General features: G+C 70.8%; 105 protein-coding genes and 4 pseudogenes. 54 read left to right on the top strand and 55 right to left on the bottom strand.

Annotated elements, in window-relative coordinates:
* Window positions 1-19: 19 nt before the first annotated feature.
* From SOM08_RS20240 to SOM08_RS20220, 5 genes are all read right to left on the bottom strand, one after another.
* Entirely contained in the window at window positions 20-400 is a 381-nt protein-coding gene (locus tag SOM08_RS20240; protein WP_147326275.1) for a hypothetical protein, read from the bottom strand.
* 113 nt (window positions 401-513) lie between these two features.
* On the bottom strand, window positions 514-1,008 hold the full coding sequence (locus SOM08_RS20235) for a hypothetical protein (protein ID WP_147326276.1): 495 nt from the start codon (window positions 1,006-1,008) through the stop codon (window positions 514-516).
* A 124-nt stretch (window positions 1,009-1,132) separates the two neighbouring features.
* Window positions 1,133-1,588: a hypothetical protein gene (locus SOM08_RS20230; RefSeq protein ID WP_416186977.1), complete on the bottom strand. Its 456-nt coding sequence runs from the start codon at window positions 1,586-1,588 to the stop codon at window positions 1,133-1,135.
* A gap of 57 nt (window positions 1,589-1,645) precedes the next feature.
* Window positions 1,646-2,413, bottom strand: coding sequence for an MltR family transcriptional regulator (locus SOM08_RS20225; protein ID WP_322469602.1), 768 nt, complete (start codon window positions 2,411-2,413; stop codon window positions 1,646-1,648).
* A 90-nt stretch (window positions 2,414-2,503) separates the two neighbouring features.
* Window positions 2,504-3,022: a hypothetical protein gene (locus SOM08_RS20220; RefSeq protein WP_116960636.1), complete on the bottom strand. Its 519-nt coding sequence runs from the start codon at window positions 3,020-3,022 to the stop codon at window positions 2,504-2,506.
* 409 nt (window positions 3,023-3,431) lie between these two features.
* Here SOM08_RS20220 and SOM08_RS22540 point away from each other — a divergent pair.
* A pseudogene (locus tag SOM08_RS22540) lies at window positions 3,432-3,572 on the top strand (tyrosine-type recombinase/integrase); the annotation flags it as partial.
* A gap of 422 nt (window positions 3,573-3,994) precedes the next feature.
* Window positions 3,995-4,363 carry a DUF1428 domain-containing protein gene (locus SOM08_RS20215; protein WP_116960264.1) on the top strand — a complete coding sequence of 123 codons (369 nt, stop codon included), beginning with the start codon at window positions 3,995-3,997 and terminating at the stop codon, window positions 4,361-4,363.
* Window positions 4,364-4,491: 128 nt separating this feature from the next.
* On the opposite strand, the gene SOM08_RS20210 is transcribed toward SOM08_RS20215, so the two are convergent.
* From SOM08_RS20210 to SOM08_RS20190, 5 genes are all read right to left on the bottom strand, one after another.
* Entirely contained in the window at window positions 4,492-5,379 is an 888-nt protein-coding gene (locus SOM08_RS20210) for an SDR family oxidoreductase (protein ID WP_322469601.1), read from the bottom strand.
* A gap of 36 nt (window positions 5,380-5,415) precedes the next feature.
* Window positions 5,416-6,288 carry an AraC family transcriptional regulator gene (locus tag SOM08_RS20205; RefSeq protein WP_322469600.1) on the bottom strand — a complete coding sequence of 291 codons (873 nt, stop codon included), beginning with the start codon at window positions 6,286-6,288 and terminating at the stop codon, window positions 5,416-5,418.
* A 127-nt stretch (window positions 6,289-6,415) separates the two neighbouring features.
* A complete protein-coding gene (locus SOM08_RS20200) occupies window positions 6,416-7,393 on the bottom strand; it encodes a Bug family tripartite tricarboxylate transporter substrate binding protein (RefSeq protein WP_116960267.1) in 978 nt (325 codons plus the stop codon).
* Between the two features lie 54 nt (window positions 7,394-7,447).
* Window positions 7,448-9,424, bottom strand: coding sequence for a flavin-containing monooxygenase (locus SOM08_RS20195; RefSeq protein WP_322469599.1), 1,977 nt, complete (start codon window positions 9,422-9,424; stop codon window positions 7,448-7,450).
* Window positions 9,425-9,471: 47 nt separating this feature from the next.
* The gene (locus SOM08_RS20190) at window positions 9,472-10,791 is read right to left on the bottom strand and encodes a carboxylesterase family protein (protein ID WP_322469598.1); all 1,320 of its coding nucleotides are present in this window, start codon (window positions 10,789-10,791) and stop codon (window positions 9,472-9,474) included.
* 106 nt (window positions 10,792-10,897) lie between these two features.
* Between SOM08_RS20190 and SOM08_RS20185 the strand changes: the two genes are divergently transcribed.
* Window positions 10,898-11,815 (top strand): LysR family transcriptional regulator, encoded by a 918-nt coding sequence (locus SOM08_RS20185; protein WP_322469597.1) that lies wholly within the window; start codon window positions 10,898-10,900, stop codon window positions 11,813-11,815.
* Window positions 11,816-11,829: 14 nt separating this feature from the next.
* On the opposite strand, the gene SOM08_RS20180 is transcribed toward SOM08_RS20185, so the two are convergent.
* The 5 genes from SOM08_RS20180 to SOM08_RS20160 are packed head-to-tail and all read right to left on the bottom strand — an operon-like array spanning window position 11,830 to window position 16,504.
* Complete coding sequence (locus SOM08_RS20180) at window positions 11,830-12,840, bottom strand: 2Fe-2S iron-sulfur cluster-binding protein (protein ID WP_116960348.1); 1,011 nt, start codon at window positions 12,838-12,840, stop codon at window positions 11,830-11,832.
* Between the two features lie 23 nt (window positions 12,841-12,863).
* Entirely contained in the window at window positions 12,864-13,343 is a 480-nt protein-coding gene (locus SOM08_RS20175; RefSeq protein WP_322469596.1) for a heme-binding protein, read from the bottom strand.
* 32 nt (window positions 13,344-13,375) lie between these two features.
* The gene (locus SOM08_RS20170; protein WP_116960272.1) at window positions 13,376-14,875 is read right to left on the bottom strand and encodes an aldehyde dehydrogenase family protein; all 1,500 of its coding nucleotides are present in this window, start codon (window positions 14,873-14,875) and stop codon (window positions 13,376-13,378) included.
* Window positions 14,872-15,720, bottom strand: a complete 849-nt coding sequence (locus tag SOM08_RS20165; protein WP_116960273.1) for an alpha/beta fold hydrolase — start codon at window positions 15,718-15,720, stop codon at window positions 14,872-14,874. The genes SOM08_RS20170 and SOM08_RS20165 overlap by 4 nt, the downstream gene beginning before the upstream one ends.
* Window positions 15,721-15,772: 52 nt before the next feature.
* A complete protein-coding gene (locus SOM08_RS20160; RefSeq protein ID WP_070399332.1) occupies window positions 15,773-16,504 on the bottom strand; it encodes a TenA family transcriptional regulator in 732 nt (243 codons plus the stop codon).
* A 192-nt stretch (window positions 16,505-16,696) separates the two neighbouring features.
* Between SOM08_RS20160 and SOM08_RS20155 the strand changes: the two genes are divergently transcribed.
* The 5 genes from SOM08_RS20155 to SOM08_RS20135 are packed head-to-tail and all read left to right on the top strand — an operon-like array spanning window position 16,697 to window position 19,301.
* A complete protein-coding gene (locus SOM08_RS20155; RefSeq protein WP_070399333.1) occupies window positions 16,697-16,987 on the top strand; it encodes a 2Fe-2S iron-sulfur cluster-binding protein in 291 nt (96 codons plus the stop codon).
* Between the two features lie 17 nt (window positions 16,988-17,004).
* Window positions 17,005-17,328 carry a hypothetical protein gene (locus tag SOM08_RS20150; protein ID WP_070399334.1) on the top strand — a complete coding sequence of 108 codons (324 nt, stop codon included), beginning with the start codon at window positions 17,005-17,007 and terminating at the stop codon, window positions 17,326-17,328.
* Window positions 17,325-17,606, top strand: a complete 282-nt coding sequence (locus SOM08_RS20145; RefSeq protein ID WP_070399335.1) for a 2Fe-2S iron-sulfur cluster-binding protein — start codon at window positions 17,325-17,327, stop codon at window positions 17,604-17,606. The genes SOM08_RS20150 and SOM08_RS20145 overlap by 4 nt, the downstream gene beginning before the upstream one ends.
* Window positions 17,607-17,611: 5 nt before the next feature.
* Window positions 17,612-18,367 (top strand): sulfite exporter TauE/SafE family protein, encoded by a 756-nt coding sequence (locus tag SOM08_RS20140; protein WP_116960274.1) that lies wholly within the window; start codon window positions 17,612-17,614, stop codon window positions 18,365-18,367.
* 13 nt (window positions 18,368-18,380) lie between these two features.
* A complete protein-coding gene (locus tag SOM08_RS20135) occupies window positions 18,381-19,301 on the top strand; it encodes an ornithine cyclodeaminase family protein (protein WP_116960275.1) in 921 nt (306 codons plus the stop codon).
* Window positions 19,302-19,401: 100 nt separating this feature from the next.
* Here SOM08_RS20135 and SOM08_RS20130 read toward each other — a convergent pair whose 3' ends face one another.
* From SOM08_RS20130 to SOM08_RS20120, 3 genes are all read right to left on the bottom strand, one after another.
* Window positions 19,402-20,055, bottom strand: a complete 654-nt coding sequence (locus tag SOM08_RS20130; protein ID WP_116960276.1) for a GntR family transcriptional regulator — start codon at window positions 20,053-20,055, stop codon at window positions 19,402-19,404.
* A gap of 193 nt (window positions 20,056-20,248) precedes the next feature.
* Complete coding sequence (locus SOM08_RS20125; protein ID WP_116960277.1) at window positions 20,249-21,280, bottom strand: porin; 1,032 nt, start codon at window positions 21,278-21,280, stop codon at window positions 20,249-20,251.
* Between the two features lie 35 nt (window positions 21,281-21,315).
* Window positions 21,316-22,845 (bottom strand): hypothetical protein, encoded by a 1,530-nt coding sequence (locus tag SOM08_RS20120; protein ID WP_116960278.1) that lies wholly within the window; start codon window positions 22,843-22,845, stop codon window positions 21,316-21,318.
* 479 nt (window positions 22,846-23,324) lie between these two features.
* Here SOM08_RS20120 and SOM08_RS20115 point away from each other — a divergent pair, with 479 nt between their 5' ends.
* Both SOM08_RS20115 and SOM08_RS20110 read left to right on the top strand, forming a co-directional pair.
* Window positions 23,325-24,806, top strand: a complete 1,482-nt coding sequence (locus SOM08_RS20115) for a gamma-glutamyltransferase family protein (RefSeq protein WP_322469595.1) — start codon at window positions 23,325-23,327, stop codon at window positions 24,804-24,806.
* A gap of 35 nt (window positions 24,807-24,841) precedes the next feature.
* Window positions 24,842-25,462, top strand: a complete 621-nt coding sequence (locus SOM08_RS20110) for a glutathione S-transferase family protein (protein ID WP_116960280.1) — start codon at window positions 24,842-24,844, stop codon at window positions 25,460-25,462.
* 7 nt (window positions 25,463-25,469) lie between these two features.
* Here the strand turns inward: SOM08_RS20110 and SOM08_RS20105 are convergent.
* The 7 genes and pseudogenes from SOM08_RS20105 to phnD all read right to left on the bottom strand — a co-directional run bounded on the left by SOM08_RS20105 (window position 25,470) and on the right by phnD (window position 33,675).
* Window positions 25,470-27,063: pseudogene (locus tag SOM08_RS20105) on the bottom strand (methyl-accepting chemotaxis protein).
* Between the two features lie 256 nt (window positions 27,064-27,319).
* Window positions 27,320-28,765 (bottom strand): phosphonoacetaldehyde dehydrogenase, encoded by a 1,446-nt coding sequence (phnY, locus tag SOM08_RS20100; protein WP_116960282.1) that lies wholly within the window; start codon window positions 28,763-28,765, stop codon window positions 27,320-27,322.
* A 58-nt stretch (window positions 28,766-28,823) separates the two neighbouring features.
* Window positions 28,824-29,921 (bottom strand): iron-containing alcohol dehydrogenase PsrA, encoded by a 1,098-nt coding sequence (psrA, locus tag SOM08_RS20095; RefSeq protein ID WP_322469594.1) that lies wholly within the window; start codon window positions 29,919-29,921, stop codon window positions 28,824-28,826.
* Window positions 29,922-29,929: 8 nt separating this feature from the next.
* A complete protein-coding gene (gene phnA, locus SOM08_RS20090) occupies window positions 29,930-31,171 on the bottom strand; it encodes a phosphonoacetate hydrolase (protein ID WP_322469593.1) in 1,242 nt (413 codons plus the stop codon).
* On the bottom strand, window positions 31,171-31,986 hold the full coding sequence (phnE, locus tag SOM08_RS20085) for a phosphonate ABC transporter, permease protein PhnE (RefSeq protein WP_116960285.1): 816 nt from the start codon (window positions 31,984-31,986) through the stop codon (window positions 31,171-31,173). The genes phnA and phnE overlap by 1 nt, the downstream gene beginning before the upstream one ends.
* Before the next feature lies 1 nt (window position 31,987).
* Entirely contained in the window at window positions 31,988-32,800 is an 813-nt protein-coding gene (phnC, locus tag SOM08_RS20080) for a phosphonate ABC transporter ATP-binding protein (protein ID WP_116960286.1), read from the bottom strand.
* Window positions 32,797-33,675 carry a phosphonate ABC transporter substrate-binding protein gene (gene phnD, locus SOM08_RS20075; RefSeq protein ID WP_116960287.1) on the bottom strand — a complete coding sequence of 293 codons (879 nt, stop codon included), beginning with the start codon at window positions 33,673-33,675 and terminating at the stop codon, window positions 32,797-32,799. The genes phnC and phnD overlap by 4 nt, the downstream gene beginning before the upstream one ends.
* A gap of 176 nt (window positions 33,676-33,851) precedes the next feature.
* On the opposite strand from phnD, the gene SOM08_RS20070 reads away from it, so the two are divergent.
* The gene (locus SOM08_RS20070; RefSeq protein ID WP_116960288.1) at window positions 33,852-34,715 is read left to right on the top strand and encodes a LysR substrate-binding domain-containing protein; all 864 of its coding nucleotides are present in this window, start codon (window positions 33,852-33,854) and stop codon (window positions 34,713-34,715) included.
* A gap of 19 nt (window positions 34,716-34,734) precedes the next feature.
* On the opposite strand, the gene SOM08_RS20065 is transcribed toward SOM08_RS20070, so the two are convergent.
* On the bottom strand, window positions 34,735-35,385 hold the full coding sequence (locus SOM08_RS20065; RefSeq protein WP_116960289.1) for a GntR family transcriptional regulator: 651 nt from the start codon (window positions 35,383-35,385) through the stop codon (window positions 34,735-34,737).
* A 114-nt stretch (window positions 35,386-35,499) separates the two neighbouring features.
* On the opposite strand from SOM08_RS20065, the gene SOM08_RS20060 reads away from it, so the two are divergent.
* Genes SOM08_RS20060 through SOM08_RS20035 form a run of 6 tightly spaced genes read left to right on the top strand, consistent with a single transcriptional unit; the run spans window position 35,500 to window position 41,064 of the window.
* Window positions 35,500-36,051 carry a TRAP transporter small permease gene (locus SOM08_RS20060; RefSeq protein ID WP_116960290.1) on the top strand — a complete coding sequence of 184 codons (552 nt, stop codon included), beginning with the start codon at window positions 35,500-35,502 and terminating at the stop codon, window positions 36,049-36,051.
* Window positions 36,052-36,109: 58 nt separating this feature from the next.
* A complete protein-coding gene (locus SOM08_RS20055; protein ID WP_116960291.1) occupies window positions 36,110-37,399 on the top strand; it encodes a TRAP transporter large permease in 1,290 nt (429 codons plus the stop codon).
* A gap of 42 nt (window positions 37,400-37,441) precedes the next feature.
* The gene (locus SOM08_RS20050; RefSeq protein ID WP_116960292.1) at window positions 37,442-38,446 is read left to right on the top strand and encodes a DctP family TRAP transporter solute-binding subunit; all 1,005 of its coding nucleotides are present in this window, start codon (window positions 37,442-37,444) and stop codon (window positions 38,444-38,446) included.
* Entirely contained in the window at window positions 38,443-39,420 is a 978-nt protein-coding gene (locus SOM08_RS20045) for a C-terminal binding protein (protein WP_245981061.1), read from the top strand. Before SOM08_RS20050 ends, SOM08_RS20045 begins: the two co-directional genes overlap by 4 nt.
* A 41-nt stretch (window positions 39,421-39,461) precedes the next feature.
* Entirely contained in the window at window positions 39,462-40,109 is a 648-nt protein-coding gene (locus SOM08_RS20040) for an RraA family protein (protein WP_116960293.1), read from the top strand.
* A 25-nt stretch (window positions 40,110-40,134) separates the two neighbouring features.
* Window positions 40,135-41,064, top strand: a complete 930-nt coding sequence (locus tag SOM08_RS20035) for a sugar kinase (protein WP_322469592.1) — start codon at window positions 40,135-40,137, stop codon at window positions 41,062-41,064.
* Here SOM08_RS20035 and SOM08_RS20030 read toward each other — a convergent pair whose 3' ends face one another.
* Both SOM08_RS20030 and SOM08_RS20025 read right to left on the bottom strand, forming a co-directional pair.
* Window positions 41,065-41,946: an isocitrate lyase/PEP mutase family protein gene (locus SOM08_RS20030; protein ID WP_116960295.1), complete on the bottom strand. Its 882-nt coding sequence runs from the start codon at window positions 41,944-41,946 to the stop codon at window positions 41,065-41,067. It abuts the gene before it with no gap.
* 5 nt (window positions 41,947-41,951) lie between these two features.
* Complete coding sequence (locus SOM08_RS20025) at window positions 41,952-42,944, bottom strand: tripartite tricarboxylate transporter substrate binding protein (RefSeq protein WP_322469591.1); 993 nt, start codon at window positions 42,942-42,944, stop codon at window positions 41,952-41,954.
* 129 nt (window positions 42,945-43,073) lie between these two features.
* Here SOM08_RS20025 and SOM08_RS20020 point away from each other — a divergent pair, with 129 nt between their 5' ends.
* The 6 genes from SOM08_RS20020 (at window position 43,074) to SOM08_RS19995 (ending at window position 48,578) form a co-directional block, all read left to right on the top strand.
* The gene (locus tag SOM08_RS20020) at window positions 43,074-43,991 is read left to right on the top strand and encodes a LysR family transcriptional regulator (protein WP_116960297.1); all 918 of its coding nucleotides are present in this window, start codon (window positions 43,074-43,076) and stop codon (window positions 43,989-43,991) included.
* A gap of 133 nt (window positions 43,992-44,124) precedes the next feature.
* Window positions 44,125-45,627, top strand: a complete 1,503-nt coding sequence (locus SOM08_RS20015) for a hypothetical protein (RefSeq protein WP_322469590.1) — start codon at window positions 44,125-44,127, stop codon at window positions 45,625-45,627.
* A 19-nt stretch (window positions 45,628-45,646) separates the two neighbouring features.
* Entirely contained in the window at window positions 45,647-46,051 is a 405-nt protein-coding gene (locus tag SOM08_RS20010) for a YcfL family protein (protein WP_116960299.1), read from the top strand.
* 31 nt (window positions 46,052-46,082) lie between these two features.
* On the top strand, window positions 46,083-46,679 hold the full coding sequence (gene lpoB / locus SOM08_RS20005) for a penicillin-binding protein activator LpoB (protein ID WP_070399362.1): 597 nt from the start codon (window positions 46,083-46,085) through the stop codon (window positions 46,677-46,679).
* 14 nt (window positions 46,680-46,693) lie between these two features.
* Complete coding sequence (locus SOM08_RS20000) at window positions 46,694-47,581, top strand: hypothetical protein (RefSeq protein ID WP_116960300.1); 888 nt, start codon at window positions 46,694-46,696, stop codon at window positions 47,579-47,581.
* A 7-nt stretch (window positions 47,582-47,588) separates the two neighbouring features.
* Window positions 47,589-48,578, top strand: coding sequence for an alpha/beta hydrolase (locus SOM08_RS19995; protein ID WP_322469589.1), 990 nt, complete (start codon window positions 47,589-47,591; stop codon window positions 48,576-48,578).
* Window positions 48,579-48,619: 41 nt separating this feature from the next.
* Here the strand turns inward: SOM08_RS19995 and SOM08_RS19990 are convergent, their stop codons facing one another.
* Together SOM08_RS19990 and SOM08_RS19985 are read right to left on the bottom strand one after the other, a co-directional pair.
* Window positions 48,620-48,751 carry a hypothetical protein gene (locus SOM08_RS19990; RefSeq protein ID WP_416186976.1) on the bottom strand — a complete coding sequence of 44 codons (132 nt, stop codon included), beginning with the start codon at window positions 48,749-48,751 and terminating at the stop codon, window positions 48,620-48,622.
* Window positions 48,752-48,771: 20 nt separating this feature from the next.
* On the bottom strand, window positions 48,772-50,772 hold the full coding sequence (locus SOM08_RS19985; RefSeq protein WP_322469588.1) for a PAS domain-containing protein: 2,001 nt from the start codon (window positions 50,770-50,772) through the stop codon (window positions 48,772-48,774).
* 296 nt (window positions 50,773-51,068) lie between these two features.
* Here SOM08_RS19985 and SOM08_RS19980 point away from each other — a divergent pair, with 296 nt between their 5' ends.
* The 6 genes from SOM08_RS19980 to SOM08_RS19955 all read left to right on the top strand — a co-directional run bounded on the left by SOM08_RS19980 (window position 51,069) and on the right by SOM08_RS19955 (window position 60,181).
* Window positions 51,069-53,660 carry a PAS domain S-box protein gene (locus SOM08_RS19980; RefSeq protein WP_322469587.1) on the top strand — a complete coding sequence of 864 codons (2,592 nt, stop codon included), beginning with the start codon at window positions 51,069-51,071 and terminating at the stop codon, window positions 53,658-53,660.
* A 38-nt stretch (window positions 53,661-53,698) separates the two neighbouring features.
* Window positions 53,699-54,340, top strand: coding sequence for a response regulator transcription factor (locus SOM08_RS19975; RefSeq protein WP_322469586.1), 642 nt, complete (start codon window positions 53,699-53,701; stop codon window positions 54,338-54,340).
* Window positions 54,341-54,433: 93 nt separating this feature from the next.
* Window positions 54,434-54,862 (top strand): hypothetical protein, encoded by a 429-nt coding sequence (locus tag SOM08_RS19970; protein WP_322469585.1) that lies wholly within the window; start codon window positions 54,434-54,436, stop codon window positions 54,860-54,862.
* Window positions 54,863-54,954: 92 nt separating this feature from the next.
* Window positions 54,955-56,022, top strand: coding sequence for a methyl-accepting chemotaxis protein (locus SOM08_RS19965; protein ID WP_322469584.1), 1,068 nt, complete (start codon window positions 54,955-54,957; stop codon window positions 56,020-56,022).
* Window positions 55,971-56,474: a methyl-accepting chemotaxis protein gene (locus SOM08_RS19960; RefSeq protein ID WP_322469583.1), complete on the top strand. Its 504-nt coding sequence runs from the start codon at window positions 55,971-55,973 to the stop codon at window positions 56,472-56,474. Before SOM08_RS19965 ends, SOM08_RS19960 begins: the two co-directional genes overlap by 52 nt.
* The gene (locus SOM08_RS19955; RefSeq protein ID WP_322469582.1) at window positions 56,474-60,181 is read left to right on the top strand and encodes a CHASE domain-containing protein; all 3,708 of its coding nucleotides are present in this window, start codon (window positions 56,474-56,476) and stop codon (window positions 60,179-60,181) included. The genes SOM08_RS19960 and SOM08_RS19955 overlap by 1 nt, the downstream gene beginning before the upstream one ends.
* Window positions 60,182-60,199: 18 nt before the next feature.
* On the opposite strand, the gene SOM08_RS19950 is transcribed toward SOM08_RS19955, so the two are convergent.
* The 9 genes from SOM08_RS19950 to SOM08_RS19910 all read right to left on the bottom strand — a co-directional run bounded on the left by SOM08_RS19950 (window position 60,200) and on the right by SOM08_RS19910 (window position 71,310).
* A complete protein-coding gene (locus SOM08_RS19950) occupies window positions 60,200-62,221 on the bottom strand; it encodes an ATP-binding protein (protein ID WP_322469581.1) in 2,022 nt (673 codons plus the stop codon).
* 103 nt (window positions 62,222-62,324) lie between these two features.
* Window positions 62,325-64,004: a SulP family inorganic anion transporter gene (locus SOM08_RS19945; RefSeq protein WP_116960308.1), complete on the bottom strand. Its 1,680-nt coding sequence runs from the start codon at window positions 64,002-64,004 to the stop codon at window positions 62,325-62,327.
* Window positions 64,005-64,091: 87 nt separating this feature from the next.
* Complete coding sequence (locus SOM08_RS19940; RefSeq protein WP_116960309.1) at window positions 64,092-65,537, bottom strand: NAD-dependent succinate-semialdehyde dehydrogenase; 1,446 nt, start codon at window positions 65,535-65,537, stop codon at window positions 64,092-64,094.
* Window positions 65,534-66,292, bottom strand: coding sequence for an SDR family oxidoreductase (locus SOM08_RS19935; RefSeq protein WP_070399375.1), 759 nt, complete (start codon window positions 66,290-66,292; stop codon window positions 65,534-65,536). Before SOM08_RS19935 ends, SOM08_RS19940 begins: the two co-directional genes overlap by 4 nt.
* A 9-nt stretch (window positions 66,293-66,301) precedes the next feature.
* Window positions 66,302-67,258, bottom strand: coding sequence for a PDR/VanB family oxidoreductase (locus SOM08_RS19930; RefSeq protein ID WP_322469580.1), 957 nt, complete (start codon window positions 67,256-67,258; stop codon window positions 66,302-66,304).
* On the bottom strand, window positions 67,255-68,295 hold the full coding sequence (locus SOM08_RS19925; RefSeq protein WP_116960311.1) for an aromatic ring-hydroxylating dioxygenase subunit alpha: 1,041 nt from the start codon (window positions 68,293-68,295) through the stop codon (window positions 67,255-67,257). The genes SOM08_RS19930 and SOM08_RS19925 overlap by 4 nt, the downstream gene beginning before the upstream one ends.
* A gap of 18 nt (window positions 68,296-68,313) precedes the next feature.
* Window positions 68,314-69,834, bottom strand: coding sequence for a tripartite tricarboxylate transporter permease (locus SOM08_RS19920; protein ID WP_322469579.1), 1,521 nt, complete (start codon window positions 69,832-69,834; stop codon window positions 68,314-68,316).
* Window positions 69,831-70,331 (bottom strand): tripartite tricarboxylate transporter TctB family protein, encoded by a 501-nt coding sequence (locus SOM08_RS19915; RefSeq protein WP_116960313.1) that lies wholly within the window; start codon window positions 70,329-70,331, stop codon window positions 69,831-69,833. Before SOM08_RS19915 ends, SOM08_RS19920 begins: the two co-directional genes overlap by 4 nt.
* 7 nt (window positions 70,332-70,338) lie before the next feature.
* Window positions 70,339-71,310, bottom strand: a complete 972-nt coding sequence (locus SOM08_RS19910) for a Bug family tripartite tricarboxylate transporter substrate binding protein (RefSeq protein WP_116960314.1) — start codon at window positions 71,308-71,310, stop codon at window positions 70,339-70,341.
* 126 nt (window positions 71,311-71,436) lie between these two features.
* Here SOM08_RS19910 and SOM08_RS19905 point away from each other — a divergent pair, with 126 nt between their 5' ends.
* Window positions 71,437-72,354, top strand: coding sequence for a LysR substrate-binding domain-containing protein (locus SOM08_RS19905; protein WP_116960315.1), 918 nt, complete (start codon window positions 71,437-71,439; stop codon window positions 72,352-72,354).
* Here the strand turns inward: SOM08_RS19905 and SOM08_RS19900 are convergent.
* From SOM08_RS19900 to SOM08_RS19890, 3 genes are read right to left on the bottom strand one after another with little or no spacing between them, the layout of a single operon-like run.
* On the bottom strand, window positions 72,345-73,670 hold the full coding sequence (locus SOM08_RS19900; RefSeq protein ID WP_116960316.1) for a sulfatase: 1,326 nt from the start codon (window positions 73,668-73,670) through the stop codon (window positions 72,345-72,347). The genes SOM08_RS19905 and SOM08_RS19900 overlap by 10 nt on opposite strands.
* A gap of 7 nt (window positions 73,671-73,677) precedes the next feature.
* Window positions 73,678-74,646, bottom strand: a complete 969-nt coding sequence (locus SOM08_RS19895) for a tripartite tricarboxylate transporter substrate binding protein (protein WP_322469578.1) — start codon at window positions 74,644-74,646, stop codon at window positions 73,678-73,680.
* A gap of 29 nt (window positions 74,647-74,675) precedes the next feature.
* Entirely contained in the window at window positions 74,676-75,638 is a 963-nt protein-coding gene (locus tag SOM08_RS19890) for a Bug family tripartite tricarboxylate transporter substrate binding protein (RefSeq protein ID WP_116960318.1), read from the bottom strand.
* 113 nt (window positions 75,639-75,751) lie between these two features.
* Here SOM08_RS19890 and SOM08_RS19885 point away from each other — a divergent pair, with 113 nt between their 5' ends.
* From SOM08_RS19885 to SOM08_RS19865, 5 genes are all read left to right on the top strand, one after another.
* The gene (locus tag SOM08_RS19885; RefSeq protein ID WP_116960319.1) at window positions 75,752-76,270 is read left to right on the top strand and encodes a MarR family winged helix-turn-helix transcriptional regulator; all 519 of its coding nucleotides are present in this window, start codon (window positions 75,752-75,754) and stop codon (window positions 76,268-76,270) included.
* 76 nt (window positions 76,271-76,346) lie between these two features.
* Window positions 76,347-77,408 carry an SAM-dependent methyltransferase gene (locus SOM08_RS19880; protein WP_070399386.1) on the top strand — a complete coding sequence of 354 codons (1,062 nt, stop codon included), beginning with the start codon at window positions 76,347-76,349 and terminating at the stop codon, window positions 77,406-77,408.
* A 4-nt stretch (window positions 77,409-77,412) separates the two neighbouring features.
* A complete protein-coding gene (locus SOM08_RS19875; protein WP_116960320.1) occupies window positions 77,413-78,219 on the top strand; it encodes a DUF1295 domain-containing protein in 807 nt (268 codons plus the stop codon).
* The gene (locus SOM08_RS19870; RefSeq protein ID WP_147326262.1) at window positions 78,216-78,854 is read left to right on the top strand and encodes a DUF6134 family protein; all 639 of its coding nucleotides are present in this window, start codon (window positions 78,216-78,218) and stop codon (window positions 78,852-78,854) included. The genes SOM08_RS19875 and SOM08_RS19870 overlap by 4 nt, the downstream gene beginning before the upstream one ends.
* Before the next feature lie 33 nt (window positions 78,855-78,887).
* Window positions 78,888-79,373: a DUF2177 family protein gene (locus SOM08_RS19865; protein WP_322469577.1), complete on the top strand. Its 486-nt coding sequence runs from the start codon at window positions 78,888-78,890 to the stop codon at window positions 79,371-79,373.
* Here the strand turns inward: SOM08_RS19865 and SOM08_RS19860 are convergent.
* Together SOM08_RS19860 and SOM08_RS19855 are read right to left on the bottom strand one after the other, a co-directional pair.
* Window positions 79,336-80,022, bottom strand: a complete 687-nt coding sequence (locus SOM08_RS19860) for a ChrR family anti-sigma-E factor (RefSeq protein ID WP_116960323.1) — start codon at window positions 80,020-80,022, stop codon at window positions 79,336-79,338. The genes SOM08_RS19865 and SOM08_RS19860 overlap by 38 nt on opposite strands.
* A 33-nt stretch (window positions 80,023-80,055) precedes the next feature.
* Complete coding sequence (locus SOM08_RS19855; protein WP_245981063.1) at window positions 80,056-80,643, bottom strand: sigma-70 family RNA polymerase sigma factor; 588 nt, start codon at window positions 80,641-80,643, stop codon at window positions 80,056-80,058.
* Between the two features lie 207 nt (window positions 80,644-80,850).
* Between SOM08_RS19855 and SOM08_RS19850 the strand changes: the two genes are divergently transcribed.
* Genes SOM08_RS19850 through SOM08_RS19835 form a run of 4 tightly spaced genes read left to right on the top strand, consistent with a single transcriptional unit; the run spans window position 80,851 to window position 85,160 of the window.
* On the top strand, window positions 80,851-82,221 hold the full coding sequence (locus tag SOM08_RS19850; RefSeq protein ID WP_116960325.1) for an NAD(P)/FAD-dependent oxidoreductase: 1,371 nt from the start codon (window positions 80,851-80,853) through the stop codon (window positions 82,219-82,221).
* Window positions 82,218-83,078: a DUF1365 domain-containing protein gene (locus SOM08_RS19845; protein ID WP_322469576.1), complete on the top strand. Its 861-nt coding sequence runs from the start codon at window positions 82,218-82,220 to the stop codon at window positions 83,076-83,078. The genes SOM08_RS19850 and SOM08_RS19845 overlap by 4 nt, the downstream gene beginning before the upstream one ends.
* A gap of 11 nt (window positions 83,079-83,089) precedes the next feature.
* Window positions 83,090-84,346, top strand: a complete 1,257-nt coding sequence (locus tag SOM08_RS19840) for an SAM-dependent methyltransferase (protein WP_116960327.1) — start codon at window positions 83,090-83,092, stop codon at window positions 84,344-84,346.
* A 58-nt stretch (window positions 84,347-84,404) separates the two neighbouring features.
* Window positions 84,405-85,160 (top strand): YoaK family protein, encoded by a 756-nt coding sequence (locus tag SOM08_RS19835; protein ID WP_116960328.1) that lies wholly within the window; start codon window positions 84,405-84,407, stop codon window positions 85,158-85,160.
* A 19-nt stretch (window positions 85,161-85,179) separates the two neighbouring features.
* Here the strand turns inward: SOM08_RS19835 and SOM08_RS19830 are convergent, their stop codons facing one another.
* Window positions 85,180-86,868, bottom strand: a complete 1,689-nt coding sequence (locus SOM08_RS19830) for an FAD-dependent oxidoreductase (protein ID WP_322469575.1) — start codon at window positions 86,866-86,868, stop codon at window positions 85,180-85,182.
* Between the two features lie 164 nt (window positions 86,869-87,032).
* On the opposite strand from SOM08_RS19830, the gene SOM08_RS19825 reads away from it, so the two are divergent.
* Together SOM08_RS19825 and SOM08_RS19820 are read left to right on the top strand one after the other, a co-directional pair.
* Window positions 87,033-88,580 (top strand): BCCT family transporter, encoded by a 1,548-nt coding sequence (locus SOM08_RS19825; RefSeq protein ID WP_116960329.1) that lies wholly within the window; start codon window positions 87,033-87,035, stop codon window positions 88,578-88,580.
* Window positions 88,577-89,260 carry a MarC family protein gene (locus tag SOM08_RS19820; protein WP_116960330.1) on the top strand — a complete coding sequence of 228 codons (684 nt, stop codon included), beginning with the start codon at window positions 88,577-88,579 and terminating at the stop codon, window positions 89,258-89,260. Before SOM08_RS19825 ends, SOM08_RS19820 begins: the two co-directional genes overlap by 4 nt.
* A 6-nt stretch (window positions 89,261-89,266) precedes the next feature.
* Here SOM08_RS19820 and SOM08_RS19815 read toward each other — a convergent pair whose 3' ends face one another.
* From SOM08_RS19815 to SOM08_RS19800, 4 genes are read right to left on the bottom strand one after another with little or no spacing between them, the layout of a single operon-like run.
* Window positions 89,267-89,554: a GNAT family N-acetyltransferase gene (locus SOM08_RS19815; RefSeq protein WP_116960331.1), complete on the bottom strand. Its 288-nt coding sequence runs from the start codon at window positions 89,552-89,554 to the stop codon at window positions 89,267-89,269.
* 13 nt (window positions 89,555-89,567) lie between these two features.
* Complete coding sequence (locus SOM08_RS19810; protein ID WP_322469574.1) at window positions 89,568-89,978, bottom strand: OsmC family protein; 411 nt, start codon at window positions 89,976-89,978, stop codon at window positions 89,568-89,570.
* Window positions 89,979-89,982: 4 nt separating this feature from the next.
* On the bottom strand, window positions 89,983-91,152 hold the full coding sequence (locus SOM08_RS19805) for an acyltransferase family protein (protein ID WP_322469573.1): 1,170 nt from the start codon (window positions 91,150-91,152) through the stop codon (window positions 89,983-89,985).
* Window positions 91,153-91,211: 59 nt separating this feature from the next.
* Complete coding sequence (locus SOM08_RS19800; protein WP_116960334.1) at window positions 91,212-92,291, bottom strand: patatin-like phospholipase family protein; 1,080 nt, start codon at window positions 92,289-92,291, stop codon at window positions 91,212-91,214.
* Between the two features lie 66 nt (window positions 92,292-92,357).
* On the opposite strand from SOM08_RS19800, the gene dinG reads away from it, so the two are divergent.
* Entirely contained in the window at window positions 92,358-94,577 is a 2,220-nt protein-coding gene (gene dinG, locus SOM08_RS19795) for an ATP-dependent DNA helicase DinG (protein WP_322469572.1), read from the top strand.
* A gap of 6 nt (window positions 94,578-94,583) precedes the next feature.
* Here dinG and SOM08_RS19790 read toward each other — a convergent pair whose 3' ends face one another.
* Complete coding sequence (locus tag SOM08_RS19790) at window positions 94,584-95,408, bottom strand: hypothetical protein (protein WP_116960335.1); 825 nt, start codon at window positions 95,406-95,408, stop codon at window positions 94,584-94,586.
* 297 nt (window positions 95,409-95,705) lie between these two features.
* On the opposite strand from SOM08_RS19790, the gene SOM08_RS19785 reads away from it, so the two are divergent.
* Together SOM08_RS19785 and SOM08_RS19780 are read left to right on the top strand one after the other, a co-directional pair.
* On the top strand, window positions 95,706-96,176 hold the full coding sequence (locus SOM08_RS19785) for a CopD family protein (RefSeq protein ID WP_322469571.1): 471 nt from the start codon (window positions 95,706-95,708) through the stop codon (window positions 96,174-96,176).
* A gap of 65 nt (window positions 96,177-96,241) precedes the next feature.
* Window positions 96,242-97,741: a phospholipase D family protein gene (locus tag SOM08_RS19780; RefSeq protein ID WP_181936548.1), complete on the top strand. Its 1,500-nt coding sequence runs from the start codon at window positions 96,242-96,244 to the stop codon at window positions 97,739-97,741.
* A gap of 7 nt (window positions 97,742-97,748) precedes the next feature.
* On the opposite strand, the gene SOM08_RS19775 is transcribed toward SOM08_RS19780, so the two are convergent.
* From SOM08_RS19775 to SOM08_RS19765, 3 genes are read right to left on the bottom strand one after another with little or no spacing between them, the layout of a single operon-like run.
* Complete coding sequence (locus SOM08_RS19775) at window positions 97,749-98,771, bottom strand: metal-dependent hydrolase (protein WP_116960337.1); 1,023 nt, start codon at window positions 98,769-98,771, stop codon at window positions 97,749-97,751.
* A gap of 28 nt (window positions 98,772-98,799) precedes the next feature.
* Entirely contained in the window at window positions 98,800-99,426 is a 627-nt protein-coding gene (locus tag SOM08_RS19770) for a protocatechuate 3,4-dioxygenase (RefSeq protein WP_322469570.1), read from the bottom strand.
* Between the two features lie 49 nt (window positions 99,427-99,475).
* Window positions 99,476-100,123: a DUF502 domain-containing protein gene (locus tag SOM08_RS19765; protein WP_116960339.1), complete on the bottom strand. Its 648-nt coding sequence runs from the start codon at window positions 100,121-100,123 to the stop codon at window positions 99,476-99,478.
* 152 nt (window positions 100,124-100,275) lie between these two features.
* Between SOM08_RS19765 and SOM08_RS19760 the strand changes: the two genes are divergently transcribed.
* On the top strand, window positions 100,276-100,593 hold the full coding sequence (locus SOM08_RS19760) for a hypothetical protein (protein WP_116960340.1): 318 nt from the start codon (window positions 100,276-100,278) through the stop codon (window positions 100,591-100,593).
* On the opposite strand, the gene rsmI is transcribed toward SOM08_RS19760, so the two are convergent.
* Window positions 100,584-101,426, bottom strand: coding sequence for a 16S rRNA (cytidine(1402)-2'-O)-methyltransferase (gene rsmI / locus SOM08_RS19755; protein WP_322469569.1), 843 nt, complete (start codon window positions 101,424-101,426; stop codon window positions 100,584-100,586). The two genes, SOM08_RS19760 and rsmI, sit on opposite strands and share 10 nt — an antisense overlap.
* Window positions 101,427-101,507: 81 nt before the next feature.
* Here rsmI and SOM08_RS19750 point away from each other — a divergent pair, with 81 nt between their 5' ends.
* The 6 genes and pseudogenes from SOM08_RS19750 (at window position 101,508) to SOM08_RS19730 (ending at window position 106,387) form a co-directional block, all read left to right on the top strand.
* Window positions 101,508-101,912, top strand: a complete 405-nt coding sequence (locus tag SOM08_RS19750) for a YraN family protein (RefSeq protein ID WP_116960341.1) — start codon at window positions 101,508-101,510, stop codon at window positions 101,910-101,912.
* A 27-nt stretch (window positions 101,913-101,939) separates the two neighbouring features.
* Entirely contained in the window at window positions 101,940-102,560 is a 621-nt protein-coding gene (locus tag SOM08_RS19745; RefSeq protein ID WP_116960342.1) for an SIS domain-containing protein, read from the top strand.
* Complete coding sequence (locus SOM08_RS19740; protein ID WP_116960343.1) at window positions 102,557-103,264, top strand: BON domain-containing protein; 708 nt, start codon at window positions 102,557-102,559, stop codon at window positions 103,262-103,264. Before SOM08_RS19745 ends, SOM08_RS19740 begins: the two co-directional genes overlap by 4 nt.
* Before the next feature lie 203 nt (window positions 103,265-103,467).
* Window positions 103,468-104,622 (top strand): annotated as a pseudogene (locus SOM08_RS22535) (filamentous hemagglutinin N-terminal domain-containing protein); the annotation flags it as partial.
* Window positions 104,623-105,914: 1,292 nt separating this feature from the next.
* Window positions 105,915-106,145, top strand: a complete 231-nt coding sequence (locus tag SOM08_RS22530) for an EndoU domain-containing protein (RefSeq protein WP_416186975.1) — start codon at window positions 105,915-105,917, stop codon at window positions 106,143-106,145.
* Window positions 106,142-106,387 (top strand): hypothetical protein, encoded by a 246-nt coding sequence (locus SOM08_RS19730; RefSeq protein WP_322469567.1) that lies wholly within the window; start codon window positions 106,142-106,144, stop codon window positions 106,385-106,387. The genes SOM08_RS22530 and SOM08_RS19730 overlap by 4 nt, the downstream gene beginning before the upstream one ends.
* 126 nt (window positions 106,388-106,513) lie before the next feature.
* Here SOM08_RS19730 and SOM08_RS19725 read toward each other — a convergent pair.
* Window positions 106,514-107,499 (bottom strand): annotated as a pseudogene (locus tag SOM08_RS19725) (IS3 family transposase).
* Between the two features lie 170 nt (window positions 107,500-107,669).
* On the opposite strand from SOM08_RS19725, the gene SOM08_RS19720 reads away from it, so the two are divergent.
* The 3 genes from SOM08_RS19720 to SOM08_RS19710 are packed head-to-tail and all read left to right on the top strand — an operon-like array spanning window position 107,670 to window position 109,552.
* Window positions 107,670-107,915, top strand: a complete 246-nt coding sequence (locus SOM08_RS19720) for a hypothetical protein (RefSeq protein ID WP_322469566.1) — start codon at window positions 107,670-107,672, stop codon at window positions 107,913-107,915.
* A 34-nt stretch (window positions 107,916-107,949) separates the two neighbouring features.
* A complete protein-coding gene (locus SOM08_RS19715; protein WP_322469565.1) occupies window positions 107,950-109,032 on the top strand; it encodes a hypothetical protein in 1,083 nt (360 codons plus the stop codon).
* The gene (locus SOM08_RS19710; RefSeq protein WP_322469564.1) at window positions 109,013-109,552 is read left to right on the top strand and encodes a hypothetical protein; all 540 of its coding nucleotides are present in this window, start codon (window positions 109,013-109,015) and stop codon (window positions 109,550-109,552) included. Before SOM08_RS19715 ends, SOM08_RS19710 begins: the two co-directional genes overlap by 20 nt.
* The last annotated feature ends 189 nt before the right edge of the window (window positions 109,553-109,741 follow it).

Below are 109,741 nucleotides of genomic sequence, written 5' to 3'. Positions count from 1 at the left end.
GAAGGGTTAGGCGGCACGCTCACTTGAACGCCACAACCGCTTGCCACGAGCCGACTGCAAATGACGTGAGACTTGCGACCACCAAAGCGATAGCGACCCACAGACGCCAGTCTTTGCTCGGATCCTGGCGCTTGGCCAAGCGATTGAGACGATTCAACTGGTTCCAGTACGCGAAGACCATTGCAAGGCCGCACAGAACCAACCCAGAGAGAAAGGCGGCCATGGAACAGCGCATGTCCGGAGCAGAGGCGCCCTTACCTGCCACATTACCGAGATAAGCAAGGATTGCCACGGCGGCGCCACCATTTGCCAACGCGCAGAACTTGAAGCCCTCAGTCGCCAAGGTGATGAGGGACTTGTATGTCTCCAGCCAATCGTTGTGGACAGGATCGCTACTCATGTGCCGCCTAACGTCAGAGTTGACCGGCACTCGGCGGCATTGCGCCGCGAGGCGTACGCTCACCAGCACGCTTCACGGCGCAATGCCGCTGCGTGTCCGCGTCGAACGACCTGTCAGGCCTCATCGTCGTCGCCCCTCCGAAGTGCTGCCTCAATGAGCTGTAAGTCGCGCTCTGAGAATTCAGCAAAAGATCCATTTCGCAGTGAAAACCGCCCCGCTTCCAGATCATTCCCGTAGCGTCTCCAGAGCTCCGCGTGCAGGTCGCTCAGGGGAGATGATGAATCTGCTGGCACAAGATCTTGCTGCACATAGAACCGCTCACTCCGCCCATCACCGCTCCGCATGGCGCGACAGTAGCCCGGGATCGCAGACATAGGAGCGAGTGTCAGGTCCCTGACCGTTCCGCACATGAAGAGCCGAACTAGGGTCCCGTCGGGAACTTCGTCGGCGAGCGAAGCCAGGAGCGACTGGAGCTTCTCGGACGCTTTACCACCGCGCAGCGGGCCGTCGGGGATGCGATCAAGCGCTCCATACACAAACGGAACGGTGAGCCCAAACCGACCGGCGTCTTGCCATTCGGAGAGAAGCCTGAACCAGGCTGGTGTCATGTCACGTCTCCGTGAGGCCTAACGCAAAGGAGACCGGCACGTTGCGGCAAGGGGCCGCACAGTGCCGCTCAAGATCTTGCACCGTGCGGCCCCTTGCCGCAACGTGTCCGAGTCGACCGACCTGTTAGACCGCATGCGCCTCGTGCTCCCTTGCATCTCGTTCCAGCGGTGCCGCTTCATACCCAAATTCGGCGATCTGGGCGAGATAGACGGGCATGAATCCGCTAATGCTTCCAAAGGTCTCGTATTGGTGTACGTGCCTGAGTTCATGCGAAACCAGACGGTCGTTCGCGTGCCCCTGGACGATGAAGATGCCATAGCCAAGTGTGAGGCCGACCATATCTGGACCCAGTAGGCCTGCGGCTAGGGCGACCTGCTGTAGCAAAGGATCGTCCGGCAAAGGCAATTGCGGTACCAGTTCTACTCGAACGAGTTCTGGGCGGTACACACCGACCCCACGCGCCAAGGCAATTCCGTGGGGCGTCAAAGACACACCACATCGAAGAATTCGCTCGGATTGAACCTCAGCCCAGGCAACGGCCTTTGGCACGAGTTCAGGAAGCAGGGTGTGAAGGTCCATGATGCGGTCTAGCGTGAAGGTGAGCGGACGCCATAGGCGGTCCGCTCGACTGACCTGTTAGACCGGACTCTGGCGCGATGCATTCCTAACCTCCTCCTGGATCGCTACGAGGCTGGCGCGTTCCTCCGCCGTTTTCGGATGGATTAGCGCAACCCGTCCCGGAAACCGCTTGAGCAGACCGCGATAGAACACTTGCTCCTCGTCGGCCGTGCAAGCCAGCTGTTCCTCGATGCGCGCGAGCTCTTTACGCGCGTTTTCGACCTGCTCTTGAAAGTTCGCACCAGAAAACCCTGCGATGAGGTGGTTGCCCGATACTCGGACCTGCCCGCCACGCTTCGGAATCTGTTCGGCGGCAGATCGCAACTCGAGCAGCAGGCAAGTTATCGAACTCCGCACCTTTTCGGCGGGAGTCTTTGGAAAGTGGTTGTCGATGCCGCTGTAGTTCATGGCGGCGACGAGAGCTGCTAGCTTGGGTTGAGACAAAGACAGGGGCCGCCATTCGTGGGCGAATTCATTTCGAATCTTCCTGAGGCGCTCTAAGTCCGAAAACTGTTCCTTCGTTGTGAGCCCCAGTGAGTAAGCAGCTTTAATTCGGGATGAGAGTGTGCCGAGCGGCGCGTTGAAACCTTCCAGCAACTGCGTAGTGGCCTCACACGGGTGCATAAAGGCCTTAAGGAGTGATCCGAGCGCATCCTCAGCGAAAGCAGAGAGCGAGAGCACCAAGCCGCGGTCATCAAGATCTCGAAGAGACTTGGTGAGAAGGTTAAAGCCGCCAAAGGCCTGATCTTCGCCCTCAACTGGGTCGGGGCCAGATGAATCGCGCATCGTGAGGTCTAACGCAGAGTTGACCGGCGACCGGCGAAGGGACGGAGCGAAGCGGAGGACCGCCGCCGGGCGTCCGTGTCGAACGACCTGTTAGACGGCAGGGCGGCTCGTGATCTCATATGTAGGCTCCTTAAGGCCAAGCGGCTTGTAGAAGTGCTCCACAACCAGCTTAGGGATGCCGCGGAACGCGATTTCCAGCAAGTGCGCCGCGCCGGTGCTTCGGTCGAAAGCCGAGGTCGTGTGTGCAAGGCCTTTGTTCGCGACGAAGATCACATGGGCCAACGCGCTTTCGGCCTCGGCAGGCGGGCCAGCGTACATGCGCACGGCGCTCTCAACGGACAGTTTCGGCAACCCGGTGTTTTCGATGACAACATCGTCCTTTTTCGCGTTCAGTCGAACGGCAAGAGTCGAAGGTCCCGCGCCCTTCAGACCCATGAACTCAAGCAGCGCGCGAGAGTGGACGATCCCGGCCTCAATCGCACCATTTGTAAACGCCGTCGCTTTCCCTTCGAGCACCTGACGCTCGCCAAAAAACACTTTGGTCGGTGGCGGAGTCTCCCAGGTCGACGCGTACTTGAGTGCGACATGGGCAATTGCGATCGCATGCATGCGATATGCAACGAACTCTAGGACGAATGGCGCAGGGGAGTTCACTGCCGTCTAACTTGTGGTTTATCTGACCAAACACCGAGTACCCACAAGCGTGGTCGTTAAACAAAGTCGCATGGCGTCCAAAAAATGCGTTTGAAATCAAACCTGTAGCGCAGCATACTGGACGCATGGACAGGTATAACAGATCCGACAAACCTGACTGGGTACCTCCCTGGTCCGTCAAGCTGCTCGATCAGGTGCGCGAACGGGTTCGCTACCTGCACTACAGCCTACAAACCGAGAGGGCTTATGTCTACTAGGCCAAGGCGTTTGTGTTGTGGGCGGCCCGGAGCCAAGATGGGTTTCGGCACCCGCGCGAACTGGGGCAGACCGAGGTCAAAGGTTTTCTGACCATGCTCGCCACTGAAAAGCAGGTGGCTCCATCCGAACGGTGCAAGAGCTGCTAGGGCATTCGGACGTATCCACGACCATGATCTACACGCACGTGCTGACGGTAGCTGCCGGTGGCACGGCCAGCCCGCTAGATGCGATTGCATTTGCACACTGAAGGTCCGGTTTTCGGAACTTGGGAGAAGGACAGTTGTGGGTCGAAAGCAGCCGAAAGTAGAGGCCTTAGCGACTGTCACGATCCAGTCTCAATCCGACATTCACTTTCTCGGCCCAGGGCCACCCATCATCCCCAGAAGTCAGTGCACTGCCTATGTCGCGGGGGGGCTGGACGACGGCGACACCGTCGAAACCGCGTCGCCCATCGCGACCTCCGACCTCCCGCGGAACGAGCGGACCTCACCTCAAGGAATCCGAGGCGGTCATTCATCCGGCGTGTTGAGCGTCCACGACGGTCCGCGATGGCAGGGGATTGCTGGCCAGTGGCAAAGCCTTGTCGATTTGTCGGTCTGTCGCCCGTCGTAGGGATGGGGGTGTTCTCTGCCGAGAGCGCCGACCCGACAACCCAACAGGAGTGAACCAATGTCTTACATCGATGGTTTCGTCATTGCCGTTCCCACAGCCAACAAGCAGAAGTTCATCGAGCACGCGCGTCAGCTCGACCCGATCTTCCTCGAGCTGGGGGCCATCCGTGTGATCGAGGGTTGGGGCGACGACGTGCCCGACGGCAAACTCACCGATTTCCGCCGTGCCGTGCAGGCAAAGGCCGACGAGACCGTGGCGTTCTCGTGGGTCGAATGGCCGGACAAGGCCACTCGCGATGCGGGGATGAAGAAGATGATGGAAGACCCGCGCATGGACCCGTCGGCACCGGGCAACCCGCCCATGCCGTTTGACGGCAAGCGAATGATCTTCGGCGGCTTCGAGCAGGTGGTCGAAGTGAAGGCTTGACGGGGGCGGCGGCGCGCCGCCCGCGCGCGCCGATCAGCGCGAGGCCAGGCCCCAGAACTTGCGCGCCGCTTCCTGCAGGCAGGCGGTGGACGAGACCAGCACCCCCCCGCCCATGGCGATGCAAGCGCTTACGGCGTCTCCAGCTCGAAAGGCGGTACCACGCGGCCATCGATGTCGGTGAAGCCGTAGACCTGTGCCAGGTCTCCCACGCGGAGCACCTGGCCGCTGCGCTCCAGCACCCGGGGGTCGCTGGCCAGGGCCACGACCGCGCGTCCCAGGTAGCGGGGCGACTCCGTGCAGGCCAGTGCCGGCCGCTCGCGCCAATGGGCCTCGTCGGTCTGGTGGCCGGCCAGCACGAACTCGGTGCGCATCCAGCCCGGGGACACCGCCACCGAGCCCACCCCATGTGGCCTCAGGTCCTGCGCCATGCCGAAGGCCAGCCGCGTCATCGCCGCCTTGGCAAGGTCGTAGAACAGGTTGCCCTGCATGTAGCGGTCGCGGTCCCAGAACGTCGTGGTCACGATCAGTCCCCGGCCCTGGCGAACGAGCATGGGTGCGGCCAGCCTGCTGGAGAGCAGGTGATTGCGAACACCGCGATCGAACATCGCATCCCAATGCACCATCGGGCGTTCCCAGAACGGCGCCTGGAACACGCCATCGAAGGACTCGTGTCCGCCCCAGGCGTTGTTGACCAGGAGATCCAGGCGACCCTGTTCACGCATCACGCGGTCAAAGAGCGCCTTGACCTGCGCTTCATCCGTGTGGTCGCAGGCGACGGCAATGCCGCGCCCACCCATGCGGGTCACCTCTTCGGCCGTCTCGTCGATGCTGCCGGGCACCCGGTCCAGGTTCGACAGCGATGCGATCTGTTCGTAGCCCGGTGCGGCTTGCTCGCGCCGGCTGCGCCCGGTCACGTACACGGTGGCGCCGGCGGCGCCCAGTTCCGTGGCGCATCCGCGGCCGGCACCACGGCTGGCGCCCGTCACAACGGCGATGCAATGGGTGAGGCTCTTCATGTGCACAGTGAAAGTGGAAACTGGAAGCCTGCGACCTTAGGGGATACCGCCTTTGCTTGTATTGGAAGAATCCGAAACGGCGCGCTGCAGCAGTTGCTGCGGCGTCAGGCCGCACAGGGCCCGAAACTCGTTGATCAGGTGCGACTGGTCGTAGTACCCGGCGCACAGGGCAATCTCGGCCCATTGCGGCGCCTTGGTCGTGCGCAACAAGCGCAGCGTTCCGTGAAGGCGCTGCAGGCGGCGCCAGACACTGGGCGCCAGACCGATGTGCGAGGCGAACAGCTGCTGCACGCGCCGTTCGCTCAGGTTCAACTCGGCGGCCAGCGCCCGCAGGGAGACGCGGTCCTTCTGGGCGCCAAGGCGTCTGGCCGCGTGCTCCACCAGGCGGCGAGCGGGGTCCTGCGGTCGCTGCAATGCCTGCAACGTCCGCAGGACGTGCCGAACGCGCGTGGCGTCGTCGGCTGCCGCCACCACGAGCTCGGGCAAGTCGCGCTGCGCCGGGGGGGCGATGTCGTGCCATGGCACGGTGAGCGCACACAACTCGTTGGCCGGAACGCCGAACAGCCCCAGTGTTGCCCCGGGGTTGAGCGTGATCGAGAGCCCGTGCATGTGGCCACTCATGGTGAGCAGGACGGGAGTCGCCCGTGCGCCGGCGACGTGGATGGACGCCGCGCCGCCGTGCAGCCCGATGAGCAGGCGCGACGCTCCGTCGGGCAGCACACGCTCGACGACCTCTCGATCGGGGGTGAACCGCTCCTCGTAGGCCATGACATGGACCACCGCCGATCGCAGGGCGGCCGGCACGGCGAACGCCGTCAGCGTGCTCGCCGGGACGGTGGTCTCCGGCGCGCAGGACGGGTCGTCGGGTAGTCGGACGAATAGGCGTTCTGGCATCCGGGGCGCGGTCACTGCGCCAAGTATGGCGGATCGGGCAACCGCCGGATTCCTTGATCTCAGCCGGCGGCCTCCCGCCTGAACCCGTCGCTGAACCCGTCGCTCACCCCACCCCGCCACCCCCAGCCAGCGCAAGCCCCTGTCAATTCAGGCGGATGTTCGCGCCGCGGATCACGCCGCGCCATTTGTCCGATTCCGCGGCCAGGAAGCGCTGCATCGCCTCCGGCGTCGAGCCCACCGCTTCCATGCCCTTGGCCGCGGTGCTTTTCTTGAAGGCCTCGTCCGCCAGCACGGCGTTGACCAGGCCGCTGAGCTTGGCGATGTGTTCGCGCTTCATGCCCTTGGGGGCCACGAGCGAGATCCAGGTCATGGCCTCGTAGCCCGGGTAGCCGGCCTCGGCCACGGTGGGCACGTTGGGCAGGGCCGAGGGGCGCGCGCTGCCGGTGGTGGCCAGGGCCACGATGCGGCCCGACTGGATCATGGGCAGCGCGGCCGTGAGGTCCAGGAAGCCCAGGTCCACGCGGCCGCCGCCGATGTCCTGCAGCGCGCCGGGCGTGCCGTTGTAGGGGATGTTCACCATGAAGATGCCGGTCTTCTGCTTGAACAGCTCACCCGCCAGGTGGTGGCTGGTGCCGGTGCCGTTGGTGGCGTAGGACAGCTCGCCGGGCTTGGCCTTGGCGCGCTGCACCAGGTCTTTGAGCGAGGTCAGGCCCGATTCGCGGCTGGCCACGATCACCACCGGCGCCTGCGCCAGCATGGAGATGGGCGTCAGGTCGGTCTCGGGGCGGTAACCCAGGTTGGGGTAGAGCTCGGGGTTGATGACCAGGGCGCCGGTCACGCCCACCAGGATGGTGTGGCCGTCGGGGGCGGCGCGCACCACCTGGCCGGTGGCCAGGTTGCCGGCGGCGCCGGGCTTGTTCTCGATGATGAAGATGCCGTGGCCCTGGCTCTGCAGCTTGTCGGCCAGCTCGCGGGTGACGGCGTCGGCCGAGCCGCCGGGCGGGAAGGGCAGCACGAACTTCACCGGCTTGTCCGCCGGGTAGTCCTGCGCGGCGGCCAGCGTGGCGATGAGGGCGCCAAGGCCCAGGGCGATGAGGGAGCGAAGGGCGGACGTGAACATGTGTCTCCTTGTGGTGTGTGTCGGTGAAAGAAAGGGGAGGGGGCGGGCCCGCGCTCAGGCGAGCACGTGGTCCTCGGGCCTGAAGCGGGCGGTGAGGTTCCAGTACTCCAGCATGCCGAAGGGCCAGGTCTGCGCGGCGCGGCCGCTCTTGTTCTTGTACCAACTGCTGGTCTTGGCCACGGCCCAGGCCTTGGTTTCGTTGCCCTGGTCGATCCAGGCGTTGTATTGCGCGTAGGGCTCGGGCCGGCAGTCCACGGTCCTGTGGCCCTGGCTGAGCACGTGGCGCAGCGCGCGCAGGGTGTATTCCACCTGGCACTCGGACGAGAAGATGGCGCTGCCGTTCACCACCACGCCGGTGTTGGGGCCGCTGGTCATGAACAGGTTGGGAAAGCCGGGCACGGAGATGCCCAGGTAGGCGCGGCAGTCGCCGTCCCAGTGGCGGTGCAGGTCCTGGCCGGCGCGGCCGGTCACCTTCAGCGGGTAGAGGAAGTCGGCGGCCTTGAAGCCGGTGGCGCAGATGATGAGGTCCACCTCGTGGCGCTGGCCGTCGGTGGTGTGGATGGCGTTCTCGCTCAGGTGCGAGATGCCCTGCGTCACCAGGTCCACGTTGCCGGCCTTGAGCATCTGCGGCCAGGTGCCGTTGTCGCGCAGCATGCGCTTGGCGCCCGGCGGGTAGTCGGGCGTGGCGTGGGCCAGCAGGTCGGGCCGGTCGGCGAACTGCTGCTGCAGCATGGCCAGGCATTCCTGGCGCAGGGCCTCGTTGCCGGCGCTGATGGACACCGGGTGCTGCCACGCCGGGTCCAGTTCCACCAGGTGCAGGCGGCCTTCCACGCCGATCCAGAACTGCCAGAAGCGCACCCAGCGGCCGTAGCTGGGCACGTGGCCCAGCAGCCAGCGGATGCCGGGCTTGAGGTCGTCGTGGTAGGTGGGCGTGGGCAGCATCCAGGGCGGGTTGCGCTGGAACACGCTCAGGCGGCTCACCTGGGCATAGATCTCGGGGCCGATCTGGAACGCGCTGGCGCCGGTGCCGATGAGCGCGACGCGCTTGCCCTTCACGTTCACGTCCGGGCGCCAGGCGGCGGAGTGCACCACCTCGCCCTTGAAGGACGCCAGGCCCGGGAAGTCGGGGATGTGCGGCCGGTTGAGCAGCCCCATGGCGGTGATGACGAAGTGGAAGTGCTCCACGTGCGCGCTGCCGTCGGCGGTGCGCGCCGTCACCTTCCAGGCGGCCTGGTCTTCGTCGAACTCGAGCGACTCGACCTCGGTGTTGACGCGGATGTGGGGCCGGATGCCCGTGCGGCGCACCACGTCGAGCAGGTAGCGCAGGATTTCGGGCTGCTGCGAGAACTGCTGCGTCCAGTCCTGCTTCTGCGCGAAGGACAGGCTGTAGGCGAAGTTGGGCGTGTCCAGGCGGCAGCCGGGGTAGGTGTTCTCCCACCACACGCCGCCGATCTCGCGGTTCTTCTCGAACACGGTGAAGTCCAGGCCGGCCTGCTTGAGCCGGTAGGCGGCGGTGATGCCGGCGAAGCCCGAGCCGATCACCGCGACCTTGGTGCCGGCGGCCTGCGGGAAGTCGCTCACGTGCCAGCCGGGCGCGCCGCGGTCGTCGGGCACGTTGACCTCGTGGCGCAGCAGGTCCATCAGGTCCTCGTGGCCATCGCGGATAAGGAACTGCACGATGCGGTCCAGCCATTCGGGCGAAGGCGTGGGCGCCTCGGGGCAGCCGGCGTCGCGGTAGCGGATGAGGGCCTGCGTGGCCAGGGCGCGGGCCTTGGCCTGGGCCTCGGCCGACAGGCCACCCTGCGGCGCGATGCGCGCTGTCATCGACGGCGAGGGTGGCTTGAGCTCGTCCGCCAGCAGGGCCGGGTCCTGGGTCAGCATGGCCAGGGCCGCGAGCAGGGCGGGCAGGTCGGCGTCGCGCACGGCGGCTTCGATCTCGGCGTCGGAGGCCGCGATGGGCTGGACGCGGTCGAAGGCGGCCAGGGTGTCGTCGTCAAGGGTCGGGGGCAGGTCCCCTTCGGTCAATCGCATGGTGCTTGCTTGGGCTCTCGGGTAGGAAGGAAGGCGAAGGGCGGTGTTCACGCGAACACGTGGGGCTGCGGGCCCGGCGCCCAGGGCAGGGGCCGGCCGTGGATGAAGTCCAGCCAGGCGCCCTGCACCTGGTGCGTGAGGCGCTGGCCATCGGCGGGCGTCAGCCCGGCGAGCAGGGGCGCCGAGGCGAAGGCGCTGTGCGTGCCGAACACGAAGGGCAGTTCGGCGCCGTGGCAGGCGCCAAAGGGCATGCCGGGCGCGCCGTCGAAGCGGTAGAGCCAGGCCCGGGCGCCGGCGCGCGCCGCCTGCGCGCCCCACTGGCGCGCGGGCGTGGCGAAGCGGCGCTCGGTCTCGGCCTCGTCCACCGCTGCGCCGGGGGCGGCGAAGGCGCGCATCTCGTCGCGGTTCCAGCCGGTGAGCACGTCGACCCGGCCGGCCGCATGGGTGGCCAGCGGCGCCGACAGGGGCGGCAGCGTGTCGCCGTCGAGCACCGGGCCGAAGAGGCCGTGGCCGTCGGCCGCCGCGCGCGTGGCGGCCACCACCTCGGGCGCGAGCTGCGCGCGCAGCAGGCGCTCCACCGGCAGGTCGCGGGCCTGTCGCAGGTCGGCCGCGCCCGCCGCGCGCAGCAGCGTGCGGCCGATGAACCGCGCGGCCTCGGCCGAACGGGCGCCGCGGCCCAGGGGCGCGCTTTGCAGGATCGCGCGCTGGAAGCCCGAGGCGCCGCGCATGCCCAGGGCCGCGACGTTGACGCCGCCCGCGGACTGCCCCATGGCGGTGATCCGCGCCGGGTCGCCGCCGAAGGCCGCGATGTGGGTCGCCACCCATTGGAAGGCCAGCTCCAGGTCCAGCAGGCCGAGGTTGGCCACGCCACCGTCGGCCAGCAGCCAGCCCAGGGGGCCGAGGCGCGCGTTGAGGCCCACCACCACCACGCCGCCGCGGCGCGCCAGGGCCTCGCCGCTGTACCAGTCGAGCACGCCGCCGCTTTGCCAGGCGCCGCCGTGGCACCACACCAGCACGGGGCGGTGCGCTGCGTCGGCACCGGGCGTCCAGACCGTCAGGTGCAGGCAGTCCTCGGACTGCGGCGCCTCGCAGGCGCCCAGCACCGGGGCGAGCGCCGAGGGCAGCTGGGGCGCGATCGGGCCGGTGCCGGTGGCGTCCACCTCGCCGTGCAGGGGCATGGGCGTGGGCGGGGCGAAGCGCCGCGCGCCGACCGGCGCCAGCGCGTAGCGCAGCCCGCCAAAGCGCGACACGCCCCGCCGCCGAAGGCCCAGCAGCCGGGCCTCGCCCAGGCGCAGCGCCACGCGCTCGGGCGGGGCGTCGGTCTCGGGCGAAGGCGTGGGGTGATCGGGGCTGTCGGTGCGGCGCACGGGGTGTCCCTGGGGGGCGTCGGTCGGCGGGGGGAAGGCCGCGATTGAAGTCCAGATCCGTTCATTCGTAAATCGATAGTTATTCAAGCATCCATAAAATGACTTCATGAATACGTCCCGCGTCACCGGCCTCACCCTGAAGCAGCTGCGCGCCTTCGTCGCGGTCTACAAGCTGCGGCGCCTGAGCACGGCGGCCGCCCAGCTCTACGTCACGCAGTCGGCCGTGAGCGTGCTGATCCGCCAGATGGAAGAGGTGCTGGGGATGCGCCTGTTCGACCGCACGACGCGCTCGCTGCAGCCCACGCCGGCGGCGCACGACGTGATCGAGACCGCGCAGCGCGTGCTGCGCGACATCGACTCGCTGAGCGCCGGCCTGGACGACCTGTCCTCGCTGCGGCGCGGGCGCGTCACGGTGGCCTGCACGCCGACGCTGGCGGAGGTGCTGCTGCCGCCGGTGATCCGCGAGTTCCGCGAGCGGCACCCGGACATTCAGGTCAACGTGGACGACTGCGCGCCCGACCAGTTCATCGCGCGCCTGATCGGCGAGCGCGCCGACTTCGGCATCGGCACGCCCGACCGCGCGGACGACGGCGTGCAGATGCAGCGCCTCATGGGTGACCACCTGAGCGTGGTGCTGCACAAGGACGACCCGATGGCGGCGCGCAAGTCGGTGCGCTGGAAGGACCTGGACGGCGTGCCCGTGGCCACCGTGCGGCCCGGGTTCGGCGTGCGCCCGCTGATCGACCATTCCGCCGCGCAGGCGGGCATCCGGCTCAACGTGGCGCGCGAGGTGTCCCTGCTGTCCACCGCGCTGTGGATGACGTCCTGCGGCATGGGACCGTCCATCATGCCGGCCGCCTATCTGCGCTACTCGCGCGACCCGGACCTGGTGGCGCGCCCCCTGAGCGGGCCGCGCGTCTCGCGCGACATCTACGTGCTGGTCAAGGAAGGCCGCTCGCTGTCACCGGCGGCGCGCCAGCTGGTGCAGGTGCTGCACGCGCGCATGAAGGCGTTCGCCGGCTGAGGGGGCGGCGCCCCTCAGCCCGCCACCAGTTCGCTCTGGAACAGGAAGCTGTCGGAGTAGAAGAAGGCCGGGTCGGCCCCCTGCGCCGCGAGCTCGGCCTTGGCGCTGGCGATCATGGCGGGCGAGCCGCACAGGTAGAAGGCGCACTCGCCAAGTTCGTTGCCCAGGTCTTCGATCACCGCCTGCTGCACGTGCCCGCGCCGGCCGCTCCAGGCCTCGCCGGCGCGCGAGAGCACGGGCACGTAGCGGAAGTCGTAGAGGCCTTCGCCCCAGGCACGGATCTCGGCGTCGAGGTAGAGGTCGGCCTCGGTGCGCGCGCCCCAGTAGAGGTGCACCGGCGGACAGTCCTCGTCGCCCCTGAGCGATTCCAGCATGCTCTTGAGCGGGGCCAGGCCGGTGCCGGTGGCCAGCATCACGATGGGGCGGTAGTCCTGCGGGTGCAGGCGGAAGCTGCCCAGGGGCAGCTCCACCTCCAGCGCGTCGCCGGGCTGCAGCTGGGTGAGCTCGCCTTCGGTGAAGCGCCCGCCCGGGATGCGGCGGATGTGGAAGTCCACGCGTGCGCCGTCGGGGCAGGAGGCCATGGAGAAGCTGCGGTGGCTGCCGTCGGGCAGGTGCACGTTCATGTACTGGCCGGGGTGGAAGCGGAAGTCGGGCTCCACCGGCAGCTCCAGGCACAGGCGCGTGACGTCGCCGCACAGGGCCTCGACGCGGTCCACGCGCGCCAGCAGGCGCTGCGGCGGCGGGCCCAGGTCGGGCTCGACGCTCACCACCAGGTCGCCGCAGGCGCGCGCCTGGCAGAGCAGGGCCTGGCCGGCGGCGGCCTCTTCCTCGCTCAGGCCCATGGGCAGCTCGTCGTCGTAGCGCACCTGGCCTTGGACCACGCGCACGCGGCAGGTGCCGCAGGCGCCGTTGCGGCAGTCGTAGGCGAAGGGCACGTCGTGGCGGCGCGCCGCGCTCAGCACGGCCTCGTCGGCGCCGGCGTCGAAGCAGTGGCCGGTTTCCAGCCAGGTGATGCGGTGGGCCATGGCGCGCTCCGGCGACGGGACCATCAGTACTTCAGGTCGGCCTTGACGACCACGTCCAGGCCTTGTTCGGCCAGCAGGTCCTTGAGGGCCTGCAGCGCGGCCAGGCCGCAGGCGGTGTCCTGCTCGCCGTTGCCGCCGCTCAGGCCCACGCCGCCCACCACCTCGCCGTTGACCACGATGGGGAAGCCGCCGACGAAGACGGCGAACTTGCCGTCGAAGCTCCACTGGATGCCGAAGGCCTCGTTGCCGGGCAGGGCGGGTCCGTTGGGCGGCGTGTTGAACAGGTGGGTGGAGCGCTTGTGGCCGGCGGCCGTGAAGGCCTTGTTCCAGGCGATCTGCGGGCCGGTGACCCGCGCGCCGTCCATGCGTTCCAGCACCAGCGGGAAGCCGCCTTCGTCGGTGATGCAGACGGTCTCGGGCACGCCCAGGGCCTGGGCTTTGTCGAGGGCGGCGGCGGCCATGCGGCGCGCTTCGGGCAGTTGCAGCTTGAGAGCGGATTTCATGGGGTTCTTGTCCTTGTCTGGAGGGGGCGGGTTCACAGGCCGCGGTAGACGACCTTGGTCTGCGTGAAGAATTCCAGGCCCACGCGGCCGGACTCGCGGAAGGTGGAGGTGCTGGAGTTCTTCATGCCGCCGAAGGGCGCGTTCACCAGGTTGCCGGTGGTGGTGCGGTTGATCTTCACCGTGCCCGACTGGATGTTGTTGGCGAAGTCGTGCATGTAGCGCGGGTTGCGCGTGGCGATGGCGGCCGACAGGCCGTACTCGCTGTCGTTGGCCATGGCCATGGCGCTGGCGAAGTTGTCGGCCTCGATCACGGCGATCACCGGGCCGAAGATTTCTTCGCGCGCGATGCGCATGGACTGCGTGACCTTGTCGAACACGGCCGGCGTCACGTAGTAGCCCTTGTCGTAGGGCGCGCCGGTGAGGCGCTCGCCGCCGCACAGCAGGCGCGCCTCCTGGCGGCCGATGTCCAGGTAGTGCAGCACGGTCTCGAGCTGCTTGGCCGTGGCCAGCGGGCCCAGGTCCATGCCGGGCTGGTGGCCGGGGCCGATCTTGAGCGTCTTCACGCGCTCGACCAGCTTCTTGGTGAAGGCCTCTTTCACGGCCTTCATCACGATCACGCGGCTGGTGCCGGTGCAGGCCTGGCCGGTGAGCGAGAAGCCGCCCTTGATGGCGAGTTCCACGGCCTGGTCCAGGTCGGCGTCTTCCATCACGATCAGCGGGTTCTTGCCGCCCAGCTCCATCTGCAGCCGCGTGGTCAGGTGCACGGTGCGGTGGATGTGCATGCCGGCCTGCGTGGAGCCGGTGAAGGAGATGGCGCGGATCGACTTCGAGGTGGTGATGATGGGGCCCACGTCGCCGGCGCGGCCGGTGATGTAGTTGATGACGCCCTTGGGAATGCCGGCCTCGACCAGGGCCTCGACCAGGCGCAGGCCGCTCAGCGGCGCGTCCGACGAGGGCTTGAAGACGATGGTGTTGCCGGTGATCAGCGCGGGCGCGATCTTGCGCGCCGGGATGGAGGCCGGGAAGTTCCAGGGCGAGATGACGGAGACCACGCCCAGCGGCTCGCGCTGGCTGTAGACCATCATGTTGCCGTCGTCCTGCGGGTAGGTCTCGCCGCCGAAGGTCTGGCCCTCGATGGCATAGAAGCGGAAGGTCTGGGCCGCGCGCAGGAATTCGTCCTTGCCGAGCGCGACCGACTTGCCTTCCTCGCGGCTGAGCTCCTCGCCGAAGCGCTGGGCGTTGGCCTCCAGGTAGTCGGCGGCCTTGTTCAGGATCTTGGCGCGCTGGCTCGGCGTGGTCTTGCGCCAGTCCTCGAAGGCGGCGGTGGCGGCGTTGACGGCGTCCTCCGCGTCCAGCGCGGTGGAGGCCTGGAAGCGGCCGATCAGCTCGTCGGTGTGGGCCGGGTTGCTGTTGTCGAAGGTGCGCGCGCTGCGGCACTTGACCCATTGGCCGTCGATGTAGTTCAGGAACTCCTCGACCGGCCGGCCCGGGGCGCTGATCTCGGTGAGGAAGGCTTCGGCTGTCGTGCTCATGGTGCGGGTGTTCCGGTGGAGGAGGAAAGCGGTGTCAGGAAATCGCCGAGGCAGTGCGCGAAGGCCTGCGGGTGCGTCAGCTGGGGGAAATGGCCCGCGCCCGCCAGGGTGCGGCGCGTGGCGTGGGGGGTGGCGGCCGCCAGGCGGTCCACGCCGGGGCCAAAGGCCTCGGGGCTGCGATCGCCCTGCGTGAGCAGCACGGGCAGCGGGCTGTGGGCCAGCAGTTCGGGTGACAGCGCCAGCCGCTCGGGGTCGCGCGACTGGTCGAGCCAGGTGGCGGCGTTGGCCACCCAGGTGGCGCGCATGCGCGCGTCCATGACCTCTTCCCAGGGCTGGCCCGTGAGCGCGACTTGCTCCGCGAAGACCCGCGCGCCGAGCGCGGCCTCGCCGTTGTCGATGAGCGCCGCCGCGCGCGCCATGGCCGCTTTGGTGGCCTGCGCCAGCGGCGCGTGCGCGGGCGATTCGCCCAGAACGCCGAACAGCGGCGGCTCGTGCAGGCACAGGCTGCGCAGCCGCTCGGGGTGCCGCGCGGCGTACAGCAGCGCCACGCAGGCGCCGTAGGAATGGCCGATCAGGTGCACGGGGCCCTGGCCGATGGCCTCGATCACGCCATGCAGGTCGGCCACGTCCTGGCTGATGTGCCCCTGCCCACCGGGCTCGGTGCTGCCGCCGTGGCCGCGGCGGTCGTAGGCCACGACGCGCCAGCGCGGCGACAGCAGCGCGGCCACGGCGTCCCAGGCGCTGTGGTCGTCCCAGGAGCCGTGCACGAAAACCAGGGTCTCGCCCTGGCCGGCGCTGCCGACCAGGAGTTCGACCTCGCCCAGGGGCAGCCGGTGGTGGTTCATAGGGGAAGGAGGGGCCGGGTGAGCGGGCCGCACCGCGGCCCGCCGCGGGGGCTCAGGCGGCCTTGGCCAGCACCGGCTTTTGCTGGGCGGGGGCCACGTAGTCGTTGTAGAGCGCGGTGGTGTAGAGCAGGCGCATCTCGGCGCCGATCTCGCAGATGCGCAGGCAGCGCTTCTGCAGTTCGGGCGTGTTGGCGTGTTCCAGCACGATCTGGTAGCCGCGCTCGCCGTGGATCTCGTCGGAGACGATGTGCAGGTCGAAGAACTCGACTTCCTCGTCGGTGAAGCCGTACTTCTCGCGCAGCGTGGGCGTCTGCTTGCGGTAGATGGACGGCACCTGCGACTCCAGGCCCACCACCAGGCCGGCCACGGCGACCACGGGGTCCTCGCGCATGGCCACGGCGTAGCACCAGCTCTGCAGGGCGCGCGTGGTGGGGCTCATGTTGTCGGCGTCGACGATGCGCTCGCGCGTGGTGCCGCAGGCCTCGCCGAAGCGGATCAGCAGGTCGGTGTGGCGGTCGCCGCCGATTTCTTCTTCATACATGTTGGCCAGCAGGAAGTCCTTGGCCTCGGTCATGTGGTCGGGGGTGCGCGCGTACAGGTAGCCCAGGTAGTCGGCGAAGGGGCCGACGTAGTGGTAGTGGTTCTCGGCCCAGCGCGCAAGGTGCTCGCGCGAGAGCGTGCCGCCGGCCCAGGCCAGGCTGAAGGGGGACTGGTTGGCGCTCTTGCCCTTGATGGCGTTTTCGAGGGCGGTGCGGAATTCGTCTCGGCTGAGCAGTTGGGACATGGGAGCTCTCCTGGTGGGTGATGGGTGGACACCGGCATCGGGGCGGTCTCTCGCGACCGATTGGCGTATACAGTATACATAGCGGTCGATTCCAAGGCAAAAACCGACCGAATCAACGGGCAAATGAGCGCCGTCGATCAAAGTATACTGTATACTTTCACCAAATCCAAGACCAGTCCAGCCCCTGCCGACATGCCCATCGTCACCTTCCACAAGAACGGCCAGACCTACCGCGACGAGGTGGCGCCCAAGAGCAACCTGGTGGTGCGCGCGGGCATCAAGGCCTATCCCTACCCGCACCTGCAGTACCAGTGCGGCATGGGCAAGTGCGCCACCTGCGCCACCCGCGTGTTGTCGGGTGCCGAGCACCTGCCGCCGCCCAACTGGAAAGAGAAGAAGCAGCTCGGCGAGCGCCTGGACCAGGGCTGGCGCCTGACCTGCCAGCTCTGGATCGAGCACGACATCGAGCTCCAGCAAGACTGATACCAAAGGCCCGCGCCATGACCACCTATGTGATCCTGACCAGCAAGCCCGGCCAGTTCCGCACCGAGCCGAGCGACGGCCTGGTGCCGGTCGAGGCCTGGGACTACCACTGCGACGGCCGCGTGCGCGCCCGCTTCCTCGTGGCCGAGCTGCCGGCGCCCACGCGCGTGCGGGTGATCGATGAAAGCGGACAGGACACCGTCAACTCGGTGCCCTCCAAGTTCCTTGAATCCTTCGCGGACCTCGAATCGGCCCGCCGCGAGCTGCGCAACCTGTGCAGCTACGGCAGCACGCAGGCCGAGCTGCGCCCCCGCGATCCCGCAGCCTTCAACACGCCATGACCGTCAACATCACCTTCATCAGCAACGACAACAAGCTTGTCAGCGCGCCGGACAACAGCAACCTGCTGCGCGTCTCGCTGCGCGAGAAGGGGGGCATTCCCTTCAAGTGCGGCGGCGGCCTGTGCGGCACCTGCAAGTGCCGCATCGAGCAAGGGCTGGACAACACCGACGAGGTGAAGGCCAAGGAGCGAAAGCACCTGAGCGACGAGGACCTGGCCGCGGGTTTCCGCATGGCCTGCCAGACCTTCGTGAAGGGCGACATCGCCGTGTCCTGGTGAGCGCCATGGACTGGCTGTCCACCGAGCTCGTGCGGGGCGTCAGCGGCCTGCACTACCTCGCAGCCGGCGTGCTGGTGCTGGTCGGTGCCTGTCTGCAGGGCGTCAGCGGCCTGGGCTTCGCCATGTTCGCCGCGCCCCTGGCCGCGATGTGGTTCCCCGAGCTGGTGCCCGGCCCGCTGCTGGTGCTGAGCTGCCCGCTCGCGCTCATGGGCGGCCTGCGCGACCGCGCGGACATCCAGTGGAACCTGGCCAGCGTGGCCGTGGCCGGCCGCCTCGGCGGCACGGTGCTCGCGGCGGCCTGCCTGGTGCTGCTGCCGGTGAAGACGCTGTCGCTGATGTTCGCGCTGCTCATCCTCACCGGCGTGAGCCTGAGCCTGACCGGCTGGCGGGTGATGCCCTCGCGGCGCAACATGGCCGTGGCCGGTGTGGCCTCGGGGATGATGGGCACCATCACCTCGGCCGGCGCGCCGCCGTTCGCCATCGCCATGCAGAACATGGGCGCGGCCCAGCTGCGCGGCACCTTCGGCGCCATCTTCTTCATCGGCTCGGCGGTGTCGATCACGGTGCTCACCGTGGTGGGCCGCATGGGCGCCCACGAGTACCTGCTGAGCGCCCTGCTGATGCCGTGGATGTTCGCCGGCTTCTTCGCCTCCAACCCGATCAAGCGCTTCGTGCCCGCGCCGCTGGTGCGCAAGATGCTGCTCGCCATGGCGGCGATCGGCGCCATCGTCGTCCTGCTGCGCACGCTGTCCGCGGCCTGAACCCCTCACCACCATGCAACACATCACCGACGCCGTCGTCGACGCCACCATCAGCCCCGAGGACGCGCAGGCCGTGCTCGACGACGCCTTCGCGCGCTTCGGCCGCGGCGAGGCGGCGATGCAGGCGCGCGTGCGCACCGAGGCCGGCGGCGTCAAGCTCTCCACCCTGGGCGCGGTGGTGCCGGGCCAGGGCGTGGTCGGCGCCAAGGTCTACACCACCATCCAGGGGCAGTTCACCTTCGTCATCCTGCTGTTCGCCGCCGACGACGGCCGCGCGCTGGCCTCGTTCGACGCCGGTGCCATCACGCGGCTGCGCACCGCCGCCTGCTCGGTGATCGCGGCGCGCCACCTGGCGCGCGCCGACGCGCGGGTGATGGCCCTGTACGGCGCCGGCGTGCAGGGCCGCATGCACGCCGTTCAGATGGCGCGCGCCTTCTCCCTGGGCGAAATCCGCGTGAGCGACCCCTACGCACCGCCCACGCTGGCCGAGGAACTGCAGGCCGCCTGCGGCGTGCCGGTGCGCCTGTGCGCGCCCGAGGCCGCGGTGGAGGGCGCCGACATCGTGGTCACCGCCTCGCGTTCCACCACGCCGCTGTTCCGCGGCGAGCAGCTGGCGCCGGGCAGCTTCGTGGCCGCCATTGGCTCCAGCCTGCCGCACACGCGCGAGCTCGACGACGCGGCCCTGCGCCGGGCCGCCACCATCGCCGTGGAGTGGAAGCCGCAGACCCTGCAGGAAGCGGGCGATCTGGTGCTGGCCGCGCCCGGCGCGCTGGACCCCGCGCGCATCGTCGAGCTGGGCGAGCTGGCGGCGGGCCTCAAGCCCGGCCGCCAGGACCCGCAGGCGGTCACGCTCTACAAGTCGGTGGGCGTGGGCCTGGAAGATGTGGCGCTGGCCGGTCTGGTGTGGCAGCGCCTGCAAGGCGCCGCGAACTGAAGCGGCCCCCGGGCCAGAGATGCCGCGGAACCGGCTTTGCCGGGCCGCTGGCATCGCCCCCTTGAGGGGGTCGCGCGCAGCGCGGCGGGGGCGTTCCTGTTCAGGGCTCCATCTGCGCCGCGTTGTACACGTGGCGCATGGCGAGCAGCGAGGCGAGTTCCGCGTCGCCCTTGATCACCGCGCGCAGGATCGCGGCGTGCTCGTCCCAGTTCTGCTGGCCGCGCGTGCGGTTGAGTGGGGCGAAGATCAGCGCGGTGCGGTCGCGCAGCGAGCGCATCAGCTCCTGCAGCACCGAATTGGCGGCGATGCTGCCCAAGGCATCGTGAAAGCGCTGGTTCATCTCCAGCAGCGCGGCCTGGTCGTCGCTGGTGGCCATGCGCGTGCCCTCGGCCAGGATGCTTTCCATCGCGGCGATCTGCTTCTCGTCGTGGCGTTGCGCGGCGAGCTTGGCGTTGAGGCCTTCGAGCGTGGCGCGCACCTCGACCAGTTCGCGCACCTGCTCGGGCGAGAAGGCGGTGACCGAGGCGCCGCGGCGCGGCTCGATGGTGACCAGGCCTTCGGCGGCCAGCTGGCGCAGGGCCTCGCGCACGGGCATGCGCGAGACGCCGAGTTCGTCGGAGAGGCGGCTCTCCACCAGGCGCTCGCCCGGCGAGATGGTGCCACCCATGATGCGTTCGCGCAGGGCCTCGACCACCAGCGTGGTCAGGGGCGAATGGCTCGCCCCCAGCGAGGCTTCCTTGCGTGGCAGGTTCATGGTGTGGGCGTGGCTCTGTGTTCGGCGGGGCGTCGGGCGGGGCCGGGGCAGGGTCCGAAGCCGGCCGATTCTATTCGAGCGCCCAAAAAAGACCGCGGCCCGAAGCCGCGGCGAATGCCCTGACGTGAAGGGCTCCAAAGGAAAACTCGACGGATGAACAGCGGGGGAACACAGTCCCCCCCGCGCGTCCACGTCAGAACAGGTGGTACATGCCCACGCCCAGCACGCTGCCGTCCTGGTCGGGGGCGCCCGGCGTCTTGATGGTGTTGGCGCGGTAGCCGCCGTACAGCGTGGTGCGTTTGCTCAGGCTGTAGAAGGCCGCCACGCTCCAGCCCGTGCGCTTGACGTCCGGCGCGCCGGGCGCCACCGTGGTGACCAGCTTGCCCGTGTAGTTGGGGTCGCCCACGAAGCCCGTGACCGAGCCCTTGGACTGCGCGATGCCGCCCGACAGCAGCCAGCCACCGGCCAGGGGCACGTCGGCGGCGATGGTCCATTCCTTGGTGTCGTCCGCGCCGTAGGCCACGCGGCCGTAGCTGGCCAGCAGCTTGGCGGGGCCGAAGTCGTACGAGCCGTTGACGCGCGTGAACTTGATCGCCGTCGAGTTGCTCGTGGCCTTCTCGTTCTGGAACGCGACGCCGGCGAACACCGGACCGCCCGCGTACTTGACGTGCACGCTGGTGATCGAGCCGGCGCCGTCGGCGGCGGTCTTGTTCTCGCCGGTGCCGTAGCTCACCACGCCGCTGAAGCCGCCGAAGTTGGGCGAGGCGTAGTAGATGCCGTTGTTCGGCGCGTCCTTGTACGAGGTGCTCAGCCACGCGCCCTGGTTGGGCGCGAGCACCGAGTTCTTGGCCGCCAGCGCCGTGCCGCTGATGTCGTCGAACGCGCTCCAGGCCTTGCCGAAGCGCAGGTCGCCGAAGCCGCCCGAGATGCCGACCCAGGACTGGCGCGTGAACGACAGGGCGGGTGCGCCGCCGCTGTCCATCGCGAAGCCCGACTCGAGCTGGAAGTTGGCCTTGTAGCCACCGCCCAGGTCTTCGCTGCCCTTGAAGCCGAAGCGGCTTTCATAGACGCCGCTGCTGTCGAGCTTGCTCATGCGCAGGCCGGTGGCGGGGTTCTTCTGGCTCGACAGGTACATGTCGGCCAGGCCGTACAGGGTGACGCTCGATTGCGCCATGGCCGCGCCGGTGGCCAGCGTGGCGGAGACGAGCAGGATGCTTTTTTTCATGGGAATACCGCAGGTTGGGGTGGGGGGGAGGGGATTCAGAACAGCACGACGGCCAGCGCGGTGGACGCCGCCAGGCCGATGAGCACCGGCGGCGCGAGCACGCGCACCAGGTCGGTGACCGGGACCCGCGCGAAGCCGGCCACGGCAATCAGCGAGGACCAGGCGATCAGCGTGCCGCCGCCGGTCCAGATCGCGCCCATCTGGCCGATGGCGGCGAGCGTGGTGGCGTCGATGTTGGAGACCGGGCCCAGGGCGCCGGCGAGCGCGCCGGTCAGCGGCAGGCCGGAGAAGCCCGAGCCGTCGATGCCCGTGACCATGCCCACGATCAGCAGGCCGAAGGCCACGAACAGCGGGTTGTGCGGGATCCAGTCCTGCGCGCTGCGCACCAGGTCAAACAGCAGGCTGGGGGTTTGCGATGCGTCGCCGCCGAAGATGGCGGCCGCGGTTTCGCTGGCGCCCAGGAAGAAGAAGCCCGCGATCGGCAGCACCGAGCCCATGGCGCGGAAAGCGAACACGAAGCCCTCGGTGATGTGGTCGGCGCTGGCCTCCAGCATCTGGCGCGCGCCCTTCATGGCCAGCGTGGCGAAGATCATCAGCAGCGCGGCGGCGCCGCCCACCAGCGACGCGCCCGCGCCGCCCTTGAAGTCGCCCAGCGGCACGCCCAGCTTGGGCAGCACCATCAGCACGATCACCGTCAGGAACACCAGCGGCGTGACGATGGCGAACAGCTTGGACCACTTGAACTCGTCGGCCGGCACGCTCTGCAGCTCGCGCTTGAGGTCCTGGCTGGTCACCGGCTGGTGCTCGCGGCTGGTGCCCTGGGCGATCTCGGCCTTGTGGGTCGTGCCTTCGTGCTCGTGCGCCAGTTCTCCCTTGACGGCCAGTTCCTGCCAGCGCTCCAGGTGCAGCGGGCTGGCGGGCTGGAATTTGCGGCGGTGGAAGATGAAGATCAGCACCAGCGCGACCACGCCGGTGATGATGGACAGCGCCAGCGCGCGATCGGCGATCACCGCCGCCGCCGCGCCCGCGGCCTTGGCGCTGATGCCGGGGGCCACGCCGATCACATAGTCGGACGACAGCGCCATGCCCTGGCCGGCCACGGCGATGGCGGCCGCGCCCACGATGGGCGGCAGGCCGGCCGCGATGGCGGCGGGCAGCAGCACCGCGCACACCAGCGGCACGGCGGGCGTGGGCCAGAAGAACAGCGAGATGAAGTAGGTGATGGCCGCGAGCAACAGGTACGACACCGGCCCGTTCTTCATCAACAGGCGGAAGGGCCGCACCATCAGGATGTCGGACTTCAAGGCCTTGAGGGCGTTGAGCAGCGACGTCATCAGCGCGATCACCAGGAAGATGTTGAACAGCTCCTTGGCGGCCACCAGGCTGGCGCTGTAGACGCTGCCCACGCCAGCGAGGGGGTTGCCCGTCCAGGCCAGGCCGACGAGAAAGGTGGCGGCGATCGAGGGCACGAGCACGTTCGCGCGGAACACCATCGTCACGATGATGCTGATCACGCCGAGCAGGTACATCCAGTGCGCCGCTGTCAGGGTTACGTTGGAATCCATGGGTTTGTCCGTGGGTGGTGCCTGCAGGGTCAGGCGGTGGTTGGTGGGCTGCGACCGGTGCGGGCGGCACCGTGGGGTGGTTGGCCGGCGACCTTCCCTCTTGTTTCCGCCGGCGTGGTTCTGTGCTTGGCTGCCCTGTATTCAGGCGCAGGTGCTTCGGTGGCGGGCGAAATGGTATACAGAATACTGTTTGGGCGTTCTAGGGTTTTCCCGCGCCGAAAGGGGGCGCTTGTCGACCCAGAGTGGTGCGTTTTTTCCCGTTCTGGGGGTGGTTTTGGGGAGTTTGGGGTGTGGCGATGGCATCTGTGAATACCGTATACATTTGATGCCGCCACGGAATGCAGGCTTCGTGCCAGGCCGGACCCACGCCTTCAAAGCAGGGGTCGGCTCGCGAAGCGAGGGGCCTGGCTAGGCCCCGCCCCATGGTTTGCCGCTGCCCCGGTCTGTTTGTATACTGTATCCTTTAAGGCGAAATTCCCATGCACAACAGCGCCCTTCCCCGTGCGGTTCGCGGCGAGACGGCCATGGTGGCGACCGGCCACCCCCTGGCGGCGCAGGCCGCGGCGGGCGCGCTGGCCCAGGGTGGCAGCGCGGTGGACGCGGCCATCGCGGCGGACGCCGTGATGGGTGTGGTGGAACCCATGGCCACCGGCATCGGCGGCGACCTGCTGGCCATGCTGGTGCCGCCGGGCGCCGAACCGCAGAGCTACAACGGCTCGGGCCGCTCGCCGATGGCCTTCGAGGCTGGGCTGCTGGCGCCGTTTCCCGGCGCCCGGCTGCCCGAGCGCCACGTGCACACCCTCACCGTGCCGGGCGCGGTGCGCGGCTGGCACGACCTGCACCAGCGGCATGGGCGGCTGCCCTGGCGCGGGCTGTTCGCGGCGGCGCTCGCCGCCGCCCGGGACGGCTTTGCCGTCGGCGCCGTCGCCGCGCGCGAGTGGGCGCTGTTCCAGCCGGTGATCGCCAGCGACCCGGTGAGCGCGCGCCTGTACCGCGCCGACGCCCCGCCGCGCGCGGGCGATGCCTTCCACAACCCCGAACTGGCGGCGACCCTGGAGGCCATCGCCCACGGCGGCCCCGACGCCTTCTACCGGGGCGCGCCCGCCGCCGCGGCCGAGCAGGCCAGCCGCGCGCGTGGCGGTGTGCTCACCGCCAGCGACTTCGCGGCCCACAGTGGCGGGTTCTGCACGCCGCTGCGCGGGCGCTTCCGGGGCCTGGAGGTGCTGCAGTGCCCGCCCAACACCCACGGCCTGGCCGTGCTGCACGCCCTGCAAGCCCTGGACGCGCTGCCGTTGGACCCCGAGGACCCGCGCAGCGCGCTGGACATGGTCCGCTGCATGGGCGAGGCCATGGCCCACGCCAAGCGCGTGGTCGCCGACCCGGCGGGCAACACCGTGTGCACGGTGGTGGTCGACGCCGAGGGGTTCGCGGTCACGCTGATGAGCAGCGTGTTCAAGCGCTTCGGCAGCGGCATTGGCGTGCCGGGCGCCGGTTTCGCCTTGCAGAACCGCGGTTTCGGCTTCGCCCCGCCGGGCCAGCTCAACGGCGCCGCGCCGGGCAAGCGCCCGTACCACACGGTGGTGCCCGGGGCCGCGCTGCGCGGCGGCGCCTTCCACGCCGGCTTCGGCGTGGTGGGCGGGGCCATGCAGCCCCAGGGCCAGGTGCAGCTGCTGGTGCGCCTGGCCGCCTGGGGGCAGGAGTTGCAGCAGGCGATCGCCGCGCCGCGCTGGCGCCTGGAGGGCGAGCGCGCCCTGGCGATCGAGGCCGGCACGCCCGAGCCCGTGGTGCGCGCGCTGCGCGCCGCCGGCTACGCCGAGCCCACCGGACAGGGTGAGCTGGGCGGGCGCAGCGACTTCGGCGGCGCGCAGATGGTGCTGCGCGCGCCCGATGGCCAGCTGCTCGGCGGCTCCGATCCGCGCAAGGACGGCATGGCCCTGGCCTGCGAGGCCGCGTCCCGCTGAACCCGCCTTTTCACCGACCCCTGTAAAGGACCCCCATGGCATTGACGATCTATGGCATCGCCGCGTCGCGCGCGATCCGCCCGCTCTGGGCCGCCGAGGAACTGGGCCTGCCCTACCGGCACGTGCCCTGGCACTACAACGGCCCCGAGACCCGCGAACCGGCCTATCTGGCGATCAACCCCAATGGCACGGTGCCCGCCATCGACGACGGCGGCCTGCTGCTGTTCGAGTCGCTGGCCATCACGCTGCACCTGGCGCAGACGCGCCCGGCGGGCGGGCTGTGGAGCGAGACGCCCGAGGGCGTCGCCGGTCTGTACCAGTGGACGCTGTGGGCCGCGACCGAGATCGAACCGCTGGCGCGCCAGTGGTTCCACCACACCAGCTTCCTGCCGCCCGAGCAGCGCATCGAATCGCTGGCCACGGCCGCCCTCGACAAGCTGCAGGCGCGCCTCGCGGTGCTCGAGCGCCACCTGGCCGGGCGCGAGTGGCTGGTGGGCGAGCGCTTCAGCGTCGCCGACCTGAACCTGGCCGCCGTGTTGCAGCGGCTCGATGCCCTGGGCCGCGGTGAACTGCCCCACACCCGGGCCTGGCACCAGCGCTGCCTGGCCCGGCCGGCGGCGCAGCGCGCCTGGGCACTGCGCCAAGCCAAGGCCTGAGCGGCGCTCAGGCGCGCGCCGGGCCGCTGGCGCCGCCCGCGTCCAGCAAGCGGAAGAAGCCCACCACCTCGGCCAGCCGCGCCGCCTGCGTGCGCAGGCTGTCGGCCGCGGCGGCGCTTTCCTCCACCAGCGCGGCGTTCTGCTGCGTGGCCTGGTCGAGCTGCGCGATGGCGCTGTTGACCTGGCCGATGCCATCGGTCTGCTCGCCGGTGGCGGCGCCGATCTCCGAGATCAGGTCCGTCACGCGGCGCACCTGGCCCACGATGTCGTCCATCGCCGCGCGCGCGTCGCCCACCAGGCGCGATCCCGATTCGACCTTGTCCACGCTGGCGCCGATCAAGGCCTTGATCTCCTTCGCGGCCTCGGCGCTGCGCTGGGCCAGGCTGCGCACCTCGCCGGCCACCACGGCGAAGCCGCGGCCCTGCTCGCCCGCGCGCGCCGCTTCCACGGCGGCGTTGAGCGCCAGGATGTTGGTCTGGAAGGCGATGCCGTCGATGACGCCGATGATGTCGCCGATCTTCTGGCTGCTGGACTGGATCTCCTGCATGGTGGCCACCACCTGGCCCACCACCTCGCCGCCCTTCACCGCGGCCGAGCTGGCCGAAGTGGCCAGTTGCGTGGCCTGGCGCGCGGTGTCGGCGCTGTTGCGCACGGTGGCGTTCATCTGCTCCATCGAGGCGGCGGTCTGCTGCAGGTTGCTGGCCTGCTGCTCGGTGCGGGTCGAGAGGTCGGCGTTGCCCGAGGCGATCTGCGCGCTGCCGGTGGCGATGCTGTCGCTGCCCTGGCGCACGTCACCCACGATGCGCACCAGGCTTTCGTTCATGGCCTTGAGGGCGGCCTGCAACTCGCCCAGCTCGTCGCGGCGCGTCACGGCGATGCTGGAGCGCAGATCGCCCGAGGCCACGGTCTGCGCCACGCTCACCGCCATCCTGGATGGGGCCGACGATGGAGCGTGTCATCAGCAGGGCCAGCATCAGCGCGGCCACCACGGCCATGGCGCTGCTGCCGATCATCAGGTTGCGGTTGCTGGCGTAGCTGGCGTTCGAGGCCTTGACCTCGTTCGCGGCCTGGTCGGCGGCATAGCCGAGGTAGGCATGGCCGGCCTTGATCAGGGCCTCGAGCAGCGGTCGGCAGTCCGCTTCCATGCGCTGCACCGCGCCCTCGCGGTCGCCTTTGACGGCGTGGTCCAGGATGTCCAGCGCCACCGGACCGTACTTCGCTTCCACGGCCACGAGCTCGTCGAACAGGCGGCGCTCCTGCGGGCTGGTGTGTTCGTCGCTGTCCAGTGCCTGGCGCAGCTCCTTGAAGCCCTCGACCACCTGGCCGTGGGCGACGGTGGTGGCGTTCTTCTCGTGTTCGCGGGCCGCGGGCGAGCCCACCAGCACGAGGTTGCGCACGCCGATGGCGCGCGCGTTGGCCGCGTCGAGCACGTTGTTGGCCAGCATCACGCGGTGCGAGGTTTCGCCCACGTACTGATTGAAGCTGTCGTGCTCGTGCCCGAGTGAGCGCACCGACAGCGTGGCCACCGCGAGCACGATGACCGCGAGCAGCATGAAACCGGCCATGAGCCGGACTTTGACGGACAGACGATCGATACCCATGACCCTGGCTCCCTTCCTTGGTGGACGCGTGGCTACCGGTGGGGTTCGCGGTCCCGATGGGGTTCCGCCTTCCGGATATCGACACGCGCCGCGCCAGGATTTCATGCGGCGCGACAGCCGGCTGGCGCCGTGCCACTTTGGTTGCCAGGGGAGGGGGATTCAGGCGCTGAAGTGCGGGCCTTCGATGTACAGGCCGGCGCCGGCCCGCGCCGGTCGTCACGACCTTAAGTGTCCAGCGGGACCTTGCCCGCCGGCTTCACCAGGGCATGGAGAAGGTCTTGCAGTTGGTGAAGGACTTGATCGCCTCCTGCACGCCTTCCTTGTAGCCCAGGCCCGAGTCCTTGATGCCGCCGAAGGGCGTGAGCTCGATGCGGTAGCCCGGCACCTCCCACAGGTTCACCGAGCCCACCTTCAGCTCGCGCGCGAAGCGCGCCGCGTCGTCGAAGCGGTTGGTGCAGATGCCCGAGGACAGGCCGAAGGCCGTGCCGTTGGACAGGCGGATCGCCTCGTCGATGTCCTTGAAGCCGATGATGGGCGAGACCGGGCCGAAGGTTTCCTCGCGCACCACCGTCATCTCGGGCCGCACGCGGTCGAGCACCGTGGGCGAATAGAGCGCGCCGTCGCGCCGGTTGCCCACCAGCAGGCGGGCGCCCTGCACCACGGCGTCGTCCACCACGCGCTGGAAATGCGCCGCCGCGGCCTCGTCGATCACCGTGCCCATCTCGTTGCGGCGGTCCATCGGGTCGCCGTAGGTCCAGGCGCGGGTCTTGGCCACCACGCGCTCGGTGAAGTCGGCCAGCACCTTCTGGTGCACCAGCATGCGCTTGACGGCGGTGCAGCGCTGGCCCGAGTTCTTGTACGAGCCTTGCACCGCGAGGTCGCTGGCCTTGTCGAGGTCGGCGTCGTCCATCACGATCAGGGGGTCGTTGCCGCCCAGCTCCAGCACCAGGCGCTTGTAGCCCGCCTTGGCGGCGATGTACTTGCCGATGGCCACGCCGCCGGTGAAGGTGATGAGGTCCACGTGCGGGTTCGTGATCAGCTCGTCGGCGATCTCGCGCGGGTCGCCGCTCACCACCTGCAGCATCTCCGGTGGCAGGCCGGCCTCGTACAGCAGGTCGGCGAACCAGTACGCCGACAGCGGCACCTTCTCCGAGGGCTTGAGCACCATGCGGTTGTTGGTGGCCACGCTGGGCACCACCTTGTGCGCCACCTGGTTCATGGGGTGGTTGAAGGGCGTGATGGCCGTGATCACGCCCAGCAGCGGCTCGCGCGTGGTGATCACCTTGCGCCGCTTGCCGTGCGGCGTGAGGTCGCAGGAGAACACCTGGCCGTCGTCGCGCAGGGCCTCGTTGGCGCCGAAGTTCAGCACGTCGGCGACGCGGCCGATCTCGTACACGCTGTCCTTCTTGCTCAGGCCGGACTCGGCGGTGATCAGGTCGGAGCCGGCCTCGGTGCGCTCGCGCAGCAGCGCCGCCGCGCGGTTGAGGATGGCCGAGCGCTCGTAGCGCGTGAGCCGGGGCTGGTAGGCCTGGGCGATGTCCATGGCGCGGCGCACGTCCTCGACGCTGGCCATGGCCACGCTGCCCACGCGCTCGCCGTTGTAGGGGTTGAGCACGTCGAAGCGGCGGCCCGTGTGCACCTGTTCGCCGCCGATGCGCAGCGCCTCCTCGCGAAAGCAGGGGCTTTCCAACACGTCGCTCATTCGAATGCCTCCTCGCTGCGCGCTGTGGTGCGAGCCCCTTCGGGCGACCGTGCGGTGCTCATGCGATCTCCTTTTCGGCACTGCCGATGAAATTACGGCCGCGCGCGCCAGTCAGGGCGTGCGCCACCATCTGTTCGGCCTGTTCGTCGCTCACGCCGTAGTCGGCGAAGCGCGTGCGCACGCCCAGGCGTTCGATGAAGGCGGTGAGGCGCCCGGGCGCTTCGTCCAGGTCGCCCAGGGCCTGTGCCAGCACCGCGTCGCGGTCGGCACGGCGGCCGATGGCGCGCGCCAGCACCAGGGGCAGCGGGAAGGAGCAGGCGATGCCGTGTGGCAGGCCGTAGCGCAGCGTCATCTCGTAGGAGATGGAATGCGCCAGCGCGGTGCGCGTGTTCGAGAAGGCCATGCCGGCCTTGAGCGCGGCCAGCGCCATGCGCGCGCGCAGTTCGCGGTCGTCCAGGCGGTGCATCAGGCGCGGCAGGGCGTCCAGGATGTCGTGCACCGCCGCCACGGCGAAGGTGTCCGACACCGGGTTGGCGTTGACGTTCCAGATCGACTCCAGCGCGTGCGACAGCGCGTCCAGCCCGCTCTGCAGCGTCACCGACGCGGGCAGCGAGAGCATCAGCTCGGGGTCGATGATCGCGGCCGCGGGCCAGGTCTCCTTGAGGTGCAGCGAGTGCTTCACCTGGCGGCCACGGTCCCAGATGGTGGCCCAGGGCGTGACCTCGCTGCCGGTGCCGGCGGTGGTGGGCACGGCGATGAGCGCCTTCACGCCGGCCGGCGTGAACGGCTGGCCCGAGGCCAGCGCGGCCACCAGGGTGGCGAAGGCGCCGTCGGGCGTGCCCACCATCAGCGCCTTGGCGGTGTCGATGGCGCTGCCGCCGCCGAGCGCGACGATGGCCTCGGCGCCGCGGTCGTCGCGCCAGAAGGCTTCATAGGGCGCGGCGAGCTCGGCCACGTCGGGGTTGGGGCGAACGTCCTCGATGACGCCCACCAGGGCATCGCCCAGCAGCGCCTCGACCCGGGCCACCAGGCCCAGCGCGCGCGCCTCCGGAAACGTCACCAGCAGGGCCTTGCGACCGGCGAGCAGGCCGGGCAGGGAACACAAGGCCCCGGCCCCGTAGACGCTGCGCACGGGGTTGAAGTAGTCATGCGGCATGGGGACCTCTAGCGGTTGACAGCGACGTGGTTGAGCGCGAGGTCGAACACGTCGAAGTTGCGCAGCCGGCGGGTGGCGGGCACGCCCTGCAGCGGACGGTTGAACAGCAGCGGTACCTTCTGCTCCGATAGGCCGCCGTGCGAGCGCAGCGGCACCGTGAGGCCGGAGAGGTCGTGCTTGTGCTCGCTGGTGCCCAGCACCGTGAGGTGGTCGCTCACGATGACCAGGTCGCCGATGCGCTCGGGCGGCAGTTCGAAGCGGCTGGCGGCCTGCTCGCGGCTGAGCACCACGTCGATGCCCGGCAGGGCCTCGATGGCGGCCCGCGCGCGCGCGATGGCCTCGGCGCTGGGCAGGTGCACGGTGGCGTAGGAGCCCAGCGCGCCGTGGTGCACCACGTAGGGATCGGTGATGGGCAGGATCACGCGCGCCTGGCCTTCGCCGAGCAGGCCGTCGAGCACCTGCTGCAGGTAGAGCACGCGCGGGCGGCCGGCGGCGTCGGTCTTGGCGCTCATGCCGTGGTCGGCGGTGAGGCCGATCACCGCGCCGAGGGCGTCGAGCCTGGCCAGGTAGCCGTCCATCATCTGGTAGAAGGCATTGGCCTCGGGCGTGCCGGGCGCGCACTTGTGCTGCACGTAGTCGGTGGTCGACAGGTACATCAGATCCAGCGGCCGCGTCTCCAGCAGGCGCACACCGGCGGCGAACACGAATTCGCTGAGGTCGGCGCTGTAGACCGAGGGAACGGGCTTGCCCACGAGCTCCAGCACGCCGTCGATGCCGCACTCGGCCACGCTGGCCTTGTCGGCCTTCTCGGCCGAGAAGCAGATGCCCTGCAGGCCGTGGCCCAGCAGCGTGCGCAGCTTGTCCTTGGCGGTGATCGCGGCCACCTTGGCGCCGCTGTCGGCGAAGGCCGCCAGCAGGGTGGGCACGCGCAGCCAGGCGGGGTCGTTCATCATGACCTCGCGGCCACTGTCGACGTCGTAGAAGTAGTTGCCGCAGATGCCGTGCACCGAGGGCGGCACGCCGGTCACGATGGACACGTTGTTGGGGTTGGTGAAACTGGGCACCACGCAGTCCCCGACCACCGACGCGCCTTTCTCCACCATGCGCTTGAGGTAGGGCGCCACGCCGGCCTGGATGGCCTGGGTCACGTAGTCGGGCTCGCAGCCGTCCACGCAGACCACCACCACCGGCTGTTGCGGCCGGGCATACCGACGGCCATTGACCGTCACCGAATCGACGCGGGCGTCCATCAACGCGCTCCCTTCTGGATCCAGGCGCGCAGCCTGGTGGACACGTAGTCGGCCGCCATCACCATCACGATGATCACCACGATGCAGGTGGCGGTGTCCTGGTATTGAAAGAGCTTCATGCTGCCGACCAGCTCGAAGCCGATGCCGCCCGCGCCCACCATGCCCAGCACCGTGGCCTGGCGCAGGTTGGTCTCGAAGCGGTAGAGAACGACGGCGATCCACGCGGTGATGACCTGCGGGATGACGCCGAAGATGACGGTCTGCACCGGGCCCGCGCCGGTGGCGCGCAGGGCCTCGATGGGGCCCTGGTCGATCTCCTCGATCGACTCGGAGAAGAACTTGCCGAGCATGCCCGCGCCGTGCACGGCCAGGGCCAGAACGCCGGGGAAGGGCCCCAGGCCCACCGCCGCCACGAACACCAGCGCGAGGATGATCTCGTTGATGCCGCGCGTGACGTTGAACACCTGGCGCGTGAAATGGAACACCGCCAGGTTGGGCGTGAGGTTGCGTGCCGCGAAGAAGCACACCGGCACGGCCATGATGACCGCGAGCAAGGTGCCCCAGAGGGCGATCTGCACGGTCTCGATGGCGGGCACCCACAGCTTGTCGAGGAAGGCCCAGTTGGGCGGCACCATGCGCGCCAGGAAGTCGCCGATCCAGGGCAGGCCCTTGCCGAGTTCGCCGAAGCTCACCTGGGCGCCGCGCGCGGCCCACCAGAGCACCATCAGCGCGGCCGCGCCAAGGCCCAGGCGCGGCCACCAGCCGGCCGAACCGGTGGGGCGCGCGACGAGCAGGGAGTAGGAGCCGATGTTCATGTCAGGCCTCCTCGAGGGCGAAGTCGTGGCGGGGCGGCGTGGCCGCCGCGCGGGCTGGGCTGGCGGCCTTGGCTGTGCCTTCGTCCAGGCCCGGGTAGATGCGGTGCAGCACCTCGTCGGTGAGCTGGTCGGGCCCACCCTCGAACACGATGCGGCCGCCCGACACGCCCACGATGCGCTCGCCGAACTCGCGCGCGTATTCGATCTGGTGCAGGTTGCACACCACCGAGATGCCCAGCTCGCGGCTGGCCTGCTTGAGGTACTGCAGCACCGTGCGCGAGGTCTTGGGGTCCAGGCTGGCGACGGGCTCGTCGGCCAGGATGATCTTGGGCTGCTGGGCCAGGGCGCGCGCGATGCCCACGCGCTGCTTCTGCCCGCCCGACAGGGTGTCGGTGCGCAGCTCGGCCTTTTCTTCCAGCTCCACGCGGCGCAGGCACTCGCGGGCGATCTCGATGTCGCGGCGCGGGAACACCTGCAGCCACGAGGCCACCGAGGGCATGGCACCGAGCCGGCCGGTGAGCACGTTCTTGAGCACCGACAGGCGCGGCACCACGTTGTAGTGCTGGAAGATCATCGCCACCTGGCGCCGCGCGCGGCGCAGGCTGGCGCGCTCGGCGGTGACCCGCTGGCCGTCGACGTGGATGTCGCCCTGCGTGGGTTCGCACAGGCGGTTGATGCAACGCAGCAGCGTGGATTTGCCGGCGCCCGAGGGGCCGAGCACGACGAGGAACTCGCCGGGGGCCACGTCGAGATCGATGCCCTTGAGGGCGTCGAAGTCGCCGTAGCGCTTGGTCAGGCCGCGGATCTTGATCACTTCATCTTCCTCAGGTCGAGGTTGAGGGCCTTGGCCGTGTCCCGGATGATGTTGTAGGCCGCGTCGTTGGTGGGGTGAAAGCCGTTGAGCTCGCCCTGGTCGGACCAGGGGATGTTCTTGACCTGCAGGAAGGCGGCCTGCACGCGCTTCTTCAGCTCGGGGTCGAGGTCCTTTCGCCAGACCGTGGGCGACTCGGGGATGGGGTCCGACTTCCACACCGTCACCAGGTCCTCGCGCTTGGCCAGGCCCTTGTTGATGGCCGCGTCGAGGATGCGGTCGGCGATGGCCACCGCGTCGACCTTGCCGTTCTGCACGGCGACCGCGTTCGAATCGTGCGAGCCCGAGAAGATGACGCGGCCGAAGTCCTTGTCGGGGTTGAAGCCGGCCTTGATCAGGCCGGCTTTCGGGAACAGGTGGCCCGAGGTGGAGCTGGGGTCCACGAAGGCGAAGGTCTTGCCCTTGAGGTCGGCCACGGTCTGGATGCCGCTGTCTTTGCGCGCGACGACCAGCGAGTGGTAGAAGGTGCGCCCGGCCTTCTTGGTCTCGGCCACGGCGAAGGCCTCGATGTCGGCCACCGTGGTGCCCAGCACATACGAGAAGGGGCCGAGGTAGGCGACGTCGAGCCGCTTGGAGCGCAGCGCCTCGATCACGCCGTTGTAGTCGGCCGCCACGAAGGGCTTGACCGGCATGCCCAGGGCCTTGGACAGCATGTCCATCATGGCCTGGCTGTTGGCGATCATGGCGCGCGAGTCTTCCGAGGGGATCAGCCCCACGGTGAGCACGCCATTGGCGCGGGCGCCCGGCGACAGGCCGAGCAGGGGCGCGCCGAGCAGGGCCGGCGCACTGGCGAGAAGGGAACGGCGGGAAAGCGGCATGGGGTGTCTCCGGTTGCGGTACTTGAAGCTGTCCGTCAGTTTTTGGGCGTCACATGTCCGATCCGTGACGCTGTGTCGCACTGTCGGTGCGAGGACGACATTCATCCAATTCAAGTTTTTACACCGATATATTGAGAGAACCTATAGTTGAGCAGGGATAACACGGAGCCCCTTCCATGCGACTGACACAACTGCGTTCCTTCCACGCGGTGGCCACCACGGGCAGCTTCACGCGCGCGGCCGAACGGCTCCACGTGAGCCAGCCCACCGTCACCACGCAGGTGGGCCAGCTGGAGGCGCTCTACAAGGTGGAGCTGTTCCACCGCTCGGGGCGGCGCGTGCGGCCCACCGAGATCGGCGAACGGCTGCTGCAGCTGTCGCGCCAGATGTTCGACCTGGAGGCCGAGGCGGTGCAGCTGCTGCGCGAAACCGGCGAGCTGCGCTCGGGCCACCTGCGCGTGGCCGCGGTGGGGCCCTCGCACGCCACCCGCATGCTCGTGGCCTTCAACCAGCGCTACCCGGGCGTGAAGATCTCGGTCACCACGGGCAACTCACAGGAGGTGCTGGACCGGCTGGCCGACTACAGCGCCGATGTGGGGGTGCTGGCGCAGGTCTCGTTGGACAAGCGCTTCGTCTCGGTGCCCTACAGCGAGCACCCGGTGGTGATCTTCTGCAACGCGGCCCACCCCTTCGCGCGCCGGCGCAGCATCCGCACCGCCGAGCTGCAGGGCGAGAAGCTGATCCTGCGCGAGGAGGGCTCCACCACGCGCAAGGCCATCGAATCCGCGCTGCGCGCCGCGCGCGTGCAGCCCGAGGTGGTGATGGAGGTGGCCAGCCGCGAAATCATCCGCGAGGCCGTGGCCCAGGGCGTGGGCGTGGCCGCGGTGTCCGACGTGGAGTTCGTGCCCGGCCCGGGCCTGCACGCGGTGCGCATCAGCGACGCGCAGGTGCGCACCTACGCCCACGTGGCCTGCCTGGCCGAGCGGCGCGACACGCGCATGGTGCGGGCGTTCTTCGAGGTGATCGGGCACGAGGTCTGAGCGCCCGTGCCGGGGGCGCTCAGGCCCCGCCGCAGGCCGCGCGGTAGCGCGGCTCGTTGTCCAGCACGTGCTCGCGCAGCAGCGCGCCGGCCGCGTCCACGTCGCCGTCGCCCACGGCGTCCACCAGCACCTGGTGGCTGCTGACCGCGTTGTCGATGGGCGAGCGGTGGCGCAGCGCGGTGAGCTGCGAGCGCAGCACCTCGTAGCCGGCGCGCACGTAGGGACTGGGGCAGTGCTCGAAGAACTGCCAGTGAAAGGCCATGTCGATGCGCGCCAGCGCAGGCAGGTCGCGCGCGGCCTCGGCCGCCTTCATCTCCTTCACGCACTGCTTCATGCCCTTGAGCAGCGCGGCGCGGTTGGCCGCCATGGCCTCGCGCAGGGCCTCGGTTTCCACCAGCGCGCGGAAGCGGCAGAGCTGGCCCACCTGTTCGGGCGTGAGCCGAAAGACGAAGGTGCCGCGCTGCGGGTGCACCTGCACCAGGCCTTGCGACTGCAGGCGCACCAGCGCCTCGCGCACCGGCGTCTTGCTCACGCCCATCAGGGCCGCCAGCTGCGCCTCCGACACCTGCTCGCCCAGCTTCAGGTCGCCGCTGACGATGGCTTCGCGAATGCGCTCACCCACCACGTCGGTGAGCAGGCGAGGGCGTTCAAGCTCGAGTTGTCGGGTCATGGTGGTTTCGGATCGTGGGTGGGCAGTGTAAGGGCTTTCCCCAAATCCTATATCTGAGATATCAGATACGATTACGGCAAAACCCTGAGTCGAACCACCGGAGACAGCGCACCCATGGCGTTCAGCGAATCACCGGCCCGCCCCTCGCTCGCGGGCCGCCTGGAGCACGGTTTCGTGCGCCTGAACCAGGCCCTCATCGTTCTTCTCATGGCCTCGATGGCGATCCTCGTGTTCGCCAACGTGGTCATGCGCTACGTGTTCAACCAGTCCATCTTCTGGGTCGAGGAGTTCACCCAAATCCAGATGATCTGGGTCGCCTACCTGGGCGCCGGCCTGGCGCTGCGCGAAGGCCGCCACGTGGCCGTGGACATGCTGCAGGACGCGCTGCCCGCGGGCCTGCGCCACGCCATCCGCTGGTTCATCGCCCTGGCCATGGCGCTGTTCCTGCTGACCCTGGTGGTGCTGGGCGTGCAGATCGCCGAGTTCACCTGGAACCAGGAAACGCCGGCCATGGGCCTGCCCGCCGGCCTGCCCTACCTGGGCATTCCGCTGGGCGCGGCGGCCATGCTGCTGCACCTGTTGCTGTTCTGGCGCCAGTTCGTCGCGCGCGACTTCGTGCAGGTGGAAGAGATCGGCGACGACCACGCCGAGGAGGCGCACGCATGAGCGCCGCACGCACGCCCGAAGGCGCTCGCACCGCGGCGCACCGCGCGGAGGTTGGCGAATGAGCGCCGTCCTCTTCATCGTCTTCGTGGTCGGCCTGGCCATCGGCGTGCCCATCGCCCTGGCCATGGGCGGCGCGGGCCTGCTGGCCCTGGCCATCGACGGCAACCTCTCGCTGCTGTCGGTGCCGCAGCGCTTCTTCGACGGCATCAACAGCTTCCCGCTGATGGCCGTGCCCTTCTTCATCCTGGCGGCCGACCTGATGACGGCCAGCGGCATCACCACCGCGCTGCTGCGCTTCGCCGGCGCCATGGTGGGCCACGTGCGCGGCGGCATGGGGCATGTGAACGTGGTCACCTCGGTGATGTTCGCCGGCATCAGCGGCTCGGCCCTGGCCGACGCGGCCGGCCCGGGCGCGATCGAGACGCGCATGATGGCCAAGAGCGGCTACGACAAGGCCTACTCCGCGGCGCTGTCGGCGGCCACCTCGGTCATCGGCCCCATCATTCCGCCCTCCATCGTGATGGTGATCTACGCGCTGACCGACAGCCGCGTCACCGTGGCGGGCCTGTTCCTGGCCGGCGTGGTCCCAGGGCTGCTGATGGGCCTGGCGCTGATGGCCATGAACCACTACCTCTCGGTCAAGCGGGGCTACGGCACGGTGGGCACGGCGCCCGGCTGGGGCGTGCGCCTGCGCGCGCTGTGGCGGGCCACGCCCGTGCTGCTGATGCCGGCCATCATCATCGCGGGCATCCTCACCGGCCTGTTCACACCCACCGAGGCCTCGGCCGTGGCGGTGTTCTACGCGCTCTTCATCGGCCTGTTCGTCACGCGCACGCTCAACGCCCGCCTTATCTGCCGCGTGCTGCTGCAAAGCGGCCTGGTCACCTCGGCGGCGCTCATCATCGTGTCCATGGCCTCGCTGTTCGCCTGGCTGCTCACGCTGCTGCAGATCCCGCAGGCCATCGGCGCGGCCATCGGCGGCATGACCACGGACCCGGTGGCCATCATGCTGATCGTGATGGTTTTCGTGCTGCTCTGCGGCCTGTTCATCGACACGCTGCCGGCCGTGATCATCCTGGTGCCCGTGCTGGCGCCGCTGTCGGAGCAGTTCGGCATCCACCCGCTGCATTTCGCCATGGCCATCGTGCTCAACCTGACCATCGGCCTGGCCACGCCGCCCGTGGGCGGGGTGCTGTTCGTCATGAGCTCGGTCGCGCGCCTGCGGCTCGAAGAGCTCACGCGCGCCATTCTTCCGCTGCTCGCCGCCCTGCTGGTGGTGCTGCTCGCCGTCGTGCTCATCCCCTCGCTCAGCACCTTCGTGCCCGGCCTGTTCGGCTACGCGCGCTGAGCCCCTGTCCTTCCGTTCCCCAACCACAAGGAGACACCCGCCATGAAGTTCAAGACCCTCGCCGCCGTGATGGGCCTGGCCCTCGCGCTGCCCCTGGCCGCGCACGCGCAGAAGACGCTGAAGTACGCGCACTTCCAGCCCGCCAAGGACGACCAGCCCAAGCACGTGGCGGCCCTGGCCTTCAAGGAGCACGTGGAGAAGGCCACCAACGGCTCGATCAAGGTCGAGATCTTCCCGGCCGGCCAGTTCGGCAAGGACCAGCCCACCATGGAAGCCCTGCGCCTGGGCACGCTGGAGATGGCCGTGGCGCACGACGGCGCCATCGGCACCGTGCACAAGCCCATCGGCGTGCTGGGCATTCCCTTCCTCTACGACAACCATGAGCACGCCTGGCGCGTGTACGACTCCGAGTGGCTCAAGGGCTTCTCGGACGACATGGTCAAGAAGACCGGCATCCGCGCGCTGGGCTTCGCCGACAACGGGGTTCGCCACTTCACCAACAGCCTGCGCCCGATCCAGACGCCGGCCGACATGAAGGGCATGAAGATCCGCATCCAGCCCTCGCCGGTGTTCAAGGCCCTGGTCGAGTCGCTGGGCGCCTCGGCCTCGGCCATTCCCTGGGGCGAGCTGCCCACCGCGCTGCAGCAGAAGGTGGTGGACGGCCAGGAAAACGGCGTGACCAACATCCTGGCCGCCAGCCTGTACCAGCACCAGAAGTACGCCACGCTGGACGGCCACGTGTGGTCGGTGCACGGCTACCTCGTCAACGACCGCTTCTACACCCGGCTCACCGACGTCGAGCGCAAGGCCGTCGACGAGGGCGTGAAGAAGGCCATGGCCATCCACCGCAAGATGACGGCCGAGCAGGACAAGAACGCCAAGAAGATTCTCGAGGGCGTGGGCATGCAGGTCTATGAACCCACCGCCGCGCAGATTGCTGAGTTCCGCAAGCTGGCCCAGCCGCCGGTGCGCCAGTGGGCCGAGGGCGAGATCGGCAAGAACTACGTCGATGCGCTGTTCAAGGCCGTGGAGGCAACCCGCAAGTGAGTGAGCTGAACCAGGGAGGCGGGCTAGAGCGGCTCGTCGTCGCCATCGACGACGGGTACGCGAGCTACGACCAGGAAGAAGCCCTGCTGGGCGCCGAGGGCGCGCGTTTCGAGGTCCGCCCCTGCCGGCGCGACCCGAAGCGCGCGCTGGACGCGGCGCGCGAGGCCGACGTGGTGCTGGTGCGCGAGTCGCCGCTGCCGCGCGAGGTGATCCAGGGCCTGACGAAGTGCCGGGCCATCGTCCGCTACGGCATCGGCGTGGACAACATCGACCAGGTGGCGGCCAGCGAGCGCCGCATCGCGGTGGCCAACGTGCCCGACTACGGCACCGACGAGGTGAGCTCGCAGGCCGTGGCCCTGGCCCTGGCGGTGTCGCGCCGCCTGTGGCTGCACGACCGCGAGGTGCGCGAGGGCCGCTGGTCCACCGGCGTGCTGCAGCCGATGTTCCGCCTGCGCGGGCGCACCCTGGGCCTGGTGGGCTTTGGCCGCATCGCGCGCATGACGCTGGAGAAGTTCGCCGGCTTCGGCTTCGGCCGGGTGCTGGTGAACGACCCGCGCGCCGAACTGCCCGATGGGCTGGAGCGCGCCGACATCGACACCCTGTGCGCCGAGTCCGACGTGATCTCGCTGCACGCGCCGCTGAACGAGCAGACGCGGCACCTGATCAACGCCGAGCGCATCGCGCGCATGCGGCCCACGGCGATCCTGGTGAACACCGCGCGCGGTGGCCTGGTGCACACCGACGCGCTGCACGAGGCCCTGGCCGCGCGCCGCATCCTGGGCGCCGGGCTCGATGTGTTCGAGCAGGAGCCGCCCGGCATCCACAAGCTGTTCAGCCTGGACAACGTGGTGGTGAGCAACCACATGGGCTGGTACAGCGAGGAAGCGATGCGCGAGCTGCAGCGCAAGACGGCCGAGGAGGCCGCGCGCGTGCTGCGCGGCGAGGCGCCACTGAATTGGCTCAACCGGTGGTGAGGCCACCAACGACACCACCAAGCATTGCAAGAAAGCAGGACATGAAAGAACTGATCGACGGATTCAACCAGGTTGCCGTGGCCTCCGTGGCCGACGCGGTGGACAAGGTCTGCGGCAAGCGCGGCTACATGGCCGCCTGCATCAAGCCGCGCATCAACGACAAGCGCATCTGCGGGCCGGCCGCCACCGTGCTGGAAGCGGCCACCGACGAATTCGTGCCGCCGCAGCACGCGCTGGACCTGATCGACGAGGCCCCGGCGGGCAGCGTCATCGTCATCAGCATCGAGGGCGGCGAGCCCGACGTGGCGGTGTGGGGCGGCCTGATGACCGCGGGCGCCGTGGCCAATGGCCACGTGGGTGCCGTGCTGGACGGCGGCGTGCGCGACCTCACCGAGATCCGCCGCGACTACGGCTTCCCGGTCTATGCGCGCGACGTGAGCCCCGGCACCACGCTGGGCCGCTACCGCACCGTGGCCTCGCAGGTGCCGGTGCGCGTGGGCGACATCCTGGTGCACCCGGGCGACATCCTGGTGGGCGACGTGGACGGCGTGGTGGTGGTGCCGCGCGCGCAGGCCGAAGAGGTGCTGAAGGTAGCGCGCGAGATCGACGAGCGCGAACTCGAGCAGGCCAAGCTCATCATCGCGGAGAAGTCCTTGCGCAAGGGCCTGGCCAAGTACGGCCGCATCTGAGATGGGCGCCCACGGGAGGCCTGAGATGGCGGCAGCAGCGCTGGACATCCTCGCCTTGGGCGAGGCCATGGTCGAATTCAACCAGACCGGCGAGGGCCAGGGCCGCCTGTACCTGCAGGGTTTTGGCGGCGACACCTCCAACTTCGCCGTGGCCGCCGCCCGCCAGGGCGCGCGCGTGGGCTACCTCGGCGCGCTCGGCGACGACCCGTACGGCGCGATGCTGCGCCGCCTGTGGGACGAGGAGGGCGTGGACCACGCGAGCGTGCGGGCCGACCCCGCGGCCTTCACCGCGATCTACTTCGTCACGCACGATGAGCGGGGCCACCACTTCAGCTTCTTTCGCACCGGCTCGGCCGCGAGCCGCTACACGGCGGCGCAGCTGCCGCGCGAGCGCATCGCCGCCGCGAAAGTGCTGCACCTCTCGGGCATCTCGCTGGCCATCTCGCCGACGGCCTGCGACACCGCCTACGCGGCCATGGCCATGGCGCGCGAGGCCGGCACGCTGGTGTCCTTCGACACCAACCTGCGCCTGAAACTCTGGCCGGTGGACCGCGCGCGCGCCGTCATGAGCGACGTGATCGCGCGCTGCGACATCTGCCTGCCGAGCTACGACGATGTGGTGGCCATCACCGGCCTGAACGACCCCGACGCCCTGGTGGACCACTGCCTGCGCCTGGGCGCGAAGGTGGTGGCGCTCAAGCTCGGCGAGAAGGGTGCGCTGGTGGCGGACGCGAACGAGCGCCACCGCATCGAGCCCTTCCCCTGTCAGCCGGTGGACGCCACCGGCGCGGGCGACGCCTTCGGCGGCGCCTTCGTCGCGCGCCGCTTGGCCGGCGACGGCCTGCAGGCGGCCGGCCGCTACGCGGCGGCGGTGGCGGCCTTGTCCACGCAGGGCTATGGCGCGGTGGCGCCGATCCCGCGCGCGGACGAGGTGCGCGCGCGGCTGGCGGGCTGATCAGCCGCCGTAGCGGCGCTCCAGCTCGGCCCAGCGATCGAAGCCCACGATGCGCTTGTAGTCCTCGAAGCCCACGCCGGAGCCCACCATCTTGAGCTCGCCGCTGCGCAGGTCCTCCAGGCTGGCCATCATGGTCTTCACCGAGCGCATCAGCAGCGAGATGCCGTAGATGACGATGCGAAAGCCCAGGTCCTCCAGCTCGGCGGGCTTGAGGATGGGCGTGCGCCCGCCTTCCAGCATGTTGGCCATCAGCGGCACGCCCTGGAGCGCGCGGCCCACCTGCTGCAGCTCGGCCACCGATTCGGGCGCCTCGATGAAGATGCCGTCGGCGCCCGCGCGCGCGTAGCGTTCGCCGCGCCGCAGCGCCTCGTCCATGCCGACCACCTCGCGCGCGTCGGTGCGCGCGATGATGAAGGTGCGCGGGTCGCGCCGCTGCTCGGCCGCCGCGCGGATGCGCCGCTCCATCTCCTCGCACGGCAGCAGTTCCTTGCCCACGATGTGGCCGCAGCGCTTGGGTGAGACCTGGTCTTCGAAGAACAGGGCTTGCGCGCCCATCCGTTCGTAGGTGTGCACCGCGTGCACCACGTTCTTCACGTCGCCGTAGCCGTTGTCCACGTCCACCAGCACGGGCAGGTCGGACACGGCCATGATGTCGCGGTAGGCCGCGCTGAGCTCGCCTAGCGTCGCCAGGCCGATGTCGGGCAGGCCGTGGCGTGCGCCCACCACCGGAAAGCCACCGATGAAATAGGCCTTGAAGCCCGCCTGGCGGATCAGCAGGGCGGAGATGGCGTCGTGCGCGCCGGGCAGCACCAGCGGGCGCTCGCTGGCGACGAGCTCGCGGAAGTGGGGGTGGGGCGCGGACGCCGTCGGGTCTTGGGACATGGGACTCACTGATCGATCTTGATGTTGCCTGCCTTGATGACCGCGGCCCAGCGCTGGCCGTCCTCCTGGACGAGCCGCTCCAGATCGCGCGGGCTGCCGCCCAGGGGCTCGGCGCCCTGGCGCTGAAACTGCGCGCGCAGGTCGGGGTCGCGCAGCACGGTGTTGACGTGGCGGTTGAGCTCGCTCACCACCTGGGGGTCCAGCCCGGCGGGGCCCATCAGGGCGAACCAGGTGGTGCCGTCGAAGCCCTCGAAGCCGGCCTCGCGCAGCGTGGGCAGGTCCGGCGCCAGCGGCGAGCGCTGCGCGCTGCCGATGGCCAGGGCCTTCACCTTGCCGGCCTGCGCCTGCGGCAGCGTCCACACGATGCTGTCGAAGGCGAAATGAATCTGGCCGCCGTGGAGGTCGGGCAGGGCCTGGATGCCGGTCTTGTACGGAATGTGCGTGGTGGGCAGCTTGGCGCGCTGCGCGAAGTCGGCGCCGATGAGGTGCGTGACCGAGCCATTGCCGCTGGACGAGTAGTTCAGCGTGCCCGAATGCGCGCGCGCCGCCTGCAGGAACTCCGCCACCGTCGCGACCTTCAGCGTCGGGCTCACCACCAGCACGTTGGGGGCCGTGGCCAGGCGTGCGATGGGCGCGAAGTCGCGCTGGGCGTCGTAGGGCAGGGGGCGCAGGTGCGGCAGCACCGCGTGCGTGCTGCTGGTGGCCAGCAGGAAGGTGTAGCCGTCGGGCGCGGCCTTGGCCACGGCCTGGGCGCCGATGGCACCCGCCGCGCCGGCGCGGTTGTCGATCACCACCGGCTGCTTGAGCGCGGCCGAGAGCTTCTCGCCCACGATGCGCGCCAGGGCGTCGGTGCTGCCACCGGCGCCGAAGGGCACGACGATGCGCAGCGGGCGGTCCGGCCAGGCGGGGGACTGGGCGTGGACGGGGGCGAGCAGCGCGGCCAGCAGGGCGAGTCCGCCGGCGCGCAGCCAGCGGGCGGGGTGGAAATCAAAGGGCATGGCGTGTCTCCGGTTGTTGTTGTGGATGCAAGAGGTTCATGCGGTCCGGTTCGCACTCTAGGAAAGGGTGCTTTGGGCATCAAATGATTTGTTTCCATCCCCATTCATGAAGCAGATTGATAATGCTGCATGGACTTCCGCCGCCTCGACCTGAACCTGCTGGTGGTGTTCGACGCCGTGCTCAGCGAGCGCAGTGTCACGCGCGCGGCCGAGCGGCTGGCGCTCACGCAGCCGGCGGTCAGCCACGCGCTGTCGCGCCTGCGCGCGGCCTGCGGCGATCCCATCGTGGTGCGCCAGGGACATGGCATGGTGCCCACGCCGCGGGCCGTGGCCCTGCACCCGGAGGTGCGCGCCCTGCTGGCGCGCGCGCAGCGCGTGTTCTCGCTGTCCAGTGCCTTCGATCCGCGCCAGTCGCAGCGCCAGTTCCACCTGGGCTGCTCGGACCACGCGGCCCAGGCCCTGCTGGGGCCGGTGCTCGAGGGCCTGCTGCGCGACGCGCCCGGCGTGCGCCTGCAGCTCCTGCACGCGGGCCGCAGCAACGCCGCCGACATGATCCGCGCCGGCGCGCTGGACCTGGCCCTGGGCGTGTTCAACAGCGCCGACGACACCATCGCCGTGCGCACGGTGCGCGAGTCGCCCTATGTGTGCCTGATGCGCGCCGGCCACCCGCTGGCGACCGGGCGCTTCACGCTGGCGCGCTACCTCTCGGCCCAGCACCTGCAGGTGCTGGTGCAGCCGGGCGCTTTCGGCGGCATCGACCAGACGCTGGCGCGCCTGGGGCAGGCGCGCGACATCCGGTTGGTGGCCGCCCACTTCGGCGCGGCCCTGGGCTTGCTGCCGCACGGCGAGCTGGTGCTGACGGTGCCCGATGACCTGGCGCCGGACGCCGCGGCCCGGGGCCTGGTGCGGCGTGCCCTGCCGTTTGCCCTGGAGCCGTTTCGCCACCAGCTCGCCATGAGCCGGCGCGCGGGCGAGGACCCGGGCCTGGCCTGGCTGGTCGAGCGCATCGCCGCCGCACCCGGCCGCCGCGCCCGCTCGGCGCGCTGAAGCCACCGCGCGGCGTCGGCCGCTCATGCATCTGTGCGCTTTCCCACGCCTTGCCGTTGGTCGCTCCTTAACTTTTGTTCACATCTGTCGAGATTGGGCAGGCCCAGAGGACCAACTCAATCGGAGGAGTGAGATGAAAGCAAGAAGAGGGGTGACCTGGCTGGCGGTGCTGGCCACGGTGTGGCTGGCGGGTTGCGCCGGCATGCAAAGCCACCACGAGACCGCCACGCAGATGCAGGCGGCGGGACAACAAGGGGACTTCAAGACCGCCCTGACGCGCCTGGATGAGCGCCACGCCTCGCCCGAGGCACGCAAGGAACTGCTCTACAACCTGGAGAAGGGCGAGCTGCTGCGCCTGGACGGCCAGATCGAACCCAGCACCGAGGCCTTCCTGGCGGCCGACGCCAAGGTGCAGGAATGGGAGCAGGCGGCCAAGACCGACCCGCAGAAGCTCATGGGCACCGTGGGCGCGGCGCTGGTGAGCGAGCGCCTCAAGGTGTACGAGGGCCAGGACTATGAGAAGGTCTGGCTCACCACCCGCCTCGCCCTCAACCGGCTGGGCCAGGGCCGCATCGACGAGGCGCGCGTGGACATCAAGCGCACCCACGAGCGCGAGGCCGTCATCGCCGAGTTCCGCAGCAAGGAAACGCAGAGCACGGTCGACGAAGCCAAGGGCCGCGGCGTGCAGGCCCAGGGCCGCGAGATCAACGGCTACCCGGTCCAACTGCTGGACGACCCCGAGGTGCTGGCGCTGCAGAACGGCTACCAGAACGCGCTGAGCCACTACCTGGCGGGCTTCGTCTACGAATCGCTCAACGAGCCGGGTCTGGCCGCACCGGGCTACCGCAAGGCCATCGAGCTGCGCCCGGGCGCGCCCGCGCTGGAAGAGGGCCTGCGCGGCCTGGACGAGCGCACCGGCTTCACCTGGAAGCGCAAGCAGCGCATGACCGACGTGCTGTTCGTTGTCGAGGCCGGCGTGGCCCCGGCGCGCGTGCCCAAGGCCTTCACGCTGCCGGTGCCGGTGGGCTCCAGCATCCGCACGGTGAGCATTTCCTACCCGGTGATCGATCCCTCGCGCGACGCCCCGCTGGAGAGCCTGCAGGTCGGCGAGCGCGCGCTGCCGCTCAGCAAGGTGGTCGACCTCAACGTGATGGCCCGCCGCGCCCTGCGCGACGAGATGCCGGGCATGGTGATGCGCGGCTTCTCGCGCGCCATCGCCAAGGGCGTGGTGCAGGACCAGCTGGAGAAGCAGGGTGGCCTGCTGGGCGGCCTGATCGGCATCGTGGCGTCGGCCGCCACCGAACAGGCCGACGACCGCATGTGGCGCATGCTGCCCGGGCGCGTCTACCTCGCGCGCGCGCACTTGCCGCCCGGCGAGCACGAGATCAGCTTGCACGGCGTGAGCTTCGGCAAGGCCCGTGTGGATGGCCAGTACGCGGTGGTGCCGCTGCGGCTGTACGAGGGCCGCCCGCTGGCGGGCGCGGTCGGCCAGTTCGGCCAGCTGCCCCTGGTGGAGGCCGTGGCCACGCCGGCCGTGGCGCCGGTCGCCAAGCCCGTGGCCGTGAAGCCCCCGGCCAAGCCGGCCCGCAAGCCCCGCCCCACGACGTCCGCCAAGGCCGCGGCCGCCGCTCTGTGAACCCCCACCCCATCCGACCATGAACCCCTTCCTGAACTGGTGCGCCCGGGCCTCGCTGGCCGGCGCCTGTCTGCTGGCGGCGCCGCTGGCGCTCGCCGACGCCGTGCCGGCCTCGGTTTCGCCGGCCGTGGCGGCCAAGCTGGCCTGGCGCGGCGAAGCGCCCGACATGGCCGTGCCCGAGATCCGCGTCGCGCGCAAGGGCGGCTTCCTCTCCGTGCAGTCCGACCTGCGCAACGGCGGCGAGAAGGACCAGGCCCTGTACTACCGCTACCGCTGGCTGGACCAGCACGGCAACCAGGTCGGCGACGGCGACGCCTGGAAACAGCTGAACCTGTTCGCCAAGGCGCAGCAGACCCTCAAGGGCACGGCCCCGCACCTGAGCGTGGCCGACTTTCGGCTCGAACTCAGCTTCGAGACGCCCTGATCCCCTTTCACGCCCAACGGACCTTCTTCCCATGAAAACCCGAATTCTTCTTGCCCTGGTGCTCGTCGGCGTGCTCGCCGGCTGCGCCACCAAGCGCAGCCAGCCCGTGGTGCGCTTCGACCGCCAGGTCAACTACGGCGACGCCAAGGCCGTGGAGCTCGTGACCAACGAGTTCGGCTCCTCCGACCTGCAGCTGATCGCCGAGTCCATGGTCGGCAGCCTGCTCGAGACCGAGGTGCTGCAGGGCCGCCCCACGGTGACCATCGCCACCGTGCGCAACAAGACCAGCGAGTACATCGACACCACCAACGTGATGAACTCGATCCGCACCGCGCTGACCAAGTCGGGCAAGGTGCGCTTCGTCGCCAACATCAACGAGATGCAGAACCAGGTCGACGAGCTCAACCGCCAGAACCAGAGCGGGCTCTACAAGACCAACACCACGGCCAAGCTCGGCAAGATGACGGCGGCCAAGTACCGCTTCGAGGGCGAGCTGACCAGCATCGTGAAGCAGAACAGCTCCACCAAGGACGTGTACTACAAGTTCACGCTCAACCTGTTCGACAACGAGGAAGGCTCGCTCGAATGGGCCGACGAGAAGGAAATCCGCAAGACCAGCAAGCGCTGATCCGGAGGCACGCCATGACCCCCTTCCAAGCTTCCCGCCGCGCTTTCGCCGCCACGCTCGCGGCTGGCGCCGCTCTGTTCGCCGGCGCCGCCTTGGCGCAGGCCGCGCCGCGGATCGCGGTCACCGACCTGGGCTACACCCAGCGCGTGGCCGAGTACTTCGAGGCCGCCACGGCCAGCCAGCAAAGCGCCATGAAGGCCACGCCGACCTCGCTCAGCGCCAGCGGCAGCGCCAGCATGACCTACGTGGCCGGCACGCATTCCTACCTGGAGCACCGCGAGCTGCGCGCCTTCAGCAACGACATCCGCGGCGCCCTGCTCAAGGGCACGTCCTTTCGCCTGGTGCAGGGCAAGGGCTTCGACGCCGGCGACCCGCAGCCCACGGCGGCCGAGCGCGCCCTGCAGCAGGTCAAGACCGGCAAGATCGCCAAGCCGGTGCGCCAGCCCGACGTGAACGACATCATCGCGCGCATCCGCAAGGGCGAGTTCGCCGGCGCCGACTACGTGCTGTTCGGGCAGCTCTCCAGCATCGAGTTCCGCGACGCGTTCTCGCCGCTGCAGGGCACGAGCAGCGCCACGCACCAGTACGGCCTGGACTTGCTGGCCGACTTCTCGCTCATCGACACGCGCACCTTCGAGATCAAGGCCGCGTTCTCGGCCCAGGGCGCGGGCAACGACACCAAGCTGCTGTCGGCGCGCGGCGACGTGATGCCGCCCAACCGCGCCAAGGTGATGCGCGAGACCTCGCAAAGCCTGGCGGCCGAGGTGTTCGCGCAGCTGGGTGAGCAGCTCTCGCTGGACCGCGCACTCGCGCCGCGCCTGCGCGGTGCCTCGCCCGCGGGCGGTGCGAACGCGCCGGCCGGCGCGGCACCTGCCCAGCCCGAGGTGATGATCCTGCGCTGAGCCGGTGGTGCCCGGCGGCCCCCTGCGCGCGAAGCCCTTGCGTGGCCTGCCGCGCGCGGCGGCCGCGCTGCTGCTGGCCTGCGCGGCCGCGGTGGGGGCGCAGGCGCAACCGCCCTTGGCCGCGCCCGACGGGCCGAGCGCCGCGCCCCGCGCGCCCTGGAGCCGCATGGACGTGCCCGGATCGGCGCCGGGCCGCCGCGTGCCCGTCTTGCGGCGAGAGGCCAGCCCCGACGCGGCCGCGCCGCGCGTGGTGGTGGTGCCGGGCTCGGGCTGTGCCGGCCTGGGCCCCATCGCCCCGGCCTACTTCGCGGGCCTGGAGCGCGCGCAGGTCTGGGTGCTGCACAAACCTTTCACGAACCCCTGGGTGCGCACCGCGCCCGAAGGCTGCGGCGAGGCCTTCGCTCGCGACGACCGGCCCACGCGCTGGCAGGCCGACGCCCTGGCCGCGCTGCAAGCGCTGCGGGCGAGCGAGCCCGAACGACCCACCTGGCTGGTGGGCATCTCCGAAGGGGGTGACCTGTTGCCCGCGCTGGGTCAGGCGCTGGGCGGCTCGCTGCGGGGCCTGGTGCTGCTGTCGGCCAGTGGGCTGGACCCGGCCGAGACCCTGCGGCTGCAGGCGCAGCGGATCGGCCGCCCCGAGGCCTGGGCGGAAATCCGCGCGGCCGCGGCGAGCGCGCGGTCCGACGATGCCCTGGTGCACGGTCGCAGCCTGGGCCACTGGCGCGACCTCTTGGCCTGGCGCCTGTTCGAGCCGCTCACGGCCCGGCCCTGGACCGTGTGGCAGTGGTGGGGCGATGCCGACGAACTGATCCCTGCCGAGGCCCACGAGCGCTTCGCGCGCGAGGCGGCGGCGCGGCCCGCGCGGCTGTGCGTGCGGCGCTGGCCCGGTGCCGACCACGGCCTGCACCGGCCGGGCGCCGGTGCGGCCCAGTCCCAGCTGTGGCGGGCGTTGCTGGCCGCCACCGAGGCCGGTGGCGCGGCCTGCGGCCCGCCCTGACCGCGGGCCGCCCCAGCCATGGCACCGGCCGCGCCGGTTCGTCAGCTCTGCGGGGCGTACCCCAACTCGCGCAGCGCCTGCGAACAGCGGCAGGCGGTGGCGATCCAGGCGGCCCACAGGATGGCGGCGTCGCGCGACGGCAGCCGCAGGACGCAGAAGCCGCCGTCGAACACCGTCGTCTGGGGATAGGCGCTCAGGGCAGTTCCAGGTCCGTCGACGGCGCGTGCAGCTCCACGAAGAAGGTGCAGCCCTGGCCCGGCGCGGTTTCGCACCACAGCCGGCCTTCGTGCCGCAGCACGATGCGCTGCGCCAACGCCAGGCCCATGCCGATGCCTTCGTAGTCCATGGAGTGGTGCTGGCGCTGGAACATCACGAACAGCGACTTGGCTTTGGCCAGGTCGAAGCCCACGCCGTTGTCGCGCACGAACAGGGTGTGCAGCCCGCCCACCGCCAGCAGCTGGCCGACCTCGACGCGCGCCCGGGCCACGCGGCGCGTGAACTTGGCGGCGTTGTCCAGCAGCTGGCCGAATACCTCGGCCAGCAGGATGGCGTCGCCCCCCACCACGGGCAGCTGGGGGTCGACCACCCAGTCGATCTCGCGCGGCGCGTTCTCGGCGCGCAGCCGGCCCACGATGCCCAGGATCAGCGGCGTGAGCGAGACCGGCGAGGGGTCGATGCTCAGGCGGCCCAGCCGCGCGTATTCCAGCAGGCCGTCGATCATCTGGCCCATGCGCTTGGCGGCGGTGCCGATGGCGGTCTGGAACTGCAGCAGCTCGTGGTGCTGCGCCGGGTCCAGGCCCTCTTGCGTGAGCGTGACGTACTGGCCGATGTGGCGCAGCGGCGCGCGCAGGTCGTGCGCCACGGTGTAGGAGAAGGCGTCGAGGTCGCGGTTGGCGGCGTCCAGCTGCTGGGTGCGCTCGGTCACGCGGTGCTGCAGCTCCTCGTTCAGCCGCGCCATCACGTCGGCCAGGCGCTTGGATTCGCTGAGGTCGTGCGTGATGACCGACAGGCCTTGCAGCCGGCCCTGCGGGTCGCGCAGCGCGGTCAGCGTGGCGTGCGACCAGAAGCGCGTGCCGTCCTGGCGCTGGCTCCACCCCTCGTGCTCGGCGTGGCCTTCCTCCAGACAGACGTCCAGCATCACCTGCACGTCCAGGCCCGCGAGTTCCTTGTCCTGCGGCTCGAACAGCGCGTCCAGGGAGCGGCCCAGGATCTGGCCGCGCTCGAAGCCATGCAGGCGCTGGGCGCTCTCGGTCCAATCGGCCACGCCCCCGTCGGGGTCGAGGAAGAAGATGGCGTGGTCGCGGATGGCGTGCGACATCAGGCGAAAGCGCTGCTCGCTGGCGTAGAGCTCGGCGCTGCGCTGGGCCACCCGTTCCTCGAGGTCCAGGTTGGCGTTGAAGACGAAGTCCTCGGTGCGGCGGCGCTCGGTGATGTCGATGAGCTCGATGAAGAAGCCGTGCGCCACGCCGTCGTGGCTGTCGGGCAGGTAGTGCACCTCGTAGTAGCGCGGCGTGCCGTCGGCGTCGGGGCGTTCGGCCTCGTGGCTCAGCGACTCGCCGTTGAGCGCCTTGGCCACGCGCGGCAGCACGTCGGGCAGCACCTCCGGCGACAGCACGCGGCTGAGGTCGATGCCGATGACCTCGTCGGCGGTGAGTCCGTAGCCGGCCGCGTAGGCGGCGTTGCAGAAGCGGCAGACCAGGTCCTTGTCGTAGTAGGCCAGGCGCGAGGGCGTGCGGTCGGTGATGGCCTGCAACAGGCGCAGCCGCGCGACGATCTGGCGCTCGATGCGATCGCGGCCGGTGACCTCGACCACGGCGGTGTGCGAGCGCAGGAAGCGCCCGCTGGCGTCGCGCACCGCGAGCGAGACCAGCTCCACGGAGAAAAAGGCGCCGTCCTTGCCGAACAGGCGCAGGGTGAGCGGGAGCGCGCGGCCCTGGGCGCGCAGCTCGTGCAGGTGGTCGCGCAGCTGCTGCAGGTCGGCCTCGTCGCGCAGGCGGGCGAGCGTGGGAAAGTCCAGGTCGCCGCCGCTGGCCAGCCGGTCCACGTCGGCGCGGTCGTGGCCCAGCCAGTCGAGCAGGGTGTCGTTGATGGCCTGCACGCGCAGGCCGGTGTCCAGCGCGAGCAGGCCGCAGGGGGCGTTGTCCCACAAGGCATGGCCTTCGGCAATCGCCCGTTCGCTGCTCGTGTGTTCCATGTTGGTGTGGCCTCCCACCCGTCGTGTGCGGGTCTTGCAGGGGGTGTCCCCCGGAGCGGGCACTCTAGCCGCCGATGGCGTGCTATGCAAATGGGGGCTGGGGCCGCCGGTTCCGGGGTCGGTCTGGCCGGTTGCGCGCTCAGGGCACGCGCGGTAGCCGCCTTGTCCGGGCGATGCCGCCCACGGGAGATGTATTCCCCCTGTGCAGAGGGGCTTATGTAACGTAGAGTTGCCGGACGCCCGATAGAACGACCGTCAGGGAGGCTGGCGGAGCGGGCCAGGAGGACGCCCCCGGCATGGCGGGAGACCGCAAGCGCTCGGTACAACTCTGGTTGCCACTGCTGCCGGCAGCGGTGGCATTGGTGCTGCTCGCGCTCATGGTGTGGTCGGTGGAGCGGGTGGTGGGCGACGAGCTCGAACTGCGCGCCCAGCAGCGGGTGGAGCAGACCGCCGCCATCTATGCCGACCGGCTCTCGCGCGTGCTCGCGCGCCACGCCGCCGAACTCGACCTGCTCACGCTGACGCCGCGCCAGCAGGTATCGCCCCAAGGCTGGCGCCTGCAGATGGACCGCCTGCGCCAGCGCAACCGGGGATACGTGTGGATCGGCGCCACGGACAGCGAAGGCCTGGTGCTCGTCGCCAGCGATGGCTTGCTCGAGGGCGTGTCGATCGCTCAGCGACCGGTGTACCTCAAGGGCCGTGAAGGCACCTGGTTCGGCAGCCTGCACGCGCCGGTGGCGCTGCGCGAGCCCCTGGCGGCGCTCCAGCGGGCGGTGCCCACCGAGCTCGCCGACCTCGCCATGCCCTATCACGGCGCCGACGGCCAACCCGCCGGCGTGCTGGCCGCCCACCTCGACGCCACCTTTTACGACGCGCTGCGCCAAGACGTCCTGGGCCCGGGGGACGCCCGGCGCGGCCTGCAGCTGGAGCTGGCCGACCAGGACGGCCAGCGCCTGCTCGGCCAGCGCGCGCGGCTGTCGGCCACGCAGTGGTTGGACCTGCTGGGCACGCCCGTGGGCACGCCGCGGGTCTTCGAGGACGAGGCGGGCGAGGCCATCCTGCTGGTGCGCCACGGCGTCGACCGCGCCACCCTGCCGGTGAAGACCGACTGGCAGGTGGTGGCCTGGCAGCCGCTGGGCCTGGCGCTGGCGCCCGTGCGCGAACTGGAGCGCTACGTGCTGGTCTGGGGCGGTGGCACGGTGCTGCTGGTCAGCCTGGGCGGCTTCTGGCTGTCGCGCCGGCTCGCGCGGCCGTTCAACCAGATGCTGGACGTGGTGGCCGAGCGCCTGGGCCCGCAGTCGGACGCCGCGCCCGGCACGGTGCTGCGCGTCATCGCCGAGCAGATGCGCCGCCTGCCCGCGCAGGGGGGCGGCGGCTCGCGCAGCGAGCAGACCCTGACGCAGGTGCTGCACGACGCCAGCCGCCTGCAGGCCGTGCTGCAGCACCTGCCCGCGCCCATGTACCTGGTGGACATGGACTTTCGCGTGCTGTTCTGGAACGACGCGGCCGAGCGCATGTTCGGCTGGAGCGCGGCCGAAACCGAAGGCCGCCACGTCGACGAGATCTTCCGCGACAAGGACCCGGCCAACAGCGCGCGCCACGCCATCCGCCCGCAGATGATCGCCGGCCAGGGGCCCTGGACCTTCGAGACCCACCTGCTGCGCCGCGATGGCAGCGACATCTGGGGCGAGTGGCGGCTCACCAAGGTGTTCGGCGCCGACGGCGAACCCATCGGCCTGCTGGCCCAGGTGCGTGACCTGACGGCCGAGCGCCTGAGCGAGATGCGCCTGCGCGAGCAGGGCGAGGTGCTGGGCGCCATCATCAACGCCGCCAGCGATGCCGTCATCAGCGTGGACATGGTCGGGCGCATCACCATGTTCAATCCGGCGGCCGAGCGCATTTTCGGCCGCGAGGCGCTGGCCATGATCGGCCAGCCGCTGGACACGCTGCTGCCGCCCGAGCACCGGGGCGAGCACCTGGCCCTGATGCAGCGCTTCGGCAACTCGCGCGTGACCACGCGGCCCATGGGCTTTGGCCGCGTCAAGGGCCTGCGCGCGGACGGCGCCGAACTCGAACTCGAGGCCTCGATCTCGCACGCCGTGGTGCGTGGTCACAAGCTGCTCACCGCCATCCTGCGCGACGTGACCGAGCGCGTGCGCGCCGAACAGGCGCTGGCGCGCTACCAGCTCGAACTCTCCGAGCTCACGCACCGCCTGCTGAACCAGGAGCAGGTCACCACGCGCGAGCTGGCCCAGACCCTGCACGACCAGCTCGGCCAGACCCTGGGCGCGATCCGCCTGTCCTTCGACTCGCTCGTGCAGATGGCCCGCGAGTTGCTGCCGCCGCGCGCGCAGGAGCGCTCGGACACGGTGGGCCGGCAGATCGACCACGCCATCGCCGAGGTGCGCCAGGCCCTGGTGCGGCTGCGCCCGCCCATGCTGGAAGACATGGGCCTGACGGCCGCGCTGGACAACGACATCCGCCAGCGCGCGGCCGAGGCAGAGGGGGTGGCGATGCACCTGCAGACCGTGGGCGACGTGGTCGCGCAGCGCTGGCCCGACGACGTGGAGTACGCCGCCTTCATGGTGGCGCGCGAGGCGGTGGCCAACGCGCTGCTGCACGCAAAGGCCAGCCGCATCGTGGTGCGCCTCGAGGGCGACGCCACCCACCTGCGGCTGGACGTCGTCGACGACGGCGTGGGCCTGCCCGAGGAACTGGCCTTCGGGCGGCCCGGCCACCTGGGCATGGTCGGCATGCGCGAGCGCGCGCTGGCCATCGGCGCGCGGCTCGGCGCCCGCGCGCGCAGCGGGCGCGGCACGCGGATCACCCTGATCTGGACGGCCCGTCCCGGCAGCGTCTTCGGCGAACTGCCGGACGCCGAGAACTGATTCGAGCCACGGCCGACACGACCACAACGGAGAACCCCATGAGCGACATCTACCTGGTTGACGACCACGCCATGCTGCGTGACGGCCTGAAGGCCGTGCTCGAGGACGCCGGCCACCGCGTGGTGGGCGAGTCCGCCGACCCGACGGCGGCCCTGGCCGAGATCGTGCGCCTGGTGCCGTCGGTGGTGCTGCTGGACCTGCACCTCGGCCTGCGCTCGGGCTTCGAGCTGCTGGAGCAGCTGGTGCAACGCAAGGCACCGTCGCGCGTGGTCATGCTCACCATGTCGGCCCAGCCGCGCCACGTGGCCGAGGCCATGCGCCTCGGCGCCTTCGGCTACGTGCTCAAGGGCTCGCCCGCTCGCGAGGTGCTGGAGGCGGTGGAGGCCGTGGCCGCCGGCCGCAAGCACCTGGGTGGGCCGGTGGCACAGCTGGCCGTGGAGGGGCTCACGCAGGTCGAGGACAACAACCCCCTGGCCGCGCTGTCGGTGCGCGAACGCCAGGTGATCCAGCTGGTGGTGCAGGGCCACACCAGCGCGGCCATCGGCGAGCAGCTGCACCTGTCGCCCAAGACGGTGGAGAGCTACCGCAGCCGGCTCATGGCCAAGCTCGGCGTGAGCGACCTGCCCGCGCTGGTGCGGCTGGCGATCCGGGAAGGCCTGATCAGCGCCGACGACCTCTGATACGGGGTTCCCCGCTGCCCGCGCGTCCAGATTTCCCCGCAGCGCCGCCGCGGCCGCGCGCGCACCATCCTTGCCATGGACCTGGATATCGACATGGCACCCACCCTTCCCCCCGGCCTCGGGCACAGCAGCCTGCAGGTGCTGGTGCTTTGCCCGCGCGGCCAGGCGCTGCAGGACGTGCGCGAGCAGGTCGCCCGCTGGCCGGTGCCCGGGCAGGTGCGCTGGACCAGCGACCCGGTGGAGGCGCTGCGCCTGGCGCTGGCGCAGCCGCCGGCGCTGGCGATCGTTGACGCGCGCCTGGACCGTGCGGGCGGCCGCGCCCTGGTGGGTCAGCTGGCGCGCTGGTGCGCGGACCTGGAGGTGTTCATCTTCGACGACCCGCCGGCCGAAGGCCTGCGTGGCCAGGGCAGCCTGTGGCACTGGTCGGAGTTGCCGCGCGTGCTGCGCTGGTGGGCGCGCCGCCACCTGCCGCCCCAGGCCCTGCCCGACAGCCAGCCCATGCCGCTGGCGCGCGCCGCCTGAACCCAGGCGCCCGACCGTCGGAATCAGGGTTTCCTGGCACAAGTCCCCCGTTCTCCCGCCGAAAGCCTGGGAATCCCCCTCTGGAGATCGCCATGCGCAACAACGGACCCGTCACGCAGCGTGAGTACCTGATGCAGGAAGGCCAGACCCTGGTCTCCACCACCGACCTCAAGAGCCGCATCGTTTACTGCAACCCCTCGTTCGTCGAGGTGAGCGGCTATGAGCGCGAGGAACTGCTCGGCCAGCCGCACAACATGATCCGCCACCCCGACATGCCGCAGGAGGCCTTCCGCGACATGTGGGCCACGATGCAGGGTGGCCACCCCTGGTCGGGCCTGGTGAAGAACCGCCGCAAGAACGGCGACCACTACTGGGTGCTGGCCAACGTGACACCGGTGATCGACGCCGGGCGCATCACGGGCTACATGTCGGTGCGCACCAAGCCCACGCGCGAACAGGTGCAGGCGGCCGAGGCGCTGTACGCCCGCATGCGCGAGGAGGCGGCGGCCGGCCGCGCGGTGCACGTGCTGTCGGCCGGCGAAGTGCGGCGCCGCGCGCCGCTGGCGCGCCTGGGCCGTGCGGCGGGCTGGGTGTTCGCGCAGCGCACCCTGCTGTCGCTGCTGGCCATGGGGGCGGCCGGCGCGCTGCTGGGCGCCTACCTGCCCAGCCACGCCGCCGCCATCGGGCTGACCAGCGTGGCCGCGCTGCTGGCGGGTGTCTGGCTGCAGCGCCGGGGCGACCGGCCGCTGGGCCGCATCCTGCAGTCGGCCAACCGGCTCGCCGCCGGCGACCTGGCCACGCGCAGCACCGACGCCGCCAACGGCCTGATCGGGCGCATCCACCGGGGCCTGTCGCAGCTCAACGTGAACCTGCAGGCCGTGGTGAGCGACGTGCGCACCCAGGTCGAGGGCATGCACCACGCCACGCGCGAGATCAGCGCGGGCAGCGCCGACCTGAGCGCGCGCACCGAGGCCCAGGCCGGCAACCTGCAGCAAACCGCGGCCTCGCTGGAGCAGATAACCGCCACCATCCGGGCCAACGCCGAGTCCTCGGGCCGCGCGGCCAGGCCGAGCGCAGCGGCGAAGCCATCGAATCGGTGGCGCGGCGCATGGCCGACATCCAGGCCGCCAGCGAGCGCATCACCGAGATCGTCGGCGTGATCGACGGCATTTCCTTCCAGACCAACCTGCTCGCGCTCAACGCGGCGGTGGAGGCCGCGCGCGCCGGCGAGCACGGCCGCGGCTTCGCCGTGGTGGCCGGCGAGGTGCGCTCGCTGGCGGCGCGCGCGCGCGATTCGGCCAAGGAAATCAAGGCGCTGATCCAGGCCTCGCAGGAACAGGTGGCGGCGGGCGCCCGCCTGGTGGGCGAGACGCGGGCCACCGTGCAGGAGAGCGCCGGCAGCATCGGCCGCGTGAGCGAACTGGTGGCCGAGATCAGCGCCGGCTCGAACGAACAATCCCAAGGCGTGGCGCAGGTCAATGCGGCCGTGGCCCAGCTCGACAGCCTGACGCAGCAGAATGCGGCCATGGTCGAACAACTTTCCGCGTCGGCCGCCTCGCTGGCGGCACAGGCCGGCACCGTCACGGAGACGGTGCGCGTCTTCAAGCTCTGATGGCAGCGATGGGGCTTGCCGGCGGCGGCCGTTCCTGGCCCTGGGTGGCCGTCACGCTGCTGTGCGGGGCCGTGCTCACGGCCGTGGCGGTGCTCCACCGCGAACGGGCCAACGAGGCCTACGTGCGCGCCCAGTTCGAGGCGCAGTCGCGCGAACTGGCCGATGCGATCACCGGCCGCCTCGCCCTGGTGGAGTACGGCCTGCGCGGCGCGCGTGGTGTGGCCGAGCAGGCGGGCGAGAGCGGTCTGACGGCGGCGGACTTTCGCGCCTACATGAGCTCGCGCGACCTCGAGCGCGAATTTCCCGGCGTGCGCGGTTTTGGCTTCATGCGCCGCCTGCCGCCCGGCACCGATGACGCGTACCTTCGCCTGCGCCAACAGCTGGGCGTGGCGGACACGCCCATTCGCGGCCAGAACCCGAACCCGGGCGAGCGCATCGTGATCGAGCTGGTGGAGCCGCTGTCGCGCAACCACCAGGCGGTCGGCCTGGACATCGCCGCGGAGCCCCTTCGCCGCGACATCGCGGTGGCGGCCGTGCGGCGCAACCGACCCCTCATGTCGCGTCCGACGACGCTGGTGCAAGCGCCAGGAGCGCGTGCCTTCGTGGTGATGCTGCCGGTGTTTCGCCGGGGCATGCCGAACGACGGCCCCGAGGCACGCGACGCCGCGGCCTACGGCTGGGTGTACGCGCCGATCGTGCTCGATGACCTGATCGTCGGGCTGCCGCTGCGCGAGCAGCTGATCTCGCTCACGCTGACCGACATCTCCGAGCCCGAACTGGCCGAGCCCTTCTTCAGCACGGCGGCGCTGGGCGAGGCGCCATCGGCCGGCGCGCTCTCGCAAGCCCTGCTGCGGGTGCCCTTCGGCCGCTCCTGGGCGATCCACACCGAGGCCCGGCCGTCGTTTGCCTCGCAGTTTCACCTGCCGTCGCCGCGCAGCCTGGCCTGGACCGGCGCATTGGGCACGCTGCTGATGGCCGCGCTGCACGGGCTGTGGCTGAACCTGCGCCGCCGCCACCGCCAGGCCGCCGAGCTCAACGCCCGCCTCGAAGACCGTGTCGCCGAGCGCACGCGCTCGCTGGAAGACACCGAGCGCTTCCTGCGCACCGTGCTCGACGCCGTGCCGTCCATGATCAGCTACTGGGACCGCGACCAGGTCAACCGCGCGGCCAACCGCGCCAATCTGCACTGGCGCCAGCCCGAGGGCGGCACGATGGTGGGCCTGCGCGTGAAGGACACCCTCGACGAGGCCACCTACGCCCGCCTGCAGCCGCGCATCGAGGCCGTGCTCGACGGCCGCCAGCAGACCTTCGAGGTCACGGTGCGCACGCCCGCCACCGGCGAGCCGCGCGAGCTGCGGCTGACCTACCTGCCCGACGCGCGCGACGGCATGGTGCATGGCTGGTACGCCGTCGTCGACGACGTGACCGAGCGCAACCGCAACCGGCGCGAGCTGGAGTCCGCGCTCACGCTGCAGGCCACCGAGCGCTTGCGGCTGCAGAGCATCCTGCAGGGCACCAACGCCGGCACCTGGGAATGGAACATGCTGACCGGCGATGCGCGCTTCAACGAGCGCTGGGCCCAGATGCTGGGCCACGACTACGACGTGCTGAGGCCCAGCCACGTGCGGGCCTGGCGGGACCATGTGCACCCCGAGGACCTGAAGCTGGCGCGCGAGCGCCTGCGGCGGCACATCGATGGCGAATTGCCCTTCTACGAATGCGAGGTGCGCATGCGCCACGCCGACGGGCACTGGGTCTGGGTGCTCGACCGCGGCCAGGTGCAGACGCGCAACGAGGACGGCGCGCCCGAGTGGATGTACGGTACCTCGCAGGACATCAGCGAAAGCAAGGCCATCGAGCAAAGCCTGCGCGAGGCCACGCGCGCGGCCGAAGCGGCCAGCCAGAGCAAGAGCGCCTTTCTGGCCAACATGAGCCACGAGATCCGCACCCCGCTCAATGCCGTGCTGGGCGTGGCCCACTTGCTGGGCGACACGCCGCTCGACGCCACCCAGCGCGCCCTGCTGGAGAACGCGCAGACGGCGGGCCGCTCGCTGCTGGGCATCGTCAACGACGTGCTCGACCTGGCCAAGATCGAGGCCGGCGAGATGCGCCTGGCCGACGAGGCCTTCGCCCTGGGCGGCCTGCTGCGCGAGGTGGAATCGGTCTACGCGCTGCCGGCGCGCGAGAAGGGCCTGTCGCTGTCGCTGTTCGTGCCGCAGGACATGCCGGCCTACGTGATGGGCGATGCCGCGCGGCTGCGCCAGGCGCTGGTCAACCTGGTGGGCAACGCGATCAAGTTCACCCAGCAGGGCGGCGTGGTCATCAGCGCCGAGGTGCTGAGTGGCGGCGGGGGGCCGCAGCTGCGCCTGAGCGTGCGCGACAGCGGCATCGGCATCCCGCCCGAGGTGCAGGCGCGGCTGTTCCAGCCCTTCACCCAGGCCGACGAAACCACCACGCGGCGCTTCGGCGGCACCGGCCTGGGCCTGTCCATCGTGCGCCGGCTGGTCGCGCTCATGGGCGGGGAGGTGGGCCTGAACAGCGAGCCCGGCCAGGGCAGCGAGTTCTGGCTGCGCGTGGCGCTGCGCCCGGCCAAGGCCTCGGACCTGCCGCTGCCCGCGCCGCCCCCCGCGGCCAGCGACTCGAGCGGCCTGGCGGGCCTGGCCGTGCTGCTGGTGGACGACAGCGAGATCAACCTGGACATCGCGCGGCGCATGCTGGAGCGCCAGGGCGCGCGCGTGCAGACCTGCGGCGACGGCGAACAGGCCCTGGGCTGGCTGCGCGCCTCGCCCGCCGCCTTCGACGTGGTGCTGATGGACGTGCAGATGCCCGTGATGGATGGCCTGGAGGCCACCAACCGCATCCGCAACGAGCTGCGCCTGGTGGACCTGCCGGTGATCGCGCTGACGGCCGGCGCGCTGGCCGACGAGCGCCGCCGCGCGCTGCAGGCGGGTTTCAGCAACTTCCTGGCCAAGCCGATCGACCCCGAGGAACTGATCGAGGCGGTGCGCCGCGCCGCCTCGGCGCGCGGGGCCTCGACGGCGCATGCGCCGGCGGTGCCGCGACGGGTGCCCGCGGCGCCCGGCCCCGTGGCGCCGCGAACGCCCGCCGGAGACTGGCCGACCATCGAGGGCATTGATGCGGGGGCCGCGCGGCGCCAGCTCGGCGGCGATCTGTCGCTGTTCCAGCGCCTGCTCGCGCGCCTGCTGGCCGAACACGGCGACTGGGCGGCGCTGCCGCCCGAGGCCGCCGACCGCTGGGACAGCGGGGCGCGCGTGGCCTGGCGGGCCCGGGCCCACCGCTTGCGCGGCAGCGCGGGCGTGCTGGGCGCCATGGCCCTGTCGCGCGCCGCGACCGCCTTGGAGACCTCATTGGCGCCCGGCGGCGAGCCCGCGCCCGCCGGCCCGGCGCTGGCCGCCGTGCGCGCCGCCTTCGAGGCCCTGCGGGCGGCCGTGCCGGCCGAGGCCCCGCGCCCGGCACCGTTGGCGACGCCCGGTCCCGATGCCGACGCACCGGCGCTGACCGCGCAGCTGGAGCGGCTGGCCGAGCAGCTGGCGACGCAGGACCTCGACGGTGTGGAGACCTTCGAGGCCTGCCGCGCCGCGCTGGAGGTTCACTTCGGCGCCGCGCGCGTGGCCGCCCTGGCCGCGGCCATCGACGGCCTGGATTTCGCCACCGCGCGCCGCCTGCTCAACGGCACCTCGGCCTGAGGGGCCCGGCCGGCGCGCTCAGCCGGGCGTGCAGGGCTGGCGCAGGCGCTGCACCAGCCGGTCGATCGCCGCCAGCAGGTCCTCGCCGGTGTTGGGCTTGTCGATCAGCTCGGTGATGCCGGCGGCCGCGGCCTCGCGGCGCAGCTCGGTGCTGAGGTAGCCCGAGGTGATGGCCATCGCCGCGCCGGGCTGGTGCGCGCGCAGCGCGCGCACCAGCTCCACGCCGTTCATGCCGGGCATGGAGTGGTCCAGGATCGCCAGCTCGTAGTCCACCTCGCCGCTGCGCACCGCGCGCAGGGCCTCGATCGGACTGGTGAAGACGCGCGGCTCGTGCCCCGCGCGGCGCAGCAGGCGTTGCATGAGGTCGGCGATGAGCTCGTCGTCGTCGACATACAGGATGCGCGCGCCGCGCACGGCCGGTGTCGCGCGGCGGTCCTCGGGCGCCGCCGCCGGTTCGCCGCCGTCCACGGGCGCGGCCACCGCGCGGAAGTACAGGTCGAAGCGCGTGCCCTCGCCCGGGCGGCTGCGCACCTGCACCACGGCTTGGTGGTCGCGCAGGATGCCGTGCACCACCGCCAGGCCCAGGCCCGTGCCTTCGCCCGGCGGCTTGGTGGTGAAGAAGGGCTCGAACAGGTGGGCCAGGGTGGCCTCGTCCATGCCCATGCCGTTGTCGCGCACGCTCAGGTGCACGCCGAGCGCGGGCCAGTCCTGCGTGGGGCCCTGCGCCAGCACACCGGCCACCGGCAGAGGCGGCGGGCCGGCGTGCGGCCGCAGCTCGATCTCCAGCCGCCCGCGCGAGCGCTCGGGCATGGCCTGCCAGGCGTTGGTGCAGAGGTTGAGCAGCACCTGCTGCAGTTGCGTCGGGTCGGCCAGCACCGGGGGGGTGTCGGGGTCGCAGCGCACGCTCAGCTCCACGCCCTTGGGGATGGTGGCGCGCAGCAGGCGCACCGATTCGTCCACCACCGCTTGCAGCGGCATCACGCGCCGCTGCAAGGCCTGGCGGCGGCTGAAGGCCAGGATGCGGCGCACCAGGTCCTTGGCGCGCGCGCCGGCCTTGAGGATTTCGCCCACGCTTTCGGCCACGGCGGGCGCTTCGCGGGCGTCGTCCAGCGCCAGGCGCGCGTTGCCCAGGATGGCCGCGAGGATGTTGTTGAAGTCGTGCGCCACGCCACCGGCCAGCGTGCCCAGCGCCTCCAGCTTCTGCGACTCGCGCAGTTGGGCCTCCAGCGCCAGGCGCTGGTCCTCGGCCCGGCGGCGCTCGGTGAGGTCGAAGTCGATGCAGAAGATCTCGACGCCGCGCTCGGGGTGCTCGGTGATGATCTCGCTGCACTGCACCTCCACCGGGGAGCCGTCCTGGCGCAGCAGCCAGTGCACGCCGGTGTTGAGCGTGGCGCGCCCGTCCAGCGTGCGCTGGTGGTTGCGGTCGAAGCTGCCGCGCAGCGCGGGCGGGATCACCAGCTCCAGCATGCTGCGGCCGATGGCCTCGTCGGCGCGGTAGCCGTAGACGTGCTCGGAGCCCTTGTTCCAGTAGCGCACGATCATGTCGGGCCCGTAGGCCTGCACGGCGATGTTGGGGATGCTGTCGAAGATGCGGCGGAAACGGTCGTCGCTGGCCAGGTCGAGCGAGCGCGCCCGCACGCTGTCGGTCACGTCGCTCACCAGCACGGTCCAGTGCACGCGGCCGTCGGGCTGGGGACGCGGCTTGCCCATGCCGCGCAGCCACTTGTGGTGGCCCCGCGCGTCGACGATGCGCCACTCGTGCGCCCAGGGCGTGCCGCGCCGCGTGGCCTCGCGAAAGCCGCTGCGCAGCAGGCGGCGCTGCTCGCGCGGCGCCATGAGCCAGATCACCGCCTCGTGGGCCAGGATGGTGGCGGCGTCCACGCCCCAGAGTTCGGTGCAGCCCTCGCTGATGTACACCAGCGATCCCTGGCCCCGGGCGTCAAAGTCGTAGCGCAGCAGCGCGCCCTGCACGAGCAGGGCGAACGCGTCGAGTTGCGCGAACTCGTCTGGAGTCTCCTGGGAACCGGAACTGAGGTTCAACCGTCTCTCCGCGCGGGCGTGAACACCGGGCTGTTGGGGAATGTACGACCAACAGCCTTTTCGGCGCGACCGCGCCGGTCTTGAGCCGACCGACAGGGTCGCGTCAGTCCCGGGGGGCGGCCTGGGGCTCGGCGGTGGCGCCCTGCGCGATGGCCTGCAGCGCCTCCGCCTCGGTGCGGTACAGGTGCAGGCGCTCGTTCTCGTGCAGGTGCCCGGCGGTGCGCAGCACGCGCTCCACCGGCAGCTTCACGCCCACCAGGTGCAGGTGCACGCGGCGGTCGTCGAGCTGTTCGCGCAGTCGACCGAAGGCCTCGGCACCGGTGGCGTCGATCCAGTTGATGGGGTGCGCGACCAGCATCACGTGCGTGGTATCGGGCTGCTGCTGCAGGTGGTCGGCCACGGCGCGCTCCAGGGCGCTGGCGGTGGCGAAGTCGAGCGCGGCGTCCATGCGCAGCGCGTACAGGCGCGGGGCCAGCGGTGGCAGCTGCCACAGGTGGCGGTCGCGCAGGCTGCCGTCGGGGTGCAGGCCGACCTCGATGATGCGCGGGTGCAGGCGCAGGTAGAGGAACAGCGTCAGCGCCATCACCACGCCGGCCAGCACGCCCCAGTACAGGCGGGGCGCGGCCAGCAGCGTGATGGCGAAGGTGGCGCCGGCGATCAGCGCTTCCACGCGCGACAGGCGCCACAGGTGAACGAAGGCGCGCGGCTTGATCAGGCCCCACACCGGCAGCACCACGATGGCCGCCAGTACCGCCAGCGGCACGTGGTGCAGCAGCGGCATGGCCAGCAGCAGCGCCAGCAGCACCACCGCCACCGAGAACACCGTGGCCCAGGCGGTTTGCGCGCCCGCGTACAGGTTGAGCGCCGAGCGCGAGAACGAGGAACTGGTGGGCATGGCGCCGGTGAGGCCCGAGGCCAGCTTGGCCAGGCCCTGGCCGATGAGGTCCTGGTCCTGGTCCCAGCGCGAGCCGCGCTGGCCGCTGTCCACCTTGGCGCTGCTGGCCGTCTCCAGGAAGCTCACCAGCGTGATCATGAGCGTGGGCAGCACCAGCGCACCCAGGGTCTCCCAGCCCGGCCAGCCGGGCAGGAAGAGGGCGGGCAGGCCCTGCGGCAGCGTGCCGATGACCGGACCGCCCTGGGCCTCGAAGCCCAGCAGCCGGCTCAGGCCCGCGCTGACCAGCACCAGCACCAGCACCGAGGGAAAGCCCGGGCGCAGCCGGCGCGCGCCGACCAGCAGCGCCAGCGCGCCCAGGCCGAAGGCGAAGGCCTGCAGGTGCCAGCCGCGGCCCGCGAGCAGGGCGTCCATGTTGTCGAAGCCGGTGAGCGCGGGCAGCTGCGAGGCGATGATCAGCACCGCCGCCGCCTGGGTGAAGGCCATGAGCACCGGCGAGTTCACCAGGTTGAGCAGCCAGCCGTAGCGCACCAGGCCCAGCAGCACCTGCAGGACGCCCGACAGCAGGGCCAGCCACACCGCGAGCTGCACCCATTCGGCGCTGCCCGGCGTGGCCAGCGGCGCGAGCGAGGAGCCCACCAGCAGGCAGGTGAGCGCCGTGGGCCCCACCGACAGCCGTGGCGAGGCCGAGAACAGCACCGCGATGAGCGCCGGCAGCAGCGCGGCGTAGATGCCGGTGACCAGCGGCATGCCGGCCAGCGCGGCGTAGGCCACGCCCTGCGGCACCACCATCAGGCCGACGGTGAGGCCGGCGAGCGCCTCGTTGCGAAGCAGCGCGCCGTCGGGACGGGGCCACTGCAGGAAGGGCAGGAAACGGTGCAGGCGCGGCATGGGGCGGTCGGTCGACGGGAACGGGAGGCCGGAGCCGGCGATTATCGGCGGCGCGACCGCGCGCCCTCCCGCCGCGCCCGACCGGCCTCAGGCCACGAAGTGCGTGAAGCGCGTGTCCAGGTAGGCCTCCATGCCTTCGATGCCCGACTCGCTGCCGTGGCCGCTGTCCTTCACGCCGCCGAACGGCGCTTCGGGCACGGACACGCCCAGGCCGTTGATCGCCAGGCTGCCCACCTCCAGCCGCTCCGACACCTTCAGGATGGCCTTGGCGCTGTCGGTGAACAGGTAGCCGGCAAGGCCGTAGGCGTTGTCATTGGCCCGGGCGATGGCCTCATCGAGCTGGTCGAAGGGCGCCACGCAGGCCACCGGGCCAAAGGGCTCGTCCTGCATGGCCGGCAAGTCCTGCGGCGCGTCGGCCAGCAGCGTGGGCGCGACGAAGCAGCCGCCCGCCGGCGCCTCGCTCGCGAGGCGGCGCGCGCCGCGCTGCACGCTGCGCTCGATCAGGTCGAGCACGGCCGCGCGTCGGCGCTGGTTGGCCAGCGGCCCCATCTGCGTGCCGGGCGCCAGGCCCGGGCCCAGCACCAGGGCGCGGCTGGCCTGCGCGAAGGCGTCGATGAAGTCGCCATAGAGCCGGCGCGCCACGTAGAAGCGCGTGGGCGCCAGGCAGGCCTGGCCGGCGTTGCGGAACTTGTGCGCCACCATCAGCGGCACCGCGCGCGCGAGGTCCGCGTCTTCGCAGACGATGACCGGCGCGTGACCCCCCAGCTCCAGGGTGATGCGCTTGAGGTGGCGGCCCGCGAGCTGCGCCAGGTGGCGGCCCACGGGCACCGAGCCGGTGAAGCTCAGCTTGCGGATGACCGGCGAGGCGATCAGCGTCTCGGAGACCTCGGCAGGCACGCCATAGACCAGCTGCAGCGCGCCGGGCGGCAGTTCCTCGGCCAGGCAGGCCACCATGGCCGCCACGCTCGCCGGCGTCTCCTCGGCGCCCTTGAGGACGATGGAGCAGCCGGCCGCGAGCGCGCCGCCGAGCTTGCGCGCCGACAGCACCAAGGGGAAGTTCCAGGGCGAGAAGGCCGCGACGGGACCCACCGGCTGCTTGAGCACCGTCATGCGGCTGTCGGGCTGGCGCGCGGGGACCACGCGGCCGTACACGCGCCGCGCTTCCTCGGCGTACCACTGGATGAGGTCGGCGGCCATCAGGCACTCGGCGCGCGCCTCGGCCAGCGGCTTGCCCTGCTCCAGCGTGAGCAGCGTGGCGATGTGTTCGCAGCGCTCGCGCAGCCGCGCCACGCCGCGCGCCAGGCGCTCGCCGCGCTGGTGGGCCGGCACGCGGCGCCAGAGCTCGAAACCCTCGGCGCTGGCCCGCAGGGTGTCCTGCAGGTCCTTCGCGCTGGCCAGCGCGAGCTCGTCGAGGGTCTGGCCATCGGCCGGATTGACGATGGTCTGGCGGCGTTCGCCGCCGCCGCGGCGCCACGCGCCGGCGATCAGCAGCTCGGGACAGCGGTAGGCGTGGTGGTGCTGGGGAGCGCTCATATGTTGCGCCCCCCGTCCACGTCCAGGCAGACGCCGGTGAGGTAGGCGGCCTCGTCGGAGGCCAGGAAGGCCACGGCCGAGGCCACGTCGCCGGGGCGCGTGAAGCGGCCCAGGGGAATGCGCGCCAGGAAGCGCTCGCGGTTCTGCGGCGTGTCCTCGGCGCCCATGAAGTCGCCCAGCATCGCGGTCTCGCCGATCATGGGGTTGACCGCGTTGACGCGCACGCCCGAGCGCGCGAACTCCAGCGCCAGGCCCTTGGTGAGGTTGATCATCGCGGCCTTGCTGCCGCTGTACCAGGTGAGCCCGGGGCCGGGCCGCACACCGGTGGTGGAGGCCACGTTGACGATGGTGCCGCCGCCCTGCGACACGAAGCCCGGCAGCACCGCGTGGGCCGACCAGAACAGGCTCTTGAGGTTGACGCGGTAGACGCGGTCGAACTCTTCCTCGCTCACGTCCAGCGCGGGCTTGTTGCGGTGCGTGGTGCCGGCGTTGTTCACCATGATGTGCAGCCCGCCCAGGGTGTCGCGGGTGCGCGCCACCATGCCGCGGAAGGCCTGCTCGCTGGCGACGTCGCAGGCCGTGGCGCCGGCGCGGCCGCCGGCGGCGCGGATCTCCTCGGCCACCCGTTCGGCACCATCGAGGTTGAGGTCGGCGATCATCACCGCGGCGCCGCGCTGGCTGAGCAGGCGCGCGATGGACGCACCGAAGCCTGAAGCGCCACCCGTGACGATGGCGACTTTGTCGTTGAGTTGCATGGATTTCCTCTAGATGTCGAGCACCAGCCGGTCGCCGGCGCATCGCGAAACACAAACCAGCATCCGCCGCTGGGCCGCGCGCTCCTCGGGCGAGAGCACGCTGTCCAGGTGCAGGGCCTCGCCTTCGAGCAGGGGCGCCTCGCAGGTGCCGCACAGGCCCTCGCGGCAGGCGAAGGGGTGCTCCACGCCCAGCCGCTCCAGGGCGTCGAGCACGCTTTCGTTCGGGGCCACCGTGGTTTGCAGCCCGCTGCGCGACAGCCGCAGGGCGAAGCCGCGGCGTTCGTCGCCGCCCTCGACGTCGCTGGCCTTGAAGCGCTCCATGCGCACCGAGCCCGCGGGCCAGTGCGCGCTGGCGCGCGCCAGCGCGTCGAGCATGGGCGCGGGGCCGCAGGCGTAGAGGCCGTCCCAGCGCGCGTCGGCGAGCAGCGGCGCGGCGTCGATCGGTCCGCCCTGTTCGTCGTCGAAGTGGGTGCGCAGGCGCGGGCCCGCCAGGGCCTTGAGTTCGTCGAGGTAGGCCAGGCGCGAGGCGCTGCGCGCGCAGGCGAGCAGTTCCCAGTCCAGGCCCTGCGCCGCGCAGTGCCGCGCCATGGCGACGATGGGCGTGACGCCGATGCCGCCGGCCACCAGCAGCACGCGGCGGTGCGCCGGGTCCATGGCGAACAGGTTGCGCGGGGCGCTCACACGCAGCGCCTGCCCGGTGCGCAGCTGGTCGTGGATCCACGAGGAGCCGCCGCGGCTGTGGGCGTCTCGGCCCACCGCCACCAGGTAGTTGGGCTGGCGCTCGGCGCCCTGCGCGTTGACCAGCGAGTACTGGCGCGTCAGCCCGTTGGGCAGCGCCAGGTCGATGTGCGCGCCCGGCGCTGCGCCGGGCAGGGCCGCGCCGCCGCGGTGGCTGAGCTCGATCGCGAGCACGTCGCGGGCGAGCGGGCGCACCGCGCTGACCACGACCTCGGTGCCGCCGTTCATGCCTGCGAGCCCGCTTCGGCTTTCACCAGTCGATCGATCAGCCAGCGCGCCTGGTTCAGGCCGGCGTCGGCGGCGATCGGCACCAGCGGCCGGTCCGGCGCCTGGCGCATGACCTTCTGCTGCGCCTCGATCATGGCGCGGTCTTCCTCGAAGGCCACCACCACGTCGCGGTAGATCTGCTCGGTCATGGCGTCGTTGTCGAGCTCGAAGTTGCGCGCCTGGCAGAACCAGTAGTGGCTGGTGTGTTCGGTCTCGGGGGTCTGGATCGAGGTGTGGCGGAACTGCAAGGCCTCGGGCACGCGCGTGCCCTGCGGCGCGCCGCTGCCCGCGGGCGCGGAGCCGGCGTCCATGCGCAGCACGGCCGGCGGCGTCCACTGGTAGATCTGCCAGCGGTCGACCTTGCCCTCGAACCGGGCCACGCGCTTGTGCAGGTTGGGCATCTCGTCGTCGAGGTACCAGCGCGTGATGGTGAGGCTGCCGTTGCCCGCGGTGTCGCGTTCGATGCGCGGTTTGAGGTCGGCCGCGCTGCTGGTGCCCAGCGTGGTGGGGTGTACCCAGGCCAGGTGGGTGAAGTCCAGCAGGTTGTCCACGATCAGCCGGTAGTCGGCCTGGTAGTGGATGTAGCCGGGCTTCATGCGCCACTCGGGCGAGTCGTGCCAGAAGCAGTCGACGATGTCCTCCGCCTTGGCCAGGGCCGGGTCGCCCATCCAGATCCACACCAGGCGGTTGCGCTCCACCACGGGGTAGCTGCGCACGCAGGTCTTGGGCGGGATCTGGGCCTGGCCCGGGATCTCCACGCAGGCGCCCGAGGGGTCGAACTTCAGCCCGTGGTACAGGCAGCGCACGCAGTCGCCTTCCTTGCGGCCCAGGTGCAGCGGGGCGGCGCGGTGGCAGCAGCGGTTCTCCAGGGCCACGGCGCGGCCCTGGCTGTCGCGGTACAGCAGCACGGGCTCGTTGAGCAGGGTGCGTTCGAACAGGCCCTCGGGGGGCACTTCGATGTCCCAGGCGGCGACGTACCAGGCGTTGCGGATGAACATGTCTCGCTCCAAAACGTTTTACGAAGAGGCTTGCTCGCGCGTCTCGCGCGCTCGCCGGTGCAGCCGCAGACCGCGCACCAGGGGCTGAAGAACGGCCAGCGCGCAGGCGGCCAGCAGCGCGGCGGCGATCGGTCGCGTGAAGAAAATGGACCAGGACCCGGAGGAGACGCTGAGCGACTGGCGCAGCGTCGACTCCAGGATGTCGCCCAGCACCAGGCCCAGCACCAGCGGGATCACCGGCAGGCGGCCCAGGGCGCAGGCCCAGCCGAGCACGCCCGCGCCGAGCGCGACCCACACGCCGTACATGGAGCTGCTGGTGGAGTAGGCGCCGGTGAAGCACAGGGCCAGGATCGCCGCGCCCAGCCAGCGCGGGTCGAGCCGGCTGAGCCGCGCGAACGGCCGCGCCAGCACCAGCAGCAGGAGCAGGGTGGCGATGTTGATCGACACCAGCGCGGCGAAGATGCCGTAGACCAGCTCGGGTTGGTCGGCGAACAGCGTGGGGCCCGGCACGATGCCGTGCACGATGAACACGCCCATGATGATGGCGGTGATGGCGTCGCCGGGAATGCCCAGGGTGAGCACGGTCAGCATGGCGCCGCCGCTGTTGGCGTTGTTGGCGGTCTCGGCGGCGACGATGCCCTCGGGGTTGCCCTGGCCGAAGCTCTCGGGCTGTTTCGCGGCGCGGCGCGCAGCGAAGTACGACATGGTGGTCGACAGCGCCGAGCCCACGCCGGGCAGGATGCCGATGGCCGTGCCGATGCCCAGCGAACGCAGCAGGGTGCGCGGGTAGCGCAGCGGCTCCAGGAAATGCTCCAGCCGCGGCTTGCCGAAGGCGGCCATGGGCTCCGCCGTGCGCTCGCCGGGCGGACTGGACAGCAGCACCAGGGCCTGCGCCACGCCGAACAGGCCGATCACCACCGGCACCAGGGGCAGGCCGGTCTGCAGCGCGGTGAGTCCGAAGGTGAAGCGCTGCTCGTTGGAGGTGGGGTCGATGCCGACCGTGCCGATGAGCAGGCCCAGGCCGATCATCATCACCGCCCCGCCGATCTGGCGCTCATAGGCGCGGGCGATGAAGATCATGGCCAGCAGCGCGGCCATGAAGTTCTCGGCCGCGCCGAAGCGGCTGGTGAACTGCGAGACCGGCGCGGCGACGAAGGCCAGCACCAGCGCGCTCACGATGCCGCCGACGAAGGCCGAGGCGAAGGCCAGCGACAGCGCGCGCTCGGCCTCGCCGCGCTCGGCCATGGGCGCGCCGTCGAACATGGTCATGATGGACGAGGCCTCGCCCGGCGTGCGGATCAGGATGGAGGTGACCGCGCCGCCGTAGTACGCGCCGACGTAGATGCCCAGCAGCAGCGTGATGCCGGCCAGCGGGTTCATGCCATAGGTCAGCGGCAGCATCACCGCGATGGCCACGCCCGGGCCGATGCCGGGCAGCACGCCGATCACCACGCCGGTGAGGGCGCCCACGGCCACGGCCAGCAGCACGGCCGGGTGGGCCAGCCCCGCAAAGCCCATGAAGGGTTCGAACCAGCTCATGCCAGCCACCCTGTGATCCAGGGTTCGACCCAGGGCTCGGGGAACCAGACGTGGAACAGCTCGACGAAGACCAGCTGCAGCACCGTGGCCGCGATCACGGCGAACAGCGCCGAGGCGCGCCAGGGCAGGCCGGCGCCGCGGCAGGCGGCGAGCAGGAACAGCGCCACGCCCGGGGCGAAGCCCAGCAGCAGCACGGCGGGCACCAGCAGCACGAAGAGCGCGAGCCCGGCCAGCGCCACGCCGAGGCGGCCTTCACCGGTCTCCACTTCCTCGTCGCCCAGGGCCGCGTCGCCGCGCTGGCGCAGGCGCAGCAGGTGGGCCAGCGCGCCGAGCAGGATCAGCCCGGCCGCCAGCAGCGGAAAGGCGCCAGCGGATTCGTACCAGTGCGCGGCCAGCTCCGTGCCGTTCACCAGCGCCGGCAGGTTCAGGGCGATGGCCCCGGCCATGAGGCCCAGGACCACCGAAAGGGATCGCGCCACGGCGCCCGGCAGGCTCATTGCGCGCTCACTTCTTCACCAGGCCCAGCGATTCCATGACCGGGCGCAGCCAGGCCGCGTCCTGCTGCATCAGCGCGCTGGTCTGCTCGGGCGAGAGGTGCTCGAACAGCGTGCCCGACTTCTCGGCGTAGGCCTTCACCAGGGGGTCTTGCAGCGCGGCGTCGAGCGCCTTGGCCAGCGTCTGGATGATCTCGGGCGGTGTGCCCTTGGGCGCGAACAGGCCGGTCCAGATCGACACGTCGAAGCCATAGCCCAGCTCCTTGGCGGTCGGCACTTCGGGGAAGGCGGGCAGGCGCTTGGGCGTCATGGCCACCAGCACGCGCGCGTTGCCGGCCTTGACCTGTCCCATGATGTTGATCGACTCGACCGTCACCACGTCGGCGTCGCCCGCATTGAGCTGGGTGTAGCCCGGCGAGGGGTAGGAGACCAGCTTGGGCTTCCAGCCGTCGATGCCGGACATGCGCACCACGCTTTGCGTGGGCACGGCGCCCGGACCGAAGTTGCCCAAGATCACTTCCTTGCCCTTGGCGTGCGCGGCCAGCTCCTTCATGGTCTTGAAGGGCGCGTCGGCCTTGGCGGCCACCACGAAGGGCAGCACGTTGTAGATGCCGATGGGCGCCATGTCGGTCATGGCGTAGGGCGCGTTGCCGGCGATCACCTGCGAGACGGCCGGTCCGATGTTGATCGAGCCCAGGGTGTAGCCGTCGGGCGCGGCCTTCACGAACTCGGCGGTGCCGATGACCGCCTGGCCGCCCGGCTTGTTGATCACCTGCACCGGCACGCGCAGCTGCTTGCTCAGGGCCTGCGAGACGGTGCGCATGCCGACGTCGGCCGAGGTGCCGGCGGGCCAGGGCACCACCACCTCGATGGGCTTGCTGGGGTACTTGGCCTGCGCGTGCGCCAGGCCGGCGATGAGCAGGCCGGTGGCCGCGGCGAGGGTGGTGCGCAGCAGAAAGCGGCGCCGCTGGAGGAAGCTCATGTTGTCTCCTGTCGTTCGTGTGGGGAGAGGGTGGGGGCGATGCTAGGGAGGGTTCGTGATCGGCACCAAATCGCTTTTGCCGACCTATGATCCGCAAACCCGATCTCCGTAGAAACCCTGGACCCCATGAAACTGCAGACCCTGCAAGCGCTGATCGGCATCGAGGAGCTGGGCAGCATTCGCGCCGCCGCCGCGCGCATGCACATGTCGCAGCCCGCGCTCACGGCGGCGATCCAGCAGCTCGAGGCGGAACTGCAGGCGCCCTTGCTGGCGCGCAGCAAGCAGGGGGTGAGCTTCACGCGCTTCGGCCAGGCGTTCATGCGGCACGCGCACCTCATCGTGTCGGAGAGCCAGCACGCGCAGGAAGAGATCGCGCAGATGCGCGGGCTGTGGGAGGGGCAGGTGCGCTTCTCCACCTCGCCGGCGATCGCGCTGGCGGTGCTGCCCCAGGCCCTGGCCAGCTTCTCGGCCAAGTACCCCGGCGTGGTGCTGTCGGTGCGCGACGGCCTGTACCCCGGCGTCACGCCCGCGCTGCGCGAGGGCACGCTGGACTTCGCGATCACGCCCGCGCATCGGCAGGAGGTGCAGAGCGACATCGTGGCCGAGCCGCTCTACCAGAGCGACATCGTGATCGTCGCGCAGCGCGAGCATCCGCTGGCGCAGGCCACCAGCGTGGCCGAGCTGCGCGACTGCCAGTGGGTGCTGTCGAGCGCGCCGGGCGGACCGGGGGCGGTCATCGACGAGGTGTTCGCGCGCGCTGGCCTGGGCGAGCCGCGGCTGGGCATGGTGTGCGAGTCCTTCCTCGCCCTGCCGGGCGTGGTGACGCATTCGCGCATGCTCTCGACCATGCCGCGCACCCTGTTCGAGATGAACGCCTTTCGCGAGTCGCTGTGCATCGTGCCGGTGCGCGAGGCCATGCCCAGCCCGACGATCTGCGTGCTGCGCCGCCACGACCTGCCGCTGACGCCGGCCGCGCGCGAGCTGATCGGCTGGATCCAGCACGTGGCGCTGGCCGGCCGGCGCGCGCCGGCCGATCAGCGCTGAGGCATGTCCTTGTAGGAGTAGCCCAGGCTCACCGTCGCGTCCTCGGGGATCGGCGGCATGCTGGCGTTCCAGGCCTCCCAGCGTTCGCGCATGGCGGCCAGGCGGTCGGGCTCGCGCGGCGCCAGGTTGGCGCGCTCGCGCGCGTCCTGGGCGATGTTGAAGAGGTAGTCGTTGCCGTCCACGCGCAGGTACTTCCAGTCGCCTTCGCGCAGCGCGCGCTGGCCGCGGTGGTTCATGCGCCAGTGCATGGGGCGCTCGATGCGCGCGCCGGCGTCGCGCCACACGGGCAGCAGCGACACGCCGTCGGGCGCGCAGGCGGCGTCGGGCGCCACGCCAGCGGCGTCCAGCAGGGTGCGCGAGAAGTCCATGCTCATGCCGTGCTGCGCGGTGCTGCCGCCGGCCGGCACCTGCGCGGGCCAGTGCACGATCCAGGGCACGCGGATGCCGCCCTCGGTGAGGTCCATCTTGCCGCCCACCAGGGGCCAGTTGTCCGAGAAGCGCTCGCCGCCGTTGTCGCTGGTGAAGACGACGATGGTGTTCTCGGCCAGGCCGTGCCGCTTGAGCGCGTCCATGATCCAGCCGATGCCTTCGTCCATGTGGTGGATCATGCGGCGGTAGCTCTCCACGTTGCCACCGTGCAGGTGGAACAGGTTCTTCGCCAGCTCGGGCGCGATGTGGGCGTCGTCGCGCGTTTCCCAGGGCCAGTGCGGCGCGGTGTAGTGCAGGCTCAGCATGAAGGGCGTGCCGCCCTGGGCGCCTTCGGCCATGCGGTCGACGTAGTCCACGGCGCGCCGGCTCAGCAGGTCGGTGAGGTAGCCCTCCTCGGCCTTTTCCTCTTCGCCGAACCACAGGTCGTGGTCGCCGGTGCTGGCGCAGTGGGTGAAGTAGTCCACGCCGCCGGCCATGGGACCAAAGAATTCCTCGTAGCCCGAGCGCAGCGGCCCGAAGGCCGGCGGGTAGCCCAGGTGCCACTTGCCAATCAGCGCCGTGCGGTAGCCCGCGCCGCGCAGCAGCGAGGGCAGGGTGGGGTGCTCGGGCGGCAGGCCCAGGGTCTGGCTCTTGCGCGCCTTGCTGTTGATGGGCTCTTCGGCCGCGCCACGCAGCCGGTACTGGTAGCGCATGGTCATCAGCGCGAAGCGCGTGGGCGAGCACACCGGCGAGTTGGAATAGCCCTCGGTGAACTTCAGGCCACCGGCGGCCAGCGCGTCGATGTTCGGTGAGACGCGGCCGAAGCCGGCTTCGCGGCCGCCGTAGCAGCCGAGGTCGGCGTAGCCGAGGTCGTCGCAGACGATGTAGATGATGTTGGGGCGGTTCATGTCGTGATCATTCCACTTTCATGCCGGTGGCCTTCACGATCGCGCCGTAGCGCGCGTTCAGGTCGGCCAGGCGCTGGCTGGCGGCGGCGCCGGTGAGGCCTTCGTAGAACAGGTCCAGGCCGTTCATGCGGGCCTTGACGTCGGGGCGTTGCAGCGTCTCGGCGATGGCCTTGCCGATCTGCTGCACCAGGGCGTCGGGCGTGGCGGCGGGGGCCATCACCACGTAGAGCACCTCCTGCTCCAGGCCTTTGAAGCCGAGCTCGCCCACGGTGGGGATCTCGGGCGCGAGCGCCGAGCGCTGGCGGCTGGTGACGGCCAGGGCGGTGATCTTGCCGGCCTTCACGTGCGGCAGCATGCCCGGCGTGGCCAGCGCGCCGCCGTCCACCTCGCCCGCGAGCACGGCGGTGACGGCTGGCGTGTTGCCGCGGTAGGGAACGTGGGTGAGCCGGTGCCGGGTGGCCTCGGCGAACACCTCCACCGCCAGGTGGCCCGGGCTGCCGCTGCCGGCCGAGCTGAAGTTGAAGTGCTTCGACCGGCTCTGCTCCACCAGCTGGGGCAGGGTCTTCAGGCCGGTGGAAGGGTGCACGCCGATCAGCAGGCCCGAGGAGGCCATGACGATCACGGGCTTGAGGTCCGCGGCCTTGAAGCCCTGGTTGGGGTAGAGGTGCGGATTGATGGTGAAGGTGGTGTCGATGCCGAACAGCAGGGTGTTGCCGTCGGGCGCGGCCTTGGCGGCGTCGGCCGCGCCGATGTTGCCGGCCGCGCCGGGCTTGTTGTCCACCACGAAGTTCTGCTTGAACCGCTCGTGCAGCCCCTGGGAGACCGAGCGCGCCAGGATGTCCGCCGGGCCGCCCGCGGGGAAGTTGGTGACGAAGCGCACGGTCTGGGCGGGCCAGGCCGTCTGGGCGTGCAGGGCGGGGGTGGCGAGGGCGGCGGCGAGGGCGAGGCCCAACAGCGCGCGGCGGCGAACGGTCATGAAAAAACTCCTTCGGACAAGGCGGGTGCTCAGTCGAGCTGGATGCCGGTGGCCTTGATCGGGGCCTCCCAGCGCTTGAGGTCGGCCGCCTGCGCGGCGGCCAGTTCGGCGGGCGTGGAGCCCACGGCGTCGTAGCCCAGGCCGAGCAGGCGCTCGCGCAGGGCGGGCGTCTTCACCGCGGCGGCCACGGCCTTGGACAGGCGGTCGCGCGCGGCGGGGTTCATGTTCGCGGGGCCGTACATGGCGAACCAGGCGGTGGCCACCATGTCGATGCCGCTTTCCTTGAGCGTGGGCACCTCGGGCACCTGCGGGTCGCGCTGCGCGCCGGTCACGGCCAGGATGCGCACCTTGTTCGTGCGGTGCAGCTCGGCGGTTTCGGAGACGACGTCGAACTTGTAGTCGATGTGGCCGCCCAGCAGCGCGGTGTTGGCCGGGCCGCCGCCCTGGAAGGGCACGTGGTTGAGCTTGGCGCCCACCTGCTGCTCGAACAGCACGCCCATGAAGTGCGGCAGCGTGCCCAGGCCGGGCGTGCCGTAGGAGGCCACGCCCGGCTGCGCCTTGGCGGCCTGCACCATCTCGCCCACGGTCTTGGCCTTGCTGGCGGGGCCGGCCACCACGCCGAACTGGAAGTTGGCGATCAGCGAGACCGGGCTGAAGTCCTTCACCGCGTCGTAGTCCAGCTTCTTGTAGACGTGCGGGAACAGCACCATGGGGCCACTGGGCAGCACGATCACGGTGTGGCCGTCGGGCTCGGCGCGCTTGACGAGGTTGAGCGCGATGCGCCCGCCCGCGCCGGGCTTGTTCTCCACCACGATGGGCGCGTACTGGTCGCGCAGGTGCTCGCCGAGCAGGCGGGCCAGGGTGTCGGCCGAACCCCCGGGCGGAAAGCCCACCACGATCTTCAGCGGGGTCTTGTCCTGCGCGAAGGCGCCGCCGCCCAGGGCGAGGGCGGCGAGCAGGCTGGCGTGGATCAGGCGGCGGCTGAAGCTCATGGTGTGTCTCCGGTGGTGGTGGTGGTCGGCGTGCGGGTGGTCCCGCTTGGAGCCGGCCATGCTAGGGATTCACAATCGATTGCAGAAATCAACCGTTCTACGGGTTTACCCTGATGTCCTCCACCCCTCCCGGGAGCGACCGGCTGCTGCACCCCGAGCGCCAGGCCGACTTCCTGCTTTACCGCCTGTACCGCATCCACATCACGGCCGGGCGCACGGTGGTGCGGATGTGCGAGGAGCGGCACGGCATGACGCGGCGCGAGTGGCGCGTGCTGTCCTTCCTGGCCGAGAACGAGGGCGTGCTGTCCTCGGCGCTGGCCGAGCGGGCCATGCTGGACCGGGCGCGCACCTCGCGCACCCTGACCTCGCTGGCGGGCAAGGGGCTGATCGAGCGCCGGCCCAAGCCGCACGACCGGCGCGAGGTGCAGATCTTCCTGAGCGAGGCGGGGCGCCGGGTGCACGACGACATCTTCCCGCGCATCGCGGCCATCAACCACGCGCTGGTGCGGGGCCTGTCGCCCGAGCAGCGGCGGGCGCTGGACGCCATGGTGGCGCACGTGCAGGCCCTGGCCGACGGCATGCTGGCGGGCGAGGCGCCGCTGGCGCGCGACAACCCGGACGACGACCTCTGAGGCGGCGCTCCCCCCGGCTGATCCACGGCGCGTTCTCCCGCGTACAAGGGCCATTCGCCACTTTATGGGGGCCCGCATGGCGCTCGATCTGTCTTCCGTGGCCCTGCAATGGGCCGAACGTGGCTGGCTGCCCGAGCCGGCCCTGCGCCTGGGCATCCGGCGCCTGCTGCGCGAGCGGCTGGACGAAACCCGCCACCAGGACCCCGAGGGCGCCGCCGCGCTGACGCAGGCCTTCCTGGCCTCGCTGCGGGCCGCGCCCCTGGCGCTGCACACCGACAAGGCGAACGAGCAGCACTACGAGTTGCCGCCCGCCCTGTTCGAGGCCATGCTGGGCCCGCAGCGCAAGTACAGCTGCTGCTGGTGGCCCGAGGGCGTGTCCTCGCTGGAAGCCGCCGAGGAGGCGGCGCTGGCCGAGACGGCCGCGCGCGCCGGCCTGGCCGACGGCCAGCGCATCCTGGAGCTGGGTTGCGGCTGGGGCTCGCTCAGCCTGTGGATGGCGGCGCACTACCCGAACGCCAGCATCCTGGCGGTGTCGAACTCGGCCTCTCAGCGCGCCTTCATCGAGGCCCAGGCGCGCGCGCGCGGGCTGGGCAACCTGCGGGTGCTCACCTGCGACTTCAACGCCTTCGGCGAGGACGGCGCGCACGACGGCCAGTTCGACCGTGTGGTGTCGGTCGAAATGTTCGAGCACCTGCGCAACTGGCCTCAGGCCTTCGCCAAGGTGGCGCGCTGGCTGCGCGACGACGGCCGCTTCTTCATGCACGTCTTCGTCCACCGCGAAGCGCCATACGCCTTCGAGGCCCGCGACGCCAGCGACTGGATGAGCCGCCACTTTTTCTCGGGCGGCATGATGCCCAGCGACGACCTCGCCCTGCTGTGCCAGGACGACCTGGCCCTGCTGGAGCGCTGGCGCTGGGACGGGCGCCACTACGCGCGCACCGCGGCGGCCTGGCTGGAGCGGCTGGACGCCCATCGGGAGGCCCTGCGGCCGGTGTTCGAGTCGGTCTACGGCGCGCGCCAGGCGCCGATGTGGTGGCAGCGCTGGCGGCTGTTCCTGCTGTCGGTGGAAGAGCTGTTCGGCTACGACCAGGGGCAGCAGTGGTGGGTGAGCCACTACCTGTTCGCGCCGCGGCGCTGAGCCCATGGAAGGCCACCACGCGCTGCTCGCTGCCGCGGCCGCGGGTCTGTTGACCGCCGTCGCGATCGCGCTGCCCACCTGGCTGGCGAGCCTGGTGCTGCGCGACGCCAGCGTCGCCGACCGCGTCTGGCCGGCCTTCGTCGCGGCGCCCGCCCTGGTCTATGCCTGGCGGCTCGGCGCCGACGCGCGGGCCCTGGTCATGCTGTTCATCGCGCTCGCCTGGGCCCTGCGCCTGGGCGTGTTCATCACCTGGCGCAACTGGGGCCACGGCGAAGACCGCCGCTACCGCGACATGCGCGAGCGCCACGGGCCCGGCTTCGCGCTCAAGAGCCTGTACCTGGTGTTCTTGCTGCAGGCGCTGCTGGGCTGGGTGGTCGGCTGGCCCCTGCTGGAGGCCATGGGGCGCGCTGGCGCGGCCTGGGGCCCGTGGGACTGGGCGGGCGCGGCGCTCGCCCTGGGTGGCCTGCTGATGGAAACCGTGGCCGACGCCCAGCTGGCGCGCTTTCGCCGCGAGCCCGCGAACCGCGGCCAGGTGATGGACCGGGGCCTGTGGCGTTGCTCGCGCCACCCCAACTACTTCGGCGAGGCCTGCGTGTGGTGGGGCCTGGGCCTGATGGCGCTGGGGGCGGGCGGCGCGGCCGGCGCCTGGTGCCTGGTCTCTCCCCTGATGATGACGGTGCTGCTGCTGCGGGTGTCGGGTGTGACCCTGCTGGAAAAGGACATCGGCGAGCGCCGCCCCGCCTACCGCGACTACGTGGCGCGCACCAGCGCCTTCTTCCCTTGGCCGCCCCGGCGCGGAGGCGCGCGGTGAGGGCCTGGGGCGGGTGGGCGCTGGCCTGGCTGCTGGCGGGGGCCGCGGCGGCGCCCGCGCGGGCCGAGGTCTGGGCCTTCGAGGTGCGGCTGGACGGCCGGCCGATCGGCTCGCACCGCTTCGAGCTGAGCGGACCGCCCGAGGCGCGCGAGGTGCAGAGCGTGGCGCGCATGGACGTCACCCTGCTGGGGGTGCCGCTGTACCGCTACCGCCACGAGGCGCGCGAGCGCTGGCGTGGCGATTGCCTGGACGGGGTCAGCGCGCGCACCAACGACGGCGGCGAGGCCAGCCAGGTCGAGTGGCCCGACGACACGGCCGGCGCGGGCGGGCCGGTGCGGCCCGCCTGCCTCATGAGCTACGCCTACTGGAACGCCGCGCTGACGCGCCAGACGCAGCTGCTCAACCCGCAGACCGGCCAGCTCGACGCGGTGCGTTTCGAGCGCTTGGCCGATGCGCCGCTGGCGGTGAACGGGCGCGAGGTGCCGGCCGTGCGCTGGCGGCTCATCGCCACCGCGCCCGCGCCCGCCGCGACGCGCCAGACGCTGACGCTGTGGCTGGAGCGCTCCAGCGGCCGCTGGATCGGCCTCGACGCCCTGGTCCGGGGCGATCGGCTGCTGAGCTACCGATTGCCCTGAAGCCTGTTCATTCATTGCTTGGCGGAGACCCCCATGCCACACACGACTTCGCACGCCCCGGCCGCGACGGTCTCGAGCGGTGCCGCGCCGGCCTGGCGCTGGCCGCTGGCCTATGCGCTCACCGCGCTGGTGTTCCTCGCGCTGGACGCGGTCTGGCTGAGCAGCATGCACACCGCTCTGTACCAGCCCGCCATCGGCCACCTGTTGTCCGGCACCGTGGACTGGACGGCCGCCGGCCTGTTCTATGCCTTGTACATCACCGGCCTGCTGGTGTTTGCCGTGGCGCCCGCGCTGACGTCGGGCCGCTGGGGGGTGGCGCTCGGCCGCGGGGCGCTGTTCGGCCTCCTGGCCTACGCGACCTACGACCTCACCAACCAGGCCACGCTGCGCGACTGGCCCTGGCGCGTGACGCTGGCGGACCTCGCCTGGGGCGCCTTCATCAGCGGCACGGCCTCGGGCCTGGTCGCCCGGTTCACCCTGGCTACATGCCGACGAGCCCGCCCAGCCAACGGGCGATGAACCCGTCGAAGGCCAGCCGGCCGTCGACCGAGGCGAGGCAGATGCACTCGCCGCCGTCCTGCACCACCGGCTGGTGGTGGACATCGGCATCGGCGAGGTCGAAGTCGCCCGGGCCGAACAGGGCGCGCCCGTCGTGGAAGTGGCCGTAGAGGATCTGCGTCAGCTCGGTGCCGCGGTGGGTGTGGCGGGGCAGGTACTTGCCGGCGCCGATGCGCAGCAGGAAGACGTTGGCCTCGGGCGCGTCGGGCACGTTCACGCGGCTCCAGCGCATGCCCGGCCCCAGCCAGCGCCAGCGGGTGGCGCTGCAATCGGCCAGGGCGCGTGGCCACACGGCGCCCAGGGGCAGCGGGGGCGGCGCGCTGGGCTGGCGCGGCGCCCGCTCGCCCAGCGTGGGAACGGGCGGCTGCGGCTCGATGCGCGCGATGCGCTCGAGGGCGCGCGCCAGCGCGTCTTCCCGCAGCGGCGCGGGCGGCTGCTCATCCAGCAGCACCCCGCCCAGGGCGCGCAGCGCCGCCACGCGCTGGCGGCAGGCGGCGCAGAGTTCCAGGTGGGTGGCCACCACCAGCCGCGCCCCGATCGGCAGGCCGACCGCGGCATACGACAGCAGCAGCTCGTCGCTGGGGTGGTGGTGAATCTCGGGGGCGTCCATGGTCGGGTTCGGCAAAGGAATCGTTTGGGGGCCTCAGGCGTCGAGCAGCTTGCGCAACTGGGCCACGGCCAGCCGGATGCGCGACTTGACCGTGCCCAGCGGCAGGCCGAGTTCGGTCGCGATGCGCGCGTGTGGCTCGTCTTCGTAATAGGACAGGCGCAGCACCTGCGCCTGCTCGGCGGGCAGCCGCTCCAGCGCCTCGCGCACGCGCTGGGCCAGCCGCTGCGCGTCGGTCTGCTCGGCCAGCCCGGGGCCGTCGGCCGGGAGCTGGTCGAACTCGAAGCATTCGTCGCCTGCCAGGTCCAGCCGCTGCCGGCGCGAGGCGTCCACGCGCAGGTGGCGCGCGATGGTGAACACCCAGGTCGACACCGCGGCCTGCGCCGGGTCGAACAGCGCGGCCTTGCGCCAGACCATGGCCAGGGCTTCCTGGGCCAGGTCCTCGGCGGCGTCGTCGCTGCTGCCGGTGCGCATCAGGTAGCTCTTCACGCGGGGGGCGAAATGCTGGAACAGGCGGGCGAAGGCCTGTGGGTCCCGGTGTTCGGCGATGCGGCGCAACTGCGCCGGCCAGTCCTCGGACGGGTCGGGCGCGGCGCGGTCGGCGTGGAGCGGAACGATGGTCAAGTGCGGCGTCCTCGGCGGGCTCGGCGGGGTCCCGCCCGGGGGGTTGACCCAGGGGGTGGAGGAGTCGTCGCGTCGCGGTTGGCCCATGGCCCTTCTACGCGGCGCGCGGGGGATTGGATCATCGCCCAGTCCGGGACGGCACGGCGGGGAATCCAAAACCGCCCGGCCTGCGTACAAGCAGGGCCTCACCGACCGAAAGCCGCCCCCATGAGCCGATCCCCCGACCTCGATACGCCACCGCGCACCCGGACCGGCGGCGATCGCCTGCGCATCGCCGTCGTCGGCGGCGGCATCGCCGGCCTGTCCTGTGCCTGGCTGCTGTCGCGCCGCCACGCCGTCGAGCTGTTCGAGGCCGAGCCGCGCAGCGGCGGCCACAGCCACACGGTGGACGCGCCCTGCGGCGCGCGGCAGGTGCCGGTGGACACCGGCTTCATCGTCTACAACGAGCCCGCCTACCCCAACCTCACGGCGCTCTTTCGCCACCTGCGGGTGCCGACCCGCGCCTCGGACATGTCGTTCGCGGTGAGCCTGGACCGGGGCGGCCTGGAGTACGCCGGCACCGACCTTGGCGGCCTGTTCGCGCAGCGCGCCAACCTGCTGCGCCCGCGCTTCTGGCGCATGCTGGCCGAGCTCTGGCGCTTCTACCGCGAGGCCCCGCGCGACGCGGCGGCCTGCGGTGGGCTGTCGCTGGACGCCTACCTGGACGCCCGCGGCTACGGCCGCGCCCTGCGCGACGACCACCTCTACCCCATGGGCGCGGCGATCTGGTCCTGTTCCGCCGAGCGCATCGGCCAGTACCCGGTCGCCGCTTTCGTGCGCTTCTGCGAGAACCACGGCCTGCTCCAGGTGTCGGGCCGGCCGGTCTGGCGCACCGTCGACGGCGGCAGCCGCGAGTACGTGCGCCGCCTGGTGAGCGACTTCGACGGCCACCTCCACCACGAGGCGCCGGTGACCGCGCTCGAGCGCGGGCCCGCGGGCGTGCGGCTGCGCCTGCGCGACGGCGGCTGGACGCCGGCCTTCGACCAGGTGGTGCTGGCGACCCACGCGGACCAGTCGCTGCGCCTGCTGGCCGAGCCGACGCAGGCCGAGCGCCGCCTGCTGGGCGCCTTCGGCTACACGCGCAACCTCGCGGTGCTGCACAGCGACCCCGCCCTGATGCCGCGCCGCCGCGCGGTCTGGTCGAGCTGGAACTACCTGGCCGAGCGCGGCGCCCAGGCCACGCCGACGGTGACGTACTGGATGAACCGGCTGCAGCCTCACCTGCCCCAGGGGCGGGAGGCGCCGCCGCTGTTCGTCTCCCTCAACCCGGCGGCCGCGCCGCGGCGCGAGCACCTGATCCGCACCGAGGTCTACGAACACCCGAGCTTCGACGCCGCGGCCATCGCGGCGCAGCGCGAGCTCTGGTCGCTGCAGGGCGAGCGGAATACCTGGTTCTGCGGGGCCTACTTCGGCTCGGGCTTTCACGAAGATGGCCTGCAGGCCGGGCTCGCGGTGGCCGAGGCGCTGGGCGGCGTGCGCCGGCCCTGGACCGTGGAGGGCGAGTCCGCGCGCATCCACCTGCCCGGGGCCTTGGCGTGACGACGCCGCGGCCGGCGCCAGCGCCCACCACCGCCGCCGCGCCGGCCCCGGCGTGGCGCTCGGCGCTGTACGACGGGCGGGTGGTACACCAGCGGCCAGGGCCGGTGCGCCACCGCCTGGCGTACCGCATGTTCTCGCTGCTGCTCGATATCGATGAGCTGGCGTCGCTGCACGCGCGCCTGCGCTGGTTTTCCGTCGGGCGGTTCAACCTGTTCAGCCTGTGGCCCTCGGACCATGGCGATGGCAGCGCCCACGACGCCGCGGGTCTGCGCGTCCAGCTGGACGCGCGCCTGCGCGAGGCCGGCCTGCCGGTGGGTGGCGCCATTCGCCTGCTGGCCCTGCCGCGCCTGCTCGGTTATGCCTTCAACCCGCTGAGCGTGTGGTTCTGCGATGCGCCGGACGGCCGGCTGCAGGCCATCGTCTACGAGGTCAACAACACCTTCGGCGAACGCCACAGCTACCTGATCGAGGTGCCCGAGGCGCAGCGCGGTGCGCGCCTGATCGAGCAAGGCTGCGACAAGCGCCTGTTCGTGTCGCCGTTCCTGGACATGGACCTGGCGTACCGCTTCCGCATCGAGCCACCGGGCGAGCGCCTGTCCATTGGCGTCGACGTGCACCGCCGCGACGGCGGCGCCGCCGTGCTGCACGCGCGGCTGGACGCCCGGCGCCGGCCGCTCAGCGATGGCGCGCTGTGGCGCACCTTCTTCGCCTACCCGCTGCTGACGCTCAAGGTGATCGTCGGCATCCATTGGGAAGCGCTGCACCTGTGGCGCAAGGGCGCGCGGCTGCGGCCGCGCCCGGCCCCACCGGCCCAGGCCATGAGCGTCGTGCGCTCCGGCGATTCCTCTTCCTCCTGACGCGAGCACCCATGTCCCACGACACCCCCTCCTTGCGGCCCGCCCCCCACCATGCGGCGCCGGCGGCGCCGGCGGCCACCCTGAGCGGCGACGCCTCGGGCCTGCGCCAGGCGCCGCTGCGCCGGCTGCTGTCGCGCGTGCGCGCCGGCCGTCTGCTCCTGACCCTGCCCGACGGCGCGCGCCTGCAGGCGCAGGGCGCCGCGCCCGGCCCGAGCGCGGAACTGCGCCTGCACCGCTGGCGCCCCTTGCTGCGCCTGCTGCAGCAGGGCGACCTGGGCCTGGCCTGGTCGTACCGCGACGGCGACTGGAGCACCCCCGATCTGGTGGCCCTGCTGTCCTTCGGGCTGGCGAACGAGGCCGCGCTGGACGGCGCCATCTCCGCGCCCGCGCCGGCGCGCTGGCTCGCGCGGCTGCTGCACCGCCTCAACGCCAATACGCGGCGCGGCAGCCGCCACAACATCGCCGCCCACTACGACCTGGGCAACCGCTTCTATGAGCGCTGGCTGGACGGCAGCATGCTGTACTCGAGCGCGCTGTACGACGGGCCGGCGGACTCGCTGGAGGCCGCGCAGGCGCGCCGGCTGGAGCGCATCCTCGGGCTGCTGGACGTGCGACCGGGCCAGCGCGTGCTCGAGATCGGCTGCGGCTGGGGCACGCTGGCCGCCACGCTGGCGCGGCGCGGCGCCGAGGTGGTGGGCGTCACGCTCTCGACCGAGCAGTTGGCTTTCGCGCGCGAGCGCGCCGCTGCCTGGGGCGTGGCCGATCGGGTCGATCTGCGGCTGCAGGACTACCGCGACGTCGAGGGCCGCTACGACCGCGTGGTCTCCATCGAAATGATCGAGGCCGTGGGCGAGGCCTATTGGCCGGTCTACTTCGCCACGCTGCGCGAGCGGCTCAAGCCCGCTGGCGTGGCCGTGCTGCAGGCCATCACCATCGACGAGCGCCGTTTCGAGGGCTACCGCGACAACCCGGACTTCATCCAGCGCTGCATCTTTCCCGGCGGCATGCTGCCTTCGCCCGAGCGCATGGCGCAGCAGGCGCGCCAGGCGGGGCTGCGCCTGAGCACCGAGCTGCGCTTTGGCCACAGCTACGCGCGCACGCTGGCCGACTGGCGGCGGCGCTTCCAGGCCGAGTGGCCGGCCATCGAGGCCCAGGGCTTCGACGCGCGCTTCAAGCGGCTGTGGGAGTACTACCTCGGCTACTGCGAGGCCGGCTTTCTGGCCGGGCGCGTCGACGTCGGTCTGTACCGCCTGGTCCACGAGAACTGAAGGCGCGCCTGGGGGCGCGGGACAATCGGGGCCACGACAGCGATCCCGGAGTGTTCCCATGCCCATCCAATACGCGCGATTCCTCGTCGGCCGCGAGCGCACGCTGGCGGCCAACCGCCAGGTGGGGCTGCTGCTGGCCTTCGTGGCCGGGGCCATCAACGCGGGCGGCTTTTTGGCCGTGCGGCAGTACACCTCGCACGTGACCGGGCTGGTCTCGTCCATGGCCGACCACCTGGTGCTGGGCGAGGGCGCGCTGGTGGCCTCGGCGCTGGCGGCGGTGCTGGCTTTCCTGCTGGGCGCCATGTGCTGCGCGGTGATGGTCAATTTCGCGCGCCGGCGCGCCATGGCCAGCGAGTACGCCTTGCCGCTGCTGCTGGAGGCCCTGCTCATCCTGTGCTTTGGCCTGATGGGCGCCTGGCTCGCGCGCTTCGAGGGCCTGCTGATCCCGGCCACCGTGGCCCTGCTGTGCTTCATCATGGGCCTGCAGAACGCGGTGGTGACCAAGCTGTCGAACGCGGTCATCCGCACCACGCACATGACCGGCGTGGTGACCGACCTGGGCATCGAGCTCGGCAAGCTGCTGTACTGGAACCGCGCCGAAGGGGCCCAGCCCGTGGTGCGCGCCGACCGCGACCGCATGCGCGTGCTGGGCGGCCTGCTGGGCGCCTTCGTGGGCGGCGGGGTGGTGGGCGCCTACGGCTTCAAGCGCCTGGGCTACGGCTTCACGGTGCCGCTGGCGGTGGCGCTCACGGTGGTGGCGCTGGTGCCGGTGTGGGACGACTGGCAGCGGCGGGGCGGGCGCGAGGGCGCTTGAGGCCGCGCCCCCGAACGGCTCAGTCCGTGCAGGCCACGCGGCGCCACACCGCCACCGCCTCGGTCGCCTCGCGGCCGCGCCAGGCCACCACCTGATCGGGCCGCACCAGCAGCAGTTGCCCGTCCAGCACGGGCGCGGCCTCGGGCTCCGAGGGGCAGCGCAGCGCCACGTCCAGGCCGCGCGCCCGTCCGGCCTCGGCCATTGCCTGTCCCTCGGCCCACAGCGCGGGTGGCGCGAGCACGGTCCACTCGAACCCCAGCTCGTCGAACAGCGAGCGCTCGCCGCCCAGCCAGGCGTGCGGCAGGCGGCCCCCGGGGTTGTTGGTGGGCTCGTAGTGGTTGGCCGCGTCGGGCGGGATGCGGCCGGGGTCGCTGAAGACCAGGGGCGAGCCGTCGCAGCGCTCGCCGAAGGTCACGCCGGGGATGTTGAACTCGCGCCGCACGTGCTCGTTGAGCACGGCGCTGGCGTGTTCGCGCAGGGCCTCGCCCTCGGCACCGGTGGCCTCGAGTGCGGCCGTGGTCTGGAACAGGCCGATGGAATCGGCGAAGCCGCGCGCGTAGTTCGTGTTGCGCAGGCCGATGGGGCGGCGCTCGGTCTCGTAGCTGTCCAGCAGCGCGGGGGCCGAGAGCCCTTTCAGCACCGATGCCAGCTTCCAGCCCAGGTTCACCGCGTCGCCCACGGCGGTGTTGTAGCCCAGGCCACCGGTGGGCGTGAACAGGTGCACCGCGTCGCCGGCCAGGAACACGCGGCCCTGCTGGTACCGATCGGCCACCAGCGAGTGGCCCGCGATCCAGGTGCCGGTGGACAGCACCTCGACGGGCAAGTCCATGCCGCTGGCCTGCGCGAACAGGCGCTTCGCGTCCTCGTGCGTCCAGTCCGACGGGTCTTCGTGTGCGTGCACGGCCGCGTGGAAGGCGAACTCGCCCTGGCCGTCCACCGAGGCCATGAAGACGCGCCGCTCGTGGTTCACGCTCACGTACATCCAGGCCACGTCGTGCGGCAACTGCTCGTAGAACGTGGGCGCGCGCAGGTAGACCGCGAACATGCGCCCGCCCATGAACTCGCGCTGCACACCGGTGGCGCCGCCGTAGGCGATGCCCAGGGCCTGGCGCACCACGCTGCGCGCGCCGTCGGCGCCCACCAGGTAGCGCGCGCGCACGGCCACGGCGGCGCCGCTGCCGTCGGCCGGGGCCACGCGCGCGTTCACGCCCTCGGCGTCCTGCTCGAAGTCCACCAGCCGCCAGCCAAAGCCCACGGGCCGGCCGGTGCGCGCCTCGGCGTGGCGGCGCAGCACCGCTTCCACGAACTTCTGCGACACGCGGTGCGGCAGCTCGGCCGCGTTCCAGGCCCCGCGCAGGCCGCGCACGTGCTCGCTGGCCTGCGCCGCCGTGGGCAGGCGAAGCCGCGCCAGCTCGTGCGTGGCGAATCGCGTGAAGTAGGCGATGTCGGTCGGGTGGTCGCCCGGCAGGCCCATGGCGCGGATCTCCTGCGCGATGCCGATGCGCCGGAAGTGCTCCATGGTGCGCGCCTGCGTGGCATTGGCCTGCGGGTTGAAGGCCGTGGTCGCCTTCGGGTCCACCACCAGGCAGCGGATGCCGCGCAGGCCCAGTTCGTTGGCGAGCATGAGGCCGCAGGGGCCGGCGCCCGCGATGAGCACGTCCACGTCGATCGTCGCGCCCGCGCGCTGGGCGTCTTGCAGTTCCTTCACCGTTTCTCCTCGGGTCTGATTCGCAGGGGCCGGCGCCGCGGCCTGGCCGATGCGGGATTGGACCGCCAGAATCGTCCCGGTGGCGCGGCGCGGGTCGCCTGGAAAAGAGTTTTCCAGCGGGCCGGGCGTGTATGGTGTGGCATCGATCTGGAGGAGAAGACCCCATGCAACTCATCGTCTCGGTCGGACTGATCCTGGCCATCGTGCTCTGGGGCGTGCTCTCACCGGCCTCGCTGGGCTCGGTGTTCGACACGCTGCTGGCCGTCATCACGCGCGATTTCGGCTGGCTGTACCTGTGGGTGGTGCTCGGCCTCGTGGTCATGGCCCTGGTGCTCGCGTTCAGCCGCTACGGCGACCTCAAGCTCGGCGGCGAGGACGAGGAGCCCGAGTTCTCGCTCGGCTCCTGGTTCGCCATGCTGTTCGCCGCCGGCATGGGCATCGGCCTGGTGTTCTGGGGCGTGGCCGAGCCGATCTCGCACTACGGCAACCCGCCGCCCGGCATCGCGCCCCAGACGCCCGAGGCCGCCAACGCCGCCATGCGCTACAGCTTCTTCCACTGGGGCCTGCACCCCTGGGCTGTGTACAGCGTGGTGGCGCTGGCCATCGCCTTCTTCCAATTCCGCAAGGGCGGCTCGGCGCAGGTGAGCACGGCGATCGAGTCGCTGCCCTGGGGTTTTGCCCGGCACCTGGGGCCGCTGGTCAATGTGCTGGCCGTCATCGCCACCGCCTTCGGCGTGGCCGCCTCGCTCGGCATGGGGGCCCTGCAGATCAACAGCGGCCTGGCCGCGCTGGCCGGCGTGCCGGTGGGCCCGGCCTGGCAGGTCGGCATCATCGCCGTCACCACGGTGCTGTTCGTGGGCTCGTCGGTGTCGGGCGTGGGGCGGGGCATCAAGTGGCTGTCCAACGCCAACCTGCTGCTGGCGGCGCTGCTGGCGCTCACGCTCTTCGTGCTCGGCCCCACGGTGGCGATCATCGATACCTTCACCACCACGCTGGGCAGCTACGTGAGCGAGTTCGTGCGCATGAGCCTGCGCATGACCCCGTTCCGCGACAGCGGCTGGGTGGGCGGCTGGACGATCTTCTATTGGGCCTGGTGGGTGAGCTGGTCGCCCTTCGTGGGCCTGTTCATCGCGCGCGTCTCGCGCGGGCGCAGCGTGCGCGAGTTCGTGCTCGGCACGGTGTTGGCGCCCACGCTGGCCGGCTTCCTGTGGTTCTCGGTGTTCGGTGGCACGGCGCTCACGCTCGAGGTGATGCGCGGCGTTCCCTTGTCCGAGGCGGTGAACGCCGATGTGTCCACGGCGCTGTTCGCGATGTTCGAGGCCTTGCCGCTGGGCGGCGTCATGAGCGTGGCGGCCACCGTGCTGGTGGTCGTGTTCTTCGTCACCTCGGGCGATTCGGCCACGCTGGTGCTGAGCATGATGAGCACGGGCGGCGACGAGAACCCGCGCGCGCGGGTCAAACTGATCTGGGGCGCGCTGATCTCGGGCATCGCGATTTCGCTGCTGCTGGCCGGTGGGCTCAAGGCCGTGCAGACGGCCACCATCGTGTTCGCGGTGCCGTTCGCGGTGGTGATCGTGCTGATGGCCGTGGCGCTGTGGCGCGGCGTGCGCGACGACTGGGCCGAGGAGAACCGCCGCGAGCGCGCGCTGCGCCGGCGCATGCGGGAGATGGTGGAGCCGCCCCAGGGCGGCGACGGGAAGAGGGGGCCATGAGCTTCGAACTGAGCCTGGCGTTCGGCAAGAGCTTCCTGTTCGTCTTCGCCGCGCTGCTGCCCATCCTCAACCCGGCGGCCACGGCGCCGATCTTCCTCGGCCTCACCGAGGGCGCGTCCGAGCGCACGCGCGCCATGCTGGCGCGCAAGATCGCGCGCAACATGTTCGCGCTCATGGTGGGCAGCATGCTGGTGGGCTCGCACGTGCTGGCCTTCTTCGGCATCTCGCTGCCCATCGTGCGCGTGGGCGGGGGGCTGATCCTGGCGGCCACCGCCTGGCGCCTGCTCACCGCCACGCAGTCCACGGCGGACAGCCGCACCGAACTGGCCGACGCCTTCACGCCCGAGATGGCGCGCCGCCAGGCCTTCTACCCGCTGACCTTTCCGATCAGCTGCGGCCCGGGCTCCATCGCCGCGGCCATCACCGTGGGGGTGTCGCTGAGCAACGACCGCGTGGGCCTGGCGCTGGCCAACATCGGCGGCGGCGTGCTCGCGCTGCTGGTCATCGGCCTGCTGCTGTACCTGGCGTTCCGCTACGCCGAGCACCTGCTGCGGCCGCTGGGGGAGGCCGGCGCGATCATCTTCCTGCGCCTGTCGGCCTTCATCCTGCTGTGCCTGGGCGTGCAGATCGTGTGGGACGGCGTGAGCGAGCTGGTGCGCGGGCTGATGAGCAGCCTCTGAGCGGGCTCAGACCAGCACGTCGCGGATCGACGGGTCCTTGTCGAACTGGGCCTTGGCGAAGGGGCACAGCGCCACGACCCGGGTCTTGGTCTCGCGCGCCCAGGCCACCAGCGCGTCGAGCAGCTGGCGCCCCGCGCCCTGGCCCTTGAGGCGCTCGTCGACGTGGGTGTGGTCGATGATGATCAGCGTGGGGTTGGTGCGGCTGTAGGTCATCTCGGCGAGGCGCTCGCCGCCTTGCGGGATGAAGAAGGCGCCGGTGCTGCCGGCTTCCTGGTGTTCGATGGAATGGGTCATGGAAAGGGTCGTGTCAGGTGGGGCCGCCGTCGATCCGCTGGACGGGCACCCCTTGCCGCAGCGTGTTGTGCACCTCCGCCACCGCATCGGTTTCGCGCAGCAGCCGGGCAATGGTGTCCGGTGGCGCGGGCGACTGTACCCGCGCCCGGTAGCGCACGTCGCGCGCGGCCAGGCCGATGCCGGCGAACTCGGCCTCGGCCTGCACCTCCACCCGCTCCAGCACCACGCCCAGGCGCGCGGCCTCGCGGTACAGGTCGTTGCAGTAGCAGGTGGCCAGGGCGAGCATGAGGAACTCGCCGCCGTTGGTGGCCGAGCCGCCGCCCGCGGCCTTGGCCGCGACGGCCAGCGTGTGCTCGGCGTCGCCCGTGCGCAGAACCACCTGGTGCTGGCCCGGTGCGTGGGTGAGCGACGCCGAAATGCGCATGGGTTCAGGCCGGTTCGCGCGCGGGCCCGCGCGGGCGCCGCGGGTGGCGCTTGCCGTTGAGCAGCTGGCTGATCCCGCCGTGGCGCACGAACAGCGCATAGCTGCCCAGGCAGACCAGTGTGGTGGCGGTGATGTTGAGCGCGATCTTGGCCGCGGCGGGCAGGGGCTGCTCGAACAGTAGGGCGCCGAACAGGATGGTGAGCGGGTAGTGCACCAGGTAGACCCAGTAGGCGCTGTCCGCGAGGTAGCCCAGCACCGCCTGGCGCGAGGACAGCCAGCGCAGGGCCAGGCCGATGGCGGCGAAGCTCCAGAGCCAGGCGATGCAGTGGTAGCTGTACCCGATCAGCAGTGCCGGGCCCTGGCGCAGCGCCACGGCAAAGGCGATGAGGTAGCAGGCCAGGCCCGCCACCGCGTAGCCCGCCCAGTGGCGCTGGAACCGCGCGAACAGCTCGGCCTGCCGCCCGTGCAGCATCAGCCCGAAGACGAAGAAGCTGCCGTAGTAGAGCCATTCGTTCCACTCGGGCAGGAAGGCGCCGGCGGGCTGCAGGACAGCGTTCGGGTAGGCCGCGCTGGCCAGCAGCAGCGGCAGCGCCAGCGCCAAGCAGGCCCAGGGCTGGCGCGCCAGCCAGGCCAGCGCCGCCTCGGCCGGCGCGAACCAGGCGCGCGGCAGGCGCCACAGCGCGGCGGTGAAGACGCACAGCCACAGCAGCATCCACAGGAACCACAGGTGGATGGTGTTGGGGCCGCCCAGGATGGGCAGCTCGGGCAGCACGCCGGGGTCCAGCCCCCAGCGGTGCAGCACCATGCGGTTCATGAAGAACAGCGCCGCCAGGCCCGAGGCCAGCCAGAGCGGGGGCCAGAAGAGCGCGAAGGGCAGGCCCAGGCGCAGCAGGCGGTGGCGCAGCAGGCCGTCGGGGCCGCGCGAGCGCGCCAGCAGCGCCGCGAAGAAACCGCCCAGGATGAAGAAGGCCGGCATGCGAAAGGCGTGAATGGACGACACCACCACGTCGGCCACCAGGGTGCGCTGCTCGTCGCGCCAGGCGTTGGGCAGGTGCTGGGTGGCGTAGATGGCCTCGACGTGCAGCACGATGCCCAGCCACATGAGCAGGGCGCGCAGGTTGTCCAGCGCGTGCAGGCGCTGTCCGGTGCTCGGAACGGGCGGGTGTTCGCTCATTGGGCGGGCACATTAGCAGCCCGCCGGTGATCGCGCCACCCCGCGCTGGGGACGGCCGCTCAGCCCGTGCCGCCGCCCGCGTCCGTCTCCAGCGCCAGCGTGCCGCGCACGCCCAGGTCGGCGCGGTGCCGCGCCAGCCAGGCCTCGGCCGTGCCGCGGCCCTGCTGGAACAGGCGCTCGAGGAAGGCCGGATCGGTGCGCGTCTTGCTGCCCGCGCCCAGGGCGGCCAGTTCGGCGCCGCCATCCACCCGGTGCAGCCGCAGCGCGGCGATGCGGCGGAACACGGGGCTGCGCAACTGCCGCGCGACCCAGCCCTCGGCGGCCAGCAACTCTTTGAGCAGGGCGATGCTGCGCAGCTCCTTGATCAGGCTGGCGTTGAAGGTGACCTCGTTGATGCGGTCCAGGATCTCGCTCGCGCGCACCGGCAGCGCCTCGCGCGCGGCGGGGTTGATCTGCACCAGCAGCAGGTCATCGCCCGGGCTCTCCAGCAGCGGCAGCAGCGAGGGGTTGCCGGCGTAGCCGCCGTCCCAGTAGGCCTCGCCGTCGATCTCCACCGCCTGGAACAGCAGCGGCAGGCAGGCCGAGGCCAGGATCACGTCGGCCGAGAGCTCGTGCTGGCGAAAGATGCGCAGCTCGCCGGTCTTCACCCGCGTGGCGGCGATGAAGAGCTGGGTGCGGTGGCAGGCGCGCACGCGGTCGAAATCCACCGTGTCGCGCAGGATGTCGCGCAGCGGGTTGAGGTTGAGCGGGTTGAGCTGGTAGGGCGAGGCCTGCGTGCTGAGCCACTGCGCGTAGGAGCGCACCGGCCCCAGCCAGGGCGCGGCCCAGGGGCTGTCCGGGTCCAGCCAGGGCGCCACCGGCGCGGACTCCAGGCCGCCGAAGGGGTTGATCTCGCCCACGCGCGTCCAGAACCGCCGCAGCGCGGCGCGCGCGCCGTCGCGCCCGCCTTCCATCAGCCCGCTGGCCAGGGCGACGGCGTTCATGGCGCCCGCGCTGGTGCCGCTGATGCCGGTGAGGCGCAGGGAGGGATCCTCCAGCAGGCGGTCCAGCACGCCCCAGGTGAAGGCGCCGTGCGAGCCGCCGCCTTGCAGCGCGAGGTCGATCGGGGTTTTGTTGGCGGGAACGGCTGGCTTGGTCATGGCCCATTGTTGCACCGCAACATGAATCCGGGGCCATTCCCGGGCTCGGCGACAATGCCCGGCTCCATGATCAATGCCGAGCACCGCGACGACCCAGCGAACGCCCCCCAGGGGGCGCTGGCGCGCGAGGCGATCGCCCTGGCCGCATTCGACCACGTGGTCTCGCACGCGCCGGGCTTCCGGGCGCGCCCCGGGCAGCGCGAGATGGCCGCCTTCATCGCCGAAACCCTGGCCGGCGTGAAGCTGGGCGACGACAGCGTCTCGGGCGAGGCCGGCGCGCCCGAGCGCGGCATCGCCGTGGTGCAGGCCGGCACCGGCGTGGGCAAGTCGGCCGCCTACGCGGCCACGGTCATCCCGCTGGCGCTGGCGCAGCAAAAGCGCGTGCTCATCAGCACAGCCACCGTGGCGCTGCAGGAACAGCTCGTCAACAAGGACCTGCCCGCGCTGGCCGCGTTGCTGCCCCAGCCGTTTGCCTACGCGCTGGCCAAGGGGCGCGGGCGCTACGTCTGCCGGCTCAAGCTGGACCAGCTGGCCGGCGGCGATCCGCAGGACGCCGACCTGTTCGGCGAGGAAGGCGCCGGCCCGGCCGGCAGCGCCGCGAAAGACGACTGGGCGCAGCGCGCGCGCCAGTACGCGCAGTGGACCATCGCGCTCGACCAGGGCGACTGGAACGGCGACCGCGACCGCCTCGACGACCCCCCCGAGGCCGCCCTCTGGGCGCCCGTGGCGGCCGAGCGCCACACCTGCACCGCGCGCCACTGCCCGGCCTACAACAGCTGCAGCTACTACCAGTCGCGCAACCGGCTGGCGCAGGCGCAGGTGATCGTGGTCAACCACGACCTGCTGCTGTCCACCCTGGGCCTGCACGCCTTGCCGGCGCCAGCCGACTGCTACCTGGTGCTGGACGAGGCGCACCACCTGCCCTCGGTGGCCCAGGGCCAGTTCACGTCGCAGATGGACCTGATGCGCGCCGGCTGGCTCGACCCGCTGCCCAAGGCCTTCGAGGAGGTCGCGCGGGCCATCGCGCACCGCCACGACCTGGACCTTGCCGAGGCCACGCGCGGCGCCAAGGCCGCGCTGGCCGACCTGGCGCGCCTGGGCATGGACCTGCTCGGCCCGGCCGTGCGCGAACACCCGGCCGAGGCGCCGCCGCTGGTGCACCGCCTGGACGCGGGTGCCCTGCCGGCCGGCTGGGCCGAGCCCCTGGCCCAGCTGCAGGGGCACGCCCAGCGCCTGCTCAAGCTGGCCGAGGCCCTGGCCACGCAGCTGCGCGCCAACGCGCGCGACAACCCTGGCGAGGCCGCGCGTTGCGCCGAGCACTACGCGCGCATCGGCCGCTTCGCGCCGCGTCTGCAAAGCCTGCACGACACCACCAGCCAGTGGCTGCTGCTGGCCAGCGAGGGCGCGCCGCCGCAGGCCAAGTGGATCGAGGCCCGCGTGGAGCGCGGCATGGTGGCCATGAGCGCGCACGCCTGTCCCTTGCAACCGGGCAGCCTGCTCAGCGGCCACCTGTGGCGCCAGGTGCGCGGCGCGGTGGTCACCTCGGCCTCGCTGGTCACCTGCGGCGGCTTCGACCACTTCCTGCACGAGGCCGGCCTGGCCTGGGACACCGCCGTGGCCACGCGCGAGGTGCAAAGCCCCTTCGACCACGCCAGGCAAGGCCGCCTGGTCGTGGTACAGACCCGCGCCGACCCCAAGGACGTGGACGGCTACACGCGCGAGATGCTGGACCTGCTGCTGGCCGACCTGCGCGAGGTCCGGCGCGGCGCGCTGGTGCTGTTCACCTCGCGCGCGCAGATGCGATCGGCCCAGCAACTGCTGGAACGCGGCGAGCACGCGCGCCTGCGCGAGCGCGTGCTGGCGCAGGGCGAGGCCTCGCGCACGGTGCTGCTCAAGCGGCACGCGCAGCGCGTGGGCGAGGGCGAGGCCTCCATCCTGTTCGGCCTGCAGTCCTTCGGCGAAGGCCTGGACCTGCCGGGCGAGTTGTGCGAATGGGTGTTCATCACCAAGCTGCCCTTCGCCTCACCCAGCGACCCGGTGGGCCAGGCGCGCGCCGAATGGCTCAAGAGCCAGGGCCGCGACCCGTTCAGCGAACTCGTGGTGCCCGCCACCGGCGCGCGCCTGCTGCAGTGGACCGGGCGCGCGCTGCGCACCGAGACCGACGAGGCCACCGTGGTCTGCTACGACGCCCGCCTGCTGCGCCAGGGCTATGGCCGGCGCATGCTGCAGGGCCTGCCACCCTACCGCCTGCAGCGGCGGCAGGCGGGGGTGACGGCCGACGTGTGAGGCCGCTCAGGGGGTGAGGGCGCGGGCGCAGCGGACCGGGTAGACGTTGGACTTGTTGACGATGGCCTGCTGCGTCAGCGTGGGGTCGAAACGGTGCAGGTGCGCCGAGGTGATGGGCGAGACCGCGGCCTCGGTGGAGCTCCAGTACCAGCTGTCGGCGATGCCGCCGATGTCGCCGTTCTCCTTCAGGCGGCTCTGCATGTTGCCCGCGAGCAGCGGTGCCGCCGACGTGCCGCAGGCGCCGCCACCGAAGGTGTAGCCCAGTTCGCAGAGGGCGGGCAGGTACCAGTCGCTGAACCCGCCCGCCGCGCTGGCCTGGCAACGGCCTGCGGCGGACGGGGTGGCGCCCAGGGCAGTGACGATCTGGTTCGTGTTGCTGGCGCCGTCGGTCAGGCTGCCGGCGCCCGTGAGGCTGGCAGGGCCCCAGTCGCCGGCCGGCGTGGCGTCGCTGGTCGCGGCCACCTTGCCGCCGACGCTGCCGCTGACGACGGTGGTGTCGTCAACGTCGAACACCCAGCCGCCTTGGTACCAGCTGCCAAAGGTGATCACCTGGAGCGCCGCGTTCACGCTGTTGGTGTTGCTGCCCTCCACCTCGAGCACGGCGGACGTGGGCGCGGCATTGCCCGGTGTGGCCGTGGCCGTGGCGCCCGGCGTGACCGTGACGGCGCAGCTCGCGCCCGCGGCCAGCGTGGCGCCGCAGGTCGAGATCGGGCTGGTGCCGGCGGGCAGGCCCGTGGCGTTCAGGGCCAGGTCCAGCGCGGTATGGGCGCCGGTGTTGGTGACGGTGAGGGTTCGCGCTTGGCCCGACGCCGCCAGGGCCAGCTGCGACACGCTGAGGCTGAGCGTGGTCGCTGGTGCGGGCGGGGGGGCGGGCGCTGGGGGCGGGACGGGTGAGGGAGAGGAATTGCCGCCGCAGGCGGCCAGGCTTCCAAGGGCGAGCAAGGCCATGGCCCTGCGCAACAGGGGACTGATCGATGGCATTCGCTGGGGTCTCCTGGTCGGTAGGGGTTGTGGCGGCGCTGCGCACGATATCACCGACCCGGGACCGGGCCGCTGCCCCGAACGCCCTTTGCTACGATGCCCCGGGCGCTCCGCCGGCCGTCTTCTTCCCCTCCCCACCCGATCGCCATGTTCTACGCCGTCCTCAAACTCCTCCACGTGCTCGCCATCGTCTTCTGGGTCGGCGGCATGGCCTTCGCGCATATCTGCCTGCGGCCTTCCGTGACGGTGCTGCCGCCGCCCGAGCGCCTGCGCCTGCTGCACGCGGTGATGCAGCGTTTCTTCCGGGGCGTGCTGGTGGCCGCGCTGCTGGCGCTGGTCACCGGCCTGTGGATGATCGGCCGCGTGGCCAAGGAGTCGGTGCAGGCGGGCGTGAACTTCGCCATGCCGCTGGACTGGACCCTCATGGGCGCACTGGGCATCCTGATGATCGCCATCTTCGGCCACATCCGTTTCGCCCTGTTCAAGCGCCTGTCGCGCGCCGTGGCGGCCAGCGACTGGCCGGCCGCCGGCGCGGCGATGGCCTCGATCCGCCAATGGGTGCTGGTCAACCTGGTCATCGGCGTGGCCATCATCGCCATCGCGCTGCTGCTGATCTGAGCGACGTGCGTGCGACACCTGGCCCCGCCCGCCTGCGCCGCGCCGCCACCGCCGGCCTGATCGCCATGTTGTCCGTCCTGCTGCCGGCCTGCGCACTGCCCCCGCTGGACGGGCGAACCGAATCCCATGCCCTGGCGCCGGCCGAAGCGGCCGGCACCGCGCTGGGCCGCGCCCTGGCGCCGCAGGCGGCGGCCCACCCGGGGCAGTCCGGCATCCTGCCGCTGGGGGACGCGCTGGAGTCCTTCGCGGCGCGGATGCTGCTGGCGCGCGCCGCCGAGCGCACGCTGGACGTGCAGTACTACATCTGGCGCGACGACATCACCGGCCACGCCCTGCTGGACGAGCTGCGCCAGGCGGCCGCGCGCGGCGTGCGCGTGCGCCTGCTGCTGGACGACAACGGCCAGTCCATGGACGCCACGCTGCTCGCGCTCGACGCCCAACCCGGCATCGAGGTGCGGCTGTTCAACCCGTTTTCGGTGCGCCACCCCAAGGCCCTGGGCTACCTCACGCACTTCTCGCGCGCCAACCGGCGCATGCACAACAAGGCGCTGATCGCCGACAACCAGGCGGCCATCATCGGCGGGCGCAACGTGGGCGACGAGTACTTCGGCGCCACCGACGGCGTGCTCTTCGCCGACCTCGACGTGCTGGCCACCGGCGCGGTGCTGCCCGACCTGTCGGCGGACTTCGACCGCTACTGGGCCAGCGGTTCGTCCTACCCCATCGATCGCATCGTGCCCGCTGCCCGCGCGGCCGACGCGCGTCCGGACAGCGAGGCGCTGGCGCGCCAGGATCCGCGCGCGGCGCGCTTCTCCGAGGCCTTGCGCGCGTCGCGCTTCCTGCCCGATCTGCTGGCGGGCACCCTGGAGCCCTTGTGGGCCAAGGTGGAGATGGTCAGCGACGACCCGCGCAAAGGCCTGGGGCAGGCGCGCGACCAGGACCTGCTGGCCCACCAGCTGCGCCGCATCCTGGCGCGCCCGCCGCGGGCCTCGCTGGACCTGGTGTCGCCGTACTTCGTGCCCACCGACGCGGGCGTGGAGGTGTTCGCCCGGCTGGCCGCCAGCGGCGTGCGCGTGCGCATCCTCACGAATGCGCTGGAGGCCACCGACGTGTCCGCGGTGCACTCGGGCTATGCGCGCCACCGCCAGGCGCTGCTGCGCGCGGGCGTGCAGCTGTATGAAATGCGGCGCGGCGCCACGGTGCCCGGGCGCTCCGGCCTGATGGGCAGCTCGGGCTCCAGCCTGCACGCCAAGACCTTCGCCATCGACGGCCAGCGCGTGTTCGTGGGTTCCATGAACTTCGATCCACGCTCGGTGCGGCTCAACACCGAACTCGGTTTCATCATCGACAGCCCGGCCATGGCCCAGGCGGTGGAGCGCGCGTTCGAGCGCGAGATCCCGGCCGCCGCCTACGCGGTGCGTCTGGACGGGCAGGGCGGCCTGGTCTGGATCGAGCGCGGCGACGGCGGGCGCGAGATCCGCCACACCCGCGAGCCCGGCGTCGGGCTGGGGCGCAGCGCCTGGATCGGCCTGTTGTCGCTGCTGCCCATCGAGTGGCTGCTGTAGCCGGCGTTCAGTCGGCCTGGGCCCGCAGCCCCGGTGGCGCCACCCGCTCGCCCCACAGACGGCGCCACAACCAGTCCAGGCCCTGCGCCACGTCGATGCGCATGCCCTCCAGGCGCGAGGCGCGCGGCCCGTTCGCCCGCTCGGCTTCGGTGCCGAGGTCGAAGTGGAAGGTGTAGTGCGGCTCCTGTCCCATGCGCAGGTCGGTGACGTAGAGCCGGCCGCCGTCTTCCAGGACGCGGAAGAAGCCGTGGGTGAACGCGGCCATGCGCCGCAGGCCGTCGACGCTGGCGTGGCGCTCGGCCAGCGCGGCGCCGCGGGTGTAGCGGCGCCAGTCGATCGTGCTGCCGTCGTCGAACAGCGAGTAGTGGCCTTCGGCGTACTGCGTGGGGCCCATGGCGACCACCCGCCAGAGCACGGTGTTGAAGGGCGCCGGCGTCACCAGCAGGCGATCGGCCGCGATGCCCTGCTGGCGCAGCGAGTCGCGCGCGACCTGGGCCACGTGGTGCTGCGCCGCCACGCTCCACGCCAGGTAGGCGCTGCTCAGCAGCAGCCCGATGGCGTTGGCCCTGAGCCCGGTGCGTGGCGCCGACAGCGCCCACAGCACGCCCACGATCAGGGGCAGCGTGTAGGCCGGGTCGATGATGAACACGCTGCCCACGCCGAAGGGGTGGTTGCTGAAGGGCAGCAGCAGCTGCGTGCCGTAGACCGTCATGGTGTCCAGCAGCGGGTGCGTGACCAGGGCCAGCCACAGCGCCAGCCACCAGCGCCGAAACAGCGCGCCCTCGCCGTGCAGGCGCGACACCCCCCAGGCCAGCAGCGGCGCAAGCAGCGTGAGGTAGAACAGCGCGTGCGATTCGCCCCGGTGCAGCACCATGTTGAGCACGGCGTCGCCGTGGTCGATGAAGGCGTCCAGGTCGGGCAGGGTGCCGGCGATGGCGCCCCACAGGGCGGGCTTCCAGGCGGCGGTGCGCCGGCCCATGACGGCCATGGTGACGGCGGAGCCGAGCGCTATCTGGGTGAGTGAATCCATGGTGGACGCCGATGCTATCGGCGCTGCATCAGGCCTGGACGACGATGGGGAATGTGGCCTTCACGCCATCGCCGTCGGGCGTGAACGGCCGCGTGAGCGCCGCGCGGCCGGCCTCGTCCAGCCGGCGCCAGAGGCCGTCGCGCGGGTTGCCGGGGTCGCCCTGCACGTAGAGCTGGGTGGTGAGCAGCTCCAGGCGATCGAGTTTCACCTTCACATGGATGTGCGGCGTGCGCCCGGTGTACGGCACGGGGCGCAGGGTGCGGAAGCGGTAGCGGCCCTCGCGGTCCAGCGCCGCGCGACCGAAACCCTGGAAGGCCGGATCGGCGCGGTCGCCGTCGCCGGGGTGGTGGTAGTGGCCGTCCGCGTCACACTGCCAGATCTCCACCACCGCGCCCTGCAGGGGCCGGCCGTCCAGATCGACCACCGTCCCCTCGACCCAGGCGGCCTGGCCCTTGCCATAGCGCGCCTGGCCGTTGCGCAGCAGATCGGCGTCGGTGTCGGCGGGCAAGGCCACGGGGTAGAAGGGGCCCTCGGTCTGGCGAGGGGTTGGCCGCAGGCCGCCTTGCGCGATGGCCGGGCTCAGCCAGCCAGGGGCGGCGATCAGCGCGGCGCTGCCGAGCAGCAGGGAGCGGCGGGTGCGGGCGGGGCTGGCCATGGCGGTTTCGAAGCGCTGGTCTCCGGCGAGTTCCGCGCGCCGCCTCGCTTCAGTAGGGTTCGCGCCCCGGTGGGGGCGGGGCATTGGGTGCGGGCTCGCGGCCGTTGTCGCGGGCCGAGGCCATCCAGGCGATCAGCGACGAGCGCATGGCCTCCTCCACCGACATCTCGACTGGCGTGACCCAGTTGCGCGGCACGAACACCGTGTACCCGCCGATCATGTAGCCCATGGGCAGGTAGACGGCGACCTGATCGAGTTCACCGAGCGCGCCGGGCAGGCCACTGAAGTTCTGCCGCGTCACCAGGCCGACGATGGACATCTCGCCGCCCGGTGCGCGCAGCAACACCACCTGCTGCTGCGGGTGGTCCTTGTCGTGCGGGGCAAAGTAGTCGGCGAAGTTTTTCAGCGAGGAGTAGATGCTCTTGACCACCGGCAGGTTGGTGAAGGGCAGCTCCGCCACCGAGAGCACGCGCGCGACCTCGGGGCGCGACACCAGCACGCCCAGGCCGAAGATCAGCGCCGCCACGATGACGATGCCCAGGCCCGGCAGGTAGAAGTCGCCGACGAAGGGGCTGATGAGCGCGCGCGCCAGCGATTCGGTCCACGCCACCAGCAGGTACAGCGCGTACAGCGTGAGGGCCGCCGGCAGGAAGGTGATCAGGCCGCGCAGGAAGGTTCGGGTCAGGGTCGATTTCATGGGCGTGGGGGAGAATAGCAGTCCCTGGTGGCGAACGATCGCCGCCGACGGGCGGGCCTTGCAATGGCCATGCCCGTCCCCAGGTGCCGGATTCACCCGCATTTCCGCCGCGGGACACCGGAACTCACGTGACCCCATCCGCTCTTTCACCCATGAACCCTGTTGCCGATCTGCTGGGCCGCGTCGCCGGTGTTGCACTGCGCCTGGCGCTGGGCCTGGCCGCGGCGGTCTTCCTGGTGAGCCTGCTGCTGGCCTCGGTGCTCGCCGTGGCGGGCATGTCGCTGTGGGCCCTGCTCACCGGGCGCCGGCCGGCGCCGCTGGTGGTGTTTGGCCGCATGCGCGAGCGTTCGCGCCAGTACTCGCAGGGCGTGTGGCGCGCCGGCCCGGCCGCGCCAGGCGCCGCGCCGCGCGGCGAGGTGGTGGACGTGGATGCGCGCGAGGTCGACGAGCCGCGCCGGCCTCAGCCCTGAGGCGGCGGCGCGCGGCGCGCCAGCGCCGCCTCGTACAGCGCGTTGCGCGGCGCGCCGCTGATGTCGGCGGCCGCTTTCACCGCCGCCTTGAGCGGCAGGTCCATCAGCAGGCGGTCGAGCACGCGCAGCGCGGACTCGGGCAGGGCGCCTTCGTCGGTGGTTGACGCGTCGCGCGGGTGCACCAGCAGCGCGAACTCGCCGCGGACGCGGTTCGCGTCGCCCGCCAGCCAGTCCGGCAGGGCGTCGGCCGCCAGGTGCACCACCTCCTCGAACTGCTTGGTCAGCTCTCGCCCCAGCGTGATCGGCCGTGGCCCCAGGGCCGCGGCCAGGTCGCGCGCCAGCGCCTCGATGCGGTGCGGCGCTTCGAGCAGGACGCAGGCCTGCGGGTCGTCGGCGATGGCTTGCAGCCCGCGCTGACGTTCCGCGCCCTTGGCCGGCAGGAAGCCGGCGAAGCGGAAGCCGCCGTCCCAACCCGTGTGGCCGCTCACGCTCAGCAGCGCCGTCAGGCTGCTGGGGCCGGGCACCGGCACGCAGCGCAGGCCCGCGTCGCGCACGGCGGCCACCAGGCGCGCGCCGGGGTCGCTCACGCCGGGCGTGCCGGCGTCGCTCACGTACACCACGCGCTGGCCTTCGCGCAGCAGGGCGACGACGCGCACCGCGGCCTCGCTCTCGTTGTGCTCGTGCGCCGCGATCAGCGGTTTGTGCAGCCCATAGGACTGCAGCAAGGCGGCGGTGTGGCGCGTGTCCTCGCAGGCCACGCAGTCGGCCAGGTCGAGCACGTGCAGGGCGCGCAGGCCGATGTCGGCGCGGTTCCCGATAGGGGTGGCCAGCATGTACAGCGCGCCCTGCGGAAAATGCTGCGCACCCGCCGCGGCGCGCGCGGCGTGAAGCAGTTCAAGGGCAGGGGGTGACACGTGCGGTGGTTTCCATCAGGGGCGCCGAAGCCGGCGCGCGAGGCCGGCCAGCGGGCCGAGGACAGGGCCTTGGCGCACCTGCAGCGCCAGGGGCTGAGCTTGGTGCAGCGCAACTTCCGCACACCGGGGCGTGGCGGCGGTGAGATCGATCTGATTATGCGGGAGCCCGACGGCACGCTGGTCTTCGTCGAGGTGCGCCAGCGCCGATCGGGGGCCTATGGCGGCGCGGCCGCGAGCATCGACGCCACGAAGCGCCGGCGCATCGTGTTCGCGGCGCGGCACTTTCTGGCGCGGCAGCGGTCCATGCCACGGACACGCTTCGACGCCGTGCTCATCGACGGCGACGGCGGAGAGCTTCGATGGCTGCGCGCGGCATTCGACGCCAGCGATCCGTTTTCTTTTTGACACGAGGCCCACGGCTATCATCGCCCCATGCTCTTGCAGCGCATCCAGCAGCAATTCATTGACAGCGCCGACCTCAAATACCAGAGCGCGCCGGTGCTCGCCCCCGTGGTCGAGGCCGCGGTGTCGGCCTTGCTGGCCGGCCTCACGGGCGGCGGCAAGGTGCTGGCCTGCGGCAACGGCGCCGGTGCCGCGCTGGCTCAGCAATTCGTGGTGCACATCCTGGGCCGCCACGAACGCGACCGCCCTGGCCTGGCCGCGCTCTCGCTGTCGGCCGACGCCGCCGTGCTCACCGGCATCGCCAACGATTTCGACGGCCGACAGGTCTTCGCGCGCCAGATCCACGCCCTGGGCCTGGCGGGCGACGTGCTCTTGGTCTTCAGCACCGACGGCCAGGCCGGCAACCTGGTGGCCGCCATCGAAGCCGCGCACGAGCGCGAGATGACCGTGGTGGCCCTCACCGGCGCGCGCGGTGGCCGTGTGGCCGCCCTGCTGCGCGACACCGACGTGCACATTGGCATCCCCCACGAGCAGGCCTCGCGCGTGCTCGAGGTGCAGTTGCTGGTGCTGCACTGCCTGGCCGACGGCCTCGACGCCCAGTTGCTCGGCCTGCCCGATTCCACCCCCATCGACACGGAGAACCCCGCATGACCACGACCCGACCTTCCGCGAACCGAACCCGCCTGGGCACCGCCGTGCTGGGGGCTGTCGGCCTGTCGCTCGTGCTGTCCGCCTGCGCGCCGCTGGTGCTGGGCGGCGCGGCCGTGGGCACGGCGCTGGTGGCCTCCGACCGTCGCAGCTCGGCCACGCAGCTGGAGGACCAGACCATCGAAATGCGCGCCGGCAGCCGCATCCGCGAGCAGCTGGGCGGGCGCGCCAACGTCTACGTCAACAGCTACAACCGCCAGGTGCTGCTCACCGGTGAGGTGCAGAACGAGGCCACCAAGACCCAGGCCCAGAGCATCGTCTCGGGCGTGGACAACGTGCGCAGCATCGTCAATGAACTGCAGGTGATCAACTCGCCGGGCTTCTCGCAGCGCACCACCGACACCCTGATCACGGGCCGCGTCAAGGCGGGTTTCGTGGACGCACGCGACATCCCCACCACCGCCATCAAGGTCACCACCACCAACAACGTGGTCTATCTGATGGGCCGTGTCACCGCCAAGGAAGCCGAGCGCGCCACCCATGTGGCCCGCAACGTGGACGGCGTGCAGCGCGTGGTTCGCGTATTCGAGGTGCTGACCGAAGAAGAACTGAAGCGACTGGCGCCGGAGCCGTCCGTCCAGCCCTCGAATGTCGTGACGCCGCCGCCGGGCAGCAGCGCGCCCGCGACCACCGCGCCGCGCCAGTGAGCCTGACGGGGTGCGGCTCACCGTGAACGAGCGGTGATGGAACCTGCCCACGACAGTGGGCGGGGGGTGCGACTGGCCTCAAGAATCACTAAAGCTTTCCCTAACTACTGTTGAGGCGGTATTCGGCGTTCTGCCTCGCGCTGATGTGATCGTGCATTCCGTGCCCTTGGCGCGGCGTTGTGACTCGCATCAGGGGGCAGGGGATGGGCAGCAAGACGCGCCAGCGTACGGTGTTTCAGTGCATGGCCATGGCGGTGGCCATGGGGGCATGGTCGGTCGGTGCGCCGGCGTGGTCACAGATCGTGGCCGACCCGAACGCGCCGGGCCGCCAGCGGCCCACGGTGCTGTCGGCGGGCAACGGCGTGGCGCTGGTCAACATCCAGACGCCCAGTGCGGCCGGCGTGAGCCGCAACAGCTACCGCCAGTTCGACGTGGGCGCGCCTGGCGCCATCCTCAACAACAGCCGCGGCGAGGCGCAGACCCAGCTCGGCGGCTGGGTGGGGGGCAACCCCTGGCTGGCCACGGGTGGCGCGCGCATCATCCTCAACGAAGTCAACTCCAGCGACCCCAGCAGGCTCAAGGGCCCGATAGAAGTGGCCGGCCAGCGCGCCGAGGTGGTCATCGCCAACCCCTCGGGCATCCAGGTCGACGGCGCGGCCTTCCTCAACGCCAGCGGCGTCACGCTCACCACCGGCACGCCCGTCTTCAACGGCGGCGCGCTCGATGCCTACCTCGTGCAGCGCGGGCAGGTCAGCGTCGAGGGCGCGGGCCTGGACACACGCGACGCCGACGCCACTGCCATCCTCGCGCGCGCCACGCAACTCAACGCCGCGCTCTGGGCGCAGCGCCTGAAGCTCGTCAGCGGCGCCAACACCGTCGACGCGGCCAGCCAGCTGCCCACGGGCGCGGCCCCGCCCACGGGCGACGCCCCCGCGTTCGCGCTGGACGTGGCCGCCGTCGGCGGCATGTACGCCGGCCAGATCCAGCTCATCGGCACCGAGGCCGGGCTGGGCGTGAACAACCAGGGGGTCATCTCCGCCGAGGGCGGCCCGCTGCAGCTGCGCGCCGACGGCTGGCTCGTCAACGCAGGCCGCCTGCAAAGCGAGGGCGAGCTGCAGGTCCAGGCCAAGGGCGTGGACAACGCCGCGGGCGCCGTCATCGTGGGCGAGCGCGTGGGCCTGAGCGCCGAGGCCGTCACCAACGGCGAGGGGGCGGTCATCGCCGCGCGAGGCGATCTGTCCATCCAGGCCCGTGAATCCATCAGCAACCGGCGCGGCGGGCTCATCCTCAGCGGCGCGGACATGGCCCTCGCGGCCGATCGCATCGAGAACCGCAGCGCGCGCATCGAAGCCCTGGGGGAGCTGGACGTCGAGGCCCGCGTGCTCATCAACGCCAACGAGCACCTGCAGACCGAGGTCGTGAGCGACGGGGGTGGCACCACCACGCGCACCCTGTACTTCACCCCCAGCGGCGAAGTCGATGCGAGCGAGATCGCCTGGATGGCCGTCAAACCCCTCTCACTGATGCAGGGCAGCGAAGGCTGGAACGACTACGTGCTGCACGCCCGCCCCTGGATCCTCACCCGGGCCAGCGCCGAGGCCCTGGGCGTGAGCGACCCGCAGTTCAGCGCCTGGTACCACGGCCCCGAGCCCTACGTGCCCGCCGGCATCGTCACCGTGGGCCATGGAGACAGCGAGGCCCAGGTCTGGCAAGACGCGCAGTTCAACTACCGCCGCGGCGACCCCATCTGGGCCGCCCTGGGCGTGGCCCCCCCGCCCGGCGAGCCTCCGGGCCCCATGCCCCGCCCGCCAGTTCCCGACGGCCCCGTCCCCGTGGACCTGAGCGCCTACCAGCGCGCACTCGCCGCCTGGCAGGACCAGGCCGCCCCCTGGGCGGCGCTGGGCGAGAAGCTCGGGGCGGTGAGAAGCGCCATCAACGCCGAGCTGCGCCCCTTCGACATCTACCAAACCGTCACCGAGACCCGCCCCGCGCTCAAGACCGTGCACAGCGAGCCCGGGCAAATCCTCTCGGGCGGCGGCATGCGGCTCAACGCGAGCGAGCGGCTCAGCAACCAGGACAGCGAGATCGTGGCCGGCGGCGTGCTGCACACGCCGGGCGCGGCGGTGGACAACCAGGCCAGCGAGGTGGCCGCCAGCCTCAGGCGCCAAGGCACGGCCTACACCTGGGGCGTGGTCGACCACACCTGCGAGGTGCTCACCTGCCAGACCCACTACGGCTGGGTGCAGACCCCCATCGACCAGCGCATCCCCATCCCACTCAAGGTGAAGGCGCTGCGCCAGGAGCAAGGCGCCGCCGACGCGCCCCATCCGGGCCGGCCAGACCTACGAGCAGGTGGGCTCGGACCTGCTGGCCCCCCAGGGCGACATCGACGTCCACGCCCGGGCCGCCAAGGTCATCGACGCGCGCACCGGCGAGCGGCGCTGGCAGCAAGACAAGATGAGCCAGAGCGGCTTCACCGTGGGCCTGAGCGGCGCGCCGGTGCAGGCCATGCAGGGCTTTGCCGACACGGTGCAGGCCCTGGGCGAGACGAACAACAAGCGCCTGCAGGCGCTGGGCGTGGCCACGGCGGGGCTGCAGGTGCAGCAGGGCATGGGATCGGTGGCCCAGTGGAGGTCATCTGTGGCCCGGAATGCCAGGCAAGACACCTTTCCCTCAAGATTGGGATGCGGACAAGGTGTTGGGGAATGTGTCGGATGTCGCCAATGACCCCAATTCGGCCACTGCGCCAGCTCGCGGGGGGCGCACTATCGTTCGCGGTACGCGGGAAGGGGTGGATATTGAGGTAATCCTTGAGTCAGCATCCCGCGGGGGGCGTATCGTCACCGGCTATCCGACAAACCTACCAAGGAATCCAAAATGAACCCTTTTTCGCCTGAGCCATTGTTGCAGCGCATGCTCCAGATTGACGCAGAGCTTATCGAGCCTTCGGCAAGCAAAGAAGCGAAGCACTTTATGGAGTTTGGTGAATGCGGCTTGGCCTACGATGTCTTGGTCTTTGAAATAGAAGATAAGAAATACATGCCTTCGACCGAGGGGCTGGAGCTTATCAAGCAATCCGCGATTGCATTGGGTTTGGTCTTTCCCCAACTTAGTACAAGCTAGAAGCAGTTTGGATATCCCTGTGCTATTTTGTGCTGGGTGAAAAATCGTGGTGAAAATGAGCGTGAAGGCCACGATGCTGCTTTTTTTGCCATCTTGTGGGCTGCTGCCGGTCTCGTTGACGCCGACCTAAGCTTCTTGAGCTTGCTCGAACTGTACGGGACTGAGATAGCCGAGCGTCGAATGCCGGCGCGTCGGGTTGTAGAAGCACTCGATGTAGTCGAACACATCTGAGCGGGCCTGCCCTCGCGTCCGGTGCACCTTCTTTGCCGTGCGATCGGTCTTGAGCGAGCTGAAGAAGCTCTCCATGGCCGAGTTGTCCCAGACCTCGCCGGCCCGGCTCATGCTGCATGTGATGCCCTGTTCGTCCAGCAGCCTCTGGAAGTGCTCGCTGGTGTACTGGCTTCCCTGGTCCGAGTGGTGCAGCAGCGCCACGGGCTTGCCCCGGCGCCACACGGCCATCATCAGCGCGTCCACCACAAGCTGCGAGGTCATGCTCTCCTGCATCGACCAGCCCACTATGCGCCGCGAGTACAGGTCCAGCACCGCCGCAACGTACAGCCAGCCTTCTGCCGTCCAGATGTAGGTGAAGTCGGCCACCGCACTTCGCTCGCCCCGGTCCTTGGGTAGTCCGCGTCGCCGGGGGCGCGCACGCAGCGCCTGCTCGCGCATGAGCCGCATCAATGCGATGCAGCCCACAGGGCTGACCCTGCTCCTGGGCCGCGTGAGCCAGGCATGGAAGCCGCCTCGCGAGACACCGAGCGCCTCGCACATCAGATTGACCGGCCAGGCTCCTCGGTGTTTCGCCACACAGCCGAACTTCACATCGACTCCTTCGCGAAGTAGGCCGCGGCTTTTTTCAGGATGTCGCGCTCCATCTTGCGCGTGGCCACTTCCTTTCGCAGCCGCGCTATCTCGGCGTCCTGGGCCTTCTGCTTGCCGTTGCCAGGGAACGCCTCCTGGGACTCCTCCCGCAACTCACGCACCCACTTGCGCGGCACGTTCTCGTGAACGTCCAGGTCCTTGGCCGCCTGGGCCACAGATACACCACGCTCGCTTATCAGCTTGACCGACTCGAGCTTGAACTCGCGGCTGAATGTCTTTCTTCTCTCCATGAACCACCTCCGATTTCATCTTCCACCTTAACAAGGTGTCGTTGAAACCGGCAGCAGCCCACAGTGGAAGCCTGTGTGCGAGAAGGGGTCGAGATGCGAGTAGTTTTGGAGCCCCCTTCTAAGGGCGGGCGAGTCGTAGCTGCCTATCCCACAAACCTTCCGAGGAACCCATGAAGACCAATGAGTCTCCTGAGCCGCTACTACTCGCAATCCTTGCTGCGGACGGTGAGCGCATTCGTGATTTCGCGATTCGCTGGGTCAAGGAGTACACGAACGCTGGCGAGTGCGCGCTAGCTTTTGACAGCCTTGCCGCTGAGATAGAGGACGGCAACTACAAGCCTTCGGCACGTGCTTGGGGCCTGATCGAACTCGCAGCAACGGCGCTAGATTTGCCTTGTCCGACATTCAAAGCGTGATCCTTAGAACTGTGAAGACGAAGTCGAGGCCCAGGTGGGCATCACCCAGGGCTTTGGGCAGCAGGCCGTGCCGGCGTGGCGCGACTACGCGAACCGGCAGTTCGAAGACGCCGTCAAGGCGGGCGACGAGGAGGCCGCGCAATGCTGGGGGCCGGACGGGGCGTGCCGGGCGGCAGGACACGCCTTGGTCGGCGGGCTCTCGGGTGGCATTGAAGGCGCATCCGCCGCGGCCTTGAGCAGCGCCGGCGCACCACACCTCCAGGCGTTCCTGCAATCACAAGGCGTGCCCGACGAGGCGGCGCGAGCCATTACGCAACTCGGTGCACTGGGCGCCGGTGCCGCGGTGGGCGGCTCGGCAGGTGCCTCAGCGGGTTTGAACGAGGCCTCGCACAACGCAGTGATGGCCATTCCGATACTGGTGGACGGGGTCGTCGCCGGCGGTGCGGCCGCGGCTCGCGCATGCCTGAGTTCACCCGCCTGCCTGAACGCCTTGCGCATGGGAGGGGCGGCGCTCGTCGCGAAGGTGGCGTCATTGGTCGATCCGGCGGATCTCGCGCAGATACCGGGGTTCGATGGCTCCAACCCCAATCCCTCAGGTGGCAACACCACCAGTCCCGTTGCCGGGCCGGCAGGTGACGGCGGCACGACGAAGCCCGGCATGCAAGTAGGCCCGCTGGGTACGCCAGCGAGTGGTGCGGGGGGCGCGACAACTCAAAATACCTCGACTGCAAGTCCTTTGCCGGATGGGCCAGACTTCAACATTGTTCATTCCGTACCGGCTGGTGATCAATCTGCAATCACGCACGGACTCGAGGATGCAATGAACTCGCAACCAACACCAGAGAACACAACCGGTAGAGGTTTGGAAATTTCCAGATACTCTCAAGGCACTTGGAACGATGCCAATCGGGCATTTGACCACATGCCTGTTAGCGATGTACGCACCTTTGTCACCAGTGACGGAGGGATTGGTCGGCAAGGTTTGCTGCCAGACGGTACAACGGTCATTGTTCGTCCGGTGAGCTCAGACGGTACTCCAACTATTCAGATTATCGATAATAATCGTGAAAGCCCACGGACCGTGCAGGAGATTCGCTTTGGAAGTCCTCGTCGCTAAGCAGAGATTGTCTGTTGAAATATCTGACCTCATTGATTTACAAAGAGCGCTGCTGAATGTTAATCGATTCGATGAGCGCTGGCTTGCAGAGCGACAATGGCAAGTCATGCACAGCGAAGACAACAATTTCATTGACGAGGATGTTGTTAAATTCATTGAGTTCTGCGACCTGCATGGCATGGCGGATTTAATTGCAACGGAGACTTTGTCGATCTTTATGAGCACGGGGCTTCTTGATGTGCGATCATTTCCTAGCAATGCGACAGCGTTGAGTCAAGTGCTCTATGGACTCGGGCATCCATTGAATTCGACGCATGAGGATGCGGGGTGGATCTTGGATGCCGCTGTAGGTGTCAATTTGATTCTCAACTTCAAAAGGCCTTGGCAATTCTTGATTTTGCGAGATGGTGGAGGGGTCGTGAGCATTGCTGGAAGCAAGTCGTTTATTGAGCACATGACGGCGGGTTCAGAACTCGTGTGGCTACCAGGATTGCCGCCATGGGTTCGTCCACAGTTTTAGTCGGGAGCGGGCGCCGGAACTGGTGTTCGGCTGATCGTTGAGATTTTATAGACGGCAGTCCAGGTCAGTAAGAATGCCCGCCCCGACCGTCTCGAAAATGCAGATCATGGGAAAGGAATACCATATCAAGGGCCGAATCGTCGCTATTTCGAGTGGGGTGTGCGCTTAATGAGGTGGAGGTTCGTGATG

It is taken from the genome of Hydrogenophaga sp. SNF1, assembly GCF_034421675.1.
In the GTDB taxonomy this organism is placed as follows: domain Bacteria; phylum Pseudomonadota; class Gammaproteobacteria; order Burkholderiales; family Burkholderiaceae_C; genus Hydrogenophaga; species Hydrogenophaga borbori.
The sequence above is the reverse complement of the archived record's forward strand: the minus strand, read 5'-3'. Positions and strand labels throughout refer to the sequence as shown.

Bases quoted from the DNA above. Each gene is read 5' to 3' on its own strand.
- SOM08_RS20180 (WP_116960348.1), bottom strand. From the start codon at position 12,840: ATGGCCCACCGCATCACCTGGCTGGAAACCGGCCACTGCTTCGACGCC.
- SOM08_RS19900 (WP_116960316.1), bottom strand. From the start codon at position 73,670: ATGAACCGCCCCAACATCATCTACATCGTCTGCGACGACCTCGGCTAC.
- phnD (WP_116960287.1), bottom strand. From the start codon at position 33,675: ATGCCGCTTTCCCGCCGTTCCCTTCTCGCCAGTGCGCCGGCCCTGCTC.
- SOM08_RS19875 (WP_116960320.1), top strand. From the start codon at position 77,413: ATGGAAGGCCACCACGCGCTGCTCGCTGCCGCGGCCGCGGGTCTGTTG.
- phnE (WP_116960285.1), bottom strand. From the start codon at position 31,986: ATGAACATCGGCTCCTACTCCCTGCTCGTCGCGCGCCCCACCGGTTCG.
- SOM08_RS20010 (WP_116960299.1), top strand. From the start codon at position 45,647: ATGAACCCCTTCCTGAACTGGTGCGCCCGGGCCTCGCTGGCCGGCGCC.
- SOM08_RS19970 (WP_322469585.1), top strand. From the start codon at position 54,434: ATGGCACCCACCCTTCCCCCCGGCCTCGGGCACAGCAGCCTGCAGGTG.
- dinG (WP_322469572.1), top strand. From the start codon at position 92,358: ATGATCAATGCCGAGCACCGCGACGACCCAGCGAACGCCCCCCAGGGG.
- SOM08_RS19785 (WP_322469571.1), top strand. From the start codon at position 95,706: ATGTTCTACGCCGTCCTCAAACTCCTCCACGTGCTCGCCATCGTCTTC.
- SOM08_RS20225 (WP_322469602.1), bottom strand. From the start codon at position 2,413: ATGCGCGATTCATCTGGCCCCGACCCAGTTGAGGGCGAAGATCAGGCC.
- rsmI (WP_322469569.1), bottom strand. From the start codon at position 101,426: ATGCTGGCCACCCCTATCGGGAACCGCGCCGACATCGGCCTGCGCGCC.
- SOM08_RS19915 (WP_116960313.1), bottom strand. From the start codon at position 70,331: ATGAGCCTGCCGGGCGCCGTGGCGCGATCCCTTTCGGTGGTCCTGGGC.
- SOM08_RS20195 (WP_322469599.1), bottom strand. From the start codon at position 9,424: ATGCGATTGACCGAAGGGGACCTGCCCCCGACCCTTGACGACGACACC.
- SOM08_RS20155 (WP_070399333.1), top strand. From the start codon at position 16,697: ATGCCCATCGTCACCTTCCACAAGAACGGCCAGACCTACCGCGACGAG.
- SOM08_RS19810 (WP_322469574.1), bottom strand. From the start codon at position 89,978: ATGCGCATTTCGGCGTCGCTCACCCACGCACCGGGCCAGCACCAGGTG.
- SOM08_RS20160 (WP_070399332.1), bottom strand. From the start codon at position 16,504: ATGTCCCAACTGCTCAGCCGAGACGAATTCCGCACCGCCCTCGAAAAC.
- SOM08_RS20030 (WP_116960295.1), bottom strand. From the start codon at position 41,946: ATGTCCCAAGACCCGACGGCGTCCGCGCCCCACCCCCACTTCCGCGAG.
- SOM08_RS19825 (WP_116960329.1), top strand. From the start codon at position 87,033: ATGCAACTCATCGTCTCGGTCGGACTGATCCTGGCCATCGTGCTCTGG.
- lpoB (WP_070399362.1), top strand. From the start codon at position 46,083: ATGAAAACCCGAATTCTTCTTGCCCTGGTGCTCGTCGGCGTGCTCGCC.
- SOM08_RS19985 (WP_322469588.1), bottom strand. From the start codon at position 50,772: ATGGAACACACGAGCAGCGAACGGGCGATTGCCGAAGGCCATGCCTTG.
- SOM08_RS20170 (WP_116960272.1), bottom strand. From the start codon at position 14,875: ATGAGCACGACAGCCGAAGCCTTCCTCACCGAGATCAGCGCCCCGGGC.
- SOM08_RS19775 (WP_116960337.1), bottom strand. From the start codon at position 98,771: ATGGATTCACTCACCCAGATAGCGCTCGGCTCCGCCGTCACCATGGCC.
- SOM08_RS19740 (WP_116960343.1), top strand. From the start codon at position 102,557: ATGACCACGACCCGACCTTCCGCGAACCGAACCCGCCTGGGCACCGCC.
- SOM08_RS20235 (WP_147326276.1), bottom strand. From the start codon at position 1,008: ATGACACCAGCCTGGTTCAGGCTTCTCTCCGAATGGCAAGACGCCGGT.
- SOM08_RS20240 (WP_147326275.1), bottom strand. From the start codon at position 400: ATGAGTAGCGATCCTGTCCACAACGATTGGCTGGAGACATACAAGTCC.
- SOM08_RS20200 (WP_116960267.1), bottom strand. From the start codon at position 7,393: ATGTTCACGTCCGCCCTTCGCTCCCTCATCGCCCTGGGCCTTGGCGCC.
- SOM08_RS20050 (WP_116960292.1), top strand. From the start codon at position 37,442: ATGAAGTTCAAGACCCTCGCCGCCGTGATGGGCCTGGCCCTCGCGCTG.
- SOM08_RS19885 (WP_116960319.1), top strand. From the start codon at position 75,752: ATGTCCTCCACCCCTCCCGGGAGCGACCGGCTGCTGCACCCCGAGCGC.
- SOM08_RS19935 (WP_070399375.1), bottom strand. From the start codon at position 66,292: ATGCAACTCAACGACAAAGTCGCCATCGTCACGGGTGGCGCTTCAGGC.
- SOM08_RS19890 (WP_116960318.1), bottom strand. From the start codon at position 75,638: ATGAGCTTCAGCCGCCGCCTGATCCACGCCAGCCTGCTCGCCGCCCTC.
- SOM08_RS19955 (WP_322469582.1), top strand. From the start codon at position 56,474: ATGGCAGCGATGGGGCTTGCCGGCGGCGGCCGTTCCTGGCCCTGGGTG.
- SOM08_RS19930 (WP_322469580.1), bottom strand. From the start codon at position 67,258: ATGAACGGCGGCACCGAGGTCGTGGTCAGCGCGGTGCGCCCGCTCGCC.
- SOM08_RS20060 (WP_116960290.1), top strand. From the start codon at position 35,500: ATGGCGTTCAGCGAATCACCGGCCCGCCCCTCGCTCGCGGGCCGCCTG.
- SOM08_RS20025 (WP_322469591.1), bottom strand. From the start codon at position 42,944: ATGCCCTTTGATTTCCACCCCGCCCGCTGGCTGCGCGCCGGCGGACTC.
- SOM08_RS19940 (WP_116960309.1), bottom strand. From the start codon at position 65,537: ATGAGCGCTCCCCAGCACCACCACGCCTACCGCTGTCCCGAGCTGCTG.
- SOM08_RS20055 (WP_116960291.1), top strand. From the start codon at position 36,110: ATGAGCGCCGTCCTCTTCATCGTCTTCGTGGTCGGCCTGGCCATCGGC.
- SOM08_RS20175 (WP_322469596.1), bottom strand. From the start codon at position 13,343: ATGAAATCCGCTCTCAAGCTGCAACTGCCCGAAGCGCGCCGCATGGCC.
- SOM08_RS20220 (WP_116960636.1), bottom strand. From the start codon at position 3,022: ATGCATGCGATCGCAATTGCCCATGTCGCACTCAAGTACGCGTCGACC.
- SOM08_RS20015 (WP_322469590.1), top strand. From the start codon at position 44,125: ATGAAAGCAAGAAGAGGGGTGACCTGGCTGGCGGTGCTGGCCACGGTG.
- SOM08_RS20120 (WP_116960278.1), bottom strand. From the start codon at position 22,845: ATGGATTCCAACGTAACCCTGACAGCGGCGCACTGGATGTACCTGCTC.
- SOM08_RS20165 (WP_116960273.1), bottom strand. From the start codon at position 15,720: ATGAACCACCACCGGCTGCCCCTGGGCGAGGTCGAACTCCTGGTCGGC.
- SOM08_RS19925 (WP_116960311.1), bottom strand. From the start codon at position 68,295: ATGTTCATCCGCAACGCCTGGTACGTCGCCGCCTGGGACATCGAAGTG.
- SOM08_RS19805 (WP_322469573.1), bottom strand. From the start codon at position 91,152: ATGAGCGAACACCCGCCCGTTCCGAGCACCGGACAGCGCCTGCACGCG.
- SOM08_RS19905 (WP_116960315.1), top strand. From the start codon at position 71,437: ATGAAACTGCAGACCCTGCAAGCGCTGATCGGCATCGAGGAGCTGGGC.
- SOM08_RS20110 (WP_116960280.1), top strand. From the start codon at position 24,842: ATGGCATTGACGATCTATGGCATCGCCGCGTCGCGCGCGATCCGCCCG.
- SOM08_RS20135 (WP_116960275.1), top strand. From the start codon at position 18,381: ATGCAACACATCACCGACGCCGTCGTCGACGCCACCATCAGCCCCGAG.
- SOM08_RS20185 (WP_322469597.1), top strand. From the start codon at position 10,898: ATGAATACGTCCCGCGTCACCGGCCTCACCCTGAAGCAGCTGCGCGCC.
- SOM08_RS20230 (WP_416186977.1), bottom strand. From the start codon at position 1,588: ATGGACCTTCACACCCTGCTTCCTGAACTCGTGCCAAAGGCCGTTGCC.
- SOM08_RS19910 (WP_116960314.1), bottom strand. From the start codon at position 71,310: ATGAGCTTCCTCCAGCGGCGCCGCTTTCTGCTGCGCACCACCCTCGCC.
- SOM08_RS19850 (WP_116960325.1), top strand. From the start codon at position 80,851: ATGAGCCGATCCCCCGACCTCGATACGCCACCGCGCACCCGGACCGGC.
- SOM08_RS19965 (WP_322469584.1), top strand. From the start codon at position 54,955: ATGCGCAACAACGGACCCGTCACGCAGCGTGAGTACCTGATGCAGGAA.
- SOM08_RS19815 (WP_116960331.1), bottom strand. From the start codon at position 89,554: ATGACCCATTCCATCGAACACCAGGAAGCCGGCAGCACCGGCGCCTTC.
- SOM08_RS19820 (WP_116960330.1), top strand. From the start codon at position 88,577: ATGAGCTTCGAACTGAGCCTGGCGTTCGGCAAGAGCTTCCTGTTCGTC.
- SOM08_RS19730 (WP_322469567.1), top strand. From the start codon at position 106,142: ATGAACCCTTTTTCGCCTGAGCCATTGTTGCAGCGCATGCTCCAGATT.
- SOM08_RS19980 (WP_322469587.1), top strand. From the start codon at position 51,069: ATGGCGGGAGACCGCAAGCGCTCGGTACAACTCTGGTTGCCACTGCTG.
- SOM08_RS20000 (WP_116960300.1), top strand. From the start codon at position 46,694: ATGACCCCCTTCCAAGCTTCCCGCCGCGCTTTCGCCGCCACGCTCGCG.
- SOM08_RS22530 (WP_416186975.1), top strand. From the start codon at position 105,915: ATGCCAGGCAAGACACCTTTCCCTCAAGATTGGGATGCGGACAAGGTG.
- SOM08_RS20130 (WP_116960276.1), bottom strand. From the start codon at position 20,055: ATGAACCTGCCACGCAAGGAAGCCTCGCTGGGGGCGAGCCATTCGCCC.
- SOM08_RS19945 (WP_116960308.1), bottom strand. From the start codon at position 64,004: ATGCCGCGCCTGCACCGTTTCCTGCCCTTCCTGCAGTGGCCCCGTCCC.
- SOM08_RS19835 (WP_116960328.1), top strand. From the start codon at position 84,405: ATGCCCATCCAATACGCGCGATTCCTCGTCGGCCGCGAGCGCACGCTG.
- SOM08_RS19770 (WP_322469570.1), bottom strand. From the start codon at position 99,426: ATGGCCAGCCCCGCCCGCACCCGCCGCTCCCTGCTGCTCGGCAGCGCC.
- SOM08_RS19745 (WP_116960342.1), top strand. From the start codon at position 101,940: ATGCTCTTGCAGCGCATCCAGCAGCAATTCATTGACAGCGCCGACCTC.
- SOM08_RS20210 (WP_322469601.1), bottom strand. From the start codon at position 5,379: ATGAAGAGCCTCACCCATTGCATCGCCGTTGTGACGGGCGCCAGCCGT.
- SOM08_RS19960 (WP_322469583.1), top strand. From the start codon at position 55,971: ATGGCCGACATCCAGGCCGCCAGCGAGCGCATCACCGAGATCGTCGGC.
- psrA (WP_322469594.1), bottom strand. From the start codon at position 29,921: ATGCCGCATGACTACTTCAACCCCGTGCGCAGCGTCTACGGGGCCGGG.
- SOM08_RS19895 (WP_322469578.1), bottom strand. From the start codon at position 74,646: ATGACCGTTCGCCGCCGCGCGCTGTTGGGCCTCGCCCTCGCCGCCGCC.
- SOM08_RS19800 (WP_116960334.1), bottom strand. From the start codon at position 92,291: ATGACCAAGCCAGCCGTTCCCGCCAACAAAACCCCGATCGACCTCGCG.
- SOM08_RS20145 (WP_070399335.1), top strand. From the start codon at position 17,325: ATGACCGTCAACATCACCTTCATCAGCAACGACAACAAGCTTGTCAGC.
- SOM08_RS20020 (WP_116960297.1), top strand. From the start codon at position 43,074: ATGGACTTCCGCCGCCTCGACCTGAACCTGCTGGTGGTGTTCGACGCC.
- SOM08_RS20035 (WP_322469592.1), top strand. From the start codon at position 40,135: ATGGCGGCAGCAGCGCTGGACATCCTCGCCTTGGGCGAGGCCATGGTC.
- SOM08_RS20150 (WP_070399334.1), top strand. From the start codon at position 17,005: ATGACCACCTATGTGATCCTGACCAGCAAGCCCGGCCAGTTCCGCACC.
- SOM08_RS20215 (WP_116960264.1), top strand. From the start codon at position 3,995: ATGTCTTACATCGATGGTTTCGTCATTGCCGTTCCCACAGCCAACAAG.
- phnA (WP_322469593.1), bottom strand. From the start codon at position 31,171: ATGGACGCCCGCGTCGATTCGGTGACGGTCAATGGCCGTCGGTATGCC.
- SOM08_RS19720 (WP_322469566.1), top strand. From the start codon at position 107,670: ATGAAGACCAATGAGTCTCCTGAGCCGCTACTACTCGCAATCCTTGCT.
- SOM08_RS20040 (WP_116960293.1), top strand. From the start codon at position 39,462: ATGAAAGAACTGATCGACGGATTCAACCAGGTTGCCGTGGCCTCCGTG.
- SOM08_RS19975 (WP_322469586.1), top strand. From the start codon at position 53,699: ATGAGCGACATCTACCTGGTTGACGACCACGCCATGCTGCGTGACGGC.
- SOM08_RS20125 (WP_116960277.1), bottom strand. From the start codon at position 21,280: ATGAAAAAAAGCATCCTGCTCGTCTCCGCCACGCTGGCCACCGGCGCG.
- SOM08_RS19780 (WP_181936548.1), top strand. From the start codon at position 96,242: ATGTTGTCCGTCCTGCTGCCGGCCTGCGCACTGCCCCCGCTGGACGGG.
- SOM08_RS20140 (WP_116960274.1), top strand. From the start codon at position 17,612: ATGGACTGGCTGTCCACCGAGCTCGTGCGGGGCGTCAGCGGCCTGCAC.
- SOM08_RS20115 (WP_322469595.1), top strand. From the start codon at position 23,325: ATGCACAACAGCGCCCTTCCCCGTGCGGTTCGCGGCGAGACGGCCATG.
- SOM08_RS19840 (WP_116960327.1), top strand. From the start codon at position 83,090: ATGTCCCACGACACCCCCTCCTTGCGGCCCGCCCCCCACCATGCGGCG.
- phnY (WP_116960282.1), bottom strand. From the start codon at position 28,765: ATGAGCGACGTGTTGGAAAGCCCCTGCTTTCGCGAGGAGGCGCTGCGC.
- SOM08_RS19865 (WP_322469577.1), top strand. From the start codon at position 78,888: ATGCCACACACGACTTCGCACGCCCCGGCCGCGACGGTCTCGAGCGGT.
- SOM08_RS19860 (WP_116960323.1), bottom strand. From the start codon at position 80,022: ATGGACGCCCCCGAGATTCACCACCACCCCAGCGACGAGCTGCTGCTG.
- SOM08_RS19920 (WP_322469579.1), bottom strand. From the start codon at position 69,834: ATGAGCTGGTTCGAACCCTTCATGGGCTTTGCGGGGCTGGCCCACCCG.
- SOM08_RS20065 (WP_116960289.1), bottom strand. From the start codon at position 35,385: ATGACCCGACAACTCGAGCTTGAACGCCCTCGCCTGCTCACCGACGTG.
- SOM08_RS19765 (WP_116960339.1), bottom strand. From the start codon at position 100,123: ATGAAATCGACCCTGACCCGAACCTTCCTGCGCGGCCTGATCACCTTC.
- SOM08_RS19880 (WP_070399386.1), top strand. From the start codon at position 76,347: ATGGCGCTCGATCTGTCTTCCGTGGCCCTGCAATGGGCCGAACGTGGC.
- SOM08_RS19760 (WP_116960340.1), top strand. From the start codon at position 100,276: ATGAACCCTGTTGCCGATCTGCTGGGCCGCGTCGCCGGTGTTGCACTG.
- SOM08_RS20070 (WP_116960288.1), top strand. From the start codon at position 33,852: ATGCGACTGACACAACTGCGTTCCTTCCACGCGGTGGCCACCACGGGC.